Raw genomic sequence first — 115,343 nt, 5'->3', positions numbered from 1 at the left:
GTCTAAGCTTAGATTGTATGTTTCTGCTAGTAATTTATTTACCATCACAGACTATACAGGATATTACCCAGAAGTGGGTAGAAATACTAGAGGAGGTTCTAGAAGAATCTTTAGTTCTGGAGTAGATGAAGGTGCTTACCCAACAGCAAGATCATTTCAATTAGGTATACAAGCATCATTTTAATCATAAAATTAAGAACATGAAAAAAAGAAATATAAAAGCAAGCTTGTATTTATCACTGTTCGTTATGGCAGCGGTACTATATGGCTGTAGAAAAAACGAGATATTAGATACTGAAAATCCCAATGCGGTAACTCCTGATTCATTTTGGAATACAGAAGAAGATGCCATTAAAGGTATCGTGGGCGCGTATAGTCCGTTTACACATATATGGTATTACAGTCGTTTCGAAATCTTCTTATCTGATTATAGAGATGATGTCGTTAATGCTTTTGGGACATCGGAGCGTACTGCTGCGGGTTCTTTTAACGGGGTGTCTACATCAAATGGTGCCTTTTGGGTATGGAGTACGATGTTTCAAGGAATAACTAGAGCAAATGAAGTATTAGCGAATGTTCCAGATATTGAAATGAATGGAGATACGAAGAATAGTATTTTGGGAGAAGCGTATTTCATAAGAGCATTCAACTATTTTAATTTATTAAATAATTGGAAAAATGTACCATTGATTACAGATCCAATTAGTGAATTAGAAAATCCTAAAAGCTTATTGCAAGAAGATCCTGCAAAAGTTTGGGCACAAATAGAGTCAGATTTAATGAATGCAGAAGAACTGTTGCCAGATTCTTGGCCTACGCAATACACTGGTAGAGTTACTGCTGGTGCAGCAATAGGTTTGTTGGGGAAAGTATATTTATACCAAGGAAAAGATTCAGAAGCTAAAACAGAATTTTTAAAAATTATGGATGGTCGTTATGAGTTGATGGCAGATTATGCAGCTAACTTTACGGAAGCTTCTGAAAATAATAAAGAATCATTATTTGAAATTCAATTAGTGAATGACGGTAGCCAAGGTTGGGGTGGTGATGCTCCTGGTGCTGGTAAAGGTGCAGCCTTTCATCCAGATATTGCGCCAAAAGGATTTACAGGTCAAGATGGGATGCGTATTAATCAGTGGGTATTAGATTTATTTTTAGATGAGCGTACGGTGAATGATGAAATAGACCCTAGAGCTTTTACAACATTATTTTTTGATACCGATGAGGTTACTAATTATGAAGGTAAAGAGTTAAAATCTGTCACTTATGGTGATAAAAGTTACCAAGATGTATACCCAGGTGAAGATGGTGTTTGGGGTAACAAATGGTTAGATATAGCGTTTGGAGAATATACGGGCTCTCAAGATAATGGATGGCATCAATCTGGTAACAATTTAAGATTATTACGTTATTCTGATATTCTTTTAATGTTTGCAGAAGCAGAATTTAATTTAAATGGTTCTTCACAGGCTGCGTTAGATGCAATTAATGAAGTGAGAGCTAGAGTAGACATGCCTGCATTTACAAGCATTACCATGCAAGATATTGAAGACGAAAGAGTAAAAGAACTTAGTTTAGAAAGAACACGTTATTTTGATTTATTGCGATGGGATAAAGTGCAATCTCGTATTGTTGCTAATCCAGAATTTAAATCGGAAAGTGGTGGAACATCCTCTTACAAGCCAGGGAAAGAATATATCGATATTCCTCAGAATGAAATTGATGCAAATCCTAATTTCAAACATAATCCTGGATACTAATTTGTCTGTTTTATAACTGCGTTCATTTCTAAAGAACACAGGAGAATATTTTTTATTCAATAAAGAGGGACTATTTTTATAGTCCCTCTTCGTTTTTCACGAAGTGTTTATCAACCTAAAACCAATCTAATCTATGTGGATTAAAAAGCTTTTTCTTTTAATCGGAATAGGAACTGTTTTATATTCTTGTACTACAGACGTAAAACAATTTGAATTAATTGAAGCAGAGGACTCGGGCATTCAATTTGTCAATAAAATTCAAGAATTAGATACCTTACACTATTTCAATTTCCCATACATGTACAATGGCGGAGGTGTAGGTGTGGCCGATTTTAATAATGATGGATTAGAAGATATTTTCTTTTCGGGAAACATGGTATCCTCTAAATTGTACATCAATAAAGGCAGTTTTAAATTTGAAGACCACACTCAAAAAGCGGGTCTAGAAACCAACTCATGGGTTATGGGAGTTTCCATTATCGATATCAACCAAGATGGTTGGCAAGATGTGTATTTAAGCGTTGCGGGTCATGCAGAAGGTGCAAAGCGAAAGAATAAATTATTTGTAAATAATGGCGACCTTACATTTACGGAAATGGCAGCGGAATATGGCATCGATGATAACGGTCATTCTACTCAAGCCGCATTCTTTGATATGGATAATGATGGTGATTTAGATATGTACCTCTTAACACATGCTAATGAACCTACCACAAATATTGATAAAATTTACACGCTTATAGATGGTACGGGCCCAAGTACAGATCGGCTATATGAAAATATAGGAATTGAAAATGGACATCCAAAATACCAAAATATTTCTACAAAAGCTGGGATTACTATTGAAGGGTATGGTCTTGGATTATCGGTTACAGATATCAATCAAGATGGGTGGTTAGATCTCTATATTACGAATGATTTTATTGCTGATGATATTCTGTATGTAAACAATCAAGACGGGACGTTCACGAACAAAGCAAAAGAGTACTTTAAACAAACAAGTAGAAATAGTATGGGTGTTGATGCTGCCGATATTAACAATGATGACCTTATAGATTTCATAACACTAGATATGCTTCCAGAAAGTAATCTTAGGAAAAAAACAATGACCTCTAACATGAATCATGAACATTATAAAGATGTTTTAAAAAATGATTTCTCACCTCAGTTTATTAGAAATGCCTTACAATTAAATAGAGGACAAGGCGCTAATAATCATCCTGTATTTAGTGAAGTAGGACGTTTGGCAGGCGTATATGAAACAGACTGGAGTTGGTCTCCCTTATTTGCTGATTTTGATAATGACGGACAAAAAGATGTATACATTACCAATGGTTTTATGCGGGATATTACCGATCATGATTTTCAAGAATATTCAAGTCAGTCTACCGTCTTTGTCAAGGGTACCGGGAAGTTATCAAAAGAAGATTTACTAAAAAAACTCAAAAATTTAAAAAGTGTTTACTTGCCTAATTATATGTTTCAAAATAATGGCAATCTAAGTTTTACAAATAGTACAGTAGACTGGGGAATGAATCAAGCTTCACTTTCTAATGGTTCTGCTTATGCCGATTTTGATAATGATGGCGATTTAGATCTTGTGATGAACACCATTAATGCTACTCCATTAGTGTATAAAAATAATAGCAGGCAGCTAAATAAGAATCATTATATGCAACTACAACTAAAAGCAGATAAAGGAAATATAGATGCCGTAGGAGCGCAACTAAACCTTTATATGCCTAACGATACAAAGATTCATCAAGAGATTACACCTGTACGAGGATATTTATCTACATCATCCTTAAAAGCTACTATTGGTGTGGGTACTATTTCAAAGATTGATTCTGTGCATATTAAATGGCCTGGGGGCACTTTCGAGAAATTAGGGAGTTTACGAGTAGATACCTTGTATACCATAGTAAAGGGAAAAAATGAGCCGCTTAATTTTCCCGCATTGCAATCTAAAAATTTCTTGGTATCAGAAATTAGTGATGCTTTAAATTTTGAGCATACGCATATAGAGAATGAAGCAAATGACTTTAGGCATGAACCGCTGCTCTTACACTTAAATGACTATTTTGGACCAGGAATAGCTGTAGGAGATATAAATGGCGATGGTACTGATGATGTGTATATTGGTGGTGCGCGAAACCAAAAGGGAGCTTTTTTGACTCAGAAAGAGGGGAAATTTAATACGCAAGAATTGTCCGATTCTGAAAAGTACGAAGATTTAGGAGCACTGTTTTTTGATGTAGATCAAGATGGCGATTTAGATCTTTATGTAGTCAGTGGCGGAAGCTCCGTTAAGTATTATGATAAAGGCCACTATCAAGATAGAATTTACACGAATGATGGCCAGGGAAACTTTGTTTTAGATAAGGAAGCGTTACCTATATTAAAGGCAAGTGGTTCTTGTGTGGTTGCATCAGATTTTGATCAGGATGGCGATTTAGATGTGTTTGTAGGTGGGGCGGTTGAACCAGATAGCTTTCCTATAAGTCCTAGGAGTTACTTGTTAGAAAATAATGGAGGTAAATTTACAGACGTGAGTCATAAAGCACCCGGATTACAAAATATAGGTATGGTGAGAGCTGCTTTATGGAGCGACTATGACAATGACAATGATTTAGATTTATTATTGGCAGGGGAGTGGATGCCGCTTGTAATTTATAAAAATACAGCAGGGAGTTTTGAAAAGGTAACAAATACTACATTAAATAAGTACTCTGGAATGTGGAATAGCATCACAGGGGCAGATTTTGATAGCGATGGAGACATTGATTACATTGCAGGTAATTTAGGAACCAACACTGCATATAAAGCAAGCAAAGAGCAACCTTTGCGCATGTATGCTAAAGATTTTGATCAGAATAATAGCATGGATCCTATAATAACCAGATATATTCAAGATGTTGAGGTTCCTATTGCTCCAAGAGGAGCCTTGGGTGGGCAACTACGGCAATTGTATAAAACTTTTCCGTCTTATAGTACGTATGCCAATGCAAGTGTTAAAGATTTTCTAGCGGTTTTAGATACTACGGGTATGGCTGTTTTTGAAGCCAATTACACCAATTCTAGCTATCTTGAGAATTTAGGGGATGGAAATTTTAAGGTCACGTCATTACCTATTGAAGCGCAGTTTGCACCATTATTTGGAGTACAGGTTTTTGATATAAACCAGGACGGAAACCTTGATGTTTTGGGAGTTGGTAATTATTATGAAACGGAAGTAATTTCGGGAAGATATGATGCTGGTAAGGGTATGGTGTTACTTGGAAATGGTAAAGGAGGTTTTTCTAGTGAAACCCTGAACACTACAAATTTTGTGGTAGACAGTGACGCCAAAGCGTTATCGTTAGTGAAAATTGAAGATCGTATGAGTTGGGTGGCTACGAGTAGTGCAGGTAAAACCCTAGTGTTTGCTCTTACAGATAGTTTAAACAATCAATACATTGATTTTAAAAGAGGCGAACAATACGCATTAATTTATAAGAAAAAGGGTAAAATAGAAAAGCAAGAAAATTATGTGGGTTCTGGGTATCTTTCACAATCATCGCAAATAGTTCTTTGGAATGTGGCCATGGTAACTAAGATAGAATTCTACAACGAAAACGGAAGTTTAGAAAGAACTTATTCTCAAAATGAATAAGTTCTTTATGCTTCGGATTAATAAAGTTTTTATTTGATTAAATGTTTTTTAAAATCCCTTACATCTTCACAGCAAATTTGTTCCATTACTTGTTGTAGTTCTGTTTTTAATAAGGAGATGGTATGGTCGCCACCTTGTTTACCGAGGGCTGCCACACCGTACATAAATGAGCGACCCATAAAAGTAAACGCAGCACCAGAAGCCATAGATCTTGCAATATCAGGACCAGAGCGTATCCCACTATCCATCATTACAGTTATTTGATCTCCATATTTTTCTGCTATTCTAGATAATGGTTTTATGGTAGATTCCCCTGCATCTAGCTGTCTTCCGCCATGGTTAGAGACAATTAAACCGTCTAAACCTAGTTGGATTGCTTTTTCGGCATCGGCTTCATTAGCCACACCTTTAAGAACTAGCTTCCCAGGCCACATGTCTCTAATAGGTTTAATTTTTTCTTCATTCAACCGACCAGAAAATGTTTGGTCCATAAATTTGCCTAGTTGTTTTAAATCTAGGTTTTTAGGCATGTATGGTTTTAAGGTCTCAAAATTTGGTTGTCCATGTTTTAAAGTTTCTAAAACCCAATGTGGTTTACCTAAAACTTGCAGAATGTTTTTTAGGGTCATTTTTGGAGGCATTGCCAACCCGTTTCTAATATCTCTTGGTCTAAAACCGAAGGTAGGAACATCACAAAGAATAACGAGAACAGGGCATTCCGCTTCTGCAGCCCTTTTTATTAAATCATCTCTTAACCTATTCTCAGTAGGATGGTATAATTGAAACCAAGCATTACCTTCTGTAATCTCAGCAATTCTTTCTATACTACTTGTAGAGACCGTACTTAATACAAAAGGGACATTGTGTTCAAAAGCAGCCTTTGCCAAAATTTCTGGAGCATTTGGCCACATTAATCCTTGTAAGCCAACTGGTGCTATCCCAAAAGGAGCATCGTAAGTTTTACCAAAGAGCTCGGTCTTCATAGAAGAGCCGCAGTGCTTACTTAGGTAAGAAGGTAGTAATTCAACTTTTCGGATTTCAGACGTGTTTTTGTGGAGATTTACATCTTCATTACAACCGCCATCCAGATATTCAAATGCAAATTTTGGAATTTTTTTTTGAGCTTTTGTTCTTAAATCACTGACCGAAGGGTAAGCTGTATTTATTTTGATTTCTTTTTTTTTCTGCTCGCTCATAATTTAAAAATTTGTTCCATTAGTCTCCATTTTTCACCTTCTTTAGAATTGGGAAGTGCTTGTTGATAGTTCCACATCAATTTTTCCCATTCTTGAACTTTAAGATTGGCTAGATCAGCTTTGTTTTTAGATTCAAAAGAGAATTCATCACTGGTCTCCATGATCATAAAGAGTCTGTTTTCCACACTATAGATAGCTAAATGCTGAATTCCAGATGATTTAATGCTCTCCATAATTTCTGGCCATACTTTAGCATGATACGCTTTGTATTCTGCTATTAATGACGCATCATTAATTAAATCTAGTGCTAAGCAATATCGTTTCATAAGCTTGTCGTTACTGTTTTAACTTCATGATGTTTAAAAATATGGCGCCCATACCAAGCAATGTATATAAAACAGAATAGCGGAAGGATAAAAGAAAAATTAACTTCAGCAACGCCTAATATTTGTAAATCCGCTACGCCATTACCTCCATAATCTATAATCATTCCTTGTGCTTTAGGCATTAAAGCACCACCTACGATGGCCATTATCAAACCAGCAGAGCCAACTTTGGATTGTTCTTCTGTTAAGTCTTCTAGCGCTATGCCGTAGATTGTCGGGAACATTAAAGACATAAAAAAAGATATCGCTACTAGAAAATATAATCCTAAAACACCTTCAATAAACATAACGCCTGCGGCACAAGCAATTGCGAAAAGTGAAAAAAGCATCAGTAGTTTTCCCGCACTTGTAAATCGTAATAAATAGGTTCCTATAGCTCTACCAACGGTAAATAAGATAAAAGCTGCCATTTGATAATAACCAGCGGTAACAGCACTTATTTGGATGGCTTCTGCATACTGGTAAATATAGGTCCAGCACATAATTTGTGCGCCTACATATACTATTTGCGCTAAGACCCCTAAAGCATATTTTTTATTTTTTAAAAGGATGCCAAACGTTTTTCCAATGCTAGGCATCGCACCCTCATCTTTAGATTGAGGCATTTTGTTCATTACAAAAAGAACAAAAATGCCGAGTAATACCAGACCTAAAATTACATAGGGGTTGCGTATCACCAATAGATCAGAGGTGCGAATGAGTACTTTAGAAGCTTCTTCTAAAGCACTAAAATCTGCAATATCATCTGATTGCAAATTTTTTAATACAAATTGTTGTGCCACAAACAATCCAGCAATCAACCCTATGGGGTTAAATGCTTGGGCTAAGTTTAACCGCTGTGTGGCGGTTCTTTTATCGCCCATGGCTAAAATATAAGGATTAGCGGCAGTTTCTAAAAAGGCTAAGCCAAAGGTTAAGACATAAAGCCCTAAACAGAAAAACCAAAATTGTTCTGTTATAGCGGCAGGGTAGAATAATAAGGCGCCAACAGCATATAATCCTATTCCTATTAAAATACCAGTTTTGTAAGAGTATTTTCTCATAAACATGGCAGCAGGTAATGCCATACAGAAATAACCGCCATAGAAGGCCATTTGTACCCAAGCAGCTTGTGAGTTAGATAATTCAAGTACTTTTTTAAAAGCTTGTACCATGGGGTCTGTAACCGCATTAGCAAACCCCCATAAAGCAAATAAGGAGGTGACTAGAATAAATGGAACAAGTATCTTTTTTGATACTACTACAGGTTTTTCTGGGGAATTATTCATGATTAAGTTGCGTTGAGTTTTTTGTGATGTTGTAGCTTTATTTAGAAAGTAAGGAACGATCTAAATGTACATAACCGCCATCTACAGTAATGAATTGACCGGTAGTATGTGATGCTTTTTTAGAAATAGTAAATAAGCAAGTATCTGCTATTTCTTGTGGTGTGGTCATCCTATTTTCTAATGGAATCTTATCTACGATAGCTTTTAATTTTTCTTCTCCGTTTTCTAAAGTTTTTATCCAAGTATCATAAGCTGGAGTCCAACTTTCTGCGATGATAATAGCATTTACCCGAATATGATCTTTTATTAAATCTACGGCCCATTCTCGTGTTAAGCCTAAAACGCCCCCTTTAGAAGCGGCATACCCAGATGTAGCCCCTTGACCTGTAAGACTAACCTTAGAGCCTATATTTAGTATAGTGCCTTGTACTTTTTTAATATAAGGAAGACAAAATTTAGTCATTGCAAAAAAGCTTACTAAATTTAGTTTTAAAGACCCCATAAAATCATCAATACTAGCATCTAAACCAACCCCGTCATTTACTCCAATGTTATTAATTAAGGCATCTATCCGCCCATATTTTTCACCTATTTTTTTTGCTGCTGCAGCTACTTGCACAGGATCTGTCAAATCTGTTTTTACAAACAACGCATCAATTCCCTTGTCTTGTAATTCTTTCTCATACCCAAACCCTCTATCATTTCTACAAACAATTACGGGTATGGCCCCTTCATTTGCTAAAGCCTGTATAATCGTTTCACCTATACTGCCTTTTAATCCTGCTGCACCCGTTACAACAACAACTTTATCTTTTAAATGTAAATCCATAGCTTATAAATTGTAAAATTTTATTGCATTTTCACCCATGATATTCTGTTGTTCTGTAGGGCTACATTTTGCAATAAAATCTGTGGTTAGTTTTTTTACTTTAGCAAAGTTTCCTGAAACGAGACATACGGGCCAATCAGACCCAAAAAGAATGCGATCAGGTCCAAAAGAACGTAATACCACGTCCATATAAGGTTCAATCTGTGCAGCGGACCATGTCGTATAATCTGCTTCGGTAATCATTCCAGATAATTTGCAATAGACATTTTCATGTTTAGCAATTTCTTTGATTAATACGGCCCATCCATCCATAAAACCCTCCTTAATATAAGGCTTAGCCATATGATCTAGTATGAATTTCTGATGAGGAAATTTCTTTATGAATTCTAAGGTAGCTCCTAGTTGATGTGGCAGAATTAAAAGATCGTACGTGTAATTATACTTTTCTAAGGCAGCAATTCCTCTCAAAAAATCTGGCTGTAACAAAAATTTAGGATTCAGTTCTGCTTGCACAATATGCCTGAATCCTTTTAGTTTTTTTACACTTGAATATGCTTCTAGTTGTGCTTCTATACTAGCAGCGCTAAGAGCTACCCAACCTACAACCCCTTTTATAAATTGATGTTCATCGGATAACTTCAAAAGAAACTCCGTTTCTTCTCGGCTTTGATCCGCTTGAACAGCGATACAGCCATCAATATTATTTTCTTGGTAGATTTTATTTAAATCTTTTGGTAAAAAATCTCTTCGGATAGTAGACATCGTATCGTCTATCCAAGAATGCTTTTTTGCATCGTATACCCAGAAATGTTGATGGCTATCAATGATCATTACGCTTTGTAATCAATTACGTTTTGTTTAGAAATTCCTAAACCTTCAATCCCTAATTCCATAACATCGCCCTCTTTTAGATACATTGGTGGTGTTAAGCCTAAACCAACTCCAAACGGTGTTCCGGTAGAAATTACATCACCAGGAAGTAAGGTCATAAATTGACTGATATAACTGATCACCTCTTGAACATTAAAAACAAAGTCAGTTGTACTGCTATTCTGCATCATTTCTCCATTCAATTTTAACCATAGGTTTAAATTATTAGGATCTTTAATTTCATCTTTTGTAGCTATAAAAGGACCTAATGGCGCAAAGGTGTCACAACTTTTCCCTTTAACCCATTGTCCTTCTCTTTCTAATTGAAAAGCGCGTTCACTTATATCATTATGTAATACATATCCAGCAACATAATCTAATGCATCTTCTTCAGAAACATAAGAAGCTTTTTGGCCGATTACAATTGCTAATTCTACTTCCCAGTCAGATTTTGTGCTGCCTTTAGGTAAGATAACAGTATCATTAGGACCAATGATAGAAGATGTCGCTTTGAAAAATAACACGGGTTCTTTCGGAATTTGCATTCCGCTTTCAGCGGCATGCTTTGCGTAATTTAAGCCTACACATACTATTTTTGATGGCCGGCAGAGCGGAGAACCTAAGCGTGTTTCTTTGGCAACTAAAGCACATTTGCTTTCGTTATCATTTAACCATTTTTTTAAGCGTGCTATTCCATCTGACCCAAAAAAATGTTCGGTGTAATCTTCACCAAAACCAGAAACATCAATCTTGTTTCCATTTGATAATTGTACTCCTGGTTTTTCATTATTTATTTCACCAAATCTTATAAGTTTCATTTTTTTTTATTTTTTATGATTGTGTTTTTACTTTAATACACAATGAATTATTATCCGTTTAATTTTATAAACCCACCGTCTATAGGAAAGTTAGTACCCGTTACAAAAGAAGCTTCATCGGAACATAAATATAATGCTAAATTGGCAACCTCTTCAGGCATTCCCATTCTACCTATTGGTTGTGTTTGCGAAAGCTTTTCAAACATTTCTTCTTTATTGTCTGGGTAATTTTCGTTTATAAATCCATCTACAAAAGGAGTATGGATTCTTGCAGGAGAAATACAGTTGCATCTAATGCCGTCTTGAACATAGTCTTTTGCAATAGAATAAGTCATGGTTAATGCAGCGCCTTTAGACATAGAATAGGCAAACCTATCTGAAATACCTACTGATGATGCTATAGATGCCATATTTATGATCACACCAGATTTATTTTTTCTCATATGAGGAATCGTACTATAAATACAGTTGTATACGCCTTTGACATTCACTTGGTAAACGCGATCAAAAGCCTCCTCAGGCGTATTTTCAACATTACCAATGTGGGCAATACCTGCATTGTTAATTAAAATATCAATTGAAGAATTTTTGGCTATTTCATCAATAACCGCAATAACTTCTTTTTGATGTACTACATTACATTGATGTACCGCAGCTTTTCCTCCGCTATTTTCAATCTCTTTTTTTGTGAGTAGTGCATTTTCAATATGCAATTCTAATATATGTACAAAAGCGCCTTGTTCGGCTAATGTTTTAGCAATCGCCTTTCCAATACCACTTCCACCACCTGTTATAATCGCCGTTTTCTTGTCTAAATTAAATTTCATTAAAGCGCTGTTTTTGTCGTTTCATTAGACCAAATTTTTCCATTAGGAAAGCTATAGTCTTTTATAGATTCTTCTTTCATTGTGATGCTATAGCCAGGTAATTTAGGAGGCATATAAGCGCCATTTTTCAGGATTACAGGGTCGTAAAAATGTTCGTGTAAGTGATCTACATATTCAATTATTCTATCGTCTAAACTTCCACTTATCGCAATGTAATCTATCATTGAAAGGTGTTGAACATATTCACATAAGCCTACTCCGCCAGCATGTGGACATACTGGAATTTTAAATTTAGCGGCCATTAACAAGATAGCTAATATCTCATTAACCCCGCCAACTCTACAACTATCTATTTGGCAAATACCTATAGCACCAGCCTGCATGAGTTGCTTAAACATCACTCTATTTTGACAATGTTCTCCAGTAGCTACCAAAATTGGGGTAACGGCTTTAGCGATGGTAGCATGACCAAGAATATCATCAGGACTCGTAGGTTCTTCTATCCACCAAGGATTAAATTTTTTCAATTGTTCCATGTTGGTAATAGCTTCGTCAACGTCCCATTTCTGATTGGCATCCATCATTAATTTAAGGTCATCACCAATTTCTTCTCTTATGATTGCAGCTCTGCGCATATCATCTTGAAGATCTGATCCCACCTTAATTTTCATGTGTTTAAAACCTGATGCTTTTGCTTCACGGCATAAGCGTCTCATTTTATCATCAGAATACCCTAACCAGCCAGCAGATGTAGTATAGGCAGGGTATCCGTTTTGTTCTAGGTGGGCTATTCTTTCTTGTTTAGATGCAGATTTATTTTTAAGAAGCGCTAAAGCTTCTTCAGGAGTTATAGCATCAGTGATGTAGGTGAAATCTACGCAGCTCACTAATTCTTCAGGACTCATATCTGCTAGAAGTTTCCAAAGAGGTTTTTTCTCCACTTTGGCATATAAATCCCAAACAGCATTTACAATAGCTCCCGTAGCTAAATGTATCACTCCTTTTTCAGGACCTAGCCACCTTAATTGGCTGTCGCCAGTAATCATCTTCCAAAATGCCCCCATGTTTTTGGTGAAAGATTCTAAAGATTTACCTGTAATTAAAGGCGCAATAGAATTGATTGCCGCAACACACAATTCATTTCCTCTTCCAATCGTAAATGTAAGTCCATGACCTTCGATACCTTCGGGGTGATTTGTTTTTAAAATCACATAGGCAGCTGAATAATCAGGATCAGGATTCATGGCGTCAGAGCCATCTAATGATTTGCTTGTGGGAAAACGAACATCTCTTGTTTCAATGTCCGTAATAAGTATAGGTGTAGCCATTTAAATTTTGCTTATGAAGCAAAATTAGGCGGCATAAGCCATGAAAACCACCTAAAAAAACACTTTATTCAATACTTTTTTTGCCTTCTGTTTTGTTTTTACTGTAAAATTCTAAATAGGAAGAAGGAGAACTATTTTTAATCAGCTTAAATTGTCTGTTGAAGTTAGAGATATTATTGAACCCACATAAATAGGCTATGGATGTGATACTTTCTTTATTTTCTATAAGTAACTTACATGCATATCCTATTCGTATCTCATTGAGATATTTTGTGAAAGGTTTGCGATGTATTTTTTTGAAAAAGCGACTAAAGGCAGATTTGTTCATTCCTATATTCTCAGCAACATCTCCTGAACTCATAGGAGTATTAAAATTTTGAAAAACGTATTCATAAATTTTATCCAATCGTTTGTTTTCTGTTTTGTGAAAACTGTTTAAGAAACCACTGCTGGATAACAGCGTGTAGTTGTTGTGTTTTGATAATTGATTGAGTATTTCTAGCAACGAAATAATTTGCGTTGTATCATCTAATTTCGCTAGTGACTTTAAATTTTGGATTAATTTTTCACTTAGATTATTAAATTTAATTCCACGAACGGCAAGATGTAAGAGGTCGGCAATTTGTTCCGTTTCAGGGACATTTAAAAATTTATCCCCTAGAAAATCTTTTTTAAAATGAACAGAAATAGCTTCTGCTTTAAGTGTAGCATCCTTCTGAAAATATTTGTCTTCATTCAGCCACATATGGGGCAGGTTTTTTCCAATTAAAACAACATCACCACTGTAAAATTTTTCGATACTATCTCCCACAAAACGCATTCCCGAACTTTTTTCAATAAACACAAGTTCAAGTTCTTCGTGATAGTGCCATACCTTTAAAAAGTTGTCATAAATACTATGTGATACGGTAAGTGATTTGTGCTCTTTGTTAGATCTGTTTAAAAAATGAAGCTTCATAAATAGTTCGCTTAAATTCAATAATTCGTATCAAATAAACTTTAAAAGTATGAATAATTGATATATTTTAGGGTTTCAATTAAAAATTATTAAGGTGATAGGGCTGTTTTTTAAAAGGTATCATTCAAAAAGTGATCTTTATTAAATTATGGGAATCTGTTGAATTCAATCGGACTTTTCTTAGCATAATTTTGAAGTAAAATAGCGCATAGAGGTATAATTTATAGCTTTTGAATCATAATTAATACCCTAAATTTCTTTTTCATTTTATTATTGTTGAAGCTAAAAATTGCTTTAATCACAATATTTGAAACCACGATTAATTATAGCGAAAATTAGTCAATAACCAACTTGAATTATGAGCAAAAGAATTTTATTATGGTCAATCACAGCAGCTTTAGCAGGGTTCCTTTTTGGTTTTGATGTTGTCGTTATCTCTGGAGCAGATAAAAAATTACAACTTCTCTGGGAGTCATCAGATACCTTTCATGGTTGGGTGGTTATGGGTATGGCCCTTTGGGGTACTGTTGTTGGTGCCATCTTTGGTGGTTTTCCAACAAATAAATACGGGCGTAAAAATACGTTAATTGCCATTGGAGTTTTATTTGCGGTCTCTGCTGTAGGCTCAGCATTGTCTAATGATCCTTATGTATTTGCCTTATTTAGATTTATTGGTGGTATTGGTGTTGGTGCATCTACGATTGCTGCCCCAGCTTATATCTCAGAGATTGCTCCTGCCAAGGATAGAGGTAGGCTTGTAGCCTTGTATCAGTTCAATATTGTATTCGGAATATTAATAGCTTTTTTATCTAATTATTTATTGAGTGGTATAGGGGAAAATGCTTGGAGGTGGATGCTAGGTGTAGAAGCTATACCCGCAGTAGTATATATATTATTTGCAATAAAGGTTCCCAAAAGCCCTCGTTGGTTGTTATCAAAATCGAGAATTTCAGAAGCAAAAAAAGTATTACAATTAATAGACCCAAATGCAGATGTAGATGCTCAAATAGCAGCGATGAATCAACACTCTGAGAAAAGTGATAAATCAGAGACCATTTTTATTAAAAAATATAGATTTCCATTAGTATTAGCCTTTATGATTGCTTTTTTCAATCAATTTTCAGGAATAAACGCCTTTCTATATTATGCTCCTAGAATCTTTGAAGAAGCTGGTTTAGGAGAGAGTACAGCATTATTAAGCAGTGTTGGTATTGGTGTTACTAATTTAGTATTCACATTATTAGGTGTTTTTTTAATTGATAGAGTAGGAAGAAAAACCTTAATGTATGTAGGTTCGGTGGGGTATATTATTTCATTAGGACTTGTATCTGCTGCTTTCTTTTATAGTTGGACAGGGTTAGCAGTACCTATTTTCTTGTTTTTATTTATAGCAGCACATGCTATAGGGCAAGGTGCGGTAATCTGGGTTTTTATTTCAGAAATTTTTCCAAATCACTTACGAGCATCGGGCCAGTCTTTTGGAAGTTCTGTGCATTGGATTTTAGCAGCGCTTATTCCTTCTTTAATACCTTACTTGTTTCAACATCATATGGTGGGAGCAGGAGTCGTGTTTTTAATTTTTGCAGTAATGATGGTGTTCCAATTATTGTTTGTTATGTTCCTGATGCCAGAAACAAAAGGGAAAACTCTAGAAGAATTAGAAGTTGAAATTTTAAGAAAAAAAGGATAATAGCATGTTTAAATTTTTAAGCTTTTTAATTGCATTTTTTTTCTCGTTAGGCCTATTGGCAGCAAAGATAGATACACTAGTGGTTTCTAGTAAATCAATGCGTAAGAAGATTAAAAATTTGGTGATTACTCCAGATTCTTATCAAAAAAAAGAGCTACGCTATAATGTAGTTTATCTATTGCATGGCGCAGGAGGTAATCATAAATCGTGGTTAGAAAAAGCTCCTGAGCTAGAGCAGTATGCTGACTTATATAATGTTATTGTAGTTTGCCCTGATGGCGATAAAACGAGTTGGTATTTTGATAGCCCAGTTGATGATAGTATGAAATATGAAACCTATATCGTTGATGAGTTGGTATCTAAAATAGATAAAAAGTATGATACAGTGCCAAATGCTGAATATAGGGCTATCACAGGGTATAGTATGGGAGGCCACGGTGCTTTATATTTAGCATTTAGACACTCAGATATTTGGGGAGCCGCTGCTAGTATGAGTGGTGGAGTAGATATTAGACCGTTTCCTTTGCAATGGGATATTGCCAAACGCTTGGGAGAATATGCCAATGCTCCTGAAGCGTGGGAAAAACATACCGTAATTAATTTAACAAATCTGTTAAACGGTGAAAATTTAGATTTTTTGATAGACTGTGGAGTGGATGATTTCTTTTACAATGCAAACTTAAGGTTGCATCAAAAACTTCTGGAACGAAATATACCTCATGATTACATTGAAAGGCCAGGAGGTCATACCAATGAATATTGGAGGAATTCTATAAAATATCAAATGCTTTTTTTTAATGATTTTTTTCAAAAAAGTAAAGAACAAACCAAATAATTAAAATAGTTCTTAAGGTTTTCTACTCCATCTAAAGCTAAAATTGGCTTTACGGGTAACTTGTCCATATCCATGGGCTATAATGCCATATGCAATGGTGAACTCATATGTAGATTTAGCATAAGGAAAACTCAAGGTAGGAATAAAGGTCACTTTATCGTAAAAACTTTAAGAAAATAAACGCGCTGTATGAATTTTATTAGGACCAAGGCTTTTCTTTTAGGCACCATTTTAATGGTATCTCTTACGGCATGCGATAGCAGTACAGCTATTGATGTAACATCACCTAACGGAAAAAATACGTTTACACTATTACCAGAAAAAGGTATTGGTTTTTCTATGTCGTATGACGGACAGGAAGTTTTATTACCTTCTACTCTTGAACTGATTTCAAACGATATTAATTTTGACGGTAAGTTAGCGGTTCTAAAAGTTGAAAATACAACTATTGAAAACAAATGGAAATCAAATTTTGCAGAATTAAGTACGATACCTGATCACTACAATGAGCTTAAAGTACAACTTAAGAAAGGTGATGCTAAAATTACTATTATTTGCAGAGCCTACGATGAGGGACTCGCATTTTCCTATGAGATTCCGAAACAAGATCATATTACAGAAGTGGCCTTAGCGGAGAATATTCATTACAATTTCAAAGAAGATTATCAAGTATGGTCCACCCCAAAACGCGGACCAGGAGTACTTACGGCTCAAGGGGAGTATAAAAAAATACCCATAAGTCAGTTACAAAAAGGTGTTGAACGTCCTTTGGTGGTTGAAATTAGTGATCGTTTAATAATTGCGCTAGCCGAAGCGAAGTTGGTAGATTATGCTAGATTAAGTTTTGAGAAAGGAACAAGTGCTACTTACAGTATTTTATCAAGTTTGGATGGTAGAATGAGCGATCAAAAGCAAGACACAATTACGGGTGCTATTATTTCTAAACGGGAAGAAGCAGGGGCTAAGGTGCATAAAAAATTACCTTTTCAATCTCCTTGGAGAGTGGTAATGATGGCTAAAAATGAGGGGGAGTTATTGACCAATAATTATATCATTCAAAACTTAAATGATCCTTCTGAAATTACAGACGAGTCTTGGATAAAACCAGGGAAGGTATTACGAGAAACGACACTTACTACAGAAGGGGCTTATGCAGCTATTGATTTTGTAGCTGCACATAACATGCAATATATCATGTTTGATGCAGGCTGGTATGGTGATGAGATGAAAAATAGCTCAGATGCCATGACGGTAACCTTAGATCCAAAAAGATCAAAAGGCCCTCTAGATATGGAAGCGGTTACCGCATACGGCAGAGAAAAAGGAATTGGATTGATACTGTATATAAATCGTCGTGCTTTAGAAAAACAAATCGATGACGTATTGCCCTTGTTAAAAAAGTGGGGCGTAGCCGGGATTAAATATGGCTTTGTTCGGGTTGGAGACCAAGATGCTACGGCTTGGTTGCATGAAGCGGTTAAAAAAGCAGCCGAATATGAAATGATCATAGATGTGCATGATGAATATAGGCCTACAGGCTTTTCTAGAACCTATCCAAATTTTCTAACGCAAGAAGGGATTCGTGGTGATGAGGAAACAGTGCCTAATGCTCATACGTTGGTTAGTATGTTTACACGCACGCTTGCCGGAGCTTCTGACAATACAGTTTGTTATTATAATTCTAGAGTTGATGAAATGGGTTCTCACGCTTCTCAACTGGCCAAAACGGTTTGTATTTTCAGTCCACTTCAATTTTTATATTGGTATGATAAACCAGCAGCATCACCAGATAAAAAAGATGGTTTGTGGGGAGATACAAGGCATATCGGTAACGAGCCAGAATTAGAGTTCTTTGACAATGTGCCTACCACTTGGGATGAAACCATCGTTTTAGAAGCTAAAATTGGAGAAATTGGGGTCATCGCCAGAAGGAAAGGATCAGATTGGTTTATTGGAGGAATTAATGGGGTAAAACCTCGGAATATAGTTTTAGATTTTTCTTTTTTAGCAAAAGGACAGCCATTTAAAGCCCGGTTTTATACCGATGATGCGCTTGTGGAAACACGAACAAAAGTGAAAATTGAAGATTTTGACATTACAAGAGAGACTATTAAGTACCTAGCGGTTAAAGCCAATAATGGCTTTGCAATACACATAACAACAAACAAATAATACGCGGATTATGAAAGTTTTTAAGAATTTTAAATCAGCTTTAATAATACTAATTTTCTTAGTAGGGAAGCCAACGGAAATATTTAGTTTTCAACAAGTTAAAAAAACAAATAACTTAAAATTGAAAAAGCAGAAGGGGAAAAAACCGCGTAATGTTATTTTCATTTTAACAGATGATCATCGGAATGATTTTATGGGGTTTACAGGAAAAGTTCCTTGGTTAAAAACGCCCAATTTAGACAGGATGGCAAGTGAAGGAGCACATATGAAAAATGCTTTTGTTACCACCTCCTTATGTTCGCCAAGTAGGGCAAGCATTCTAACCGGGCAATATTCACATGTACATACCATTGTAGATAATGTGGCTCCCAACCCTGGTGATTTAACATTCTTTCCTCAATATTTACAAAAGGCGGGGTACCAAACGTCCTTCTTTGGTAAATGGTATATGGGCGACCATAATGATAGTCCAAGACCCGGTTTTGATCATTGGGAAAGCTTTGCAGGTCAAGGAGATTATTACGCACCAAACTTAAATATTAATGGTAAAAATACGCAGTATGATGAAGAGACCTATGTGACAGATTTGTTAACTGATCATGCGGTAGACTGGTTGGATCATAGAGATCAAAATAAACCCTTTTTTATGTATTTATCGCATAAAGCGGTGCACGCTATGTTTTTTCCTGCCAAACGTCATGAAGGTATGTATGCGGGTAAAAAGATTGACAAGCCAGATAGTTACACCCAAACAATTGGGTCTGAGTATAAAAAATTAAACTGGCCAGATTGGGTGAAGAGACAACGGGATAGTTGGCATGGGGTAGATTACATGTATCATGGTACTGCCGACGGAACTTTTGATGATTTAGTGCAACGCTATTGTGAAACCTTAATGGGAGTTGATGATAGTGTGGGTACGCTATTTGATTGGCTAAAAGCAAATGGATTAGAGGAGTCTACCATGGTTATTTATATGGGTGATAATGGTTTTAGTTGGGGAGAACACGGACTTATAGACAAACGTCATTTTTATGAAGAGTCTGTAAAGGTGCCCATGTTGGTACGTTGTCCTGAATTATTTGAAGGAGGAAAAACCGTTGAAAAAATGGTGCAAAATGTAGATATAGCACCAACAATTTTAGATTGCGCAGGCTTAGAAAAACCAACATATATGCCTGGGAAATCTTTTGTGCAATTACTACAAGGAGATGAAACCAAGTGGCGCGATAAAATATTTTATGAATACTATTTTGAATATGATTTTCCGATGACGCCAACAGTTTTTGGAGTTAGAACAGATAAATACAAATACATAAGATATAATGGTATTTGGGATACGAATGAGTTGTATGATATTGAAAATGATCCCAATGAAATTGTCAATTTAATTGATGATCCAAAACTGCAACCATTGATTAAAGATTTTGCCAATAGTTTGTATGACTGGTTAGAAAATACAAACGGAATGCAAATCCCTTTAAAGCGAAATGTGTTTCATAGGATTGGAGATTACGAGCATGCCAATCAATATTAATAAATAGAAAAAGAATCAGGGTATTGTAATCTGCTTCACATTAAAAAGCAGAGGTTCAGGCGAAAAAAGAGCATTTTACACAGACCAGTAAGTTATAATTTATACGAGAGATTAATGAGAAAGATGGAGTTAAAATTGAATTCAATTGTATTTGTACTGCTTTTTAGCATGTTAACAGGGATAGTAACTACGAATGCTCAAAAAAGTGCACACCCCAGAATTTATACGACCAATGAAGTTAAGCCTGAATTTTTAAATAGTATTAAAACTATTGAATGGAAAAAAAGTTTAGTAGATAAGCAAATTAAAAATTTAGAAAAATATTTGGAGTTTGTTGAAAATGACCCAACATGGTTGGTTTCTAGGTTACAAATGAATTGGAAGACTAAACATGATAAGGTCTTTCTTAAAGGAGGAGATTTTGATCATTCGGAGGGGAATGCTCCAGTGCCTACGGTACGTTTTTCAGGAACTAGAGATTGGGCTTCAGAATATTCAATACCTAATTTAGAAGAGGTAGAACCGTATTTTGATGATCCGCGTGGTTATTATCTAGCACATAAAAAAACAAAGGTTAAAGAATGGGTGCATCCTTCAAAAATAGGCTTTGCTATAGAGGGGATTAATCGAAAGATTATGAGTCTGGTGGAAGATGCTTCTTTTTTATATTGGGTCACGGGCGATAAAAAATATGCTGAGTTTGCAAAGCCGGTTTTTGAAACCTATATCGCAGGAATGTATTATAGAGATGCTCCTGTCGATTTAGAAAATGGAGTACAACAGCGTATTTCTGGATTGGCCACATTTGAAGTTATTCATGAAAAAATATTGATTCATTTAATTACAACTTATGATTTTCTGTATGATTATTTTGAAGGGGAAAAAGTAAACCTAGATCAAGCATCAGCAGTATTTCAAAAATGGGGAGATCAAATTATAACTAATGGAATTCCAGATAATAATTGGAATCTTTTTCAGGCTAGATTTTTAACCTATGTGGCCCTGGTCTTAGAGGATAACAATGCGTATAAAAATGGAAAAGGACGCCAGTATTTTCTAGACCGTACTTTTAATACCTCTTCAGAAAGACAGTTAGCTATTAAGGAATCCTTATTGGTTTACAATCAGGAAACGGGTATGTGGCCAGAATGTGCTTCCTATTCTGTTCATGTGATTACTACCTTACTTGATATTTTTACACTTTTAGATCATACCACAAACAAAAATGAGTTATCAAACTTTCCAATTATAGAAAAAGCGGCTTTAGCATCTTTTCAATATTTGTTTCCTAGTGGGTATACTGTTGGTTTTGGCGATTCAAATCACAAAACATTACCGCCAGAAAATTTTGAGCTTTTAATTTCAAACTATAATAAATACAAGGATGTAGAAAAAGAAACTATTATTTCTGGACTGTTAGCCCAAATGATAGCTAAAGGAGAATATGAGCGTGAAGCAAAAGATTTGCCGCAATTATTCTTTTATGTGGATGAGTTAAAAACGTCAAAAAATAACGAAAACGTACTGGATCAATTAACATCGCCAACGTTTTATGCCTCTAACGTTAGTATGTTTAATCAGAGATTGGGTAGTGGAGCTCATGCTATGATGATTTCTACGGCTGGTTCTTACGGAAACCATTCTCATGCCAATGGTATTTCTATTGAGCTATTTGCAAATACTTATGTTTTGGGTCTAGATATGGGGAAAGGTTCAAGTTATTGGCATAGTGACCATAGAGAATATTACTCTAGGTTCCCGGCGCATAATACAGTCGTGGTAGATGGCATATCAGATTACAATGCGATGCGGGGTTATCATCCTTTTAAATTAGAAAGCAATTTTCCGAAAGTAAGTGAAAAACCTTCTTTTGATAAGTTGACCTTCTCTAAAGTGTCTTTTTTTGAGCCTAAAACTCAGGCAGACCAACAACGATTTACAGCAATTATAAAATCGAATGCTTCAAATGGCTATTTTATAGATGTATTCCGATCAAAAAAACAAGCAGGTGGCAATCAACGGCACGATTATTTTTATCATAATCTGGGGCAGTCACTTCAAATTTTAGATAAAAAATCTAATGCACTAACTTTAAAAACGACGAAAGATTTTGGGAGTATATATGGCGATATCAAAGGCTATGATTATTTGAGTAGTAAAAAGAAAGTGAAAACGGCTGAAGATCTGCAAGCATTTTTTAAGCTTAAGACTACGGATAGTCCTGATAACTTAATGAAAGTTTGGATTAAAGGAAGTGAAAAGCAAAGTATTTACACCGCTTTAGCTCCCAAATCTAATGTATTAAAGAAAGATTCTGGCACAGCACCTTCGGAGGTTTTTGGAGATTCAATTCAAACTTTAATTGTAAAGCGAGAAGCATCAGCTTGGGAGAATCCGTTTGCCATGGTTTTTAATCCTTATTTCGAAGGAAAAGATAATCCAATTGCTGAGGTAAACTATTCGTCAATTAAAGAAAACCCGAGCACACAAATCATTAATGTGACATTAAATGATGACACCACAGATACCATCATTTTAAACACAACGGAAGAAGACGTAGTTGAAAAAGAGGGGTTGTACCAAAAGGGATTGTTATCGGTTGTAAAAACAGCTAAAAATACTGATGATTTAGCGTACTTCTTTCTTGGGGGGATGTACAAATACGAACAGCATGGTTGGGAAATTGTAGCTTCTGGAATTCCTGTTAATGTTTCTGTAGAACGTAATGGAGATACTTTTGTGTTAGAATCAGACGGACCAATTTTAATAAGAGCACCTTTTCTGAAAGGGAAAAAATCGGCCGAATTACAAGTTTATGAGAATGATATTTTAATTAGTTCCAGAAAAGGGCAAGTGTCAAGAGCTAACCCCGAACAATTGGTGTTTAGATTAGAAAAGGCATATCGTAAAGTAGTTATAGCATACTAAAAAGAGAATAAATGAAGGTCTTAATAAACATTGTAGTCATTTTTAGCTTCTTGGGATTTTTGTCTGAGGTTCAAGGTCAGGACAAATACGAAGCTAGAGAAATACTACCAGATAGTTTGGTGTATAAAATAATTGAGGGAGATACTTTAAAACTAACGCTGTTCTATCCCGAAAACGTGCATCAAAAGAAAAAATTTCCAGCTATTGTTTTTTATTTTGGCGGCGGTTGGAACGGAGGTACCACCACGCAATTTGAAGACCAAGCAAAGTATTTTGCAGCAAGAGGAATGGTCGCAGTTTTGGTTGATTATCGGGTGCAATCAAGACACAAAACAACTCCGTTTGATGCCGTTTGTGATGCGAAGTCTGCAATACGGTATTTGAGAAGTAATGCTAAAAAGCTGCATATAAAACCTAAAAAAATAGTGGCTTCTGGTGGTTCTGCGGGAGGGCATTTGGCTGCTGCAACAGCGATAATAAAAGGCTTAGAAGAACCTACTGAAGATATATCAATTAGCTCAAAAGCAAATGCGCTAGTCTTATACAATCCCGTAATTGATAATAGCAAAACTGGATATGGCTATGATAAGGTAGGTGATCGCTACTTAGAAATATCACCCCTACATAATATAGCAAAAGGAGCACCACCTACCTTGTTTTTATTAGGGAGTAAAGATCCTCTAATTCCGGTTGCTACTGCTTATGAGTATCAGTCTAAAATGCAGGCTATTGGGAGCCGATGTGATGTGATCATTTATGAGGGTCAGAAACATGGGTTTTTTAATCAATGGAAAGAAAACGGCCCTGAATATTTTAGAAAAACAACACTAGAAGTAGATGTCTTTTTACAATCTATAAAATATTTAAAAGGAAAAGCAACATTGTAGTTGCGAACAAGAAGATTTTAAAATGAAGAAAATTGTATTATTATTCACAGCAGTATTCCTGCTTATTTCGTGTTCGATACAGGCGAATACGATAGAATTATTTGTTTCTGTAAACGGAGTAAAGAATAGTAAGGGGTCAAAAAGCAAACCTTTTTTAACCATAGAAGAGGCTGTTAAAAGAGCAACAGTATTAAAAGAAAAAGATACCAGCTTAAGTATCGTTATTAACATCCTTCCTGGAGCATACCACCTTACCGAATCAATTCAAATTCCATCGATATTAAATGGCTTACAGATAAAAGGGACAGATGCTTCAGAAGTTCATATAAAGGGATCCATTCCTTTAAAAGCCAATTGGAAAAAGTATAATAGTACGATGTATGTCACCAAAGTACCAAAAGATTTAAATTTTGATCAATTGATAGTGAATGGAAAAGCGCAAATTTTAGCACGTTATCCCAATTATGATGAGAATGGGCATTACTGGCAGGGGTACGCAGCCGATGCTATTTCTAAAGAACGCATTGCTACATGGAAACATCCAAAGGGCGCTTATTTTCATGCCTTGCATAGTGGTCGTTGGGGCGGTTTTCATTTTAAAATTACTGGAGTAAATGAAGATGGGACCGCTATTTTAGAAGGAGGTCAACAAAACAACAGAGCTTCTAAACCCCATGAAGAGTTTCGTATGGTAGAAAATGTTTTTGAAGAGTTAGATAGTGCAGGAGAATGGTTTTTAGATAAAACTACTGATAAATTATATTACTGGCCATCAGAAGGGTTAAATCCAGAGACGACTACGTTTGAAGTTTCAGTACTTAAAGATTTGATACAAGTTGTGGGTACTTTAGAAAACCCGGTTAAGAATGTAAGCATAAGCAATATTACATTTGAAAATACCCAACGTACGTTCATGGAAGTATATGAACCTTTACTGCGTAGCGATTGGAATATATACAGAGGGAGTGCTATTTTCTTTGAAGGCACGGAGAACTGTAACGTAACCAATAGTGAGTTTACCAATTTAGGCGGTAATGTTATAATGGCGAGTAAGTACAATAAAGCATTAAGCATTATAGGAAACCATATTCATGAATGTGGCGGGAGCGCCATTTCATTTGTAGGAGACCCTTCGGCAGTACGTTCGCCTTCTTTTAACTATAAAGAGTTTGTTCCCGTAGCCGAAATGGATACTATTCCTGGACCTAAGAATGAGTTGTATCCTCGTAATTGTTTGGTAGAAGATAATTTAATACATCGCATTGGTCGCATAGAGAAACAAACAGCTGGAGTCCAAATTTCTATGGCGATGGATATTACGGTCCGTCATAATAGTATTTATGATGTGCCAAGAGCAGGTATAAATATAGGCGATGGTACTTGGGGCGGTCATATTTTAGAATTTAATGATGTGTTTAATACCGTATTAGAAACTAGTGATCATGGCTCATTTAATTCATGGGGTCGTGATCGTTTTTGGCACCCAAAACGTGCCGTAATGGATAGTTTAACTACAGCCAATCCAAACATGCCTATGTGGGATGCTATAAAGACTACGATCATCAGAAATAACCGTTTTCGTTGTGATCATGGTTGGGATATTGATTTGGATGATGGGTCTTCTAATTATCATATTTATAATAATTTATTATTAAATAACGGACTTAAGTTGCGTGAAGGATTCAATCGGATCGCTGAAAATAATATCATGGTAAACAATTCCTTGCATCCGCATGTGTGGTTTGTAGAAAGCGGAGATGTTTTTAAGCACAATATTGTGAGTGATGCTTATCAAGATGTTAGGCTTCTAGGGTGGGGAAAAGAACTGGATTACAACTTTTTTTCAACGGAAGAGGCCATGTTAAAATCTCAAATTTATAATAGGGATAAGCATAGTGGGTTTGGAGATCCATTATTTAAGGACCCTGCTAGGGCAGATTTTACGGTAGCTGAAAATTCACCAGCCTTAGCTGTTGGATTTAAAAATTTTCCAATGGATGAGTTTGGAGTTCAAAAACCATCGCTGAAGAAGCTTGCAAAAACTCCAGAAATTCCTCAGCTGAAAAAACCGTCAATTAATGAGAACAATGTTTCTCCTACAATAGCATGGTTACGTAATGATATAAAGAGTGTAAGCTCGGCACAAGAGCAGTCGGCCTATGGCCTAAATACAGCAGAAGGTGTAATTGTTTTAAAAGTATGGAGTCAGAGTCCCGCAGTACAAAATAACGGACTTAGAGCGGGAGATGTGATCTTAAGCGCATCAGGCAAAAAAACAGGAACGGTTAAAGACTTTTTCGTCATAAGTGCGGCGAATACAGGAGCAGAATTAAAGCTTCTAATCATGAGAAATCAATCAGAACAAGAATTAATAATTAAAACCAAATAACGCAATACACTATAAAAATTAAAGAAATGAAAATAATAAAAAAATCATTAGTAGTAGGGCTACTTGCTGTACTGCAAGTTACCTCAAGTTTTGCTCAAGAAAAGTCAGACGTAAAAAAATTGGATGATGACCAACGCATGGAATGGTGGCGTGATTCTAAATTCGGGATGTTTATTCATTGGGGGGCATACTCCATAATTGGAGGTGAACGTGGTACCCAAATAGCTGGTGGTGGTGCAGAATGGGCCATGGATAAATTAGATTATACCATTGAAGACTATGAGAAATTTCCTGAAATGTTTAACCCAACAATGTTTGATGCAGATGCATGGGTAACTATGGCTAAAAATGCAGGAATGAAATACATTGTTATTACGGCGAAGCACCATGAGGGTTTTGCATTGTGGGATTCTAAAGTATCAGATTATGATGTGATAGATAAAGCTCCGTTTAAGAGAGATGTGATTAAAGAATTGTCAGAAGCCTGTAAAAAGCAAGGTATTAAATTTTGTTTTTACTACTCTATTGTAGATTGGCATCACCCACAAGCACAAGGAAATTTATATCCAAATTATAACATTTCTCAACATGATGATCCTACGGTTGTGAATCCTAAGTTTCCTAAATACTACAAGAACTACATGAAACCTCAAGTAAAAGAATTATTGACAAATTATGGGGATGTTGGTGTCGTTTGGTTTGATGGCGATTGGATTTCGGACTACACAACAGAAATGGGAAAAGATCTTTATAGCTACATTCGGGATATTCAACCAAATACGATTGTAAATAATAGAGTTGATAAAGGTAGAACAGGAATGGACGGTATGAATAATAATCCTGGACAATTTGCGGGCGATTTTGGGACCCCAGAACAGGAAATTCCAGATACAGGAATTGATTCTGATTGGGAAGCGTGTATGACAATGAATGGCTCATGGGGTTATAAACCATCTGATACTGATTGGAAAAGTAGTGAGGACTTAATCCAAAAGTTAGTAGATATTGTTTCTAAAGGAGGTAACTTTTTATTAAATATAGGACCAGATGGTTTTGGTAGGTTTCCTTCAGAAAGTATTAGACGTTTAAATGCGATGGGAGAATGGACACAGAAGAATGGCGAAGCTATTTATGGTGCTTCGGCAAGTCCGTATGCAAAGCCAAAATGGGGGCGATATACTAAAAAAGATGGTGTACTCTATGCTCATGTTTTTGATTGGCCAGAAACAGGTACGTTAAAATTACATAAAGACATCAAAGTTAAAAAAGCAACAGTATTAACAGATTCTAAAACAGTATTGAAGTCATTAGCCACTTCTAGGGAGGTGGTCTTAGAGGTGCCCATGTTGGCTCCAGATGCCACGGTTTCTGTGATTAAAATTGAATTGGCGAACTAGTTCAAAAACGGAGTTACTAAAGAAGAAATAAACAGACCAAACACCATTCAGGTACTTGGTTTGTTTAACACGTAAAAGTTTAAACAGATAGAAAGTATGAATGTTTCCAAGAGAATAATTAGTGTAGCCATTGCTTTTATATTAAATGTGGGTGTTGGGTTTTCTCAAGTCAATGAGTACGCTAAACCAGAATGGGGAGGATATACAGAAGGAGAAGACGGATTTTTGTTGGCACATGTTTTTAATTGGCCCGAAGATGGTAAGTTGGTGATAGACAGGGCTATTAAACCAAGAGAAGCACGATTGCTTTCTGAACCAGATAAAAAGATTAAAATAAAATTGATAGAAGGTAAATTAACGATATTATTACCGGAGGAGGCTCCGGATACTCAGGTTTCGGTGGTTAGAATTCAATTAGTTCCTAGTGATGATTGGGCTAATCTAGGCCGATATGAAAAAGAAAATACAGAATTGAAAGCACCCGCTAGAAATGAGAATAGAGTGGTTTTTATGGGGAATTCTATTACGGAAAAATGGGTGAAATTCAAGCCTGATTTTTTTGATGATAATAATTTTGTGGGCAGAGGAATTAGCGGGCAGACGTCACCGCAAATGCTTTTAAGGTTTAAACAAGATGTTATAAATCTAAGCCCTAAGGCAGTAGTGATACATGCAGGAACAAATGATATAGCACAAAACAGAGGGCCTATTACCCTTGAGCAAATAGCTGAAAATATCTTTTCCATGGCAGAATTAGCTAAAATTCACAACATTAAAGTGGTATTAGCATCGGTATTGCCTGCGAGTAGTTATTCTTGGAGTCCTTCTATAGAGCCTGCAGAAAAAATAATAACACTAAACAGCTTACTTCAAGCCTATGCTAAGAAACATAAACTAGTGTATTTAGATTATTACACGCCTATGGTAAATGCAGAAAAAGGCTTAAAAGTAGATTTAGGTAGGGATACTGTGCACCCTAATATTGCAGGTTATGAACTAATGGAACCTTTAGTAAAAGAGGCTGTAGAAAAGGCTTTAAAAAAGAAATAAGCATAAAAAACGATAGCTTATAATGTTTGCATTATAATTTATAGCAGATAAATAGTAAAAAGGATAACATTGGTACAACAAGTTTTGTTGCTGTCAATGCTATTTTTTTTGGAAGATAATAAACCACCTAAAAAGTGGATGGGTTAACAAAGGGTAAAGAATAATTGTAATTCACAAATTGAAGAAAACATGAAAATTAAATCCAACCAAGTACTCGTATTTTTTTTGTTAATCACTTTAGTTATTTCTTGTTCAAGCACAAAAAAAGCATCGGTTTCTGATGATGGCTTTGTAGCACTTTTCAATGGTGAAAATTGGGAAGGTTGGTACTTAAAGCTAAAAAATGGGGACCATGAAATGGCTAGAAAAGTATATGCTATTGATAATGGAATGGTACATGTGTTTAAAAATATGCCTGATAGTTTAGACTTAGGTACTGGCGAAAATGGAACACATGGTCTTTTTTATACTAACAAAAAATACAGTAAATATATACTTCGCTTTGAATACAAATGGGGGACTAAAATCACGAATAATTTTGAGAGATGGCAATATGATGCGGGTATTTATTACCATGTAACCGATGATAAAATTTGGCCTACAGGTATAGAGTATCAAATACGATATAATCATGTTTCTAATGCCAACCATACCGGAGATTTTATTACCGGCGGAACTTCTCTTAACTGGTTTGCAGCAAAAGATAGTTCAACGTTTTTATTACCAGAAAATGGAGGGTTACCTACAGGGCAGCGTAAAAATAAAATGCTATTGGCAAGTCCAAATGTTGCCGTTAATGCTTTGAATGATCAATGGAACCAGTGCGAAATAATTGTAATGGGAGATACGTATACCATTCATAAATTAAATGGTGTCATTGTAAATATGGGAACAGACCTGTCTGTGAACGAGGGTATTATCGGTTTTCAATCAGAAACAGCAGAGATTTATTATAAGAATATTAAGATCAAAGAATTTGATGAAATCATTCCAATGGAAAATTTTTTAGATTAAGAGAGAATTATCTAGTGCTTTTGAGAGAAGCTTCGATGAACCTTCAGTAGTTATCTATAGACATCAAAAAAAAAATATCAAATTAGAACGCTATTAAATTTTTTAAAAATGAAAAAATCAAGCTTATTATTTTTTGTGCTATTCGTTTCTTTTAGCAGCTTTTTATCAGCTAATAATACACCTAAAACATACAAGGCAGATGTAATTATTTATGGCGGCACATCAGCGGCGATTGCCTCTGCGATACAATTAAAACGTATGGGGAAGTCGGTCTTAGTGGTGTGCCCTGAAAAACATATAGGCGGACTCTCTTCTAGTGGCTTGGGGTTTACAGATCTTGGAAATAAAAGAGTCATCGGTGGTATATCAAAAGAGTTTTATGAAGAGGTCTATGCCCATTATCAAAGTAAGGAGGCTTGGAACTGGCAGCCTAAAACAGATTACGGAAACATAGCGCAAGGAACCACGGCTATAGATGATGACTTAAAAACCATGTGGACGTTTGAACCACATGTAGCTGAAAACATTTTTGAAAATTTTGTAAAAGAGAATCAAATTGAAATTTTACGGGACAAATGGCTAGACCGTGAGAGTGGCGTTAAAATGGAAAAAGGTAAAATTATTTCCATAACGATGTTAGATGGGACTACGTATAAAGCTAAAATATTTATTGATGCTACCTATGAAGGAGATCTTATGGCAGCAGCAGGGGTAAAATATCATGTAGGTAGAGAAGCAAACAGTGTATATAAGGAACAGTGGAATGGCGTGCAGAAAGAAGAATTTCATCACAGCCACAACTTTGGCGATCGTAAAATAAGTCCTTATGTAATACCTGGCGATCCAACTAGTGGCATACTGCCAAGAATTTCAACAGAAGATCCAGGAGAGCAAGGTTCTGGAGATCATAGAGTACAAGCCTACAATTACAGGTTGTGTACTACCAATGCAGAAGGTAATGTTGTTCCTTTTGAAAAGCCAGAGAATTATGATCCTGCTCAGTATGAATTACTGAGAAGAGTTTTTGAGTCCGGCCGATATTCTATGTTTGGCGGAGGTAAAATACCAAATATGAAGCGAGATGTAAATAATGTAGGTCCGTTTAGTTCAGATAATATAGGAATGAACTATGAATACCCTGAAGCATCTTACGAGAAAAGAAAAGAAATTTTAGACGAGCATATAGCATACCACAAAGGCTTACTTTATTTCTGGGGCCATGATGAAAGTGTGCCAGAAAGATTTAGAACAAGTATAAAAAAATGGGGATTAGCAAAAGATGAATTTGCAGATAATGGCCATTGGCCGTATCAAATCTATGTGCGGGAAGCAAGACGTATGATTGGAGAATTTGTAATGACAGAAAACGAAATATTAGGAAGAAATAAAGTAAATCAATCCATAGGAATGGGGTCTTACACGATGGATTCACATAATGTACAACGTTACATTACTAAAGTGGGTTATGTTCAAAATGAAGGTGATTTGGGGATTGATGCAGAAGAGCCCTACCAAATACATTTAGGAACAATACTTCCTAAAGAAAAGGAGTGTAAAAACTTATTGGTTTCTGCGGCAGTTTCAAGTTCGCATATTGCTTTTGGTTCTATCAGAATGGAACCTGTATTTATGATCTTAGGGCAGAGTGCAGGTACCTTAGCAGGTTTGGCTTTGGAAGATAATAAGAACCTCCATGATATTTCTTATGGCACCTTACGTAAGGTATTACAGAAAGATGGTCAAGTCTTAGAATTTTCAACGCCTAAAGATTAAAGGTTCTTATGAGTTTAAAAATAACTACGATACTAATTTTATGGTTTGCTTTCAGCTTAACCGCCCAAGCTCAAGTCATAAATGCAGGGGTTAGTGGTAATACTACTTCAAACCTTTTAAACAGACTAGAGCACGATGTACTTGAGCAACAACCAGATGTGGTTATCATTATGGTGGGTACTAATGATATGTTGAATTCTAAAAAAATGATATCCTATTCCACCTATGAAGAGAATTTAAGTACGCTGATAAAAGCGATAAAAAATAGAAGTTCAAAAGTACTTTTAGTAGCACCACCTACAGTAGATAGTACCTATCTATTTGAGAGGCATGATAGAAAATTATTTTGGGAACTACCGAATGTAAAATTAGATACGGTTCGCGTTGTGATGATGAGATTAGCGAATGAATTTAATGTTGATTTTGTAGACGTATATCAAGAATTTGTAAACCTAGATTTGCCGCAACATAATGAAGATGTGGTGATCCGTAATGAAAAGAATAGTACTCGAAAAGATGGAGTTCATTTAACGGCATTAGGATATAAAATGTTAGCACAATCAATTTTTACCGCCTTAGAAAGCAATGATTTGCTTCAGAAAAACCAGAAGATAATTTGCTTTGGAGATTCATTAACCTTTGGAGCAGGATTAAAAAAGGGAGGTGCCGTGATTGGAGAAAGTTATCCTGCAGTACTTCAAAAACTAATACTTGAACATTTCGAATTAAAAAAATAGCATTAACGATGATTAAAAATACACTAGCATTACTAGTCTTTATTTCTTTCGCGAGCTGGTCTCAAGCACAGATTCCGCTTCCTAAAAGTCAAGAATCAGGATACCCTCGTCTGTATGTCACACAAGATGAAAAAAAAGATTTACAAAAAACCATCAAGAAAGAAGCCTGGGCCAAAGAGGTATTATCAGGTATTCATAAGCGAATAGATACCCATGTAGAGCGCCATGTTGATGATCCAGAATGGATGGTTTCCCGTTTGCAAATGTATTGGAAAACAAAAGCAACCAATGTTTACGTTAATGGGGTAGATTATTCTCATGCAGATGGGGAAGCTCCTGTGCCTACGGTACGGTTTACGGGATCTCGAAATTCTGCTACCGCTTATGGTAAACCCGCTTTGGAAGATATTTTGCCTTATATGGATGATCCTCGTGGGTTATACCTACCAAACCGAACTAAAGAAGGTAAGCCTTTTGAGTGGGCAGAGCAATCGGAGACTGGAGGTATAATTATTTCAATTAATAGAGAGATAATAGGCTTAGGTAAAGATGCAGCTTTTCTGTATTGGTTGGAGAATGATGATGCGTTTGCTAAGTTTTCTTTTGATTTGTTTGATACCTATATGATGGGTATGTCTTACAGAAGCGAACCCATTGATATCTTAAACGGCCACATTCAAACCCTTGTGGGACTCACAAATTTTCAAGTAATACACGAAGGTACTTTGAGTGATATAGCAGAACTCTATGATTTTTTACACCCTTATATTGAAGCAAATTACCCGGAAAAGATTGGTATGTATGATACGACCATTAAAAAGTGGACAGATTTGGTAATTAAAAATGGCGTACCTCAAAATAATTGGAACCTTCATCAAGCAAATATCATTTTAAAAGCAGCGATGGTGCTGCAAGATAATAGCAGTTATGAAGACAAAAAAGGGCGCGAATACTACATCAATTATATATTGAATGTTACTTCTGCAAGACAATGGTCTTTAACCAAGTTTATGGATTACGGTTATGATGAAAGTAATGGTGTTTGGAATGAATGTCCTGGATATTCTATAGGCGTAACTAAGAGTCTTACCAATTTTATTAGAGATTTTGACAATACATTTGATCATAATATACTGCCATATACTCCTGTAATGGAAAAAGCTGTAAAAATGCTACCACAATATGTTTTTCCGAATGGTGAAATTGTTGCTTTTGGAGATAGCTATTATGGTCCACTAGATACAGAAGCTATGAGTGATATGATCCGCATTGCTCAAAAAAATAAAGACGCAAAATTAGAGGAAGAATTTACAGGTTTGTACCGTTTGTTCAATGACGATGTAGAGAGTTCTGAAAAGTCACATAAACCAAAGGCCGAAATCGCTTCTTTTTTTGCGAGTAAACCTCTGGTGTTGAATCCAAAGTATGGTAAAGGAAATATAGACGATTACATAACTCAAACTTTTTATGCTCCTAATGTTAGTTGGCATGTACAACGTATGGGAACAGGTAAAGATGGGATGATGGTATCGTTAAACGGATCATTAGGAAACCATATGCATGCCAATGGTATTAATATGGAATTGTATGGAAAAGGATTTGTACAAGGAGCAGACCCAGGCAAGGGTGCTAATTATCTTCAACCTATTTATTTAGAATATTACTCGCAGTTTCCTGCTCATAATACCGTGATGGTAGATGGTACCTCTTCGTATACCGAAATGTTGAGTAACCATGCCTTTGATTTAGTGGGGCAGTATCCAAAATCAGAAGAAAAAGAAGGGTTTTATAAAGCTATTACGTATTCAGATGTATTCTTTTTAGAGCCAGAAAGTCGCAGTGATCAAAGTAGATTGGTGAGTATTATCAAAACCGGAGAAAGTACAGGGTATTACGTAGATATTTTTCGTTCTAAAAAACAACGTGGTGGCGATAAGTTTCATGATTATTTCTATCATAATCTAGGACAAAGTATGCATGTGAGTGATGCCAATGGAAACGTATTAGAATTAAAGCCAAGTGAAGAAATGGGTTTTGCTGGAGGTCATTTGTATGCCTTTGATTATATGTGGGATAAAAAATCTATTCGCACAAATGAGGATTATCAGGCAGAATGGAAAATAGACATGCCTGAGGGTGAAGAAGATGTTTTTATGAACCTTTGGATGAAAGGTACAGAAGGGCGTGAAGTATTTACCATTAAATCTCCTCCTAATAAAGCATTTAAATACAATAAAAAAATACCATATGATGTCGGCGAGGCACCTTATTTGACCCTTGCAGCCAGGCAACATGGCGAGGCATGGAACAAGCCTTTTGTATCGGTTTATGAACCATTCACATCTAGTGAGGGAAAAAGTGTTGCTACTATTTCAGGTTTTGAAGATGAACATGGGAGCACAGATTTTGTAGGCCTTCATGTAGTGCATAAATCTGGGAGAGAAGATTTTGTTTTTTCATCAACAGAAAATAAAATAGCAAAATATAAAGGGACAGCTACTGATGCAGCCTACGCTTTGGTTGGTCAAGAAAAAAATAAGGATATCATTTTATTTTTAGGAAACGGAACAGAACTTACCGCTAAGGGTTTTAAGATAGCAACAAATAAAAAGGGGAATGTAGTACTTGAAATTAAAGCAGGAAAATTGTTTCTAAACAATGAAGTTACGGTAACCATCACACACGATAAAAAAGAAAAGCAATTTGCGGTTGGAGCATATCGCTCTGTCCAATTAGATTAATACTATTGGTATTGGATTTCTAGAATGTAATGGATCAACTAAATGAAGAGGGTGTTGTATGAGAACAAATAATATACATATGAAAAAAAAGAGTGCCATAGTTATCTGCCTGAGTTTCTTATGTTCTTTTACCTTGGTATTTAGTGCTACAATTCAAAAAGAAGCGCCCTTAGATATACGAGAGTTTTTAAAACATGCGGACGGTGAAACAATTTACCCGTCAGCAAGGCAGCTAGAAATGCTAAAAAAAGTGATACCAACCAAAGCATACCAACCAGCACCTGCAGGTTCTGATCGGGTGTATTGGAATGCCATTGCCGCAACACCATCAGGAAAGGCGTATTTGCAGGAAGCATTGACTATGTTATCTAAAGCTCCGGAAGTACCTATTTCCGATGAGATTTATAGACGTGCGAACAAGGAAGGGAATCGAGGGATATATAAGCCCAGATATTACCGGACTATGGAGCGTTTAGAGCATTTTATATTGGCAGAATGTTTAGAAAATAAAGGGCAGTTTGTTCCACAAATACATACGTATTTACAGGCTATTCTAGATATGAAGTCATGGTTACATCCTAACCATGATGATGCTGAAAATGGTGTTCTTGAAGGTAGGCGTGTATCAATAGATTTAGGTGCACGAAAATTTGGAGGGGTATTGGCATTGGCATCATCACTCTTAGAAGATGAGCTTTCTGAGGCTATGCGTGATGCTATAAAAGAACAATTGCAATGGCGCATTACGGATAATTATTTGCAAAGTAGTAAAGTGCCCGATGAAAACAATCATTGGCTTAATGGTACGAGTAATTGGAATTCCGTTTGCACAAGTGGATCCGTTTTAGTTACGATTTCAAATTCTGACAGTTCAGAAGAACGTGTGGCAGCTATTGGGTCAGCAATAAATAGTATGAAGTATTATTTGAGTGGCTTTGGTGCAGATGGGTATTGCTCAGAAGGCTTAGGGTATTGGGGTTATGGTTTCAACCATTATTTGTACTTGGCACAAATGCTGTCTGATTATACGGATGGAAAAATAAATTTAATTGCGTTTGATAATCCAGAGAAATTAAAAAGAGTAGGAAATTTTCCAGAACATTTTGAAATACAGCAGGGTACTTGCGCTCCTTTTTCTGATGGCGTTTCACATATAAAAAGTGCTGGAAGTAATTTTGCTGAGGTCTTGTCTTCTAAATATTATGGGGCAAAGAAGCCGTCAGAAATTAGAATGGAAGAAGCTGTAGAGCAAATTATGGCGTGGAATAATCCAATACTTTTTAGTGCAGCAGAAACTCCTTCAGAACAAAAATCAGTTTTAAAAGGACACACGTATTTTGATGATTTTGGAATGGTCATTTCTCGTGGAAAACAGAAAGTTCCTTTTTCAATAGCACTTAAAGCCGGGCATAATGCCGAAAATCATAACCATAGTGATGTTGGTACCTATAGTATCGTTCTTGGGGAAGATTTTATGACTGGTGATATTGGAGCACCTTCATACATAGCGGGGTCATTTTCACCAGACAATAAAGCACGAAGTTCTTGGGGGCATCCTGTGCCTAAAATAAATAATACACTACAAGCGAATGGTCGGGCGTTTGAAGGAAAAATTATTGAAACGGTCTTTGAAGACACTATTGATAAGGTGGTAATGGATCTCAAATCAGCCTATGCTATACCACTATTAAAATCTTTAACGAGAACGATACTAAATGATAAAGATGGAACAGGAACAATAACGATAGAGGATGATGTTGTAAGTACTGCGCCTATCGCTTTTGGAACGGCAATTATGACGTATTCACAGTATGAATTCATAGATGATCATACTGTGTTATTGACTTCTGAACATCAGAAATTAAAAGTTGAAATTAAGAGCAAACAGGGGGCGTTAAAAATTACAGATGAGAAAGTGCCTGTTATACATTTAAGAGAGGGCGGAACAGCGTATAGAATTGGAATCGATTTTGTAAAACCCATTAAAAAAGGGAAAATCACAATTACTTATACGCCATTGTAGTAGCTACTATTTTTACCATTTGTAAAATTTCATTGCTTAAAAATTGACATAATCTTCTAAATATGCTTCTATTTTATGAGTATGGCAAAAAAAGTATCAATGTCAGTTTTAAAATTGGTGGATTTGAAGAAGTTTTGAATGTAAGTTTAAACCTTGGAATACATCCGTTGTGATTATTTCAAGCAGGATAGGATTACTCTTTTGTGGGCTGCAGGTTTGATGTGAAAATTGGCTGTTCCTAAAGTAATTATCTATTGCCAACTAACACTCAAATAATTTTCTGATGAATAAAATGATGTTCGTGTATAAATTAGGATTAACGGTACTACTAGCTACAAGCTTCTCTTGCAAGGAAGAGAAAAAAACAACTATAGAGAAGAAACCTAATTTTTTATTTGTTCTTGTTGACGATCAATCCCCTTTTGATTTACAGGTGTATGACGGTGCTTCCATTCTGGAAACCCCCACCATAAATCAATTAGCAACTGAAGGGACTGTTTTTGACGGAGCCTATAATATGGGCTCCATGAACGGAGCAGTTTGTACTCCTTCACGGCACATGATCATGACGGGACGCACTGTATGGCATTTACCACCAAGTGCAGAATTTCAAGATAATACAGCTCCGAACCCTTTAGATGAACAAACCATAGGCGCTATTTTTAATAGGGCTGGATATAAAACGATGAGAACCTGTAAGGTTGGTAACTCTTATCCTGGCGCGAATAAACAATTTACCGTTGTTCATGATGCTACCAAAAGAGGTGGAACAGAAGAATCTGGTAGTGCTTGGCATTCTAAACAAGTACTTGATTATTTAGCAACTAGAGAAGAAGAGAAAGAAACGAATCCCTTTTTCATCTATTTCGGTTTCTCTCACCCACATGATACTAGAAATGGCACTCCAGAACTTTTATCAAAATACGGAGCGACCAATCATAAGGATGAAAACTCATTACCGCCAGCAAATGTAAAGCAGCCAGTTTTACAAGACAACTATCTTGCGGAGCATCCTTTTTTTCATGGACACCTGGAATTACGTGATGAAGAACGCGTAAGTGGGGTGTGGAAAAATAGAGATGAAAATACCGTTAGAAATGAATTAGGTCGGGAGTATGCTTGTGATGAAAATATAGACAACCAATTACAAAAAGTACTTGCTAGGCTTAAAGAAACGGGCGAATTGGAGCATACCTATGTGATCTATACTTCAGATCATGGAATGTCTATTGGGCGCCATGGATTAATGGGAAAGCAGAACTTATATGAGCATACCTGGCGCGTACCCTTTATGATTAAAGGCCCTGGAATTACCGCAAATAAAAGAGTGCAAGGAAATATTTATTTACTAGATGTATTGCCTACGTTATGTGATTTGGCAGGCATAGAAATTCCAGAAACAGTAGAAGGGAAAAGTTTTGTGCCGGTTCTAAAAGGGGAAAAAGAAACAGTACGTGAGGTGATGTATGGCGTATATGCAGGAGGAACAAAACCGGGGATGCGAAGTGTGAAAAAAGGAGATTGGAAATTAATAAAGTATGATGTAATGGACGGTGCTGTGCGAGAAACACAACTGTTTAATTTAAAAGCAAATCCAAATGAATTCCTTCCAGAGCACCAAAAAACAGGAGCAATGGAAACAGATTTAGCGGAGAATCCGGAATACGCAGATAAATTGGCGGAGATGGAGCAATTGCTACTGGAGCAAATGATTGAGAATGAAGATCCATATCGTTTATGGAATCAAACAGAAACGCCAAGTAGTGCTAGCGATAAATAATTGATAATACCAAGAATGTAATGGAAATAAAGGCTTTTAAATTGAAAGGGGTAGTTGCACTATTGTTAATGTGTTTCGGTGTTCCAGAAAAAGGATACACACAAAACGAACAACCAAATATTGTTGTTTTTTTATGTGATGATTTAGGGTATGGCGATTTATCATCTTACGGTCATCCATTTATTGAAACACCAAATATTGATCAATTGGCAGCAGAAGGCATTAAGCTGACTAATTTTTATGCCGCAGCGCCTGTGTGTTCTCCCTCAAGAGTTGGGCTTTTAACAGGCAGAAGTCCAAATAGAGCAGGGATCTATGATTTTATTATTGGAGGGAATAAAAAAAGAGATGATAATAGAGATATGGTGCACCTGCAAGCAGATGAAGAAACTATTCCAGCCCGACTAAAATCTGTAGGCTATGCCACTTGCTTAGTAGGGAAATGGCATTGTAGCTCTCTTTTCAATTCGGAGGAGCAACCAAAACCTAGTCACTTTGGTTTTGATCATTGGTTTGCGACACACAACAATGCCGCTCCTAGTCATAAGAACCCTAAGAATTTTGTTCGTAATGGAGAAAAAGTAGGAGAGGTAGAAGGTTTCAGTAGCCAGATTGTGGTAGATGAAGCTTTACAATGGCTCGATAAAAAAGAAGATAAGAAACCTTTTTTCTTGCAAGTAACCTTCCATGAACCTCATGTTCCTGTAGAGTCTCCGCAAGAATTAGTAAACAAATACCTTCCAGTAGCTAAAAATGAAAATGAAGCTCAGTTTTTTGCTAATGTTGAGAATGTAGATTTGGCCGTTGGCCGAATGATGGACTATTTAGAGAAAAATCATTCAGAAAATACCATTGTGATTTTTACTTCAGATAATGGTCCGGAAACACTTATGCGTTATGAAAAGGCCTATAGGTCTTATGGTTCTCCAGGAGCATTGAAGGGGATGAAACTTTGGACTAATGAAGCAGGGTTTAAAGTGCCTTGTGTTATAAAATGGTTGGGCAAACCAACGTTTACAGGAACCTCGGATGCGGTGATTTCGGCACTTGATTTTATGCCTACATTCTGTGAATTATCGGGTGCAGCGCTACCAGAAAATGCATTAGACGGGCAGTCCATGCAATCGTTTCTCCAAACTGGAAATATCGAGAGAGAGAAACCCTTGTTGTGGAGTTTTTACAATGCCGAAAATGATCACGTCATAGCCATGAGAGATGGGGATTGGAAAATAATGGCACAGCTGAAAAATAAGGGCAACTATCTGCCTAAAATATTTAATATCTACGATGGTAATGAAGCTTTTGTAAAAGAAAGTACGCTAACCGATTTTATCCTGTACAATTTAAAAGACGATGCTGGTGAAACAACAGATATAGCATCAGAAAGCGGAAAGAAATATAAGGAGATGCGTAAAAAGCTAAAAAGAGAATATGAAGAATTACTAGCGGATAGCCATATTTGGATACGAGATTAAAAAGAATAAATTTTCGAAGTACCTATAGTTACGAAAAATGAATACAGAGATGAAATTAAAAATTGCCTTATTACTTTTTTGGGGAGTAGGTTTAGGAACATGTTTCTCTCAAGAAAGCAAGGACCTAAAACTATGGTATGATGCACCGGCATCAGATTGGAATGAAGCCTTACCTATAGGCAATGGCCGTTTAGGAGCAATGGTTTTTGGAAACCCAGCGCATGAAAATATTCAACTAAATGAAAATACGCTTTGGGCGGGTGGTCCACATAGAAATGACAACCCGAAAGCAAAAGAAGCACTTCCAAAAATTAGAACACTTTTATTTGAGGGTAAATTTTCGGAAGCACATAAACTAGCCAATGAAAAATTCATTTCAGAAACTTCAGTAGGAATGCCTTATGAAACTGTAGGTAATTTAAGGTTGAATTTTCCAGGCCATGAAAGCTATACCAATTATAGCAGGGTTTTAGATTTAGAAAATGCAGTAAATACGATTACATACACCATGGATGGTGTCCAATTTAAACGAGAGCTATTTACTTCGTTTACAGATCAAGTTATGGTTATAAAACTTTCGGCCAATAAAAAAGGTAAAATCAGTTTTTCAGCAACTATGGACCGCCCCGAACCTGCAAAGGTGAGTGTTTCTACTGAGAATAATAATGTTTTAGTTATGACAGGGTGGAGCAGTGATAATAAAAATAAGCGCCTGCCTGCAGAAAGCCCAGCGATTAAAGGTCAAGTTGAATTTGATGCTAGAATTAAGGTTATTCCTGAAGGTGGAAAAGTGACTTCAACAAACAATCAATTGGTAGTTTCAAAAGCAAATAGCGTAATCCTATACCTTTCTATTGCTACAAATTTTGTGAACTACCAGGACCTTAGTGCAGATCCGCATAAAAAAGCAGAAGCCTATATCATTGAAGCAGAAAAGAAAGATTACCAGCAGTTGGTACATGATCATACTTCTTTTTACAAAAACTATTTTAATCGGGTACGCTTAAATTTAGGAAAATCTGAAGCGGCTAAAAATACTACGGATATCAGGATTAAAAATTTTAGTACAGGTTTTGATCCTTCCTTAGCCGCATTGTATTTTCAATTTGGCAGGTATCTATTAATTTCTTCATCACAGCCAGGAGGGCAAGCCGCAAATTTACAAGGCCTTTGGTGCAAAGATTTAACACCACCTTGGAAGAGTGCGTATACGGTGAATATTAACACTCAAATGAACTATTGGCCATCTGAGGTGACGAACCTTTCGGAAATGCACGACCCTTTAATTGACTTAGTAAAAGAGCTTTCGGTTACGGGTCAAAAAACAGCAGCCGATATGTATGGAGCAGAGGGATGGGTAACACATCATAATACAGATATTTGGCGTATTACAGGTCCTGTAGATGGTGCTACTTGGGGTATGTGGCCAACGGGTGGCACTTGGTTAAGTCAACATCTTTGGGAGAAATACATGTTCAATGGCGATGTAAACTATTTAAGTTCGGTGTACCCTGCGATGAAAGGCGCGGCAGAGTTTTGTTTGAGCTTTTTAATGGAAGAACCAACAAATGGATGGCTGATTATCTCACCAACAATTTCTCCGGAACATGGTCCTAAGGGGCGCGATAAATCAGTAAATATAGCAGCAGGTACCACCATGGATAATCAGCTGGTTTTTGATCTACTAACAAAAACCGTAGCCGCTGCTAAATTATTAGATACCGATAAAGAACTCATACAAAGAATAGAACAGACACTTCCTAAATTACCTCCAATGCAGGTTGGTCAATACAATCAATTGCAAGAATGGATGCAGGATGTAGATGATCCGGAAGATAAACACCGTCACGTTTCTCATTTATATGGCTTATACCCATCAAATTTAATATCTCCCTATAGAAATCCAGAATTGTTTGAAGCAGCAAGAAATATCTTAATTCAAAGAGGAGACCCTTCTACGGGTTGGTCTATGAATTGGAAAATAAATTTATGGGCCCGATTGTTAGATGGTAATCATGCCTACAAATTAATGGGAGATCAAATTAAATTAGTGGGCAGACCAGATTCGCCAAAAGGTGGCGGTACGTACGCGAATATGTTAGATGCACATCCGCCATTTCAGATTGATGGAAATTTTGGTTTTACTTCTGGTTTGACAGAAATGTTAGTGCAAAGTCATGATGGTGCTATTCACTTACTTCCTGCACTACCGGATGTTTGGAGTGAGGGCAAGGTCAACGGGTTACGAGCTAGAGGAGGGTTTGAAATTGCTTCCATGCAATGGAAAGATGGCGTTCTCGTAAAAGCGGTTATAAAATCGACCTTAGGGGGTAATTGCAGAATCCGTTCCTATAATGAACTCAAATTTGAAGATGAGAAAGACTTAATGACTGCTCAGGAGATTAACCAAAACCCGTTTTATCAAACCCCAAAAACTAAAAAAGCCTTAGTTTCTAAAACAGTAATATCAAAGAGCTTAGAACTTAAACCAACCTACGTGTATGATATTCCAACAACAATAGGTCAAGAAATTGTATTGATTAAAAAATAACCAAACGGAACAAAATATATGTGGACAGAAAAGATAATTTCAGTAACTAAATTAGGTGTAGTAGGATTCTTGTTCTTGCTATTTTCAAATAGCAATGCGCAAGTAACCGTACATTCTTTAAGTGAATTAATTCCCTATTTAGATGACGATAATGTAGATGTAAAGCTAGCGCCAGGCGTATATTCCATAACAGTAAAAGATGTTGAGAATGGACTATATCAGCAAGAAACAAAAATTAAAAATGTTAGTAAGGTACTGTTGCTGTTTGAAGGTAATAAAAGTACGTATGATTTTACAGGAGTAACACTTAATATTGAAACGAAGGTTTTTGCGGCCTTTGGCAATGTGGAAGTTTATGAAATACAAATCTTAGGAAATAGTAATGTACTAAAAAATCTAACTTTAGTAGATGTGGGCTCTGTTCATGATAGCCCAACACGAAGAGCATGTAATATTGTAATGGATGGTGCACATAATAGAATTGAAGGCTTTAATGTAACTACAAAAGGTTCTTTTCCATATGGCTATGGGGATGCCTTTGGTAAGGGTGGAGCAACGGTTATTCCACATCAAAAGCATAGTGCATGTTTAATTCGCGGAGAATCTAATCATCTTAAAAATTCTAGTTTTATACACCGAAGTTACGGGCATTGTATTTTTATGCAAGCTGCTAGCAACCCTTTAATTGAAGGGTGTTATGTAGAAGGCGAAATGCGTTCTACAGATGATATTTTAGCAGAAAAAGGAACAGGAACTCCAGCAGATAAGGTCGGTTTTATGACGGTTTGGGGTTATAAACTTCCGGCGGGCTATATGCTGAGTACAGGAGAAGCAGGCATCCGTGCCTACAATGCAGGAGAAACGAGTATTGATGGAAAGTTTTATGCCAGAGGAACCTCAAATCCTACCGTATTAAACTGTACCGTTAAATACATGCGAACAGGTGTTACGATAGCGCATGCTACAGGTAAAAAATATGTAGAAGGGTGTACCGCTATTGCTTGCGAAAATGGTTTTTCTCTGGGTTCTGGTGATGTGGTTAATTGCAGGGCAGATTGTACCTATGGTCCCGTATACACTTCTACCTATGAAACCGATGAAAACTACAATGCAGATATTACCATTTTAGCATCAAACTTACCGTATATGAACGGCTCGGGCAGTGTTGCTTATATTGGAGGTAGCGGTCATAATATTCTACTAAGAGGCTCAGACGAAGGAGCAAAATTAGGATTGAAAATTAAAGTAGGTGGTGATAAAAATAACATTCGACTATTGCATGGCAACCTACCAGATCAAAACAATTTCAAAGCATCGAATTTTGAAATTCAAAACCTTACCCATTATCCTTTATTATTATCAGAAAAAAGCACTGAGGTTAGCGGACAATCCTTAGGTGTTGTTACAGATTTAGGGAAGAAAAACAAGGTTAATAACTAAATAAAACCAACTCAACTTAATATCGAAAAAATAAAAATATGTGTGTATCACCTATAAAAAATATAGTACTCAGTAGTATTGCTCTTCTTTGTTTCGGGAGCTTCTTCTCATGTGAATCTGTTCAAGAACTACCTCAAAAACCAAATGTAATTCTGCTTGTGGTAGATGATCAAGGTTATGGTGATATTGGACGCCTAGGAAATACGGTGTTAAAAACACCAAATATTGATGCACTTTATGATGAAAGTGCGCGATTTACACAATACCACGTGTCGCCTACTTGCGCGCCAACCAGAGCAGCACTAATGACAGGGCATCATTCGAATAGAGCAGGAGTTTGGCATACGGTAAACGGACGTTCTTTGTTATTAGAACGCGAAACAACCATTGCTCAAGTGTTTAAAGAGAATGGCTATGCTACAGGAATTTTTGGAAAATGGCATTTGGGAGATAACTACCCTTTTCGTCCGCAAGATAAAGGGTTTGAAGAAGTATTAGTACACGGTGGGGGCGGAGTAGAACAAACTATGGATTATTGGGATAATGATTATTTTGATGATACCTATACGAACAATGGCAAACTAGAAAAATTTAAGGGTTTCTGTACCGATATATGGTTTGATAATGCTAAGAAATACATGGAAGAAAATAAGAAGAACAATAAACCTTTCTTCTGTTATTTATCTACCAATGCCGCACACACCCCCTATTTTGTAGCAAACAAATATTCAGATCCTTATGAGGATAATGAAAATGTACCTAATGCTGCGTTTTATGGCCTTATTGCTAATGTAGATGAAAACATAGGCAAGCTTGTAGCCTATTTAAAAGAAATTGATTTGATGGATAACACCATTTTAATATTTACGACTGATAACGGCACCTCTGCAGGTGCTAAGATTGAACAAGGGGGCGATAGATTAGATGGGTTTACCGATAAAGGATACAATGCAGGGATGCGCGGTATAAAGGCAAGTATGTATGAAGGAGGTCACCGAGTGCCACTTTTTATTCATTGGAAAGACGGAGGTATAACCACTGGTACAGATATTAATGAATTAACGGCGCATTATGATATAGCACCCACCTTAATAGATTTATGTGGTTTAAACGTTAAAGAAGATTTGAAATTTGACGGAAAGAGTTTGAAACCTTTAATAGATGGGAAAAATGAAGAATTTAAAGACCGTGTGGTGATTACCAATTCTCAACGGATTGAAGTTCCAAAACCTTGGAGAAGAACAGCTTTTATGAAAGGCGATTGGCGATTGATAAATGGAACGGAACTTTATGATTTAAGTACAGATCCAGAACAACGCACCAATGTTGCTGATCAATTTCCTGAAAAAGTAACCGCATTTAAAGTAGAATATGATAGTTGGTGGAATGAGATAGCTCCTAGTTATAAAGATGAACCATACATTATTGTGGGTAATCCAACAGATAACCCAACTACCTTACATGGTCATGATTGGCATACAACAGCCGTGGCAAGTCCGTGGCACCAACGGCATATTAGACAAGGCTATTTAGATAATGGCTATTGGTTGGTAAAAGTAGCAGAAAGTGGGAGCTACAATGTAAAACTACGTCGCTGGCCTGTGGAAACTCATTTACCGTTAAATGGCATTGCCCCAGTACGGCCAACATTAGCAGGAACAACGGTTAGAGAAAGTGTGAAGAGTAAAGCACTTAGCATAAAAAATGCTAGAATCAAAGTTCAGGATCAAGAACAGCGTACCCTGGTAGATCCTAATGCGGAATTTGTAGAATTCACGGTAGCTTTAAAAGCAGGTGAGTCGCAACTTCAAACTTGGTTTACTCTTGATAATGAGAAAGAACTTGGTGCCTATTACGTAACTGTAGAAAAACTAATGGAATAAAAGATTGGCTATTTTTCTAGCCATTGCCTCGTATTTAGAAGTATGAATTAGCTATAAAACATCAACAATGAACCTATTTAAATTTATAAATATATCAATTTTATTTTGCTGCTGGAGTGCAGTAAATGCTCAAAAAGTCACAATTGACACCCATCAAGAGGGGGTCAAATTTGATCATTTTTGGAGTAAGAGTGTGGGAGCAGGTCGTGCCAATGAAGCATTGCGTGCGGGTTGGTTAGAGCAACTGGAACAGGTACAAGAAAATTGTGGATTTGAGTACGTACGGTTTCATGGACTGTTCCATGATGATATGTTTCCAATTGTAGAAGAAAAAGGAGTATTAAAATACAATTGGCAATATATAGATGATGTTTTTGACCGGATGTTAGATTTAAAAGTGAAGCCCTTTGTAGAATTGGCATTTTTACCTTCAAGTATGGCTGCCGAAAACTCAAAGACTGTTTTCTGGTGGAAGGCAAATATTACGCCAATGGATGGAACTTTTGAACAATGGCATCATTTAGTAAAAGCCTTCACTGAACATTGTGTTGCTAGATATGGAATAGATGAAGTAGCTACATGGTATTTTGAAGTTTGGAATGAACCTAATTTATACCCTCTATTTTGGGACGGTACAAAATCACAATATTTCGAATTGTATAAACAGTCGGTTTTAGCTATAAAATCTGTAAATAGTTCCTTGCGAGTTGGTGGGCCATCAACAAGTAATTTTGTGCCAGATAGTCGTTTTGATGGAGAAATAACTAATGATAAAGCATCTGATGAGGTCTTCAGTTCAAAGGATATCAATAGCTTAGAATGGCATGGGGTATGGATAGAAGATTTTTTAAGCTATTGCGAAAAAGAAAAACTTCCAGTAGATTTTGTAAGTACGCACCCTTATCCCACAGATTATGCTTTTAATCCTGAGACAGGAAAAGGAAAGGGACTTACTAGATATGCAAATTCAACAAAAGAAGATTTAGAATGGTTGAACGCGACTATAGCAAAAAGTGCTTATCCAAATGCAGAAATTCACCTTACGGAATGGAACACCAGTCCTAGTAGTAGAGATGATATGCATGATAGGTTACCTGCAGCTGCTTATATCGTGAAAACAAATCTTGATTGTATTGGCTTAACCAATTCCCTAGCTTTCTGGACATTCACTGATATTTTTGAAGAGAAAGGTGGGGCAGCAAGTATTTTTCATGGTGGTTTTGGAATGATAAATTATCAAGGCCTTGTAAAACCATCCTACCATGCTTATAGGATGCTCCATGAATTAGGAGATGTGAATTTGTATAAAAACGATTATCTCTTTGTTAGTAAAAATACTGCAGCCAATACAATAGCTGCGATTGCTTATAATTATCCAGAGGAATATTTAAATGCCGTTCCATCAGGAGCTGATAAACGAGAAAATGGTAGCGTAAAGCAGTTGCATTTCAACTTATCAAATTTAAAGCCTGGAACCATGTTTAAAATCGAAACCTTAGATAAAGATCATGGCAATATTCATAATTTTTGGGAAGATATGGGGAGACCAGAACCACCGACTAGAGAAGAAATAAAAGTGATGAAAGCCTATGCAAACGCTCTTAAAACAGAATTTGTATACGCAGATACCAAAGGTAATATTTCTATAAATCGCGAACTAAAACCATGGAGTTTAGTTTTAATTAAGCAAGTAAATTAAGGAGACTATAAAATGAAATATACATCAATAGTGTTCATCGCATCTAGTATTCTACTGTTATCACTTTCTACTAAAAAGGAACAACCGAAGATATATCATAAAGGCTGGATTGATTTTAATAAAAATGGCATCATGGATGTTTACGAAAATCCTAAATCGACTATTGATGCTAGGGTTGCAAATTTGGTTTCTTTGATGAATGTAGAAGAAAAAACCTGTCAAATGGCTACTCTTTATGGATTCTCTCGTGTTTTAGCAGATGAATTACCTACAGAAAATTGGAAAAACGAGATTTGGAAAGACGGGATTGCCAATATTGATGAACACTTAAATACTATTTGGAATCAGCCTAAAACCCAAACACCATATTCTTTTCCTTACAGCACACATGCAGAAGCGATCAATAAAGTGCAGAAATGGTTTATTGAAGAAACTAGAATGGGAATTCCTGTAGATTTTACTAATGAGGGGGTTCATGGTTTATGCCATAAAAAAGCAACGCCATTACCCGCTCCTATAGGTATAGGAAGTACTTGGAATAAAGATCTAGTGTACAAAGCAGGAACTATCGTTGGTAGGGAAGCAAAAGCTTTAGGGTATACCAACATATATGCCCCCATATTAGATGTGGCTAGAGATCCGCGATGGGGAAGAGTTCTAGAATGTTACGGAGAAGAACCCTTTCATATTGCAGAGATGGGCAAACAAATGACCTTAGGGCTGCAATCACAAAATGTAGCCTCAACGCTAAAGCATTTTGCAGTATATAGTATTCCTAAGGGAGCCAGAGATGGTGATGCGCGTACAGATCCGCATGTAGCGCCAAGAGAAATGCATCAGTTACACTTATATCCATTTAAGCGTGTCATTGAAGAGGCTTCGCCAATGGGGGTTATGAGTAGTTATAATGATTATGATGGCGTGCCCATTACAGCCAGTCATTATTTTTTAACAGAATTGTTAAGAGAAAAATATGGCTTTGACGGCTATGTTGTTTCAGATAGTGAAGCGGTAGAATACGTTTTTGAAAAGCACCATGTAGCAGAAGATTACAAAGAAGGCGTAAGGCAAGTAGTAGAAGCAGGGTTAAATGTGCGGACCACCTTTAGAACGCCAGAATCTTTTATAGAACCTTTAAGAGCCTTAATCCAAGAAGGTAAAATAGCAATGAAAACAATTGATTTGCGAGTTTCAGAGGTATTGAAAGTTAAATTTCAGTTGGGACTTTTTGATCAGCCTTATGTAGAAAACCCAAAAGCATCTGATGCGCTAGTGCATACCAAAGCAGATGAGGAATTTTCAAAGCAAATAAATAGAGAGTCTCTAGTCCTTTTAAAAAACGAGAATAATACCTTACCGTTAGATATTTCTAAACTTAAGAACATACTGGTTACTGGCCCCCTAGCAGATGAAGTAAATTTCACATATAGTAGATACGGACCTGCAGAAAACCCATCTACATCAGTGTATCAGGGCATAAAAAAATATGCAGCAGGAAAAGCTACCGTAACCTACCAAAAAGGATGTGATGTGGTAGATGCTAATTGGCCAGAGAGTGAAATTATTTCTATGCCATTATCTGAAGATGAAGAGGCAAGTATTGCCGCAGCAGTAGAAAAAGCCAAACAATCTGATGTTATTATAGCAGTGGTAGGTGAAGATGATAAGCGCGTAGGAGAAACAATGTCCCGAACAAGCTTAGGATTGCCAGGCAGACAATTTGAATTGGTTCAAGCGTTATATGCCACAGGGAAGCCTGTAATTCTCGTCTTAATTAATGGACAACCACTTACTATAAATTGGGAAAATAAATTTATACCGGCTATTTTAGAAGCTTGGTTTCCTAGTACTGCTGCAGGAGAGGTTATTGCAGAAACATTATTTGGGGAGTACAATCCAGGAGGCAAACTAACCGTTACTTTTCCTAAATCTGTTGGGCAAATTCCGTTAAATTTTCCTTTTAAACCAGGATCTCAGGCCGGACAACCAAGTTCAGGACCTAATGGTTCCGGAAATACGCGCGTATTGGGTGCTTTGTACCCTTTTGGTTATGGGTTGAGTTATACTTCTTTTGAGTATTCAAATATTATAGTACATCAAAAAAGCAAACAATCACAAGGAGAAATCAAGGTGTCTTGTGTGATAAAAAACACCGGTAGTGTCGCCGGAGATGAGGTGGTGCAGTTATATATAAAAGACAAAGTTAGTAGCGTGACGACCTATGAATCTCAACTTCGTGGTTTTGAACGGATTCATTTAAAGCCTGGAGAATCCAAGAAAGTAAACTTCACTCTAGAACCAGATGATTTAGCTATTTTAGATAAAAACATGAACTTCACGGTAGAACCTGGCGCTTTTGAAATAAACATAGGGGCTTCTTCTGTAGATATTAGATTGAAAGAAGAATTTGAAATTATAAATTAGTAGTTTTATGTTTTTAGGAAAGTAGCTTTCTTAGTTGATTTTAATATCGATTTTTAAAATTATTGTAACGTAATGTAAATGAATATAAAAGTATATTTCACTATTATTTGCTGTTGTATCTTTCAATTTTCTATAGGTCAATTCAATAACTTAAAGTTTGAGAATTTAGATACTGTAGATGGTCTTTCTAGTAGTACTTGCTTAGAATTATACCAAGATACGGAAGGTTTTTTATGGTTTGGAACCATAGACGGACTTAATAAATACAACGGGTATGAGTTTGAAATATACAGATCAATTTTAAATGATACTACCTCCATAAGTAACAGTAGAATTAATGCGATCCAAGAAGATAAGAACGGTAATCTATGGATAGGCACCAACAATGGTTTAAATCTTTTTAATAAAAAACGGAATAATTTTACACGAATTAACCTTTACAAGCAAGTCTCTTTAACGAATAATCCCCGTAAAATTATTAATGATTTACTTTTTGATGAGGAAAACAATACACTTTGGGTGGCCACCAATACCGGAGTAATTAAAATTTTATTAGGAGCGCATACCAATGATACTGAAGCCTTAAAATTTTCATACTACATACATGATCAATCCAATTTACATTCTATTGATAACAACAATGTGTATGTACTTACGAAAGATAAAAATAATACCATTTGGGTAGGAACAAGTGGTCAACACCTAAATAGGTATAATCCTGAGCGTGATAATTTTGAACGTGTTTTTATCTCTAACAACCAGCCCTACGAGCTAAATCATATTCATAAATTGGTTTTCATTGATCATGATGATGATTTTTGGATAGGAAATGATTTGTCCAATCTTATTGTATGGAATAAAAAAGAGAATAGTTTTAAACACGTGTCTCTGGTAGACGAGCATATAGCGGTAAGAGATTTTTATCAAGATAAAGAAGGTTTATTTTGGATATCTACAGACGGGCATGGGATATTTTTGTATGATAAAAAGGAAGGTAAAATAAAGAAGCATATTGAAAATAACCTCTCCAATTCTTTCTCTTTAGCGAATGATAAGCCTTCTAAAATTATTGAAGATTCTAATGGGGTTTTCTGGATAGGAAGTTATGATAGAGGAGTTAGTAAATTAGATCCATCATTGTATTCTTTTGGGCACTACTACTATCAACCAGATAATCCAAGAGGGTTGAGCGAAAAAATTGTACAGTCTGTTTTGCAAGATTCTAAAGGCAGAATATGGTTGTCTACGTATGAAGGGGGACTAAACTTGTTTGATGAAAAAAATAATTCGTTTGAACATTTTGGTCATGACCCTAAAGACAACAATACAATAAGTTCCAATAAAATATTATATACGTTTGAAACTCATGATGGTAGTATTTGGATTTGTACTTTAGACGGTGGGTTAAATAAGTTTAATCCAGATACTAATACTGTAGAACGGTTTTATCATGATGAAGAAAATCCTTATTCTATTGGGCAAAACTCGGTATGGACAGGTGTAGAAGATTCAAAAAATAGATTGTGGTTAGGGCTAAGAACAGAAGGTTTAAGTTTGTTTGATCCTAATACAGAAAAGTTTCACAACTATAAAAACACTTCAAATCTAGAAAATAATTTATTGAGCAATTTTGTTTTTTGTCTCTATATCGATTCAAAAAATAGACTTTTGGTAGGGACCTCTTTAGGTCTTAATTATCTTGAATTAGATGATTTAAAAGATTTTACTCCAGAAGATATCACCTTTTCAGAAGTGAAAGAAAGGGGTATTGAGGCCAATAATATAAATTATATCACAGAAGATCATCTTGGTAACATTTGGATAGGTACCGATAGTGGCATCTATAAGTTAGATGAGAACCTAACACTAATGAAGTCGTTTTCTTCTCAAAACGGACTCCCAAATAACTTTGTGGTGGGTATCAAAGAAGATGATAGCCATAACTTTTGGATTACAACTAAAAGCGGACTTTCAACCCTCAATATAAAAACAAATAAGTTTAAAAATTTCAATATTCATGATGGTCTTCAAGGTACAGAATACCAAAGTAAGTCTATAGAAAAAACGTCAGATGGGCGTATTATTATTGGTGGTTTAAACGGATTTAATATTTTTAATCCTAAAGATATTGCGGTAAAAACACCACTAGTTTTGGCGCCAAAAATAACAGCACTCAAGTTATATAATAAAAATATTGTTGTAGGCGATACCATAAATAACAGGGTGTTATTAAAACAGTCTATTGAAGAAATAGAAAGTCTTTCTTTACGACATAATGAAAACTACATCTCGTTTGAGTTTTTAGCACTCTACTTAGAAAATCCAGAGCAGGTTCAGTACATGTATAAAATGAATGGGCTAGATAAGGACTTTGTAAATGTAGGGAACAGGAGAGAAGTGAATTACTCTAACCTCGTACCAGGAGAATATGAGTTTGAAGTTATGGCTTCAATTGATGGTCAATGGGAGGCTGCAAAATCTACTAAATTCAAGTTTAAAATTACTTCTCCACCATGGAGTACTTGGTGGGCGTATTTAATTTACGGTATTATTGGGGCTTTAATTATTTGGGTAATTATGCGGTATTATACGCAAAAGGTCCAAGAAGCTCAGGAGCATGAGTTAGATCAATTAAAGCTAGAGTTCTTTGTAAATGTGTCTCATGAATTTAGAACACCGCTTACTTTAATCTTAAATCCTGTTGATAAAATACTGTCTAGTTTCAATACAGATCCTGATGTTATAAAAGAATCTGCAATTTCTATTCAGCGTAGTGCCAGAAGATTATTGCATTTAGTAAATCAGCTTTTAGATTATCGAAAAATGGATGTAGGAATGGCACCTTTACAATTAGAAAATGGAGATGCGGTGAAATTCTGCGGTGATATTTTCGCTTTGTTTAAGGGCTTAGCAGCAAAGAAAAGTATTGAATATCAATTTATAACAGAATCAAAGCATATTACTTCCTTATTTGATTTTGATAAGCTAGAAAAAATCATCACGAATCTAATTTCTAATGCTATAAAATTCACCGATTACGGAGGTGAAATATCTGTTTTTATTAATGAGGTGAAAGTAGATAAAGCCAATACCAACCTGTTGTTATTCAAAAAAAATAAGGGTGAAAATTATCTAGAGATCATTGTAAAAGATACAGGCGTTGGGCTGAATAAAGAACAGTTGAAAAATATCTTTTCACGTTTTTACAATGTTGATGTTACCAAAACAGGAACAGGAATAGGTTTAAACTTTACCAAAGCCTTAGTAGAGCTTCATGGAGGTGAAATTTTTGTAGAAAGTGAATACCTCAAGGGAAGTAAGTTCGTGGTGCGTTTGCCTTTGGATATAGAAGCAGAGCCCGAGGTGGTGAAGAATGTAAAAAATGAGTTTTTAATCAATTCAATGAACTCCGTAGATTATGAAATGTCTATCGCGAACACTCAGGATACAGAACCACCTGTAGTACAGGATGGAAGTACAGTTAAGTTACCTATCTTACTTTTGGTAGAAGATAATAAAGAGCTTAGAGTCCATTTGAAAAACGACCTTATTGCTAATTATGAGGTAAAAGAAGCTGTAAATGGTGAGGAAGGTTTAAAAATGGTTAAGAAATATTACCCAGATATTATTATTAGTGATGTAATGATGCCAAAAATGGATGGGTTTGAAATGTGTAAAGCCTTAAAGCGTGAATTTGAAACCTGCCATATTCCTATAATTCTTCTTACGGCTAGAACCTTAGAAGATGATAGAATTGCCGGGTATGATAGTGGTGCCGATGGGTATATAGCCAAACCTTTTGTAACTGCAGTATTAAAAGCAAGGATTAAAAATTTATTAGAAACCAAAAAAAGACTGCGAAAAAGATTTGCAGAAATAGGAGGCGTGTTTCCATCAAGTGAGGTTACTACTAATAATATTGACGAAATATTTTTAGATAAAGCCACAAAGATTATTGTAAATAATATTAGTGATGTAGACTTTAAACAAGAAGACTTATTAAAGGAAATGGGTATTGGAAGGTCTCAGTTATACCGGAAAATAAATTCTTTAACAGGGAACAATCCTAGTTATTTTATTAGAACGATACGTCTACGCTATGCTTCAGATCTTTTGGTTCAGAATAAATATTCCATAAAAGAAGTTACGCACCTCTCAGGGTTTAATTCTACTGCTTATTTCAGTAAAACCTTCCGTGAGTTATTCAACGTCACACCCTCGGAATATATAGAGCAGCATAAAAAAGAAACCGAATAACCAACTAGCTTAAATTTTTAAATTAATTATGAATAAAATCAAATCGATTTCACTCTTTCTTGTGGGGATGCTTAGCATTTTTTGTGTCTACGCCCAAGAGGCTTCTTATAGTGGAACAGTAACTGATGTACACGGAGAACCTATAGAAGGTGCCACACTACATTTCAATGCATCATCAATTTATGGGATTACAAATACTGAAGGAGCTTTTGAAATTCAAAATATCCCATTAGGAACGTATAAAATTTCAATTGCACATTTAGGTTATAAAAAACTCGATTTTGAAGCTGAAATTACAGAAAATGCAAGCGATAAGAATCTTATTCTTGAAGGCGATTATCTAAGCTTACAGGCCGTGGTGGTTACAGGTAGTTTTACATCTCTGGAAGCAAAGAATACGGCAACATCAGTAAGTACGCTAGAGCATAAACGGTTAAAACAAATTTACCCTCAAGGTACCGCAAGCCTTTTACAAAATATTACAGGAACTTTTACCGATGCCTCTGCAGGCGAGGTTTTTACAAAGGTGTATACCCGAGGCATATCTGCTGCTGCGGAAGATGATTTAGGTTGGTATTATGTGACTTTACAAGAAGATGGTCTACCTGTTAGTTTAGTACAACATTCTTATTATAGCCCAGATCTTTTTCATCGGGTAGATTTAATGACCCAAAGAGTAGAAGCAATACGTGGCGGTAGTGCATCTATTACCGCGATGAATGCACCCGGAGGTATTTATAATTTTATTTCACCAGGCATTAGAAATGAATTTGGAGGAGAAGTACAAGTATTAAGTGCCTTGCAACATAGTGGTAATACCTTATTTAAGGTTGATGGCGTTATTGGAGGACCTCTAGGGAGTAATTGGTTTTTTAATGCCGGCGGCCATTACCGCAAGGATGAAGGGGCTCGAGATGTTGATTTTACATTTAGCAAAAGAGGGCAATTTAAATTTAATGTGATTAAAAAGTTTGATAAGGGGTCCTTGAAATTACATGGAAAATTATTAGATGATTATACGAATAGGTGGACAGGTGTTGCCGCTACAAATTGGGAAAATCCAGAAGCTGCATTTGGTCAAAATTTTAATTCTACTTCTTTGTTAATGCCAGAGTTTACGGCAGCTATTCCAGATAGTAGAAACCTTCAAGAAGGGGCAACAAATAGTTTTAATCCCGCACAAGGAGTTCATGCAAAAGATCTAGCCTTTGGAGCAGATTTTTTCCAAGATTTAGGCAATAATTGGTCGCTGCAAAACTTAATTAAATATTCTAATAAGAATGCCAATTGGCAAACGTCTATTAGTAACGCCTTTGTTTCACTAGATAATCCTTTGGCCTATTTTATCAGTGGAGCGTCTTTTCCGATAGGAGAAGTGGTGTTTCGGGATACCCAATCAGGTTCTGAAATTGCACGCGTAAATAATGCAGGAATTCTTGCAGGAGAGCCGGCGGAATATATAGGGAATGGTACCTTGCCCAATGACGCCATCATGGGAACATCGGCTTGGTACAAAGAGAATAAAGCTAGTGAATGGATGAATGAATTCTCTCTTCATAAAAAAATAGCGCAGCATAATTTTACAGGAGGATTGGCTTTAGGTTTTTCAGATACGTCATTATTTACGCAAGGCAGCTTTGGGTATGTTACGTATGAGCCCAATTCTAAAATGCTTCAAGTTTCCTTAGAGAACCCTAATGAGCCTACCATTTTATTGTCAGATGAAAACGGAATTAGTAATTATGGAGGGTTGTTTTTTGTGAATGCAGAAGCTCAAGTGAGCCAAATAGCCGCTTTTATGAATGATCGATGGGAAATTACAGATCGTATAGATGTAGATTTAGGCTTGCGGTATGAAGACATACGGCATAAAGGGAGTAAAGACCGTTATGCTCCGTTCTCACAGGATGGAGGCTTAGATGGCGATGCAACAACGGCTTATGATAATGGTATTTTGGCACCAACAGGTGATAAAGATGCCTTTGATTTTAACTATAACTACCTATCCTTTTCAGGGGGGCTAAATTTTAAAATTAATAAAGAGGCTTCTTTGTTTACTAGGCTTTCAAAAGGAAATAAAGCTCCAGAGTTAAATTACTATTTTAATAATTTTGCGAATGTTCCTATTAACAAAAAGGGAGAAGTTCAAAAAATTACTCAGGCTGAGTTTGGAATTAAATATAGTCTTTCAGACTTTTCATTGACGAGTACTGTTTTTTGGAGCCAGTTAGATAATATAGGGAATGCAAATTTTGAATTTGATGGGGATACAAATAGTATTTTTTACACCCCCATTTTATTTAACACCTCAAGAACTTTAGGCTTAGAATGGGAAGCGGTATATACGCCTTTCCGTAATTTTAAATTTCTTTTTAATGGAGTCCTTCAAAATCCAAAAGCCACAGAATGGTTGGTTTATGATGCAGCAGGATCAGTAGCCGTAGCGGATGATACTACTGTAGATTACTCTGGCAATACGCTACCATTTAACCCTAAAGTAATGTTTAACGTATTAGGAGCGTATCAATTAGATAAACTATCTGTACATTACAAATGGCAATTTATGGGAAAACGTCAAGGCAATGTAGCAAATGCATTTAGGTTGGCAGATTATAGTATTTCTGATGCGGGTATTGGCTATCAGTTTACAAAGCATATTTCTGCAAATTTATTGGTAGTGAATATGTTTAATTCAGACGGATTAGCTAATTTTTTTGGAGCTAATAGTTTTGGTGCCAATGCCAATGGAGCAACCTCAGAATTTATTCAAAATAACCCTGATGAAAGTTTTGTGGTGGTTCCGGTATTACCAAGAAGTACCTCTTTAAGAGTAAACTACACCTTCTAAATAACGAAAAAAATAAAATGTAAAAAGCCTGAAAATTATAAATTTCCAGGCTTTTTTTTAGTTTAAGACTAGTAGTAATAAATACTATTTTTTCTCCTTTTCTAAGGCTTCTAGTTCTTCTAAGGTCCAATAATCTTCTCTGTCTTTAGATTCTTTTCTAGCATTACCCACAATGCGTTTATGCACACCATCTACATTATTTAAAGCTCTCACATAGCTAAGTACATCTGCAATCCATTGATCATCATTACTTTTTAAGGCCATCATTATACCGTATTCTTGGCCTTCAATAGGACCAATTAATCCGTTTAATAAAATTTTACTTAGCGTACCTTTGTCCCCAACAACACGAGCACTGCCAATTAGAGAGGGAGCTATAAGAGCACCATCTTCAGTAGGAACGCCAGCCAAATCAGGACCATGGCACGTAATACATAGTTGCTTATAAGAATCATAACCTCTAAGAATACTTTGTTTTTCACCGAGGGGTCTATTGGAAATACGCGCTTTTAATTGCGCAAGTTTAGAATCATCTTTCTTTAAGCTTTCTTTTACGGCGTGTGATACTATTTCATTATCAGCATAAGCATCTTGGATACTTTTTAATAATTCAGTAGCTTTTTTAGCTTTACTATATCGTAGGGAAAGAGCAACTTGGTTTACCACATCAATATCTTGATCCATGCTTAAAGTTTCTAATGCCGCGAAAATATCAGTATCACCTTTTTTCAAGAAAGTTTCACTCAAGCGAATAGCCGTTAATCGTACACGAGGATCTTCATCTGTGAATTTTGCCTTTATAAGACCTTTGTCTACCACTCCTAAACCTTCTAAAGTCCAAAGTGCATGCACGCGGGCAATTCCTAGATCTTTATCGGTATCAAATAGGCTAGTCCAAATAGAAGAATTATCTAAAGCGATTTCCTTTAATTCTGGAATTACCGTTTGATCATCTTTTAGTATAATTAATTTCTGGGCCGTATTTCTGTACCAGCCATTAGGATGCCCTAAATATTCTACTAATTCTGATGCTTTTTTACCTAATAATTCTGGCTTTTTGTCAGGAGTAATATCTTCATGTACAATTCTGTAAATTCTTCCTTTACCAATATTTTTATCTAAACCTTTTCGTTCAATAACGGGACGAATCACACTTCCTTTTCTAGTCCAATTACTTTCTTGAATAATACCTCGATACATATCTACTACATATAAAGCGCCATCGGGACCTGTTTTGGCCTGAGTAGGCCTAAAGTTTAAATCTGTAGAAGCCATAAATTCTGCTTCATCGTAGGCATTATACAGCACTTTTTTACCGTTTTCTACACGTACTTTAGCGCGTCTTATTAACCTTCCTACGGGTTCAGGAATAAATAAATCACCATATGTGGAAGGAGGTAATTTATGACCTCTAAATATTTCTTGTCCCGCAACTCCTGTAAAATGGTTTAAGGTACCATCTTCTCGCAATCTTTTTGGTCCGCCCTGTACGTCTGGCGTACCTACAATAGGCCAAGGTTCAATAAAACCTTCAGATAGTCTGCCTTCCGGATTGTAATCGCCATAAGAGGCAGGTTGCTGAAAGCCGTACGCGGGATTTTCACTCCCAGCCGAAGAATAGTACATGTTACCCATATCATCTTGCGATAGGCCCCATTGTCCACTCGGCATATTTTCTAGAGAATCTACAACGACCTTTCCTTTTTTAAATTTAAAACGTACAGGATTATAGGTAGTGTAGACCCAATTATCTAAATTCCATAGTAAACCACTCTGTTGGTGCTCTAAATTACCACCACGACGATTTTCGTTATAGTATACACGTTCTTTTTTGTCTGCAACTCCATCGCCATCCGTATCTTTAAAACTCCATAAATCATACGAATAGGTTTCATTAACAATCAATTCGTCTTCTAGAGGTAAAATCATTCTAGGCAGCATGAGGCTATCAATAAAGACCGTGCTTTTGTCCATTTTGCCATCACCATCTGTATCTGTTAGTAGTTTTATTTTGCTTATAGATCTATTGGTTCCGGTACCATCAAGATCTTGCATATAGGTATTCATTTCGGCTACATACATCCGGCCGTTTCCGTCCCAAGCAATAGTGATAGGTTCATCTACCATCGGTTCGCTAGCAACCAGTTCTACTTTGTATCCTTTGGGTACATAAAATGTTTTCATACTCTCTTCTGGAGAGAGAAATTGAGAAGAAGCTTCTTTTATTATTTCTGGTTTTTCATAAATTTCATCTACATATTCTTTCTGTTTACAGCTAAAAATAGTGGTTACGAGTATACCTAAAAAAAGACATTGGTTTAATTTCATTTTTAAAAAATTCTAGTTCAATAATGGGTTTGTTAATCGGGTAATTAAGGTATTAATTAAAAGTTACAGCGGCGAAAATTTAAAGCGCTATGACTATGAATTATTGGTAGTTTACTATTACTTATGGTTTTTTTTAACCGATTTATTCATTTTACCATAAAAATAATCCTATGTAAGGTTTAAAACATGAAGAGGGGGTATGGATAGGTAAACTGATTAAAACTAAAAAGCGGTTATAAGTTTGATACTTATAACCACTTTTGAAACTAACTAATTAACTCAAAAAAATAAGCATTTAATATCCTGGATTTTGTAACATATTTGGATTTAACCCTATTTGAGATGTAGGAATAGGGAACAAGTAATTATCTCTAGAGAAATTTCTGATTGATGAAGGTTCTACAACTAGCGCACTTCTTGGTCCTACACCTGTGGTAGTGGTGGCTTCACCAAAACCATATCCTTCAGGAGTATATAAATCAGGATTGTTTTCGTAAACAGTACCTTCAATAACAGCACCAAATTTGGTTTCCCCAAGTTCTTCTTCTGCAATACCCCATCTTTTTAGATCATTAAATCTAGTAGCGCCTTCTGCATACAGCTCTATAGTACGTTCTCTTCTGATTTCTGTTTCAATGTTCATGTTATTGGCAGCTAAAAAAGAATTGCTAATAGCAGGTAAACCTGCTCTGGCTTTAATTAGATTTATAGATTCGTTCATTTCAGCATCTGTCAGACTTCCGTTTAACTCGTACAAAGCTTCTGCATACATCAAATAAACTTCGGCAAGGCGAATAAAAGGCATATCATAAGCTTCCGTTTTTGTTGCTCTATAGGCTTCATCAGTACCCCATTTCCAGCTCATGAATTTAGAGTTGAAATAACCAAAATTATTTGTTCCATTTAAAACAACGTCACCGTTTTGAGGAATTTCACCAAGGTTTTTATGGTAGGTGAAATAAGCGGTCATTCTGTAATCTCTATCTTGAAATTCGTCCGGCGTATTATCATACCCTTGAAATAATGGCGACTGATCAATCGGTAACCCATCGGTACTCAAAAATAAATCCATCATTTTTCTACTAGGTTTAACTCTACCTTCATAAACATGACTTACAAGGTCGCCGGCTTGCCTAAATGTAAAATCGTATTTCCCGTAAAATATGAACTCTTTATTGGTAGCCTTATCTAAACCAGCTGGGTTAGAACCACTATCTTCTAGATTAAAAAGAAAATTTGAACTTAAATTATCTAAGTCGTCATTATAATTCCAAAGTTCAAAACCACCTTGGTCCATGACCGTTTTGGTAAGTGTTACAACTTCTTGTAAATAAGGATCTATCTTAGAGGCATCAAAGCCAGCACTACCAGCACCAATACTTACACCATCACCATCTGTAGTGGTACCAACATATTTCATCCATGTGGCTTCATGTAGTAAAACATCTGCTTTATAGGCCATTGCCGCCCATTTGCTGATTTTACCTTTATCATTCGATCCAATTTCTTGTTCAGTAGGTAAGCCGGCAATAGCATCATCTAAATCTGCAAGTATTTGTGCAACAACTTCATATCTACTATTACGTGGTGCACTTAATTCTTCATCACCTACATCTAATGATCTTGTAACCAAAGTAACCCCTCCAAAGCGTTGTACTAGGTTAAAATATTGATATGCCCTATGAAATTTAGTAGCAGCAACATAAGCTTCAATACTTTCATCTCCTTCATAAACAGCTGCGCGCTCTAGCAAAAGATTCATAGCTCTAATGGCGGAGTAAGGGCTAGAGTAGTACCCATCTGTTTCAGGTGCTTGCGTATCACCTCTACTATATTCTTGCATCCCTCCATCTTCGGTGTAACCCACCAAATCTGAACCGTGATCGGAATATATGCCTTGGTCGTTCCTCCAAGTCATTAAGTTATTGTAAAACGTATTGGAACCTGTTAGAAAATGTTCAGCTTCGGTATAATATACCTGGTCAGTAATTGAAGCTGGCGGAGCTAAGTCTATAAAATCGTCTTCACACGAGGAGAAGAATACCATTAAACACGGTATTATATATATTATTTTTTTCATCTGTATATTATTTTATGATATGTTAACTACTTCTTGATGGTACTAAAGTGAAATTTTTAAACCTAATGCCCAAGTACGCATAAATGGGTAGGCACTGTTATTAGAACTCGCTTGAAATTCTGGATCATAACCATCTTTTACACTGGTTATTTCAAATAAATCATTTCCTGAAAAATAAATTCTAATATTATCAATAGGAGTATTCTTTATTTGTAAATTTTTAAAGTTATATCCTATAATAAGAGACTTCAATCTCATGTATCTATTATTCTGTAAAATATGATCTTTACTTCTGTAGTTCCACGCAGATAGCCCACGTTGTGTAGTTAATCTAGGAAATTCTGCATCTCTATTATCTTCGGTCCATGTTCTTCCTAACCATGTATTAGATTGGTTCTGCCATTCTGCTTGGAAAGGTTGGGCGAAATAACCCGTTCTATAAACATTATGCTCTAGAGCACCTTGAAAAAATGCACTAAGGTCAAAATTCTTATATTTTACATCAAAATTAAATCCATAAACATAATGTTGTGATGCATCCCCACTATAGGTTAAGTCGTCATTGTCCAGGGTACCATCTCCATTAGAATCTACAACGATCATATCTCCCGGTCTCAATGCATCGTTAGAGCTTTGAGAAGGTAAAATACCACCTTCATCTAAACTTGCGTAATATTCATCAACTTGTGCCTGAGAATCAAAATAACCATTAGTCTCCCATAAATAAAACGAGTTAATTGGTTTTCCTAATATATTTCTGCCACTATCGGCATCGTTCAAATTCTCAAATATCGTTTGGGCACCGTCATATTCAGTGATTTCGTTTCTAGAATCACTCATATTTGCACTTACGGTAAAATCAACTTCACCTATTTTACCTTGATAGCCCAGCATTGCTTCCCATCCCTTGGTTTCTAAAGTACCAATATTGGTAAATGGAGTTGCCGTACCTAAAATATCGGTTTCAATACCTCTAACCAACATACCTACATTGTCTTTTTGATAAAGGTCAAAAGAACCAAATACGTTGCTATTAAACAGTCTAAAGTCTACACCTATCTCCTTGGTTACGATTCGTTCCCAAGTAGTATTACTACTGAATAAACTATTTGCACTAGATGTAGCTTGTTGTCCTGCATTTGTTTGGCCAAATACAGTTGTACCAAAGCCTACCGTAGATAAATATCCAAAATCACCAATACCAGAAGTACTCCCTAATTCGCCATAACCACCTCTTAATTTTAAGAATGATATAAGGCTACTCTCTTTTAGGAAATTTTCGGAACTAAGTACCCAACCAGCTGAAACATTACCGTAGTTAGACCATTTTTTACCATCTGCAAATCTTGAAGATCCATCGCGTCTACCTTGTACTTCTATTAGATATTTACTTTTGTAGTCATAGTTTAATCTACCGATGTATCCGAAGAAACCCCAAGAAGTACCACCACCCGATGTTGTCACCAATTGGTCAGTAGCTCCTAAATTAATATCGTAAACACCATAATCTACAAAGCCATTTCTTCTAATATTATATTCGTTAATATCATTTTTCTCAGCTTCTATAGCTAAAAGTCCCGATAGGTTGTGATCACCAAATTGATTAGAGTAATTTAATGCACCTTTATAATTCTTGTAAGTAATGTTACCATCATTTCTGTCAGGACCTGTACCTTCTTGAATGGAAGTGGTATTGTTTATATTATTTGAGAAACTCCCGCCCCAGCTATAAAGTGGTACAGAAACCGAATAGGTTTGGTATTCACTATTTTGTCTGCTGATTGCATAAGAACCTGTAAAATCTAAATGATCCGTGAATTTGTATTTAGCTAAAGCAGATATTTTAAATTGCTCAATTGTTTTGTTCTCACGGCCACCATCTATAACTTGTGCCACACCATTTCTATCTCCTGTGATTAGATCACCTCCAAAGTTTGCATAGTATTGTCCGTCTGCATTATAGGTAGGAAAAAGGGGAGCATCGTAGGTTGCTGCTTCTCTACCTAAACCTCCAGAAGGTCCTGAAAATTTATTGTTATAATAAGTAATATTTGTATTCAAACTTAGTTTATCACTAATATCCGCACCATAGTTCATAGAAAAATTATATCTATCAGAACTATCATCTGCAACTTTTAGGCCCCCAACATTGTTGTCATACCCTGCAGATATACGGAAGTTACTTTTTTCTGTTCCTCCAGATATACTAATGTTATGTTGGCTTGAGTAAGAATTACCGAACATTTCATCAAACCTAGGAGCATCTCCTAACCAAATATTTCCGTTTATAGGTAAATCATAATATCCTTCTTCTCCAGAAGCAATTCTATCTACAGTTGCAAGATCATTCCAAAAGAAATATCGAGGTGGCTTTCCAGAAGCTATATCTTCACGAGCTGCAGCAGCATATAATTGCCCGTATTGTGACATTGTTGGCGATGGAGGACGTATACCTATTGTACCAACTCTAGAAATGGTACTGATATCAATCTTAATCTGTCCTTTACCTTTTTTTGTAGTCACTAAAATCACACCACCTGCGGCACGGGATCCGTATACAGATGCCGATCCCCCTTTTAATACACTAATGCTTTCAATATCATTAGGGTTCATATCGTTAAAGGAAGACGAGTTTATGGAAGGAATACCATCAATTACAATAAGTGGTTCTATTCCGTTAATAGAAGAAGCACCTCTAATAAGAAAGTTTACATTTTCATCGCCAGGTCTTGAGGAGGTACGAGTAACTACCAAACCAGGCGTTCTACCTTGAAGCGCTAATGCAGGACTACCCACAGCTAAATCTTCAAAAGCTTCTGCCTTTACCTGTTCAACAGATCCCGTTAGAGTTTCCTTTTTAGCAGTACCGTAACCTACCACCACAATCTCATCTAGTGCGCTTACATCCGCTTCCAATGAAACGTTAATTACAGTACTAGACTTAGTTGATACTTCTTTTTTTGCATAACCTATAGAAGAAAAGACAAGAACACTTGTGCTAGCCGGTACATCTATAGTATAGTTACCATCAAAATCTGTAACTGTTCCAGTAGAAGTTCCTTTAACTACGACATTCACACCCGGTATGGGCATATTGTCTTCTGCGTCTACTACTGTACCAGATATTTTTATGCTCTGTGGTAAGGTTGGATTTGCATGTGCCGTAATGCTGCAAATAAGAAAGCCTAAAATCCAAAATAGACTCGACAATTTTTTCAGATTCAACTGAATGCTTTTAAGTTTAGTCATAAAAATTAATTTTTAATAGTTTCATATAATTAAGTGAGTACGTTTGTTAAGGCAATGTTAATTATTAAGATCAATGACCATGATAAAATAATATTCAATCATTATAAATTATAGCTCTTTTTAAGTTATTTAGTAATATACAGGGCTTTTTTATGCGGTATTATATAATAATTAGATAAAAAAATTAATGATTTGTAAATGTATACATTAGGAGTTTGCTGCCGAAAAACTATGGTCTAATTGCATAAAAAGAGCATAATATGTGAGATGAAAAATAAGTAATTTGAAAGTTTTTCGATAAATCTAGCAATCCCTAATTTGTAAATCACTGTAAATAAGCGCGTTGAGATCTAACACTTCTTGGTTGGGAAAAAGGAGGTTTTCACATAGACCAGTAGGTCTTCCTAACTTAATTCCTAAGGGTTTAATTTCTGCTTAAGTATACTTTCTAAAAAAAATGCTCTATTTCTACGCTATACAGGATAGGCTTACTCTTAAATCTTATTTGTAGTATAATTCGTATAAATACGCTAGCAAAAGGATGTTATTTTATCATGATTGAATGATAATTTATGCCTTAGGAGGCTTATTCTTTCTAAAATTGTGATAGAGTTTATGCTGTAAATTTTACTTTAAATTTTTATGAAAAATAAGCTCAATAAACACTTTTTAGATATAACCATAGATCCTTAAATTATGAGTAAATTTTTTCTAATGCTTACTATTGTATTGATTGTTTCGTGTAGTCCTACAAAAAAAGAAGCTCCCGTATTTAGCGCTCAAGAGATGCTAGATGAAAGCGTAATAAAAACAAAAGAAACACTTAAAGGCTTATCAGTTAAGGATAGCTTTTTAAGAAACATTCCTGAAAACCAAACTACTTGGGAATCTGTAGGAGTAAATGATTGGTGTAGTGGTTTCTGGCCAGGAGTTCTTTGGTATGCGTATGAAGCTTCTAATGATGCATCTTTAAAAAAGGAAGCAGCAGCTTTTATGGCTCCTATAAAAACCATTGCGTACAATTCTGCTCGGAATCATGATATTGGTTTTATGGTGTATTGTAGTTTTGGTAATGGGTATAGAATTACTGGAAATCCGGAGTATAAGGAAGTGTTGCTGTCCGCAGCAGATACGTTAGCAACCTTATATAACGATAAGGTAGGGTCAATACTTTCTTGGCCAGAAAAACGGGAAGAGTATGCTCATAATACGATTATTGATAATATGATGAACCTGGAATTACTTTTTTGGGCAGCAAAAAACGGTGGAGACCAACGTTTATATGATATCGCTACTAGTCATGCAGAAGTAACCATGAATAATCTTGTTAGGGAAGACAACTCCCTATACCATTTAGGATCTTTCAATGAGGAAACAGGCAAATTTTTAAAAGGATATACGCACCAAGGTTATGCAGATGAATCTATGTGGGCAAGAGGACAAACATGGGGCATTTACGGTTTTGCAATGGCGTATAGAGAAACAGGGAGAAAAGATTTTTTAGAAACTTCTATAAAATTAGCAGACCATTTCTTAGAGCGTTTACCAGAAGACGGAATTCCTTTTTGGGATTTTGATGATCCAAAAATTCCAAATGCACCTAAAGATGCTTCTGCTGCAGCTATTGCCGCTTGTGGTATGTTTGAAATAGCAAATTTAGTAGAGGATGTTACATTGAAAAATAAATTTAATACTGCTGCAACCAAGTTTGTAGAAATTTTATCATCAGATGCCTATTATAGTGGTGACAAGAACCAAGCACTTTTATTGCATTCTACAGGTCATTTACCCAACAATTCAGAAATTGATATGCCTATCATTTATGCTGATTATTACTATATGGAAGCTTTGATGCGCTTAAAAAAATTAGAAGAAGCAACCGCGGCCAAGGTAGTAGCCAAAAACTAATAAATTTTTAAAACCCAACGGATGTTAAAAACCTTATGCTGCTTATTTTGTTTTGTTTCTACAGTGATGTGTGCACAGAATAAGGTGTCTAGTAATTTATTAGAAGCACCAGTGAATGGCGGCTTAAAGATGGATGAATATTGGGTTTGGGGGAGCTCTGTAATCAAAGGAGATGATGGTGTGTATCACATGTACGCTTCTAGATGGCCAAAATTTCTACCCTTTCATCCCGGCTGGATGACTAATTCAGAAATTGTCCATGCCACTTCCAATACCCCAGAAGGACCCTATACATTTAAAGATGTGGCTTTAGGAGCGCGAGGAGCTCAGTATTGGGATGGCAGATCTTGTCACAACCCTAAAATTGTGAAATATAAAGACACCTATATTTTATATTATATGGGATCCACACATCCTTTTGAGGATGTTTCAAAAAATAATATAGCCCAATTTACACTTGCTAGTAAATGGTGTATTTCGGCACGATGGGGAAAGCGTATAGGAATTGCGATTTCTAAAAATCCTAACGGGCCTTGGGAAAGGTATGATGCCCCAATATTAGATGTAAAACCGGATTCATTTTATAGTTTTTTAACCTCTAATCCGTCACCCTTACTAAAAGATGATGGGGCTGTAGTATTACTTTTTAAAGGTCGAAATTATAAAGAGGACGGTATTTCTAATTCAGATATGAGTATAGGTGTTGCTACAGCACCCTCTTTTGAAGGGCCATATACGGTAGTAGGTGATCAACCTCTTTTTTCTACGGAACATTTAGGGGAGATTGAAGATCCTCATATTTGGAAAGATGTTAACGGGATACACATGGTAGCCAAAGACCAACGCAGAAAAATTACAGGGGTCGCAGGAGATGGATTATTGGCACATTCTGAAGATGGTATTCAGTGGGAGGTAGATCCAAACCCAAAAGCATATACTAAATTGGTGAAATGGGACACCGGCAAAATTATAAAACAAGGACAATTAGAACGGCCGTTTGTTTTGGTTGAAGACAATGTGCCCACTCATATTTTCTTTGCGACCATGGATGGACCTGGAGGCTTTAGTAAAGGATCAAATACGTGGAATATGGTGATTCCTTTATCTCAAAAATAATCATTCAATCTATTTAAAAATTACACGATGATAAAGAATTTCACTTTAGTACTTTTTGTTATTTTTCTTTTACCACAAGCGCTTCGAGCGGAGGTAACCGTAAATGCCATTTTTTCTGATCATATGGTACTACAGCGCGATACAAAAGTGCCAGTATGGGGTTGGGCAGATCCAAAAGAAGCAATAACTGTTTCTGGGAGTTGGGGAAAAACGGCTTCTGTACTAACTAGCCCTGAAGGTAAATGGCGCGTAGATCTAGAAACACCTAGCGCCGGAGGCCCTTTTACCATCACTATTTCAGGAAAAAATACGATTGTTATTCATGATGTGTTATCAGGAGAAGTTTGGCTTTGTACAGGGCAATCAAATATGGATTTTTCAATTTCAAAATTCTTGAATGATTCTAAAGATCCAAAACATCAACCTTTGGTAGCATATATTAGAAATGAAGCAGCTACTGTAAATGACCCTTACTTAAGACACATTGAAGTGCCACAGGCAACATCCTTATTTGATAAAGAAGTTAATTTTGAAGGCAATTGGCGAAAGGCAGCAACAGATGAAATAGGGAAGATAACGGCTACAGGTTATTTTTTTGCTAAGGAACTAAGGAAACAATTAGACGTACCCATAGGCTTAGTAGAATGTTCTTGGGGAGGAACACGTGTACAACCATGGATTTCAGAAGCATCTTATCTTGAGGATGAAAATCTGAGAGATTATTTTTTAGCCAATAGAAAAGAAGAGAAGGCATTAATTTATAAAATGGATGCAGAAGATTATCAAGATACAGAGTACAACGAGCAGATGGAACACTGGAAAAGCAAAGGTGAAAAGGGAAAACAACCTAAACCTATGACGCATCCTAAAGAAGATCGGCAAGCACCTGGAACATTATATAATGCGATGCTCAACACAATTATTCCTTATAAAATAAAAGGCGCTATTTGGTATCAAGGAGAAAGCAACGCGGTATATATGCCCAATGAATATGAAGCATTCTTAACCAACATGATTCGGAGCTGGAGAGCAGATTGGGGGCAAGGAGATTTTTCTTTTTATATGGCACAACTAGCAGCGTGTACTAGAGGAAATGATACTGCAGACAAAGGTTGGGCAACGGTTAATGATCATTTGAGGAGAACTACAAAATTACCAAATACAGGCCTTGCCGTATTATATGATATAGGAGAACCGCGCGATATTCATCCTCACAACAAAATGGATGCCGGTAAAAGATTAGCGCTTTGGGCATTAGAAAAAGATTACAACGTGAAAGTGCCCGTATATAGCGGACCATTGTATAAAAGTAAGAAGGTTAAAAAGGATAAAATTATCATCTCTTTTGATCATGCGAAGTCAGGTTTAATGGTAGGATATAAAAACCTGCTCGATGGTACAATTTCAGTAGATGAACCATTAGAATGGTTTGAGGTTTTAAGTAGTGATGGTATCTGGTATCAAGCAAATGCCACTATAATCTCCAAAAATAAAGTAGCCGTTTGGAATGCTGCTGTTTTAGAACCGCTAGAAGTGCGTTATGCATGGTCAGGAAATCCTGAAGGGGCAAACCTTTACAATACGGGAGGTTTGCCAGCAGCAGCTTTTAGTACAGAAGACTAAAGCTTATAAGCTAAAGCAAGCTTATTTTTTAAACTAAATATGAATATCATTTAAGATAAAAGTATATGAATTTTGAAAGATCGATAGGTCATTTTGCAGGGTATAGTGTGTTACTCTTTTCACTATTTGTTTTGAGTGCATGTAATTCTAAGATCAAATTGAATGATACTCAAACTGTGGATGCAACCTTGCTATATACGGAATCTTTTGATGAAAATTTAAATAATTGGAAGGTAGAACAGATGCCGGGGGGAACAGTGCAAATTGTCAACAAAAAGCTCGAAATATATGATACTGCTGGATGTACTATTTGGTATACTCAAAAGCTTGAAGGCTCAATCATGATAACCTATGATGCGACGGTCATTAATAACGGAGAATTACATGACCGTGTATCAGATTTAAATTGCTTTTGGATGGCTACAGATCTTGAAAATCCAACTAATTTATTTGAAAATTCAGCACGTCGCGGTGGAAAGTTTTCAAACTATGATTCGTTACAATTATACTATATGGGTGTTGGCGGACATAACAATACCAAGACCAGATTTAGACGTTACTTAGGTAATGGAGAAAGACCCTTATTGCCAGAACATGATTTAACGGCATCAAAGTTTCTTCTTAAAGCTAATACTACGTATAAAATTAAAATAATAGCCCATGAGGGCATCATTCAATATTATAAAGATGATTTGCTTATTGCAGATTTTCAAGATTCACAGCCTTACACTTCGGGTTATTTTGGACTCAGAACAGTAGATAATCATATGACGGTTGATGAGTTTAAAGTATATAGATTATCACCTGTCAATTAAATTAAAAGATCTTTTGTAAAGAAAACTTCTAGGATAATAAAAAAAGGAATAAAGGTTTTAATACCTACTAAACTTCATCTAAATTTTATAAACTCCATTTTATAAACTCCATTTTATATAGCTGGTATCGTATTCTTTAACCAAAGATGCTGTGAGAAGCATTGTAGGCTACCTATTGTTCTAAAATGGATTATAGTTTATAGGCTTTGAATATTAATTTATCCTCGCGCTTTTCATTAAGTTTTATACTTGTTTCAAAGATTTTAGAACGCAAAAAGTATAATTTAATCCTATAAAAACAAGAGTCTCAACAGGTCTTTTAAAATCAAATTGATAAGTATTTTATGCTGTTTTTACATTCAAATTTAATCAGAATGAGCAGCGTTATTGTATAAAAATATTAAACGAATAGCCATTCTGGGAGTACCAAGAAAGTATAAGCATCATATGGAAGAATATAGGAAAGTTTACCTAGGCTAAAAGAGGAATAATTTAAAGACTACATGAATAAAATAAAACAAAAAATTGGAAACTATCGCTTTAGAATTTTAGCATTACTATTATTTGCGACGACCATAAATTATTTTGATAGAAGCATTATTGGTGTTATGGCGCCAACACTTCAAAATATGTTTGATTGGACCAATGAAGATTACGCAAACATTATCATTAGTTTTCAAGTTGCCTATGCTATTGGTATGTTAACCATGGGAGGTATTATAGATAAATTAGGAACAAAAATAGGCTACACATTAGCCATTGCCATATGGAGTATTTTTGGAATGCTTCATGCTGCGGTTAGACCAGGTTTTAGCGTCATAGGCTTTAGTCTAGCTCGTTTTGGTTTAGGTTTTGGAGAGGCAGGTAATTTTCCTGCAGCAATAAAAACAGTCGCGGAATGGTTTCCGAAAAAAGAGCGTGCTTATGCTACCGGAATATTTAATGCTGCAACAAGTATTGGAGCCATTGCAGCACCATTTGTTGTAGGGTGGATTGTACATGAAGATGGTACCAATTGGCAGATTCCATTTTTAATAACAGGTGCTTTAAGTGCGGTATGGGTTTTTCTGTGGTTGCGTTTTTATAAGAAGCCAGAGGATCATCCTAAAGTAAGCAAAGAAGAGCTTGAGTATATTATTAGTGATTCGGCCGTAGAAGTGAGTAAAGAAAAACTACCGTGGATCAAAATCCTAAAAAGACGAGAAGCTTGGGCTTTTGCAGCCGCTAAAATTACCGATGCTGTTTGGTGGTTTTACCTTTTTTGGGGTGCAAAATTTTTGGCAGAAACTTTTGGATTAAAACTAAAAGACATAGGAGTTCCATTCTTTATTATGTATGTTCTGGCAGATGGGGGTAGTATACTGGGAGGCTACTTATCGGGATATTTTATCAAGAAAGGATGGTCTGTAAATAAAGCTAGAAAAACCACTTTATTGCTTTGTGCAATTATGATTTTACCCGTTTGCTATGTGGCTTTTGCCGAGAACAAATGGTTAGCTGTGTTTTTAATAGGAATTGGAGCAGCAGGGCATCAAGCATGGTCGGCAAACATATTTACCTTAGTATCTGACGTTTTTCCTAAAAAAGCCACAGCATCTATTGTTGGACTAGGAGGAATGATTGGTGCCGTAGCAGGTATTGTTAGTAATAAACTACTGGGTAAGTTTCTAGACCAGGCCGATAATACCGCTTATTTCTGGGCTTTTTTAGTGGCAGGTTCTAGTTATCTCATTATTTTAGGTATTGTTCATTTATTGATGCCGAAAATGATTCCGCTAGACGAAAATTTAAAACAAATTCTATAACTATATAATTAATATTAAATACAATTTTAAATGTCAAATACTTACGAAACACGTTATGCTTCACATCCTGAGGCTGTAAAAAAATACGATACAGAACAACTTAGAGAAGAGTTTTTAATATCAGACTTATTACAAGAAGATAGATTGAAACTAGTCTATTCTCATTATGATCGGTTTATTACGGGTGGTGTTGTTCCAACAGCAAAGAAAGTACTATTAGAAAGTATTGATTCATTGAAAGCTTCGTACTTTCTAGAAAGAAGAGAACTTGGTATCATCAATATTGGAGACAGTGGAACAGTTACTGTAGACGGAGAAGAATTTCATTTAGATCATAAAGAAGCACTTTATTTAGGCCGAGGTAACAAGGAAGTATATTTTTCTAGCAAGTCAGAAAAAAGTCCCGCTAAATTTTACTTAAACTCAACTCCTGCTCATAAAGCTTTTCCAAATAAAAAAATTGGAATTAATGATGTAGAGGTAGTAGAATTAGGGTCTCCAGAAACAGCTAATGCCAGAACACTTAGAAAGTATATAGTAAATAGTGTCGTAGACGTATGTCAATTGCAAATGGGAATGACGTCTTTAAAATCAGGGAGTGTTTGGAATACCATGCCAGCACATGTTCATGATCGTAGAATGGAAGTGTATTTCTATTTTGAGATTCCAGAAGGGCAAGCGGTAAGTCATTTTATGGGACAGCCTACAGAAACAAGACATATTTGGATGGATAATAACCAAGCTGTTATTTCTCCACCATGGTCTATACATTGTGGTTCAGGAACTTCAAACTATACTTTTATTTGGGGAATGGCAGGTGAAAACCTAGATTATGGCGATATGGATGTGTGTAAAATAACCGAATTAAGATAAAACTATGAGTATCTCATTATTTGATTTAAAAGGAAAAATTGCATTAGTAACAGGAAGTACTCATGGCTTGGGTATGGCTATGGCAATGGGTTTAGGAAAAGCAGGAGCCACTATCATCGTGAATGGTAACTCATCACAAGACAAAATAGATACAGCCTTAGTCGCTTATAAAACAGAAGGTATCAATGCTTTTGGTTACAAGTTTAATGTTACAGATGAAGACCAAGTAAAAGCTGCAGTGAAAAGCATTGAAGCAGAAGTAGGGACGATTGATATTTTGGTGAATAACGCGGGTATTATTAAGAGAACGCCACTAGAGGATATGGAAGTATCAGATTTTAGAGAAGTGGTAGATGTAGATTTGGTGAGTCCGTTTATTGTTTCCAAACATGTTGTGAAAGGAATGATAGCTCGTAAGAGTGGTAAAATTATCAATATTTGTTCTATGATGAGCGAATTGGGGAGAAATACGGTTGGTGCATATGCAGCAGCAAAAGGTGGACTTAAAATGTTGACGCAGAATATGGCGACCGAATGGGCAAAGCATAATATTCAGATTAATGGAATTGGTCCTGGGTATTTTGCAACGACACAAACGGCACCCATTAGAGTAGAAGGACATCCGTTTAATGATTTTATTGTGAATAGAACGCCGGCAGCAAAATGGGGAGACCCTAATGATTTAAGTGGTGCTGCTATTTTCTTAAGTTCTAAAGCAAGTGATTTTGTAAATGGTCATATTCTGTATGTAGATGGCGGAATTTTAGCAACCATAGGAAAACCATCCAATGAAAACTAAAACAAACAGTAATGAACGTTAATAAATTAGCCTTTTTTTTAAGTGTAGGATTCGTATTACAATCTTGTGAGCCAGAAAAAAGTACCTCAGTTTTTGTTGTTAAGAATGATTTGAATGTGGAGCGCTCTTTTGAGACGGTAGAACTTTCCAAAGAATTTTTAGCGGATAAAGATTTAAATACTATTGGCATTAAAGATATTGAAACAGGAAAATTACAAATTGTCCAATTGGTAGATACTAATGGAGATTCAATAGAGGATCAACTGCTGTTTCAGCCTAAATTAGGGCCAAATTCTGAAAGAAGATTTGAAATAGTAACCGCAACAAAAGAAGAGCAACCTACTGCTCCCGACTATTGTTATTCTCGTTTTATTCCAGAGCGTACAGATGATTATACGTGGGAGAATGATAAAGTCGCTTTTAGAATGTATGGACCTACCGCGCAAAAAATGATTGAAGATAGTATTCCGGGAGGAACATTGTCAAGTGGGGTAGATGCCTGGTTAAAAAAGGTAGAATACCCTATTATTAATAAATGGTATGAGAAGAATAGCATAAGGGCAGGAGCCTACCATGAAGATAATGGTGAAGGTTTAGATAACTTTCATGTAGGATCAAGTAGAGGTGTAGGCGGTCTTGCCATAAAAGAAGATACGACGTACTACTATTCTAAAAATTTTACAGAATGGAAAACCATCACAACAGGTCCTATTAGAACTAGTTTTTATTTAAAACATAAGGATTGGAAAGCCGGTGAACATCAAATTCAAGAATCAAAAATCATAAGTTTAGATCTAGGAAGTAATTTTTCTAAATTTGAGATTAGCCTTGAAGGTTCAGAGCATATTTCTGTTGGATTAACGCTGCATGAAAAAGATGGTGTAGTTACCGGAGATACAAACAAAGGTTGGGTGAGTTATTGGGAGCCGCATGCAGATTCAGAATTAGGGTCTGCAATCATAGCAAGTAAGAACTACTTTATAGATTACGAAACCTATGATACGAATATAACCGATTTAAGTAATGCGTATGCAAACTTAAAAGCTATAAATGATAAGGTGGTTTATTACGCTGGTTTTGGCTGGAAAGAGAGTGGTCAGTTTAAAACAAAAGAAGCATGGGAGCAGCATTTAAATAGTGTTTCTGAGAAAATAAATAACCCGTTGATCGTTCGTAAAGAATAACATCTAATCATTTTTGAATGATAACAGAAAACCCTGTAACCTTTTGTTACAGGGTTTTTTAGTTTTAGGAACTAACAGCGATAAAAGAGCTGTTAGCTAATTATTTTTAGGTCTGTTTATTCTATAGATCAAACAATCTAGGTAAAAACATAGATATTTCAGGAATGTATAAGACCAGTAATAACACAATCACCATTATTGCTAAAAAGGGCAATAAGGGTTTAATTACCTGAGATACGGATATTTTGGCAACGCCACTACCTACAAAGAGAATGGTTCCAACAGGTGGGGTACACAGTCCAATACAAAGATTTAATACCATGACGATTCCAAAATGAACAGGATCCATACCTAAAGCAACAACTACAGGTAAGAAAATGGGTGTAAAGATGAGTACGGCAGGAGTAATATCCATAAACGTACCAACAATTAATAAGATAATATTGATCACTAAAAAGATGACAAACTTATTGCTAAATTGTTCTAGTAGAAAGTTACTCATAAGTTCAGGTACACTTTCAAAAGAAAACAACCATGACATCGCCATAGAAGTACAAATTAAGAACATAACTACCGCGGTAGTTTTTGCACTAGTCAATAACACACTAGGAAAATCTTTTACACGAATATCACCATAAATTAAAGCAAGAATTGCAGCGTATAAAACAGCAATTACGGAAGCTTCTGTTGCGGTAAAAACTCCTGCAACAATACCTCCAACAACAATGAAAAGTAAAAGAAGGCTAAAGAAAGCCTTTCTAAAATACGTCCAGATTTCTTTTAATGGAGCTCTTTGTTCTTTTGAGAATTTTCTGCGGATAGCCACAAATGCAACGTAACCCATTAATGCTAGACCTAGCAATATTCCAGGTAAATAACCTGCAATAAATAAGGCAGCTACAGAGGCGGTACCGCCACTAGCTAAAGCATAAACAATTAAAATGTTACTGGGTGGAATTAGAAGCCCGGTAGTAGATGAGGTAATATTTACCGAAGCACTAAACTCTCTTGGGTATCCTTCCTCTTCCATTCTGTCTGTCATGATACTACCAATAGCTGAGGTTGCAGCAATAGCAGAACCAGATATGGCGCCAAATAACATAGACGCCAATACGTTCACATACGCTAGACCACCAGGTAAACTAGCAACTAATGATTTTGCAAAGTTGATGAGTCTATTGGCAATACCACCTCTTTTCATGATTTCACCTGCCAAAACAAAGAACGGAATGGCAAGTAATGCAAAACTATCAATACCGGTAATCATTCTTTGGGCTATGGTGGTGATGCCTGGTAAACTATCAATATTCAGGAGTAAACTAATGGTGGTAGAAATGCCAATAGAAAAAGCTACAGGCACTTTAAGCATTAATAAAATGAAAAAACTAACAAATAATACGATGATACTTAGCACTTCAATACTCATAATTATTCGGTTATTTGGTTAGAATTAATTTTAGCTATGTGGTAGATAGAAAAACACATCATAAGCAAGCCACTAAAGGGAAAAATGCTATACACATATCCCAAAGGTATACGTAAGGTCCCCGAAAGTTGCTCTAAATCTAGGGTAGTATAGACTAAATTAAATCCGCCAATGACCATAACAATTAACGCGAATAAGAAGACACATACTTCAATTAAGAGCAGCACTTTTTTCTTTTTAGCCGATGAGAATTTTTGGTATAGAAAGTCCATCGATAAATGTTCTCTTTTTGCACTTAAATAAGCGGCACCTAGTATGGCAAGCCATATTAAAGAAAAACGGGCAAATTCTTCGGTCCAAGAGAAGGACCTGTTTAAAAGGTATCTTGAGAATACCTGCCATAAAACGTCTAAAACTAATAATGCAAAAATAAGTATCAAAAGTACTTCCATTACCTTGCAAGTATTTTTAAAAAGGGTATCTAATCTATTCATCATTAGTTCTTTTTTATTTGTTCAATTAAGCTTGATAAATCAGGATTTTCCTTTTCAAATTCTTCTAAAACGGATTTAGATTTTTCAGCGAATAAAGATTTTTCAGGAATGATAATTTCTACACCAGCCTCCGTTGCTATTTTCATAGATTCTTCTACAGAATCATTCCAATATTTTTTTTCGGCTTCAGAAGATTCTTCGGCCGCTTCTTGTACCCATATTTTTTCTTGATCTGTTAACTTCTCCCAATATTTGGTACTTATTAAAAGTACATCTGGTACGGCAGAATGTTGATCTAAAGTATAGTATTTACTGACTTCAAAATGGTTAGAAGAAACAAAGGATGGTGGGTTATTTTCTGCGCCATCCACAACACCTTGTTGAATTGCAGTATACAGTTCTCCGTAAGCCATAGGCGTAGCAGAACCTCCCATAGCATTCACCATATTTATTGCCATTTGGTTGTTCATTACACGAATTTTTAAACCTTTTAAATCATCAGGAGTTCTAATGGCTTTATTACTGGTATAAAAACTACGACTTCCTGCATCATAATAACATAAACCACGCAAGTAGAATTTACTCCCTTTTTCTAAAATCGATTTACCGATGGGACCTTCTAAAACATCAAATTGATGTTCTTTGTCTCGAAACAAATAAGGAATACCCAGTACATGATATTCTGGGACAAAATTAGACATGGTGGCAGCACTAACTTTGGTGATAGCCACACTACCAATTTGTAATAACTCTAATACCTCGCGTTCCGAACCCAATTGACCATCAGGGAATATTTTAATCTTTAAAGTACCATTAGATTTTTTATCTAAAGATTCTTGAAATTTTAGAATCCCTTTATGTACTGGATGTGTTTGAGGTAGGGTGTGTGCTAAATAAAGTGTTTTAGTTCCAGACTCTTCTTTACATGATGTGATAAATAAAGCGAAAACAACACAGAGTAGTGTATAGTATTTCATGATGTTTAGTTGAATTTAAAATAGTTTACCGCGTTGTTATAGCAAATATCCTGGACCATTTTGCCTAAAAAGTTTAAATCATCAGGCACTAAACCTTTCCGAACATCTTCCGCAAGCAAATCACATAAAATACGTCTAAAGTATTCGTGTCTTGGAAAAGATAACAAACTTCTACTATCTGTAAGCATTCCAACAAATCTGCTTAAAAGGCCCATATTAGAAAGTGCATTCATTTGCTTTTCCATACCGTCTTTCTGGTCTAAAAACCACCAGCCAGATCCCCATTGCATTTTTCCTGCACATTCTCCAGTATTATAATTCCCCATCATAGTAGCAAAAACTTCATTTTGCGACGGATTTAAATTATAACTAATCGTTTTAGCCAGAATTCCCTCATGATCTAACCTGCCAAAAAAGGCAGACATAGATTTTGCATGCGTATTATCACCCATAGAATCACAACCAGAATCGGCTCCTAATTCCTCCAATAAGCGAGTGTTATTATCCCTAAGTGCTCCTAAGTGAAACTGTTGTACCCAGTTTTTTGCATGATACATTTTACTTAAATGGTATTGTATACATGATTTGTAGCTATTTGTCTCCGCATCAGAAAGGGAGCCTCCAGAAAGTCTTTTTTTCAAAATGGAATTGGCTTCATCATCCGTAAAGTCAAAAGCATAAATTTGTTCTAGACCAAAGTCAGACAAACGGCAACCATTAGCATTAAAGAAATCTACACGTTCTTGAATCGCTTTTAATAAATCATCTAAAGAGTGAATAGGAAAAGAAACGCATGTGGCTAATTTTTCTAAATAACTTTCAAAAGATGTTTTATTGATTAAGAAAAGCTGATCCGGTCTAAACGTAGGATATACTTTAGTGAAAAAACCTTGTTTTGCTATTTCTTGATGGTACGCTAAATCATCAATAGGGTCATCTGTGGTACAGATAACTTCTACATTCATTTGTTCAAGCAGTTGCGCCGGAGTTTTATGTGCTAAAATAGTATTCGCTTTAGCATAAATTGTAGAAGCCGTACTTTCTTGTAAAATAGCATCAACATCAAAGTAACGTTTTAATTCTAAATGCGTCCAATGAAATAAAGGGTTCCGCAAGGTATACGGAACCGTTTCTGCCCATTTGTTAAACTTTTCTTCTTGTGACGCGTTGCCTGTAATATATTTTTCATCGATACCATTAGCTCTCATAGCACGCCATTTATAATGGTCGCCATTAAGCCAAGCATCAGAAAGATTTGCCATAGGCTTATTTTCTGCGATTTGCTTTGGGGATAAATGATTGTGATAATCAATTATAGGCATGTCTTTCGCAAAATCATGATATAGTTTTATGGCTATATCAGAATTTAATAAAAAGTTTTCTGTAATAAAGTTCTTTGATGTTATGGAAGCCATTGCTTATAAACTGTTTTTAATACCTAATTCTAATCCTCTTAATTCCGCTAAACCGCGTAACCTTCCAATTCCTGAGTATCCAGGATTCGTTTTCTTATTCAAATCATCTAACATTTGATGTCCGTGATCTGGTCGCATAGGTATTACGGCATCTTTTCTGCCTTCTTTAGCCCTACGCTTTTGTTCTATTAGAATTTCTTTAACCACACTATACATATCTACATCGCCTTCTAGATGGTTGGCTTCATAGAAATTACCTTGTTCATCTCTTTTGGTGCTTCTAAGGTGAATAAAGTGAACACGATCTGAAAAATGTTTAAAGATTTGGACCAAATCATTATCATCTCTAACCCCTAAAGAACCGGTACAAAAAGTAATTCCGTTGGCTATATGTGGAACTTGTTCAAATAAATAAGCATAATCAGCCTCGGTACTAACCACTCTTGGCAAGCCTAATATTGGAAAAGGTGGATCATCTGGGTGAATACACATCACTACATTTTCTTGTGCAGCAATGGGGATGATTTCTTTTAAGAAAGCAACTAAGTTTTCTCTTAATTTCGACGCATCAATAGTATCATAGGTATTTAATACTTTTTGAAACTGCTCTAAAGTATAGCCTTCTTCAGCACCAGGTAAACCCGCGATAATATTATTAATCAATTGCGTTTTATCAGCATCCGATAATTGATCAACATAGGCTTTAGCCTCGGCTTTTTGAGTAGCTGAATAGGTGTTTTCAGCACCAGGTCTTTTTAAAAGGTAAAGTTCAAAAGCAGCAAAAGCAGTGACATCAAAACGTAGTGCTCTAGAGCCGTCTTCTACTTCATAATCAAGTGATGTTCTGGTCCAATCTAAAACAGGCATAAAATTGTAACATACAATATGAATACCACAAGAAGCTAAATTTTTAATGCTCTGTTTGTAGTTCTCTATATAAGTTTTAAAATTCCCAGAACGGGTTTTTATATTTTCGTGAACAGGAATACTTTCTACCACGCTCCATGTTAATCCTACTTTTTCAATAATAGCTTTACGCTCTTTAATAGCAGCTACTTCCCAAACTTCTCCGTTTGAAATTTGGTGTAATGCAGAAACAATACCTGTTGCACCTGCTTGTTTTATATCTGATAAGGATACGGGATCATTTGGCCCGTACCAACGCCATGTTTGTTCCATACTATTTTATTTTTTCAATTAAACCCCGCTAAATGCACTAAAACCACCATCAATAGGCACTACCACTCCTGTTACAAATTTTGAAGCATCTGCACATAAGTAATGAATTGTTCCGTTTAATTCGTCTGTTTCTCCAAAACGATTCATAGGAGTATTTCTAATAATAGTATCTCCACGATCCGTGTATTTACCCGTTTCTTTATCTATTAATAAATCTCTATTTTGATTGCCAATAAAGAAACCAGGAGCAATGGCATTTACACGTAAACCTTCACCAAATTTTGTAGCTAATTCTACAGACAACCATTTGGTGAAATTATCTATGGCCGCTTTAGAGGCAGAATATCCAACAACACGTGTAATTGCACTCTGTGCAGTCATGGAAGAGATGTTGATAATTACCCCTTTTTTATTTTCAACCATCTTTTTTCCAAACACTAATGCAGGTAAAATACTTCCGAATAAATTTAAATCGACAACCTTTTTAAAGTCATCAATATTCACATCAAAGATGGTCTGGTCTACACCAATGGTTGCGCCAGGCATATTCCCGCCAGCAGCGTTAATGAGCACATCTATTTTTCCGTGTGTTGTTATAATTTGATCGGCAATTTCTTTTAAGCTAGTTTCATCTAATACATTACATACATAACCAAACACATTGGCACTAACTTTTTTTAATTTTTCTAAAGCAGCATTTACGGTTTCTTCTCTACGATCAAGTACAATTACGGTAGCACCATTACTTAGGAGGTAGTTAGACATTTCACCGCCTAATACGCCGCCACCGCCTGTGATTAAGATTACCTTATTTTCTATATCAAACAAATTCATTCTAACTGTTGTTTTTCTGAGGTTATACTTCTAATTTTCAAGCGTTACGAGTGTGTTTTATTATATATTAAAAATTTTCGTGTACGCACACGTAAATATAGACAGATTTTTTTCATTTTCACTATATTTACCAAAATTTGTGTGCGCACACGAAAAATAAATCCAATTTGAAGATTAGCATATGATTACAATTAATGACATTGCAAAAGAAGCTAAAGTTTCAGCGGGGACTGTAGATAGAGTAATTCATAAAAGAGGAGGCGTTTCAAAAAAAACAGAAGCTAAGATAAAGTCGATTATAGCTAAGCATGATTTTCAAATCAATGCTATTGCTAGTTCTTTAGCATTGAATAAAAGAGTACAAATTGCGGTGTTAATTCCTGATTATGATGCGGAGAATACATTTTGGAAATCACCAATGATGGGAATTCTAAAAGCAAAAGAGGAAGTAAAAAAAATAGGGGCTAGTGTTTCTTATTTTAGTTTCAATCAATTTGATGAAGCTTCGTATGTGCGTCAATTTAAAGAAGTAATTGCTGCAAAACCTGATGCCTTATTGTTGGCTCCTTTATTTGGTTCTGCGACTAAAGTATTAGCTAAAGAATTAGATAATAAAGAGATTCCTTATGTATTCTTAAATATTAATTTAGAAGGCTGTAATAATCTATCATTTATAGGACAAGATTCTTATATGAGCGGATTTCTTGCAGGGAAATTAATGCGACTCTCCATAAACGACAAAAGTGCCATTGCTGTTATGCAAACGAGAGCGAACCTAGATAATAACCATGCTATTTACAAGAGAATAAAAGGCTTTGAGGATTACTTTAAAGCAAATAAGGATACAGTTTCATTGCTAAACATTAATATTGCAGATTTAGAAAATGCGGCAGCACTAGCAGAAAAACTAGAAGCGATGCTGGTTGAAAACCCAAAAATTGAAGGCGTTTATGTACCCAATAGTCGTGTTTCTAGCTTTGCAAATGTTATTAATAGTTCAAAAATAAGCGAGTTAGTGCTTATTGGTTTTGATGGTACGGAAGAAAATGTAAGCTGTTTAGAAAATGAGAAAGTGGCTTTTTTAATTTCGCAACAACCGTTTAAAGAGGCGTATGAAGCTATTAAATTGATGGTTGATTTCTTAGTAGATCAGAAAACGTTGGAGGAAAGAATTTATTCTCCTATAGAGATTTTAACTAAAGAAAATGCACAGTTCAGTAAACACAGTAAGTAAAAAAAACAGTAAAGCTCATAGCCTTACTGTTTTAGTTGTATTTCGTTAATTCCGCTTTCAAGAAGAATTACAGTTTTATTTTTTTTGATTTTCTTCCCATTAAAAAAGATCTTTCTTGGACTTGAAGGAATTGTAAATTCAGCAGACATTCCTTTTGGAATTTCTAGGGTGTAAAGTTCAGATTTTTCACTCTTTTGATACGTTCCAAAAATGATTCCATTTTTGGTAGGTACTTTAATCGTCGTATGCGATAATTCTGCTAATTGGGGTTCTATTTCGGCAATTTCAAAACCTGCAGTTTTAGGTTTTATCCCCCACATGTAACGTGTAATAATATTTAAGGGAGCAGTACCCCAAGCATGGTTCCAATCAGAATTTGGCTTGTATTTTACATCCCAAGCTTCCATAGTCATGGTAGCACCTACTTCCATCATATTCCACCAATTTCTGTCGCCTTCAGTTTCCGTAATTAAATCAAAACCATATTGTGCTTCGTCATTTTTAAAAAGACCTTCTAATAAATATTGAGCCCCATAGACACTACAGGCCATACCTCTTGTTTTTACAAAAGCGGTAACACTTTCTACATGCTCTTCGGGTACTAACTCAAATGCCAACGGAAGCATATTAGCGTGTAGGGAGGCATGTTTACTGTTCTCTCCATCTATATAATATCCTTTTTCAGCATCAAATAATTTGGTGTTGATTACCTTTTTAACAGCTGCCGCTTTATTTTTAAAGAAACTCACGTCTTCTTTTTTACCAAGAAAACCAGCAATTTCAGTCATTAATTTTAAATTATAATAGTAAAAAGAATTCACGACCGTATTTACGGGTACAATTTCATAGCCATCTCTTTCACCTTCGGCAGTGGCTAGTTTCCAACCCGTATCTTTTTGAGCAGGGGGCCAATCTATAATATCTTTTATTTTGGTGTCTGGTTTTTTAAATCCTAGTTCGTTTATTAATTTTTGATTTAGATGAGGTGAAGAAGAGCTTATTAAACCGTCTTCTCGTTCTAAATCCATTAAGGTTTTCAGTTTTAGATTTTCGTAATATTTTTCAAGAGGAGCTAAGTTGCCCGTATACATGTAATCGGCATGGAACATTATAACGGTATGCAATAACCATTCTGTAGGCCAAGTAGGGTTATCTATAAAATATTCATTAGTTCTACGACCTAAGGTATATACACTATCTACACTATAATGACTTAGTTGATTGATGTAGGCATCTGCTTCGTAAGGAATTCTTTCGCGATCGCCATCCACATAGTAACCTGTAAAACTAGTTGCTTTTATAGTGTGTTTGCAAAGATCCCAAATAGCATCTAACACCTTATCTGAAGAGGTGAAATCACTAGCGTTATCATTAAATTTATTATGAACTGCCTTCTGAAAGAATTGTAATTCTTCTATTGGAATGGTTAAATTGGCTACTTCGCAATACCTAAAAGGCATAACGGTGCCCATAGATTCAGGGAGTAGTATAGCCGCTCCGCTTGTATTCCTTTTATCAGGAGTAAGGTTTAAATGAATTGTTTTATTTGCTAATAATCCATTTAAAACTACTTTTTGATAGCGAATGGTTCCTCCAGGGGTTCTGTCTACTTTATGTTGATCGTTTAATTTTTCACCCAAATGGAAAACTAAAGAATCATTTTGAGCCTTTTTGCTTTCTAATTGAACCGTACCAAAAAAAGCTTTTCCAAAATCTATAAGGTAAGAACCTTCTCCTAGTTTAGTGATTGTTTTAGGAGCAACTAAAGTGGTTTCTAACTGTATTTTTTCAGAACGATCTTGAGCTTGGTTATTGGTAATAAAAGTAACAAAAAGGAGTAAAGTAATATACTTTCTCATAGTGTATTGTAATAAAATAATGGATGTAAAATTTATAATTTAGGATTTGAAACTATGGTATTGTTGTACATAGCGTCTAAGCCCATTTGTATGCAAACAGCAGTATTTGCGCCTGTAGTAATATCAGAGATGGGGTTTGTATTGGAAATAATACTATCTCTAAAATCAATTAAAGCTTGTTCACTCGGTTCCAAATGTTCCATAACAATTGGAATACCTAAGCCTTCTTCCCATTTTAGAGTGGCTCCAGAAACACCATCAAGAACCCCTATTTCTTTTTTTTGATTTCCTTCCGGGTAAAACCATGCTTTTGAATATTCTAAAATAATAGAACCTTTATCGCCCTTAACGCGTATTTTGTATCCGTCTTTAGCATTGCTCGTTAAACAGGTAAATGTTGCTTTTACACCACTTGGGTAGCTGTAAATCAAGTGAATGTTATCAAAGGTTTCGCGGCCATCTTTCCAATAATCTACACCACCAGCACCCATAACTTGGTGTGGTACTTCATCTAAAACCCAATTTGCAAAATCTATCTGGTGTGAGCAAAGTTCTGCGAGTAACCCTCCAGAGTATTCACGGTACATGCGCCAGTTTATGGCTCTCTCTAGTTCTGGTTTAGGAACCATGCGTCTCCAGTCTCCATGACGGTTCCATTGGCACTCAAAAGAAGTGATTTTTCCAATTTTTCCATTTTTTATCAAGTCCACTACGTGGGTGTATAACCTAGAGCTGTGGTATTGATGACCTGTTTGGAATATGGTATTCGATTGGCTAACTTTTTGTGTTAATTGATCAATACCCTCATAACTTTTTGCCATTGTTTTTTCGCAGTACACATGCTTTCCAGCATCTAATGCATCCATAGCAATTTGGGAATGGGTACTAAATGGTGTGGAAACTAGAATGGCATCAATAGCTTTATTGTCTAATAATCTACGGTAATCATCATATCCTTTTGCTTTTCCTTTTACGGCTTTTAAACCTTGTTCTAATCTAAAAGGTAATACATCGCAACATGCGCTCACATTAAATCTATCAATTTTATTGATATTAGATATCATTCCAGTTCCTCGGTCACCGGTGCCTATAATTCCAATAGTTAAAGTATCATTTGCATTTTTAAAATCAAGAACGTTTCCTAAAGCTACTGCAGATGTTGATAAAGCTGCTGTTGCAACAGATCCTTTGATTATAAATTCTCTTCTTTTCATGTAAAACTTTTAGTGAGGTTATAGGGTAATATAAGATTTTTTTGGATGGTTATACGGATTTAATCTCCCATCCTGGTTCGTACGTTCTAGACCACAATTTCATGGCTTCTCTATTAAATATACGTCCTGTAGTTTCATCAACTTCAAAAGAATTATCTATGCGGTATGCAATATTTGCATAATGTGTAAGCATTTGACTAATAGCGCCTTGATCAATAGGAGAGGTTAACTCCGCTTTACCTCTAATAGCGTCAAAAAAGTTTACAGTATGTGCAGCGGAAAGCTGTCCGCCACCGCCTAAAGCATTCCCATCTTCTATACCAGGAACAACATTTTCTCTAATTAATTCCCCTTTAAGGTTGTATAAACGATAGCCATCACGATCTATTTTTGCAGAACCTTCTGATCCATAAACAATAGTACCTCTTCCAGCGCCATATTTGTCATACCCATTACGGCTGCGACCATCCCATTGGATTGTTTTTTTGTCGGCAAAATTAAAAGTAGCTTCCATAGTATCATACATTTCCCAACCATCATCCTTGTATTGGAATTTGCCAGCGTTGACAGCCACATGCTCAGGGTATTCTACATCTAAAGCCCAACGTGCAATATCTAATTCATGTGTCGCATTATTACCCATTTCAGCGGTACCATAATCCCAACCATACCAGTGCCAATTATAATCCCAAGTGTTGTCTGTATAAGCTCTTCTAGGAGCAGGACCTTGAAATAAGTCCCAATCTAAACCAGCAGGTGGGGTTGCTTTTACTTGATGCGGAACCGCACCTCTTTTACTGGTATAGAAGGCAATTGCTTTGTAAGCATCACCAATAACACCATTATGTATGTCTTTAATAATTTCTTGTGATTGTAATGAAGAACGTTGTTGGTTCCCCATTTGCACTACTTTATTGTATTTTTTCTGATAAGCAACTAATAGCTCTCCTTCCTCAGGATTGTGGCTACATGGTTTTTCTAAAAACACATGTTTCCCTGCTTGCATAGCCATACAGGCACCTGGAGCATGCCAATGATCAGGAGTTGCCATAAAAATGGCATCTACATTTTTATCGTTAATGATGTTCCTAATGTCATTTTCTAATTTTGGTTTTGCGCCAATAGATTTAGAAACATTTGCAGCAGCTTTATCACGCTGACTTTTCATAACATCACATAAGTACGATAGTTCGATATTATTTTTCTTATCACCCATAGCAGAGATATAAGCATTGTATCGTCTTCCTAAACCTTGAATAGCGACATGGATTCTGTCATTTGAACCTATTATCTTTGAGTAGCTCTTGGCAGACATTGCATTTACGCTATGGCTTCCTAAAGTAACTCCTACAGCTCCAATAGCTGTTTTTCTTATAAAATCTCTTCTGTTTGACCCCATCTTCTTATTCATTTATAGTATTAATTGGACGAATTTTTACATTTTTAAAGGACACTAAATCACCATGATCTTGTAGTAATATTTGTCCTTTTTCTAAAGCACCAAAATTTGGCCATTTCTCATATTTACTTTCAGATACTAATTTTAAGTACTCCTCACTATTTCTTTCGTATTCTAAAACTTTTACATCATTTAACCAGTGTTCAACATGGTTGTCTTTAGATATAATATAAGCGGTATTCCATTCTCCGATTGGATGAATAGGTTTGTTGGTATCTGCTTGTATTAAATCATATAACGAAGCCACGGTTCTACTACCATCATGATTACCAAGCTTAGCATCAGGATGTAAGGCATCATCTAAAAGCTGATATTCCAATCCAATAGAAGAACCATCACCTTTATTTAATTCTGTATCTACATAATATTTTATACCGCTATTGGCGCCAGGTGTTAATTTAAAATCTACTGTAAGTTCAAAATCAGCATACAATTCATTCGTAACAATATCTCCGCCAGCAGTAGATTCTCCGCCACCAGAAGCTAGAACACTTAAGATACCATCTTCAATTTTCCAGCCAGTTTCAGGAAACTTATCTAGTTTAGCACCACGCCATCCATCAGTAGTTTCTCCATCCCATAATAATTTCCAGCCTTTCTTCTTCTCATCGATGGTCAATTGGTTTTTTGTGTTTATGGGTTGGATGGGTGATTTTCTGCTGTATTTAGAAACGCTATCTGTAAGAATCTTTACGTTTTTCCAGATAATCTCTGTTCCTTCTTTTTTATCTGCATGAATTTCATGAACCTGTAAGCATATGAAACCACTTCCTGTTTTCCCATCAATTAAATAAGCAGCAGGAACGTTATTAATCCAAGTCTTTAGAGTGTCACCAATCGCCTCAATTCTATAATGGTTCCAATCATTTTGTTTGAAAGCCTTTTGTGCGGCTGGGTTACCATCTAACGGGTTTAACCAACCGCGTCTAGATTCGTCATAAATACCACCGCTCCAAGCTCTTTCAGAAGGGTCTATCTCTACTTGATAGCCATGCACTCTCCCGTCTTTATAGTTAGGAAAACTGTTGCTGCGTATTTGTATACCAGAATTCATGCTAGAATCTACCTTGTAATCTAATTCTAAAATAAAATCACCATACATTTTATCAGACGTTAAAAAAGAATTTGGAGTATCATGAACAGTACTTCCTACAATTGCCCCATCTCTAACGGTATATTTAGCGATACCTCCTTTTTGGCTCCATCCATTTAAGGTTTCTCCATCAAATAAGCTTATCCAAGGAGCATCATCTTTCGGTTCGTTCTTACAGTTAAAAAATAACGATACTACACATAGGAGTAGTATTCTATTAAAGAAAATGGAATTTTTCATGGTAAATTTTAGTTTGTTAATAAGTTAGGCAAATTAGGGTATCTACACTTTTTTTGGATGGATAAATCAATCCAAACCATGGACATACTGTCTATATTGGTTTCTAAAAATAATGCATCAGAAATTAATATTTGATATTTTACGGCTAATATTTTTATAAAAAGTAGCTTTTAAACTAGCACTTTTTGTGAAATTGACAACTAACTTAGGATTCATATAGTAATTATGTCCATATATCAGAATAATATGTCCATTCGTTAACAGGCCCTTAACATTACTTTAGCGAACAATTAACTTAACAAAGAAAAAAATGGAAAAACTAAAACTATTAATGGTTACCTTATTATTGGGTTTGTCATCAACATTATTGGCGCAGACTAAAGTGTCTGGTGTTGTTGCAGATGAGTTAGGTATGCCCATTCCGGGAGCAAACGTAGTCGTAAAAGGAACAACCAATGGGACTGTTACGGATTTTGATGGAATTTTTGAAATTGAAGCGAGTAGTGGTGCAATATTACAGTTTTCTTATATAGGATACAGTACTAAGGAAGTAGCGTATAAAGGACAATCTTCTTTAAATGTAACCTTGACTGAAGATACAGCATTGTTAGATGAAGTAGTTGTTATTGGTTATGGTTCTGTAAAGAAAAGCGATTTGACAGGAGCGGTAGCTTCTTTAAGTGCTGAAAATTTAACAGAGCAAAAGAAAACAGATATTGGCCAAGCACTACAAGGTAGAGTAGCTGGGGTAGATGTTAGAACATTAAATTCAAAACCAGGTGCACCTCTTAATATCCAAATTAGAGGTAATACAGTTATTACGGCTAACCAAGGTGGTGAAAGAGATGGTGTTAGTGATGATTTGAGTGATGATCCAGATCAACCATTATATGTTGTAGATGGTATTTTCTTTGATGATATTAATGTATTAAACCCTTCTGATATTCAGCAAATGGATATCTTAAAAGATGCTTCTGCAACGGCTATTTATGGTTCTAGAGGAGCAAATGGGGTAGTTATTATAACTACTAAGAATGGTATTGAAGGAAAAACTGTATTTACTTATGAATCTAGTTTTGGTTTGCGTTCTGCAACGAATATACCAGATATGCTTAGTGGCGATGAGTATGTTGGTTTCGTAGATGATGTATTACGTGCTAGAGAATGGTTAAACACTTCAAGAACCGTAGCAGATTATAATAATGTAACTATAGATCGTTCTACAGAATATTTCAGTAGCAACGGAAACCAAGAAGTTGCTAATGTAGCTAGCGGTAATTATACTGATTGGATGGGCTTATTAAGAAAAACAGGAGTTCAAACAAGTCATACTGTAGGTATGTCAGGAGGAGCAAATGGTTTAGTTTATAGTGGTTCTTTAGGTTATTTGCATGATGAAGGTGTAATGGGAATTGAAGAATTTGAGCGTTATAATATTAGTGCTTCTCTTTCAAAAAAGGTATCAGATAAACTAACCGTAGGGATTAAAACATATTTAGCATTATCAGAACGCGAGCAAGGTAGTAGAGAATTATTTAGAAGTTCTTTACGATTAGCTCCTACTGTGAGTGCCTATGATGCGAATGGAGAACCTGTTCTTGCTCCAGATGCACAAGATGACCGTTTTCTTAATCCGCTTTATGAAGCAGATGGGGCTTGGAGAGTAAATGACAGATCTTTGGATGTAATTGCAAACGTATTTTTAAATTATAAGCCAAAAGAATGGTTAAACCTTAAAACACAATTCTCTCCAAATGTAAGCGCTAAGCGTTTTGGTGAGTACCGTGGTTTATTGACAAAATCTTCAAGAAATGATGAAAGCAGAATAAGTTCTTATTATGATTCAGGTTTAAATACTTCATACACTTGGGATAACATTGCTGATTTTAATTTTGATGTTGCAGAAGGTCATAATTTAAAAACAACCTTAATTACTTCTATCTATTACAATAACGAAGAAGGTAGTAATATTCAAGTTCGTAATTTTGATACCGATGCTTACTTGTTTTTTAATACGCAAGCAGGAGCAGATACTCCTAATGATTATGGAACTTTTTATTCTAAAGAAACCTTATCATCTTTTGCAGGCCGTTTAAACTACAGCATTAAAGATAAATATCTTTTTACAGCAACAGGAAGGTATGATGGTTCTTCTAAATTATCAGAAGGAAATAAATGGGCTTTCTTTCCATCGGCAGCATTTGCATGGAAAGCTAGTGAGGAAGAATTTCTTCAAAATACAGATTGGTTAAATAATTTAAAATTACGAGTAAGTTATGGGGAGTCTGGAAATGATAAAACAGTGAGTCCATACAGTTCATTAGCATTTTTAAGTCAGACAGGCTATTTATTTGGCGATGAATCGAATATCGGAAAGGTAGTTTCAAACCTGTCTAATGCAGATTTATCTTGGGAAATTTCTAAAGAATACAATTTTGGTTTTGAATTAGGGGTTTTAAATAATAGAATTAATTTAGGATTTGAATATTACAATAAGAAGACAGAAGGTAGTGTTCTTGCGCGCCAATTATCTTTCATAACAGGTTTTGGGGATGAAGAAAATACCCCAACTGCAATTGGTAATTTTGGTTCCGTACGTAATAGTGGTATCGAAGTAACTCTTAATACCGTGAATGTAAGAAGTGATAATTTCACTTGGAAAACGAATATCAATTTCTCAAACAACAAGAACGAAATTCTAGAGCTATACGCAGGTGTAGATCAAATAATTCTTGGAGATTCTCGTCTAAATGGAGTGTTACAAGTAGGTGCTCCTATTGATGCTGTATTTGATTATGAAGTTGATGGTATTTGGCAAATTGATGAAGCGGCAGAAGCTGATGCTTTAGGAGGTATACCGGGGCAATATAAGTTTGTAGATCAATTAACGGTAGATACTAATGGTGATGGTGTTCCAGATGAAAGAGACGGAGTGATCAATCAAGATGATAAAAAAGTTATAGGGTCGCAGTCACCTGATTGGATTGCGGGGATGACCAATACATTTAGTTATAAAAATTTAGAGCTGAATGTTCAAGTAAATACAAGACAAGGCGTATTCGGACATTCAGAATTCCACCAAAATTTCGCAACTTTTAATGGTGATAAAGCAGTATTCAATAGCTTAGATCAAGATTATTGGACTCCTAACAATCCAGATGGTAAATATCCTTCACCAGAATATGGGGAGTCAAATCCTTGGTTCTATGAAGATATGTCTTTTGTTAGAATAGCAAATATTGGTATGGCATATGATTTCCCAGACACTCTTTTAGATAAATTTAAAATGTCAAGTTTACGTATGACTCTAAATGTTCAAAATCCATTCACTTTTACAGATTTTGATGGTCCAGATCCAGAAACAGGATTACAGAACTCTTATAATATGGGGTATTCTGTAAAAACAATATTATTCGGTCTTAAGTTATCCTATTAATTTTTAAACTAGAAAAAGATGAAATTATTAAAAAACATAAATAATGCTATAGTCTTGTTCGCTGTTTTGGTAACAACAAGCGCATGTAATGACTATATAGAGGAAGATATTTACTCAGATATTACTAGTGAGAATTTTATTGATCAAGATAATGCCGATCAATTAGTGGTAGGTGTATATACAAGTATGCGTACGGTATATAGAGATTACACCTTTAAATTTGATGGTACCGATATTTTTGCGAATAAAGGAGACCTTTCTTCGCTTTCTGCAACCAATGATTATTTTAATTTAACGTCTAGTGCAGGGCAATCTGTTTGGGCAAATAATTATGGAGTTATTGGTAAAGCAAATTTTGTTATTAACCGTTATGAAAATCAAATAGAGTGGAGCGATTCTAATTTAGACGCTAAAGCATATGGTATTGCACAAGCAAAAGGCTTAAGAGGCCTGGCTTATTTTAATTTAGTACAACAATATGGTGGTGTGGTTCTTGAAGTAGAGGAAGTGCAGAGTATCCGTACTGATTATGTAAGATCTTCAGAGCAAGAAACATACAATCTTATTATTGCAGATTTGGAAGCAGCTATACCAGATTTGGAAGAAGCCCCAGAAACCGGACGTTTTTCTAAAAGAGCAGCCCAACATGTATTAGCAGACGTTTACCTTACTAGAGCCTATACTTCTTTTGGAGAAAGTACAGATTTCGCTACAGCAGCAGCATTAGCAGAAGAAGCAATTAATGGTTATGATATTAGAAGTCAGTCTTTTGCGGAGTTATTCGCTTATGACAATCAAGTAAATGATGAAGTGCTTTTTGCCATGCAATGGGGTACTAGTGGTTTTACAGCAGACAAGGATAACAATAAGCATTCGTTATTTATGAATCAAGTGGCTAATTATCCTGGTGTTAATAGAGCAACAACGCCATACGGGTTTAGTGATTTTTCAATGATGCCAACACCCTACTATTATTCTTTATTTGCGGCTAATGATAGTAGAGATGATGTTACTTTTCATAGAGCCATTTTAGCTGATGCAGATGATGAGCTAAAAGATGCTAGCGGAAATTTATTAGATATTATAGTGGCTGGAGATACCGTAGTGTACTATCCAAAAGTTGCTTTAGATGCAGCAGAATTGGTAGAGCATTTAGATCGTCATTGGGTATATCAACCAGATGAATATTTATTTGGAAGACCAGATGCTATAGCTGGTGTAAATTATTTGTACACTTTAAATGCAGAATTGACCAACTTTCCAATCTTCAAAAAGTTTGATGATGAAGATTTTAATGAAACAAGATTGGGAGCACGTGATACGTATGTATTTAGAGTAGCAGAAACTCATTTAATAGCAGCAGAAGCTTATTTAGGAGCAGGAAATTCTTCTCAAGCGTTATTTCATATCAATAGAGTACGTGAAAGAGCTACGGGTGTAGCTAATGAATATACGTCAATTACTATAGATGATATTCTCGATGAGCGTGCTTTAGAGCTTGCAGGGGAAGATAATAGATGGGCGGTATTAAAGCGTACTGGTAAATTAGAAGAAAGAATAGCGCAATATAATCCGCAGGTTATAGATCACGGAGCTTTTGATGCGAGTATTCATTTATTACGTCCAATACCAGCTAGTGAACTTCAATTGTCTCCAGAGACAATGACTCAAAACCCTGGATACTAATTAACTAGAAGAATTAATTTTTAGTGATTTTAATTTTTTAGTCTATAGGCAGGCGAGAAATTGCCTGCCTATTTTTTAAAAATTCTATTCCCCTTTTTTAAGTTCTTTATAGATCAAAACTATGACTACTACTCCTTATAAAAAAAATGTGGCAATGATTTTATGTGCCATAGCTTTATTCCTATTTTTTTCATGTGCAAAACCTAATGCAAACCAGTATTTCTTACTTATTGGTTCTTCAGCTAATCCTGTTGAATTAGAGACCATTAATGATCTTAAAAAAGACTTGTCTAAGGTGGTAACGGAAGAAATTTTTATTCTTACTGATGAAGACGAAGTACCAACGTCAGGGACAATTTTTGTTTTAGGGACAACAAGTTCTAATTCAATACTAAAAGAATTAGCTGCTGATAAAAAAATAACATTGTCTGCAGAATTGCCAGGATCAAGAGGAGGAATTTGGGCAAAAACAAACTTACAAAACGGACAAGAAGCAATCGTTATTGGCGGGTCTGATGTAGAGGGACTGCAATACGCAATTTATGATTACGCAAAAGAAATTTTAGGAATAGACCCTTTTGAATATTGGACAGGAAAAAAGCCTAGTGCCAAATCTAAAACGGCTATTTATAATTTTAAAGCTAAAACTATAGCACCCCCGAAAGTGCCCATTCTAGCCTATTTTGAAAATGATGTAGATGAATTAGCAAATTACAGAGGTAAAATTCTAGAATATGATTGGGAGAGTTATACCGAAATGATAAACTCTTTAGTGCGCTTACGTTACAATGCTATCCAATTTTTTGACATGTTGGGCAGGCCAGAATTTTATGTAAGACCTGAATATAAAAAATTAAACCCTGACTATCAGATAGATATTGAATATCTAGATAAGATGATAGATTATGCCAAATTAAAAGGCATGAAGATTCAAATAGATTTTGAATTAGGGTATCAAATACATCCAATGGATGAAAGTAAAGCAGAATGTTGGGTAACTTATAAAGAAGATTGGATCACTGCTTGGAAATATTATTTAGAAAAAACACCTTTAAGTAAGACCGATATTTATGTGCTGCGTCCTAGAAACCAGGTTTGGGATTGGGAATATAAGAGCTCTTGTGGCGAATCTAAAATTGATGTTTTTAATGAAGTCTACGAGGCCTTTGGCGCTCTTGTAGATCAATACAATCCGGAAGCTATAAAAGTAGCCATCTGTTATAGTGATGGGATGGAAATGTTTAATGAAGGTTTCAATCCTCCAAAAGATTGGACCGTAGTTTGGTCAGACCATGGTTTTGGAACTTTTGACCATGAAATAAAAGATACAAAAGGATATGATTTTGGGACTTATATGCACGCAGGATACTGGCTAAACCATACCGTTCATAACCCTTATCCAAATCTCGTAGAAGCAGCCATGAAACATATGTTTGATACCTATGATGCGGATAAATACTGTTTAGTTAACGGTCAAAATTTTAGACCATTTCTTTTAAATTTAGAAGCCTACAGTGAGGTTTGTTACAACCCAGATTCTTTTACTAGTGATGGATTTTATAAAACTTGGACAGAACGTTATTTCAGCACCGAGGTAGCTAAGCATGCCGTTGCTTCAATGCAATATTTACATAAAGCACAAGAAGGTAGAAAAGGGTATGTAGAACATTTATGGGAAATTAGAGAAGCGGTCTCCTACCTTTCAAATGCTCCAATAGTGCGCCCAGGAAAAACACCCATTCCTTTTGATTATGAACGTGTTTTAGGAGATTTAGAAAATACAGCAAAAACAAAATCATATTTAAAAAAAGCATTTAATGAAGCGGAGATAGGGTATGAAAAAGTGAGTAAGAGTGATACTTTTTATCATTCCTATATTTTTCTTCCAGTACAATTATACTCAGATTTAATTGCATTTGAAACGGCACTTCATAAAATGGCAATGCTTAAAAGAAAATATGAAACTACACAGGATAAGAAGTTTCTAGCAGAAGCCATGACAATACTCCCAGAAGCAAAAAATAAACTTAAGATAGTTTTTGATCACAGAAGCTCGGGAGATCTAGATGACAAATGGAAAGATTGGTATTCTATTGCTATTCGCAGACAAAATAATGGTTTTCCAACCTATGAGATGTTAGATGCTATTGAGGCAAATCTTAAAAATATGACACTGTAAATCAAGGATAATGAGATTGATAAAAACACTTAAAACCAGCACTGCTTTACTAAGTATTTCTCTCCTTTTTCTTATGTCATGTAAAGAGGAACCAGAAAATACCTTAGCGACTACAACCGTTAAAGACGCGGTAGACTATACGGCAAAAGTATATCCATTATTAGATTCAGAGAATTCTAGATGGTTTTTCTTTTCGTCTGCAAACCGTCCTTTCGGAATGGTAAATTTAAACCCAGATACGCAAATAGGTGGCGCTTGGGGCAGTGGTTATCGCTACAAGACAGATACCATTAAAGGCTTCAGTCATATTCATGCCTGGCAATTATCGGGCATTTCGGTAATGCCTGTTACCATTAACGAGCATACCAAGGAAGCTATTTACACCGATTTTTATTCAAAGTTCAGCCATGAAAAAGAACAGATTACTCCAGGTTATCATTCATTAGAATTAGAGAGGTATCAAATTAAAACGGAATTAACCAGTACAAAAAGAGTTGGCCTACATCAGTATGAATTTCCAGATACAAGCAACAAGGCCATCTTATTTAATTTAAATACTGTACTAGGTCCTTGTGAAAATATAAAAGGGTTGTTGGAGCAAAATACACCTAAGGAACTTTCTGGTAAATTAGTAATGACCCCTACGCATCGGAGGCCAAAGCCCGTTACTGTTTATTTTAAAGTAGTACTAGATACAGAGATAGCTTCTTTCGAACAAGATGAAGAAACCAAGAATTATCTTATCAATTTAAAAGATACAGCACGTTCTGTAACCATGAAAGTAGGTATTTCTTATACCTCAGTGGCCAATGCAACTGCTAATATTGAGAAAGAATTACCAAACTGGGATTTTAATACTATTGTAGATGAGTCAAAAAAAGAATGGAATAATCTATTAAGTAGAATTGAAGTAAAAGGAGGCTCTGAAAAAGATCAAAGAAGATTTTATACAGATTTATGGCATGCGCTTCAGGGCCGTAGAATCATTAGTGATGTAAATGGCGCATACCCTGATAATACAGGAAAAGAATTTAGGGTAGGACAATTGCCTTTAGATGCTAATGGTAAACCAAAATTCAATCACTATAATTCAGATTCTTTTTGGGGAGCACAGTGGACTTTAAACACCTTATGGGGGCTTGTGTATCCTGAAATTATGGAAGAGTTTACGTATTCATTAATGCAATATTATAAAGATGGAGGACTCATCCCAAGAGGGCCGTCAGGAGGAAATTATACCTATGTAATGACGGGAGCATCTGCGACTCCGTTTATGGTGAGTGCTATCCAAAAAGGTATTGTGAAAAATGATATAGAAGAGATGTATCAAGCTTTAAAAAAGAACCATATGCTCAATGGTATCATGGGGAAAGCAGGGTATGAACATACCACAAACTTAGGAGGTGGTTTAAAATACTATATAGAAAATGGTTTTGTTCCTTATCCTATTCCTGAAGGAGATTTTGGGAGCCATCAAGATGGCGCAAGTATGACGATGGAGTATGCATATCAGGATTGGACTTTAGCGCAATTGGCGAAAAAATTAAATCATACGGAGGATTATGAGTATTTCATGAAAAGAGCATCAAATTATAAGAATGTTTTTGATACAGAAATATGGTGGATGCGTCCAAAAAATGTTGAGGGAATATGGAAAAAAGACTACGATCCTTATCAGGTTGAAAACGGCTTTATAGAGTCAAACGGAGCGCAATCTACATGGTTTGTACCACATGATTTAAAAGGCTTGGCTTCATTAATGGGAGGAGAAGAAGCCGCAGTAGAGAAGTTAAATATTCAATTTGAAAAAGCGGAAAAATTAGGCTTTACGGCAGGATCATCTCACGCTCTTGAATTGCACCCTGAATATAGTAGAATCCCTATCAATTTTGGAAATCAACCGTCCATACAAACTTCATTTGTGTTTAATCAATTAAACAGACCAGACCTTACACAATTTTGGACACGTAAAGTAATTGCAAAAACGTTTAGTGGTTTATCGCCATCAACAGGGTATAACGGTGACGAAGATCAAGGTTTGATGGGAAGTTTGAATGTTTTGCTTAAAATTGGTCTTTTTCAAATGAATGGCGGAACAGAAGAAAATCCTGAATACCAAATAGGCAGCCCTATTTTTGACGAAATAACCATAGCCTTAAATCCGAAGTATTACGCCAATGGTTCTTTTAAAATAAAAACGATTAACAATAGTCCAACAAATGTGTATGTAAATAAGGTAACCTTAAATGGTGCTCCAATAGACAATTATAAAGTTTCACAAAGTGAGGTTGTTACTAGTGGAGAATTACTATTAGAAATGTCTAATAAACCTAATAACTAAAATGAATTCTAAATATATAGTTGTAGTACTACTTTTTGTTTGCTTTTCTGCATTTTCACAATTGAAAAATAAACCAGAACTCAACGAAGAATTCATGGATATGGGGTTCGGAATTTTTGTGCATTGGAGCCTGGATTCACAATTGGGGAGCGTTATTAGTCATTCTTTGGTGGGAGCCTCAGATGATTATGTGAATAAATATTTTAACGAACTTCCTAAAACATTCTATCCAGATAAATTTGATGCCGATGAATGGGCACGCCTGTTTAAAGTAGCGGGTGCAGAATATGTTGTTTTTACAGCAAAACACCATAACGGTTTTTGTATGTGGGATACAAAAACCACGGATTTTAATATCATGAATACGCCCTATGGTAAAGATATTGTTGGAGAATTAATAACAGCATTACGTAAGTATGATCTAAAAGTGGGTATCTATTTTTCTCCTGAAGATTTTAGCTTTATCCATAAGCAAGGGCATTTAATTTCACGTAAGGGGCCAATGACGCAAATTTCAGCGAATAAAGAGCTTTTTGAATATGATAAAACACAGGTTAAAGAACTCATTAATAATTACGGACCTGTCGATGTGATGTTTTTTGATGCTTTCGATGCAAAGCCAATGGCGCAATTTGTTCATGAAATAAATCCGGATATTGTGGTGACTAGAGGTGAAATGAGTACTCCAGAGCAATCTATTCCTGGTGGAGCTATGCCTGGACCTTGGGAAACGTGTATGACGATGGGTACGCAATGGCAATACAAGCCAACAAATGAAACCTATAAAGATGGTTCAGAATTAATTGAAAAATTGATTGAAATTAGAGCTAAAGGCGGAAATTTCTTGATGAATATAGGGCCAAAACCAGATGGTGAAATTCCTATTGAACAAGAAGAGCGCTTGCGAGAAATAGCACTTTGGATGTATGTGAATGAAGAAGGGATAAAAAATGTAAGACCAGTACCTACTATTGTTAAAGATGGTGCTATGTGGTTTACAAAAGACAAAGATGAAAACACCGCATATGTGTTTATTACTGGGCAAAAAGATTGGTTTAAAGGTTTTAGAAGAAATTTTCTTTTAAAAAATATCAAATCAACGAAAAAGACCACTATTTCTGTACTAGGGCAGAATGATTTGGTGGTTGAGTATTGGCCAGAAAATACGCCGACGTCTCGGTTTATACAGCACAAAGACTTGTTAGAAATATCAATAAGTAGAGCGCAAAGACTTTATAATGATAAGGTATGGCCAAATCCTATAGTAGTAAAACTAACTAATATAGAATTTATAAAGAAATAGGCGTTTTTGTTACATCAACTTAAAACTAAAAATCAATGAAGAACGATATTTGTGGTAGGAATTTTTATTTGAGTTTAGGTTTTGTAATTATTTTTATGAGTAGCGCCATAGCCCAATCATCCGATAAAATGGACTGGTGGAAAGATGCCAAATTTGGTATGTTTATGCATTGGGGTTTATACTCGCAGACTGCTGGGTATTGGGATGGACATATAGCAAAAGGTAATGAGCATTTCATGATTCATGAAAAAATAGCGTTAAAAGAATATGCTACCATTGCAGATGATTTTAACCCCACTAATTTCAATGCAGAAAAATGGGTGCTTACCGCAAAGGAGGCAGGCATGAAATATATCATCATCACCTCTAAACACCATGATGGCTTTGCAATGTTTGATTCTCCATCAAACGATTATAATATAAAAAGTAGAACACCCTACGCCAAAGATCCTATGAAAGAATTGGTGGCCGCTTGCCATAAGCACGACATGAAATTTGGGTTTTATTACTCTTTAGGTCGTGATTGGGAAGACCCTGATGTGGCAACAAATTGGCCGCATAAAGGCGGACGTAGTAATTTGGTGGATTTTCCAGATGAAGATATAAAAGTGTTTAGTCGGTATTTTGAGCGAAAAGTGAAACCACAGGTAAAAGAATTACTTACGCAATATGGAAAAATTGATGTTATGTGGTTTGATACTCCAGAATTGATTAATTCTGAAGAAAGCAAAGAATTGCGAGAGTTAATACTTGATTTACAACCTCATTGTATTATAAACAGTCGTATTAAACATGGTTTTGGGGATTATAAAGTTACCGAGCAAGAAATTGTTGATGGCTTGGAAGTAGAACCTTGGGAAGCGTGTATTACCATGGGAAAAAACTGGGGATATATTGAGTATGATACCGTTTATAAATCTTCAGAATTAATGACCAGACAACTTCTTGAAATTGTAAGTAAAGGAGGAAATTTATTATTGAATAACGGTCCAACTGCCAAAGGAGAAATTACAGATTTAGCGCAAGAACGATTGACTGAAATGGGTTCTTGGATCAAACAGAATGCTGAAGGTATCTATGGCTCTAAACCATGGAGCGTGCAAAGTGAACGACTTACAGAAGTTCTTGATAGCGTTGAGGAAACTAATGCTTCTGATGAAGAAGATACCATGAAAGATAATTTGCATGATGGTACTTCTAAAGATATTTTCCCAGAAGTAATATTCACAACAAAGAATAACTTTATTTATGCCTACGTATGCAGTACCACTATCGCGGATGTAACCATTGCGGCATTGGCGACAAAAAACGGAGCTAAAGTTAAATCGGTAACACCACTAGACAGTTCAAACAATGTAAAATGGAAGCAAACCACAAAGGGTCTTACCTTAAAAATGCCTGTGACTAGTAATCAAGTTATTCCTATTTCTGGTTTTAGAATTGAGTTAAAATAAAAAACGAATGCATAATTTTAGTTTTAGAATGATCGTAAAAAAGAGTTTCATAGTTGCTTTAATACTACTTCCTATCCTAAGTTTTTCACAGGAAAAATATACGTTTCAAAATCAAGAATTGCCTATTGAAGCCCGAGTGAATGATTTAGTGGAGCGCTTAACTATCGAAGAAAAAATTTCTATGATGGTTTCTACCGCCGAAGCAATTTCTAGATTAGATGTAGAAAAATATTACCATGGTAATGAAGCATTGCATGGTGTGGTCAAAGGAGGGCGTTTTACGGTTTTTCCACAGGCTATTGCATTAGCCGCAACTTGGAACCCTGATTTAATTTATGAGGTATCTACAGCTATTTCTGATGAAGCTAGAGGTAAATGGAACTTCTATAACCAAGGTAAAGATCAAAAAAATGTCTATAGTGATTTGCTTACATTTTGGTCGCCAACTATTAATATGGCTAGAGATCCACGTTGGGGGAGAACACCAGAAACTTATGGCGAAGATCCTTATTTAACCAGTAGAATAGGAGTGTCTTTTGTAAAAGGTTTGCAAGGTGATGATGCAAAGTATTTAAAAGTAGTTTCTACGCCAAAGCATTTTGTGGCCAATAACCAAGAAGATAATAGGTTTGCGTATAATGCCAAAATATCTGAAAAGTCATTACGGGAATATTATTTTCCGGCCTACAAAGCAACAGTACAAGAGGCGAATGCACAATCTATTATGAGTGCTTATAATGCCATTAACGGAGTACCTAGCACCGCGAATAGTTGGTTGTTAAACACTGTTTTAAGAGAGGAATGGGGTTTTGAGGGGTATGTGGTGAGCGATTGTGGTGCGCCAACGTACATTGAAAAATCACACAAATATGTATCTACAAAAGAACAAGCAGCGAAAGTAGCTTTAGAAGGTGGTTTAGATTTAGAATGTGGTGATGATATTTATGCGACACATTTACTTACAGCCTATAATAAGAGTTTAGTACCTAAAGAAAGTATAGATAAAGCAATCACGAGAATTTTAACGGCACGTTTTAAATTAGGAATTTTTGATAGTACAGAAGGGAATCCATACACTAAAATTTCACCCGATGTTATAGGTTCAAAGGAGCATCAAAATTTAGCGTTAGAAACTTCAAGACAATCTATAGTACTGCTTAAAAATCAGAATAGCATATTACCTTTAGATCTATCAGAAAAGAAAAAAATAGCGGTGGTTGGCTTTAATGCAAACCAAGTTGTTTTTGGAGATTATAGTGGTCTATCTGTAGTAAAACCAGTATCACCTTTAGAAGGTATTAAAGCAAAAGTAGGTAGTAGCGCAGATGTTACGTATGTAAAATGGAAAACAGCAGCTAGAAATTTAAACCTTATTGAAGCTGAAAATTTACGAAATGACCATAATGAGGAAACTGGCTTGTATGGAGAATATTTTGATGATAAATTCTTAGAAGGAACTCCGCAAACAAGAGTAGATAAGGTTGTTAATTTTGATCCTGTAAACAACCCACCAGATCCTTACACAAATTTTAGACATAAGTCGATGCGTTGGACAGGATATATTACGCCTAACTTTTCAGGGACGTATAAGATTGGAGTTAATTCTGATGACGGCGTAAGAATGTGGTTGAATGAGGAGCTTGTTGTTGATGAATGGCACAATCGAGGAATGACTACAGATCAAGTAGAAATACCGATGGAGGCGGGAAAAAAATATGCCATCAAACTAGAATATTTTGATAATGGGGGCGATGCTATTTGCCAATTGTTATGGGAAGTACCAACCTTAGCCGATGATTTGTATAAAGAAGATAAAGAGGTTGCTAGAGCTAGTGATTACGTCATTGCTGTTATGGGGATTAACAAGTCTATTGAAAAAGAAGGTAGAGATAGGACAGATTTAGAATTACCAGAAGATCAAGTGAACTACCTAAAAGAGATTTATGCCGAAAATAAAAATATCATCGTGGTTTTAGTAGCAGGGAGTTCTCTGGCTATAAATTGGATGGATGAACATGTACCTGCAATAGTAGACGCATGGTATCCAGGAGAAGCTGGTGGTACGGCCATTGCCGATGTATTATTTGGTGATTATAACCCCGCGGGGAGATTGCCTTTTACCTTTTACAAATCGGTAACAGACTTGCCAGATATGGATGATTATGAAGTGTCTAATGGAAGGACCTATATGTATTTTGAAGGGGATGTCTTGTATCCTTTTGGATACGGATTGAGCTACACAAAATTTGAGTATGATAAGCTCAAGGTAAAATCAAAGGCTGATAAAATTACAGTAACAACAACTGTAAAAAATATTGGAAAGTATAAAGGGGATGAAGTTGTGCAGTTATATTTTAAAGCGATACATCCTTCAGAGAAAAAACCTCTTAAAAAATTAATAGGCTTCAAAAGAGAATCTTTGGAGGTAGGGGCCTCTAAAACAATCACTTTTGATGTTTCTAAAAAGGAGCTTGAATTCTGGGATGAAAAAACAAAAAAGTGGACTTTTGAAGAAGGGGATTATGAATTTATGATCGGAGCTTCTTCTAAGGATATTAGGTTACAAAAAACAAAAGCAATCAAATAATGAATTTCTCGATCTCATACGTTCGTAGTGTTCTAGCACTTTTGGTTTTCACCCTAATCGGGTGTAAGAGTAATACAGTTAGGCTAAATGATATTCAAGTTATAGGCAGCCATAACTCTTATAAAATAGCGATAGAAAAGCCTTTGTATGATTATTTGTATAGCCTTGAACCTGAAAAAATAGAAGGGTTACAATACGGACATATATCATTAGAACAACAGTTAGATTTAGGATTAAGGAATTTAGAACTAGATGTTTTTCATGATCCGCTAGGGGGGCATTTTTCATATCCAAAAGGATTAGAAATCATAAGGTCTCTAGGAAAAGAGCCTTTGGTTTTCGATGAGGGAGAAAAATTAAAAGTACCTGGGCTTAAAATGTTTCATGTACAAGATATTGATTTTAGAAGTCATGATTTACTCTTTAAAGACGGACTCCAATCTTTAAAAAAATGGTCTGATAATCATCCAGAGCATACGCCAATTGTTATTTTAATGAATACAAAAGACCAAAAGGTTCCGCAAACAAGAACGCCTTTAGTTTTTGGTAAAAATGCCTTAGATAGTTTAGACCTAGAAATTAGAAGTGTTTTTCCTTTGGATAAACTGATCACTCCAGATCTTGTTCGCGGTAATTTTAAAACCTTAGAAGAAGCTATTTTAACGGTTGGTTGGCCTAAACTAAAGAATCTAAGAGGCAAGTTCTTATTTGTTTTGGATGAAAAGGAGGAGAGAATTAATGACTATTTAGTAGATCATCAATCTTTAAAAGGAAGAGTCCTTTTTGTAAACAGTAAGGAAGGCAACCCTGAAGCAGCCTTTAGAATAGTAAATAATCCCGTTAAAGATTTTGAATATATTAAAACATTAGTAGCCAAAGGGTATATGGTACGCACGCGAGCAGATGCGGCCACAAAAGAAGCACGTACTAACAATTACAAGAAATTTAAAATGGCAGAGGTTTCTGGAGCACAAGTAATTTCTACAGATTATTATGTGCCGTCTACCTTATTTACTTCTGAGTATAAAGTGATTTTTGAAGACGGTACCTATGAAAGAATTAAAAAATAAAAACATGTTTAAATATCTAGGAGTACTCTTGGTTTGTTTTCTGGGATCTGTTGTAATGGCGCAAGAGACTAAGAAGGCAGAATTCTCGATTGTTGATGAGAGTAATACGGTAACAATTTTAATCGACAAAAAAGATGCAAAAGTAGTCTCTATTGCAGCTGCTATTTTTGCAAATGATGTTTTAAAAGTAACCGGGAAAAAGCCCGTAGTGGGTTCTAAAGCCCAATTAACTTCTTCAGCTATCATTGCGGGGACTATCGGTAAAAATACCATGATAGATAAATTGATTGCCTCGGGGAAGCTAGACATTTCTGAGCTTCAAAATCAATGGGAACGTTATGCAATTCATAGTATAGAAAACCTAAGTAAAGGCATAGATAAAGCTTTAGTCATTGTAGGTAGCGACCGTAGAGGTACCGCTTATGGGATTTTAGAATTGTCTAGAAAAATAGGAGTATCTCCTTGGGAATGGTGGGCAGATGTAACACCAGAAAAGAAAGAAGTACTTTCTGTTAGTATTCATGCTACGGTGTCTAAAAGTCCGTCTGTAAAATATAGAGGGGTATTCTTAAATGATGAAGATTGGGGCTTACAACGTTGGGCAGCTTTAAATTTTGAACAAGAAACAGGGGATATAGGTCCTAAAACGTATGCTAAAGTTTTTGAATTGTTATTGCGATTAAGAGCCAATACCATTTGGCCTGCCATGCATTCTAGTACCAAACCATTTTATTCGTATCCTGAAAATAAATTTGTGGCAGATGATTATGCCATAGTGATAGGTACATCACATGCAGAGCCTATGTTGAGTAACATTAATACAGAATGGAAACATGATAAAATGGGTGAGTATCGGTATGATACTAATTCAGAAACTATTAAAAATCTATTTAGGAAAAGAGTAAAAGAAACAGCAAAATTAGAAGGTATTTACACTACGGGAATGCGCGGGGAACATGATTCGCCTATGATTGTTGGTGAGGATGATACAGATGCACAGGTTCATTTATTAGAGCGTGTCATTACAGATCAACGGGCCATATTAAAAAAGGAAACTAAAAAGAATCCAACAGCTATTCCACAGGCATTTGTACCTTATAAAGAAGTATTAAATTACTACCAAAGCGGATTAAAATTACCAGAGGATATTACGCTGGTATGGACGGATGATAATTACGGGTATATGCGTCAATTAAGTACTCCTAAAGAACAAACAAGACCGGGTGGGGCAGGAGTATATTACCATACATCATATTGGGGAAGACCACATGATTATCTATGGCTAAATTCTACCAACCCTGTTTTAATGTGGGAAGAAATGTCTAAAGCTTACGAGTTTCAATCGCGTGATATTTGGATTTTGAATTGTGGCGATATCAAACCTCACGAATATAATATGGAGCTATTTTTAGACATGGCTTGGGATATGGATAACTTTGAAAAGAGTGCTTCCGTGAAAACACATATGCAAAGTTGGGCAGCACGTGAATTCGGAAAAGAAACGGCCGCTGAAATTACCGAGGTGTTATTCGAAAATAACCGCCTAGCCTACATCAGGCGCCCAGAATTTATGGCTTGGAGTCAGGTAGAACCTGTGACAAAAGAAGGGGAAACAGAATTAACGCAGTACCATTATGGCGATGAGGTTTCAGAACGTATTAAGAGCTATGAAACTATTATTGAAAGGACAGAAAGTTTATATGCAGATATAGCTGATCATAGAAAAGATGCTTTTTATCAACTCGTGTATTATCCTATCATTGGAGCATCAAAACTAAACCAGAAATGGCTGTATAGTTTTAAAAATAAATTTACAGCAAAGCAAGGCAGGCAGAGTGCCAATGCTTTTGGAGCTTTGTCAAAAGAAGCCTACCATCGTATAGAAAAAGAAACGACGTATTACAATACAAAACTTCAAAACGGAAAGTGGAATCATATCATGACCATGGCCCCTAGATTTTTACCTGTTTTTGCGCAACCTGCAACATCAACTTTGCAAACAGATCAAAAAGCAAAATTAGGCTTGGCTTTAGAAGGGTATCAAATGGAAGTTAATGATGAGATCATAAACAGTTATGCCGATGTGCTGCCTATATTTAATAGCTATACGAATAGCACTTATTTTATTGATGTCTTTGTAGAAGGTGAGGGGGCAGTAGATTGGGTAGCGATACCAAAGGTAGATTGGATAAAATTATCAGAAGATAAAGGGACCTTACATTTCGAACATCTAGAAAAACGTATTTGGGTAAGTATCGATTGGACTAAAGTACCAAAAGGAGAGAACAAAAAAGAAGCTCCTCTAGGTCATGATTTTCAATTGATTCCACCAAGTTTTAAAGTAAATAGTGCTATAGATTTTAGATCTGAAGGAAAAACAACAACGATAGGAGTTTCAGTTTATAATCCTGAATTTGATGCTTTAGAAAACTACAAAGGTTTTGTAGAAGACAAAGGGTATGTATCCATAAATGCGGAGAATTACACGCGAAAACAAGCAGGTAATGAAGCAGATTGGCAGTTGTTTGAGGGTATTGGTTATACGAATAAGGTAATTGCGGCTTTGCCTAGAAATGCAACGCCAAATGTAAATTTAGAGGCCATTAAGGCAAATAGCCCTGTTTTAGAATATGACTTTTATACTTTTAACTTTGGAGAAGTAGCTGTAAATTTACAAGCAGTGCCCACCCATGCGCCACATGCTGGGATTGGCGTACGTTGTGCTGTTGCTATAGATGATGCATCACCGGTTTTAGTAGATTTTCAGACCATAGGACGCAGTGATGAATGGAAAGAGAATGTACTTAAAAATGCATCCGTAAAATCTATTAAGCAAATAGTAAATAAAGCAGGGAAACATACCTTGAAAATATGGATGGTAGACCCTGGAGTACTAATAGATCAAGTGTTGATAGATTTAGGAGGATGGAAAAAGAGCTATGCGTTTCCGAAAGAAACAGCCAAAAAATAAATAGTTTGTTATTAAAAATAATAGGGCGGAGTAGTCTAGTCGTCTTACTATTTTCAATACTTTCTTGTGCAGATAAGACTGTTGGAAAAAGTGTCGAGAATGTTCAGATTGCTTTTATAGCAGATGCGCATTTTCAAGATATTTATGCACATTTTGAAGATGTCGACTATCAAGGGATTAACATTCCAAATACGGAAACCTTTGTGAATATCAGGACGATGAATGCACAATTAAAGTCCACCAGAATATTTAACGAAAACTACTTTGCATTTATAGAAGCTTTAGAGGATATCGCTGCTAGAGGAATTAAATATGTTGCCTTGCCTGGAGATTTTAGTGATGACGGGCAACCTGTTCATGTAAAAGGCCTGCGTAAAATATTGGATACCTATACTAAAAAGCATGGAATGTTCTTCTTTGCAACAACCGGGAATCATGATCCTGTAAAACCATTTACCCAAGAAGCGGGTAAATCAGATTTTTTAGGAATAGGAGGTAGGGAACAAATAATTACTAGCGCTGTTACTAATTTAAAGGAACCTGTAGCGGGAGAACTAACACCAATTATCACCTCAGAAATTAAAAAATGGGGCTATGAGGATATTTTGAATGAAATGTCTTCTTTTGGGTTTTACCCACAGAAAGAATATGTGTATTGGGAGACCCCATTTGCTACCTATGCCTATGAAGATTATAGTTTTGATAAAGCAAAATCGGCATCAGTTTTAAAACAAAGAACATACCCTATTGATGCTTATAATGTACATCCTGATGCTAGTTACTTAGTAGAGCCTACCGAGGGTATTTGGTTATTGGCCATAGATGCCAATGTGTATGTCCCAAATAAAGAATTAACAGAAACATCTGCAAACCCAAAAGATTTTTCAGGGGCGAGTATTGGGTATAATAATGTGCTTTTGCAAAAGTCTCATTTAATCTCTTGGGTTAAAAAGGTAGCGGCATTAGCAAAGCAAAAAGGGAAAGTCTTAATTGCCTTCAGCCATTATCCTATGGTAGATTTTAATGATGATGCTTCTTATGAACTTAAACAACTTTTTGGTGCTACTAAAATGCAACTACACCGTGTTCCAAAGGAAGAAGTGGCACGAACTTTTGCAGATGCCGGTCTACAAATTCACTTTGGTGGCCATATGCATATTAACGATACGGGAGTGAGAACAAGTGATCAAGGCAATACTTTGTTCAATATACAAACACCCTCTTTAGCCGCTTATGCTCCTGCCTATAAAATCTTAACCATTAAGTCTACATCCCAGTTTGAAGTAGAAACGGTGGTTATCACGTCGGCTGAAAAATTCAGCAGTTTGTTCCCATTATATGAGCAAGAATATGCCTATTTAAAAGAATCAGGAGCATCAGGGGTTTGGGATAAAGATATATTGACGATTAAAAATTATAGGGATTTTACAAAGTGGCATTTGAAAGAATTAGTACGATTACGATTTTTACCAGACGATTGGCCTGTTGAATTTTCAGAAGCCATGCTGAATAAGTCAGGAAAAGAACTGTTAGTAGAGAATTCTAATGATCTTGCACGTATCAAGTTGCAATTAGAAGCGCAAAACATACGCCTTGAAGAATTTAACTCTTGGTCAGGATGTGATATGATTTACGATTTTTATAAATTAAGGAGCGCAGATGAGCTAGCCTTAGGGGATATTCGTCCTGATCGTTTAAAACAGTATGCGATTGTCTGTCAGGAATTTAAAAAATCTAAAAGCACAGCATACCAACTTTGGGCTCAAATTTTTGAAAAAACGAGGAAAGGAGAACCTTCAAATCATTTTACTATAGATCTAAAGTCTAACAAAATTACCAGAATAGTACCTAAATAGTAAAGGCTTGTTTCATTAAGCTTTTGTAAATTTAGACATCACTCAACTCAAGTATTAAAATCAATCTATGCGAAACATTGTTGCGATAACATTCTTTGCACTATTTTCGGTTTTGTGCAGTACAGCGCAGAATATAAAATTTGAACATTATAACGATGACAGCGGATTATCGCATAACTCCGTACGCCATATTGTCCAAGATAAATATGGTTTTCTTTGGCTAGGAACCTTCTCTGGCCTTAATAGATTTGATGGCTACGAGTTTAAATCTTACTTGAGTACCTCTACAGGAAACAATAAGATATACAATGATGATATAACGGCATTAGTTCTAGATGAAGACGCCCATAATTTATGGATTGGGACTAGAAACGGATTAACATTATTTAAAACCGATACCCAGGCCTTTACAACATACCTCCCTGATAAGAATGATCCGAATAGCTTACCAGATGCAGAAATAAGATCTGTATACGTAGATAAGTTCAAGCGGGTTTGGGTTGGAACAAAAACCAAAGGCTTATATATTTTTAATGTTAATGACGGTAGTTTTAAGAAAATTGAAATTGCTAATTTCAATTATGTAAAAGAAATTTTCGAAGACAAAAAGGGCTATATCTGGATAGGGAGTTATGATACGGGTGGCGTTGCAAAGATTACATTAAACGCACAGGGAGAAATTTACCAAACCGTAACCTATACCCTTGCTATTCCCAATTCTATTGAAAAAAACCCGTACTTAAATTTTATTTATGAGGATGCTAAATCTGATATTTTTATAGGAACACGAGAGGGACTTTATAAATTAAACAGTGCGGCTAATGAGTTCGTAAATCTTGAGATTGATGACCTAGAGATTAGAGACAGTTTGGGGCCTTATTTTTTATCGGTAATACAAGCGCCAGATGGTAAGTATTGGTTAGGAACCTTAGGTGGTGTAATTGTTTGCAATCAATTAGAAGATATTAGCAAAGGGGATTTCAAATGGTATTATTCCGTCTTGCCAGATGATAATTCTTTAGTAGATAATTTAGTTTCTGCTTTGTACTTTGATGCCTCCGGAGTTTTATGGATAGGAACAGAAGACGGCCTAGATAAATATGACCCGTATGAAAATCAATTTAATATCAATAAGGATATTTCATTGCATATTAATAATCAGGTTCCTAGAATTCGCGGGTTTAATAAAACATATGATGCGAAGGTTATTGTAGCCACGCGGCATAACGGGTTGTTCATTTCAGAAGAGGATAGCTTTATCCCGTTGTATAACAATCAAAAAGATATTGCTAGTATTTATTCTTTAGATGGCGAAGTGTTTTATTGTGGCTTATGGAACGGTAAACTATTGGTGTATGATTATAAAAAGAACACCTCTACAGTTGTCAATGTGGGCTTTGAGCAATCACCTATTTTTGCTTTTGAAAATTTAGGGGATAATCAATTATTAGTAGGTTCTTTTGGAGAAGGGGCTGTCGTTTTTAATACCAAAACCTTAGAAAAACAAGCAGGTACCAATGTCTTGTTGAAAGGGTATCAAATTAATGAGATTGTAAAACAGGCAGATGAATACATCTGGTTTGCGACAGAGACCGGTGTGGTTAAATACAACCGAAATTTAAATTCGTTTACATATTACAAGACATCACCTACGGATGAGGAAAGCCTACCGCATGATAATGTCAGTGATATCATGTTTGATAAGGAAGGAAGGCTATGGGCAGCGACAAGACAGGGTATAAGTTGGTACCAGCCTAAAACAGATAATTTTAAAGCACTCAGGAGCCCAAAAGAACTTGAAGGAAGATGGATAACCGATATGCTCACCGACGCCAACGGTGATTTATGGTTAAACATGAATAATAATAGTGTTGCAAGACTAAAATCTGATTTAAAAAACTATAATATTTATAATGTGAATAGTGGTAATCGATTAGATGTATTTAGTTCTAGCGGTTTTTATAATTTTGGAAATTCTAATATTTATTTAGGAGGTAAAAACGGAATTATTTATTTCTCACCATATACCATTAGAGAAAATCAAATAGCTCCAGAACCGGTAATTACAGAGTTTAAAATCCAAAATGAAGTAGTATATCCTGGGACAGAAATTAATGATCAAACTCCCTTAGAAAAAGATATAAATGATAGTAAGAATATTACTTTAAATTATAAAAACAGAAACTTTTCACTCCAATTTTCGGCGCCTTCTTATGCGAATGAAAAGCTAAATAAGTTTGAGTACATGTTAGAAGGTTTTGATGAGAATTGGATTGCGACCACGAGTAATTCTAGGACCGTACAGTATACCAATTTATTTCCTGGCGATTATGTTTTTAAAATAAAATCTAGCAATAGTGATGGTTTTTGGAGTGATGAAGTGTCTTACCTTATTAAAATAGAACCGCCTTTTTGGCTAACCTACCAAGCATTACTTTTAGTTTTCGTACTTCTAATTAGTATAGGTTATTTAATTAGAAGAGATATGAAAAATAGACTTCGATTAAAACAAGAATTAGTCACGGAAAAAGTAAATAGAGAGCGTGATGTAAAATTGAATAATGAGAAGCTCCGTTTTTTTACCAATATCTCGCATGAACTAAGAACACCTTTAACGCTAATTTTAGGCCCGGCAAAACAATTGCTAGAAGAGGCAAATGAGAATAGTAGTGATTATCAAAAAAGCAGGTTTAATCTTATTCATCAAAATGCGAGTAGACTCTTAAATTTAGTGAACCAAGTGCTCGATTTTAGAAAAGCACAAACAGGAGAATTAAAGCTGAAAGTTTCTAAAACGGACATCCTCCTATACACAAAAAACACTTTTGATTCTTTTAAAGAGTTTGCGTATAATAAAAATATAGAGCTGAATTTTAATAGTGAGCACGAAACTCTTTTTGGTTGGATAGATAGAGATAAGTATGATAAAATATTATACAATTTATTATCTAATGCGATAAAATTCACCAATAAATATGGGCATGTAGATGTTTTTATTAGACTTAAAGGAGAGGCTAGCGAAGTCCTGGTTATAGAAGTGAGTGATGATGGTATCGGAATCCCTTTAAAAAGTCAGGAGAAAATTTTTACGAGGTTTTATCAAGCCACAAATAGTAAAGAAAACAATACAGGTTCCGGTATTGGTTTATCCTTAGTAAAATCTCTTGTAGAATTACATAAAGGAACCATAGGGGTTTCTAGTGAATCTAATCAAGGGAGTATATTTACTTTTGAGATTCCAGTAGGAAGAAAGAGTTATTCTAAAAAAGAAGTTTTTGAGTTTGTTTCTAATATTGCGGAAGAAGAGGCTATGCCATTCGTTCCCCAGAAGAAAATTACGACCAATACAGAGATCAAAGAGAAAATTCTGGTTATAGAAGATAATACGGAATTAAGGAAATACCTAATAGATTACCTCTCTGATTATTACAAGGTGTATGAAGCAGAAAATGGAGAAGAGGGCTTGAAGATTTGCAGAAAAATAAAGCCTATGCTTTGTGTTGCAGATGTTATGATGCCGATTATGGGCGGACTAGAATTTTGTAATGAATTGAAGAACGATGAATTTATAAGTCATATTCCAGTAGTACTCTTAACGGCTTTATCTGAGAATGAAGACAAGGTAAAAGGCTATGATGTAGGCGCCGATGCTTATTTGGTAAAACCATTTGACCCCTCGTTACTAAAATCTGTTATCGTAAACATCATCAAAACACGCTTAGAATTAAAATCTAAGTTTTCGGATGAGGTAGAAAGTGAAGTAGGCTTGCTTACGCACTCTCCAATAGATAAGGCTTTGATGGAACAAATTACTACCTTAATTGAAGAGAATTTAGATAAGGCAGATTTGACGACTACGTATCTATGTCAAGAATTAGGAATGAGTTCTTCTAAATTATACCGAAAAATTAAGGAGCTAACAGATTTAGCACCTAATGAATTTATAAGAACCATCCGCTTAAAGAAATCTGCACAATTATTAAAAACTAAAAAGTACAATGTCTCTGAGGTTACAGATTTAATAGGTTTTAATGATCCATTGTATTTTAGCCGTTGTTTTAAAAAGCAATTTGGTTTTCCGCCGAGTAAGTTGTTAAAATAGAGGGTCTTATATTTTAATGTCTTTCCTAAAAATCCATGTTTTTGGTGTTTTAGTCCATTGGTCTACAGTATTTATATTTTAAATTGCCTAGTGTAATTATGGTTTTAATTACATAGACTCAACATTTAAAACTAAAGATCGTAATGGAAGAATCATTGAATAGCAATCATAAAAATCCAATGGATAACATTGATGATTGGGAAGATAACTTATTAGAACGTTATCCTGATCCTGTAGAAACTGTAAAGGAAAAAGAAGAGTTCAGAAATTATGTAGATTCAGAACGCTTAGATACCGTAAAAGAATTCTATAGAATTAACCATCAATACCAGACCTATGATTTTGTTTGTGAGAAGGAAAAAGAATTTTTAAAGTTTGATAGAAAAGAAATGTCTATTTGGGAAGCTGTAGACTTTTTAAATACATTGGTAGATGATAGTGATCCAGATATAGATCTAGATCAATTACAACACCTTTTACAGACTTCAGAGGCTATTAGAGCAGATGGTCATCCAGACTGGTTTGTACTTACTGGCTTTATTCATGATTTAGGTAAAATATTATGTCTTTTTGGAGAACCACAATGGGCAGTGGTAGGAGATACTTTTCCTGTGGGCTGTGCTTTCTCTGACAAAATTGTATATCCAGATTTTTTCGCAGCTAATCCGGATGCTACAGATGAACGTTACAATACTAAATATGGTGTTTACGAACCAAACTGTGGCTTAGATAAAGTTAAAATGAGCTGGGGTCATGATGAATATTTATATCAAATCATGAAAGATTATTTACCAGAACCTGCGCTATATATGATACGGTACCATTCATTTTACTCGCAACATAGAGAAAATGATTACCTACATTTAATGACAGATAAGGATGTTGAATTATTTGAATGGGTAAAAAAGTTTAACCCTTATGATTTATATTCAAAAGCACCAGTACCACCAAATGCGAAAGAATTATTACCGTATTATAAGGAATTAGTCGCAAAATATATCCCTGAACAGTTGAGTTTTTAAGTTGTGTTATTTTAAATTTTGCAATGCTCTAGCAATTTTTTACTAGAGCATTTTTTTGCTATTTATTTTCTAACCTAACTCACTATCTCATGTATACCGCTATCACCTTTATTGCTTTTACGGCTTTTGTTGCATTTTATTCATGGTTTAAACTCCGAAAAGAAAAACTAGACTCAAAAGATGGGTATTTTCTTGGGGGCAGAAGTTTAACGGGGGTTGTCATTGCAGGATCCATGTTACTAACCAATATATCTACAGAACATTTAATTGGAATGAATGGGTCTTCCTACAAAAACGGATTTATTATTATTGCGTGGGAGGTAACCTCTGCTATTGCCTTAGTGGTTGCCGCTATTTATTTTGTTCCTAAATATTTAAAAATGGGCTTAACCACCATTCCAGAATATTTAGAAAAAAGATTTGATAGTACTACCAGAACCTTAGTGGCGCTATTTTTAATGGTATCATTTATTGTAACCTTACTTCCCATAGTACTTTATACGGGGGCTATCAATATTGAAAGTATCTTTAATATTTCTGAAGTTTTAAATGTCTCTAAAGAACAAGGCCTTTGGATTACCGTAGTTTCTATTGGTGTCCTAGGATCTATCTATGCCATTTTTGGAGGCTTAAAGGCAGTGGCTGTTTCAGATACGATTAATGGGTACGGTTTACTTATTGGCGGATTAGCCATCCCGATTATAGCATTG

70 protein-coding genes (2 of these 70 cut by a window edge) are annotated in these 115,343 nt (G+C 35.7%); 48 read left to right on the top strand and 22 right to left on the bottom strand.

Features of this window, described 5'->3' with window-relative positions:
* From BLQ19_RS03815 to BLQ19_RS03805, 3 genes are all read left to right on the top strand, one after another.
* Nucleotides 1–184: the 3' end of a SusC/RagA family TonB-linked outer membrane protein gene (locus tag BLQ19_RS03815; RefSeq protein WP_254788222.1), read on the top strand. It extends 2,888 nt beyond the left edge of the window; only the last 184 of its 3,072 coding nucleotides appear in the window; its start codon lies off the left edge, out of view; the stop codon is at nt 182–184.
* A 16-nt stretch (nt 185–200) separates the two neighbouring features.
* Nucleotides 201–1,760, top strand: coding sequence for a RagB/SusD family nutrient uptake outer membrane protein (locus tag BLQ19_RS03810; protein WP_074537455.1), 1,560 nt, complete (start codon nt 201–203; stop codon nt 1,758–1,760).
* Nucleotides 1,761–1,893: 133 nt separating this feature from the next.
* Entirely contained in the window at nt 1,894–5,412 is a 3,519-nt protein-coding gene (locus tag BLQ19_RS03805; protein ID WP_074537454.1) for a VCBS repeat-containing protein, read from the top strand.
* A gap of 29 nt (nt 5,413–5,441) precedes the next feature.
* Here the strand turns inward: BLQ19_RS03805 and BLQ19_RS03800 are convergent, their stop codons facing one another.
* The 9 genes from BLQ19_RS03800 to BLQ19_RS03760 form a co-directional block, all read right to left on the bottom strand.
* On the bottom strand, nt 5,442–6,608 hold the full coding sequence (locus tag BLQ19_RS03800; protein ID WP_025614147.1) for an alpha-hydroxy acid oxidase: 1,167 nt from the start codon (nt 6,606–6,608) through the stop codon (nt 5,442–5,444).
* The gene (locus tag BLQ19_RS03795) at nt 6,605–6,934 is read right to left on the bottom strand and encodes an L-rhamnose mutarotase (protein ID WP_025614148.1); all 330 of its coding nucleotides are present in this window, start codon (nt 6,932–6,934) and stop codon (nt 6,605–6,607) included. The genes BLQ19_RS03800 and BLQ19_RS03795 overlap by 4 nt, the downstream gene beginning before the upstream one ends.
* A complete protein-coding gene (fucP, locus tag BLQ19_RS03790; protein ID WP_074537453.1) occupies nt 6,931–8,262 on the bottom strand; it encodes an L-fucose:H+ symporter permease in 1,332 nt (443 codons plus the stop codon). Before fucP ends, BLQ19_RS03795 begins: the two co-directional genes overlap by 4 nt.
* A 37-nt stretch (nt 8,263–8,299) precedes the next feature.
* Entirely contained in the window at nt 8,300–9,091 is a 792-nt protein-coding gene (locus BLQ19_RS03785) for an SDR family oxidoreductase (RefSeq protein ID WP_025614150.1), read from the bottom strand.
* A gap of 3 nt (nt 9,092–9,094) precedes the next feature.
* Nucleotides 9,095–9,922, bottom strand: a complete 828-nt coding sequence (locus BLQ19_RS03780) for an amidohydrolase family protein (RefSeq protein ID WP_074537452.1) — start codon at nt 9,920–9,922, stop codon at nt 9,095–9,097.
* Nucleotides 9,922–10,779, bottom strand: coding sequence for a fumarylacetoacetate hydrolase family protein (locus BLQ19_RS03775; RefSeq protein ID WP_074537451.1), 858 nt, complete (start codon nt 10,777–10,779; stop codon nt 9,922–9,924). Before BLQ19_RS03775 ends, BLQ19_RS03780 begins: the two co-directional genes overlap by 1 nt.
* A gap of 50 nt (nt 10,780–10,829) precedes the next feature.
* On the bottom strand, nt 10,830–11,606 hold the full coding sequence (locus BLQ19_RS03770) for an SDR family NAD(P)-dependent oxidoreductase (protein WP_074537450.1): 777 nt from the start codon (nt 11,604–11,606) through the stop codon (nt 10,830–10,832).
* Entirely contained in the window at nt 11,606–12,934 is a 1,329-nt protein-coding gene (locus BLQ19_RS03765) for an L-fuconate dehydratase (RefSeq protein ID WP_074537449.1), read from the bottom strand. Before BLQ19_RS03765 ends, BLQ19_RS03770 begins: the two co-directional genes overlap by 1 nt.
* A 64-nt stretch (nt 12,935–12,998) precedes the next feature.
* Nucleotides 12,999–13,892 carry an AraC family transcriptional regulator gene (locus BLQ19_RS03760; RefSeq protein ID WP_074537448.1) on the bottom strand — a complete coding sequence of 298 codons (894 nt, stop codon included), beginning with the start codon at nt 13,890–13,892 and terminating at the stop codon, nt 12,999–13,001.
* A gap of 358 nt (nt 13,893–14,250) precedes the next feature.
* Between BLQ19_RS03760 and BLQ19_RS03755 the strand changes: the two genes are divergently transcribed.
* The 23 genes from BLQ19_RS03755 to BLQ19_RS03645 all read left to right on the top strand — a co-directional run bounded on the left by BLQ19_RS03755 (nt 14,251) and on the right by BLQ19_RS03645 (nt 57,422).
* Nucleotides 14,251–15,582, top strand: coding sequence for a sugar porter family MFS transporter (locus BLQ19_RS03755; RefSeq protein WP_074537447.1), 1,332 nt, complete (start codon nt 14,251–14,253; stop codon nt 15,580–15,582).
* Nucleotides 15,583–15,586: 4 nt separating this feature from the next.
* Nucleotides 15,587–16,417, top strand: a complete 831-nt coding sequence (locus tag BLQ19_RS03750; protein ID WP_074537446.1) for an alpha/beta hydrolase — start codon at nt 15,587–15,589, stop codon at nt 16,415–16,417.
* Nucleotides 16,418–16,606: 189 nt separating this feature from the next.
* Complete coding sequence (locus BLQ19_RS03745) at nt 16,607–18,589, top strand: glycoside hydrolase family 97 protein (protein WP_083332180.1); 1,983 nt, start codon at nt 16,607–16,609, stop codon at nt 18,587–18,589.
* A gap of 121 nt (nt 18,590–18,710) precedes the next feature.
* The gene (locus BLQ19_RS03740) at nt 18,711–20,126 is read left to right on the top strand and encodes a sulfatase family protein (protein ID WP_254788218.1); all 1,416 of its coding nucleotides are present in this window, start codon (nt 18,711–18,713) and stop codon (nt 20,124–20,126) included.
* 135 nt (nt 20,127–20,261) lie between these two features.
* A complete protein-coding gene (locus BLQ19_RS03735; protein WP_217637570.1) occupies nt 20,262–23,054 on the top strand; it encodes a heparinase II/III domain-containing protein in 2,793 nt (930 codons plus the stop codon).
* Nucleotides 23,055–23,065: 11 nt separating this feature from the next.
* The gene (locus BLQ19_RS03730; protein ID WP_025614161.1) at nt 23,066–23,941 is read left to right on the top strand and encodes an alpha/beta hydrolase; all 876 of its coding nucleotides are present in this window, start codon (nt 23,066–23,068) and stop codon (nt 23,939–23,941) included.
* A gap of 22 nt (nt 23,942–23,963) precedes the next feature.
* The gene (locus BLQ19_RS03725; protein ID WP_074537445.1) at nt 23,964–26,330 is read left to right on the top strand and encodes a PDZ domain-containing protein; all 2,367 of its coding nucleotides are present in this window, start codon (nt 23,964–23,966) and stop codon (nt 26,328–26,330) included.
* A 26-nt stretch (nt 26,331–26,356) separates the two neighbouring features.
* A complete protein-coding gene (locus BLQ19_RS03720; RefSeq protein WP_074537444.1) occupies nt 26,357–27,727 on the top strand; it encodes an alpha-L-fucosidase in 1,371 nt (456 codons plus the stop codon).
* 96 nt (nt 27,728–27,823) lie between these two features.
* Nucleotides 27,824–28,777, top strand: coding sequence for an SGNH/GDSL hydrolase family protein (locus tag BLQ19_RS21485; protein ID WP_083332178.1), 954 nt, complete (start codon nt 27,824–27,826; stop codon nt 28,775–28,777).
* A gap of 189 nt (nt 28,778–28,966) precedes the next feature.
* Nucleotides 28,967–29,791 carry a 3-keto-disaccharide hydrolase gene (locus BLQ19_RS03710; RefSeq protein WP_074537443.1) on the top strand — a complete coding sequence of 275 codons (825 nt, stop codon included), beginning with the start codon at nt 28,967–28,969 and terminating at the stop codon, nt 29,789–29,791.
* A 108-nt stretch (nt 29,792–29,899) separates the two neighbouring features.
* Nucleotides 29,900–31,564, top strand: coding sequence for an FAD-dependent oxidoreductase (locus tag BLQ19_RS03705; RefSeq protein WP_074537442.1), 1,665 nt, complete (start codon nt 29,900–29,902; stop codon nt 31,562–31,564).
* An 8-nt stretch (nt 31,565–31,572) separates the two neighbouring features.
* Entirely contained in the window at nt 31,573–32,301 is a 729-nt protein-coding gene (locus tag BLQ19_RS03700; protein ID WP_074537441.1) for an SGNH/GDSL hydrolase family protein, read from the top strand.
* 8 nt (nt 32,302–32,309) lie between these two features.
* Nucleotides 32,310–35,042 (top strand): endo-acting ulvan lysase-like protein, encoded by a 2,733-nt coding sequence (locus BLQ19_RS03695; RefSeq protein WP_083332177.1) that lies wholly within the window; start codon nt 32,310–32,312, stop codon nt 35,040–35,042.
* Between the two features lie 79 nt (nt 35,043–35,121).
* Nucleotides 35,122–37,065 carry a hypothetical protein gene (locus tag BLQ19_RS03690; RefSeq protein WP_074537440.1) on the top strand — a complete coding sequence of 648 codons (1,944 nt, stop codon included), beginning with the start codon at nt 35,122–35,124 and terminating at the stop codon, nt 37,063–37,065.
* A gap of 283 nt (nt 37,066–37,348) precedes the next feature.
* Nucleotides 37,349–38,845, top strand: coding sequence for a sulfatase family protein (locus BLQ19_RS03685; protein ID WP_074537439.1), 1,497 nt, complete (start codon nt 37,349–37,351; stop codon nt 38,843–38,845).
* Between the two features lie 20 nt (nt 38,846–38,865).
* Nucleotides 38,866–40,320, top strand: coding sequence for a sulfatase-like hydrolase/transferase (locus BLQ19_RS03680; RefSeq protein ID WP_083332176.1), 1,455 nt, complete (start codon nt 38,866–38,868; stop codon nt 40,318–40,320).
* Between the two features lie 49 nt (nt 40,321–40,369).
* Entirely contained in the window at nt 40,370–42,871 is a 2,502-nt protein-coding gene (locus BLQ19_RS03675; protein WP_074537679.1) for a glycoside hydrolase family 95 protein, read from the top strand.
* An 18-nt stretch (nt 42,872–42,889) separates the two neighbouring features.
* Entirely contained in the window at nt 42,890–44,311 is a 1,422-nt protein-coding gene (locus BLQ19_RS03670; RefSeq protein WP_025614173.1) for a hypothetical protein, read from the top strand.
* A 38-nt stretch (nt 44,312–44,349) separates the two neighbouring features.
* Nucleotides 44,350–46,194 carry an arylsulfatase gene (locus BLQ19_RS03665; protein ID WP_083332175.1) on the top strand — a complete coding sequence of 615 codons (1,845 nt, stop codon included), beginning with the start codon at nt 44,350–44,352 and terminating at the stop codon, nt 46,192–46,194.
* 67 nt (nt 46,195–46,261) lie between these two features.
* On the top strand, nt 46,262–47,893 hold the full coding sequence (locus BLQ19_RS03660; RefSeq protein ID WP_074537438.1) for a GH39 family glycosyl hydrolase: 1,632 nt from the start codon (nt 46,262–46,264) through the stop codon (nt 47,891–47,893).
* A gap of 12 nt (nt 47,894–47,905) precedes the next feature.
* The gene (locus BLQ19_RS03655) at nt 47,906–50,317 is read left to right on the top strand and encodes a glycoside hydrolase family 3 N-terminal domain-containing protein (RefSeq protein ID WP_074537437.1); all 2,412 of its coding nucleotides are present in this window, start codon (nt 47,906–47,908) and stop codon (nt 50,315–50,317) included.
* Between the two features lie 78 nt (nt 50,318–50,395).
* Nucleotides 50,396–54,574, top strand: coding sequence for a hybrid sensor histidine kinase/response regulator transcription factor (locus tag BLQ19_RS03650; protein WP_074537436.1), 4,179 nt, complete (start codon nt 50,396–50,398; stop codon nt 54,572–54,574).
* A 28-nt stretch (nt 54,575–54,602) separates the two neighbouring features.
* Nucleotides 54,603–57,422 (top strand): TonB-dependent receptor, encoded by a 2,820-nt coding sequence (locus BLQ19_RS03645; RefSeq protein ID WP_074537435.1) that lies wholly within the window; start codon nt 54,603–54,605, stop codon nt 57,420–57,422.
* An 84-nt stretch (nt 57,423–57,506) separates the two neighbouring features.
* On the opposite strand, the gene BLQ19_RS03640 is transcribed toward BLQ19_RS03645, so the two are convergent.
* The 3 genes from BLQ19_RS03640 to BLQ19_RS03630 form a co-directional block, all read right to left on the bottom strand.
* Complete coding sequence (locus tag BLQ19_RS03640) at nt 57,507–59,750, bottom strand: DUF7133 domain-containing protein (protein WP_074537434.1); 2,244 nt, start codon at nt 59,748–59,750, stop codon at nt 57,507–57,509.
* Nucleotides 59,751–60,045: 295 nt separating this feature from the next.
* Nucleotides 60,046–61,830 carry a RagB/SusD family nutrient uptake outer membrane protein gene (locus tag BLQ19_RS03635; protein WP_025614180.1) on the bottom strand — a complete coding sequence of 595 codons (1,785 nt, stop codon included), beginning with the start codon at nt 61,828–61,830 and terminating at the stop codon, nt 60,046–60,048.
* Nucleotides 61,831–61,872: 42 nt separating this feature from the next.
* A complete protein-coding gene (locus BLQ19_RS03630) occupies nt 61,873–65,079 on the bottom strand; it encodes a SusC/RagA family TonB-linked outer membrane protein (RefSeq protein ID WP_025614181.1) in 3,207 nt (1,068 codons plus the stop codon).
* Nucleotides 65,080–65,775: 696 nt separating this feature from the next.
* Here BLQ19_RS03630 and BLQ19_RS03625 point away from each other — a divergent pair.
* The 8 genes from BLQ19_RS03625 to BLQ19_RS03590 all read left to right on the top strand — a co-directional run bounded on the left by BLQ19_RS03625 (nt 65,776) and on the right by BLQ19_RS03590 (nt 75,202).
* Nucleotides 65,776–66,987, top strand: a complete 1,212-nt coding sequence (locus tag BLQ19_RS03625) for a glycoside hydrolase family 88 protein (protein ID WP_074537433.1) — start codon at nt 65,776–65,778, stop codon at nt 66,985–66,987.
* A 21-nt stretch (nt 66,988–67,008) separates the two neighbouring features.
* The gene (locus BLQ19_RS03620) at nt 67,009–68,103 is read left to right on the top strand and encodes a glycoside hydrolase family protein (RefSeq protein ID WP_139150192.1); all 1,095 of its coding nucleotides are present in this window, start codon (nt 67,009–67,011) and stop codon (nt 68,101–68,103) included.
* Nucleotides 68,104–68,130: 27 nt separating this feature from the next.
* Entirely contained in the window at nt 68,131–69,726 is a 1,596-nt protein-coding gene (locus BLQ19_RS03615) for a sialate O-acetylesterase (RefSeq protein WP_074537432.1), read from the top strand.
* Nucleotides 69,727–69,791: 65 nt separating this feature from the next.
* Nucleotides 69,792–70,541 (top strand): DUF6250 domain-containing protein, encoded by a 750-nt coding sequence (locus tag BLQ19_RS03610; protein ID WP_074537431.1) that lies wholly within the window; start codon nt 69,792–69,794, stop codon nt 70,539–70,541.
* Between the two features lie 503 nt (nt 70,542–71,044).
* Entirely contained in the window at nt 71,045–72,346 is a 1,302-nt protein-coding gene (locus tag BLQ19_RS03605) for an MFS transporter (protein WP_074537430.1), read from the top strand.
* 30 nt (nt 72,347–72,376) lie between these two features.
* Nucleotides 72,377–73,219 carry a 5-dehydro-4-deoxy-D-glucuronate isomerase gene (gene kduI / locus BLQ19_RS03600; RefSeq protein WP_074537429.1) on the top strand — a complete coding sequence of 281 codons (843 nt, stop codon included), beginning with the start codon at nt 72,377–72,379 and terminating at the stop codon, nt 73,217–73,219.
* A 4-nt stretch (nt 73,220–73,223) separates the two neighbouring features.
* Nucleotides 73,224–74,018 (top strand): gluconate 5-dehydrogenase, encoded by a 795-nt coding sequence (locus BLQ19_RS03595; RefSeq protein ID WP_074537428.1) that lies wholly within the window; start codon nt 73,224–73,226, stop codon nt 74,016–74,018.
* 11 nt (nt 74,019–74,029) lie between these two features.
* Nucleotides 74,030–75,202, top strand: a complete 1,173-nt coding sequence (locus BLQ19_RS03590; protein ID WP_074537427.1) for a BT3233 family polysaccharide utilization protein — start codon at nt 74,030–74,032, stop codon at nt 75,200–75,202.
* A gap of 121 nt (nt 75,203–75,323) precedes the next feature.
* Here BLQ19_RS03590 and BLQ19_RS03585 read toward each other — a convergent pair whose 3' ends face one another.
* Genes BLQ19_RS03585 through BLQ19_RS03560 form a run of 6 tightly spaced genes read right to left on the bottom strand, consistent with a single transcriptional unit; the run spans nt 75,324 to nt 81,527 of the window.
* Nucleotides 75,324–76,628 carry a TRAP transporter large permease gene (locus tag BLQ19_RS03585; protein WP_175444392.1) on the bottom strand — a complete coding sequence of 435 codons (1,305 nt, stop codon included), beginning with the start codon at nt 76,626–76,628 and terminating at the stop codon, nt 75,324–75,326.
* Nucleotides 76,629–76,630: 2 nt separating this feature from the next.
* Nucleotides 76,631–77,125: a TRAP transporter small permease gene (locus BLQ19_RS03580; RefSeq protein WP_254788216.1), complete on the bottom strand. Its 495-nt coding sequence runs from the start codon at nt 77,123–77,125 to the stop codon at nt 76,631–76,633.
* A complete protein-coding gene (locus BLQ19_RS03575) occupies nt 77,125–78,099 on the bottom strand; it encodes a TRAP transporter substrate-binding protein (RefSeq protein WP_024479531.1) in 975 nt (324 codons plus the stop codon). The genes BLQ19_RS03580 and BLQ19_RS03575 overlap by 1 nt, the downstream gene beginning before the upstream one ends.
* Before the next feature lie 5 nt (nt 78,100–78,104).
* Nucleotides 78,105–79,514 carry a glucuronate isomerase gene (uxaC, locus tag BLQ19_RS03570; protein WP_074537425.1) on the bottom strand — a complete coding sequence of 470 codons (1,410 nt, stop codon included), beginning with the start codon at nt 79,512–79,514 and terminating at the stop codon, nt 78,105–78,107.
* Between the two features lie 3 nt (nt 79,515–79,517).
* Complete coding sequence (gene uxuA, locus BLQ19_RS03565) at nt 79,518–80,693, bottom strand: mannonate dehydratase (protein WP_074537424.1); 1,176 nt, start codon at nt 80,691–80,693, stop codon at nt 79,518–79,520.
* Between the two features lie 18 nt (nt 80,694–80,711).
* On the bottom strand, nt 80,712–81,527 hold the full coding sequence (locus tag BLQ19_RS03560) for an SDR family NAD(P)-dependent oxidoreductase (protein WP_074537423.1): 816 nt from the start codon (nt 81,525–81,527) through the stop codon (nt 80,712–80,714).
* A gap of 181 nt (nt 81,528–81,708) precedes the next feature.
* On the opposite strand from BLQ19_RS03560, the gene BLQ19_RS03555 reads away from it, so the two are divergent.
* Complete coding sequence (locus BLQ19_RS03555; protein WP_074537422.1) at nt 81,709–82,761, top strand: substrate-binding domain-containing protein; 1,053 nt, start codon at nt 81,709–81,711, stop codon at nt 82,759–82,761.
* Nucleotides 82,762–82,784: 23 nt separating this feature from the next.
* Here the strand turns inward: BLQ19_RS03555 and BLQ19_RS03550 are convergent, their stop codons facing one another.
* The 4 genes from BLQ19_RS03550 to BLQ19_RS03535 are packed head-to-tail and all read right to left on the bottom strand — an operon-like array spanning nt 82,785 to nt 88,626.
* Entirely contained in the window at nt 82,785–84,620 is a 1,836-nt protein-coding gene (locus BLQ19_RS03550; RefSeq protein ID WP_074537421.1) for a family 78 glycoside hydrolase catalytic domain, read from the bottom strand.
* A 32-nt stretch (nt 84,621–84,652) separates the two neighbouring features.
* The gene (locus BLQ19_RS03545; protein ID WP_074537420.1) at nt 84,653–85,834 is read right to left on the bottom strand and encodes a Gfo/Idh/MocA family protein; all 1,182 of its coding nucleotides are present in this window, start codon (nt 85,832–85,834) and stop codon (nt 84,653–84,655) included.
* Nucleotides 85,835–85,883: 49 nt separating this feature from the next.
* Nucleotides 85,884–87,245 (bottom strand): Gfo/Idh/MocA family protein, encoded by a 1,362-nt coding sequence (locus BLQ19_RS03540; RefSeq protein ID WP_074537419.1) that lies wholly within the window; start codon nt 87,243–87,245, stop codon nt 85,884–85,886.
* Nucleotides 87,238–88,626: a 3-keto-disaccharide hydrolase gene (locus BLQ19_RS03535; protein ID WP_074537418.1), complete on the bottom strand. Its 1,389-nt coding sequence runs from the start codon at nt 88,624–88,626 to the stop codon at nt 87,238–87,240. Before BLQ19_RS03535 ends, BLQ19_RS03540 begins: the two co-directional genes overlap by 8 nt.
* Before the next feature lie 310 nt (nt 88,627–88,936).
* On the opposite strand from BLQ19_RS03535, the gene BLQ19_RS03530 reads away from it, so the two are divergent.
* The 13 genes from BLQ19_RS03530 to BLQ19_RS03470 form a co-directional block, all read left to right on the top strand.
* Nucleotides 88,937–92,062 carry a SusC/RagA family TonB-linked outer membrane protein gene (locus BLQ19_RS03530; protein ID WP_074537417.1) on the top strand — a complete coding sequence of 1,042 codons (3,126 nt, stop codon included), beginning with the start codon at nt 88,937–88,939 and terminating at the stop codon, nt 92,060–92,062.
* Nucleotides 92,063–92,080: 18 nt separating this feature from the next.
* Nucleotides 92,081–93,748: a RagB/SusD family nutrient uptake outer membrane protein gene (locus BLQ19_RS03525; RefSeq protein WP_074537416.1), complete on the top strand. Its 1,668-nt coding sequence runs from the start codon at nt 92,081–92,083 to the stop codon at nt 93,746–93,748.
* Between the two features lie 121 nt (nt 93,749–93,869).
* Nucleotides 93,870–95,927 (top strand): glycosyl hydrolase 115 family protein, encoded by a 2,058-nt coding sequence (locus tag BLQ19_RS03520; RefSeq protein WP_074537415.1) that lies wholly within the window; start codon nt 93,870–93,872, stop codon nt 95,925–95,927.
* A gap of 10 nt (nt 95,928–95,937) precedes the next feature.
* Entirely contained in the window at nt 95,938–98,268 is a 2,331-nt protein-coding gene (locus BLQ19_RS03515) for a GH92 family glycosyl hydrolase (protein WP_074537414.1), read from the top strand.
* 1 nt (nt 98,269) lies between these two features.
* Nucleotides 98,270–99,571, top strand: coding sequence for an alpha-L-fucosidase (locus tag BLQ19_RS03510; protein WP_074537413.1), 1,302 nt, complete (start codon nt 98,270–98,272; stop codon nt 99,569–99,571).
* Nucleotides 99,572–99,606: 35 nt separating this feature from the next.
* Nucleotides 99,607–101,025, top strand: coding sequence for an alpha-L-fucosidase (locus BLQ19_RS03505; protein WP_074537412.1), 1,419 nt, complete (start codon nt 99,607–99,609; stop codon nt 101,023–101,025).
* A 7-nt stretch (nt 101,026–101,032) separates the two neighbouring features.
* The gene (locus BLQ19_RS03500; protein WP_217637569.1) at nt 101,033–103,612 is read left to right on the top strand and encodes a glycoside hydrolase family 3 protein; all 2,580 of its coding nucleotides are present in this window, start codon (nt 101,033–101,035) and stop codon (nt 103,610–103,612) included.
* Entirely contained in the window at nt 103,612–104,682 is a 1,071-nt protein-coding gene (locus BLQ19_RS03495) for a phosphatidylinositol-specific phospholipase C1-like protein (RefSeq protein WP_083332174.1), read from the top strand. Before BLQ19_RS03500 ends, BLQ19_RS03495 begins: the two co-directional genes overlap by 1 nt.
* Before the next feature lie 4 nt (nt 104,683–104,686).
* Nucleotides 104,687–107,653: a glycosyl hydrolase 115 family protein gene (locus tag BLQ19_RS03490; RefSeq protein WP_074537672.1), complete on the top strand. Its 2,967-nt coding sequence runs from the start codon at nt 104,687–104,689 to the stop codon at nt 107,651–107,653.
* A 5-nt stretch (nt 107,654–107,658) separates the two neighbouring features.
* Nucleotides 107,659–109,509 (top strand): metallophosphoesterase family protein, encoded by a 1,851-nt coding sequence (locus tag BLQ19_RS03485; protein WP_254788205.1) that lies wholly within the window; start codon nt 107,659–107,661, stop codon nt 109,507–109,509.
* 67 nt (nt 109,510–109,576) lie between these two features.
* Nucleotides 109,577–113,611: a hybrid sensor histidine kinase/response regulator transcription factor gene (locus BLQ19_RS03480; protein ID WP_074537411.1), complete on the top strand. Its 4,035-nt coding sequence runs from the start codon at nt 109,577–109,579 to the stop codon at nt 113,609–113,611.
* A gap of 143 nt (nt 113,612–113,754) precedes the next feature.
* Entirely contained in the window at nt 113,755–114,633 is an 879-nt protein-coding gene (locus BLQ19_RS03475; RefSeq protein WP_074537410.1) for an inositol oxygenase family protein, read from the top strand.
* 89 nt (nt 114,634–114,722) lie between these two features.
* Nucleotides 114,723–115,343: the 5' end (the start) of a solute:sodium symporter family transporter gene (locus BLQ19_RS03470; RefSeq protein WP_074537409.1), read on the top strand. Its footprint extends 957 nt past the window's final position; the window shows 621 of its 1,578 coding nt (coding positions 1–621); the start codon lies at nt 114,723–114,725; its stop codon lies beyond the right edge, outside the window.

Origin of the sequence: Cellulophaga baltica (genome assembly GCF_900102165.1) — a bacterium.
Taxonomy (GTDB): Bacteria; Bacteroidota; Bacteroidia; order Flavobacteriales; family Flavobacteriaceae; genus Cellulophaga; species Cellulophaga baltica.
This window is presented reverse-complemented; position numbering and strand designations above follow the sequence as displayed.

What these genes read in the sequence shown, in the direction of transcription:
- BLQ19_RS03640 (WP_074537434.1), bottom strand. Translation starts at nt 59,750, where the DNA reads ATGAAATTAAACCAATGTCTTTTTTTAGGTATACTCGTAACCACTATT.
- BLQ19_RS03620 (WP_139150192.1), top strand. Translation starts at nt 67,009, where the DNA reads ATGTTAAAAACCTTATGCTGCTTATTTTGTTTTGTTTCTACAGTGATG.
- BLQ19_RS03695 (WP_083332177.1), top strand. Translation starts at nt 32,310, where the DNA reads ATGATTAAAAATACACTAGCATTACTAGTCTTTATTTCTTTCGCGAGC.
- BLQ19_RS03480 (WP_074537411.1), top strand. Translation starts at nt 109,577, where the DNA reads ATGCGAAACATTGTTGCGATAACATTCTTTGCACTATTTTCGGTTTTG.
- BLQ19_RS03580 (WP_254788216.1), bottom strand. Translation starts at nt 77,125, where the DNA reads ATGATGAATAGATTAGATACCCTTTTTAAAAATACTTGCAAGGTAATG.
- BLQ19_RS03555 (WP_074537422.1), top strand. Translation starts at nt 81,709, where the DNA reads ATGATTACAATTAATGACATTGCAAAAGAAGCTAAAGTTTCAGCGGGG.
- BLQ19_RS03575 (WP_024479531.1), bottom strand. Translation starts at nt 78,099, where the DNA reads ATGAAATACTATACACTACTCTGTGTTGTTTTCGCTTTATTTATCACA.
- BLQ19_RS03700 (WP_074537441.1), top strand. Translation starts at nt 31,573, where the DNA reads ATGAGTTTAAAAATAACTACGATACTAATTTTATGGTTTGCTTTCAGC.
- BLQ19_RS03775 (WP_074537451.1), bottom strand. Translation starts at nt 10,779, where the DNA reads ATGAAACTTATAAGATTTGGTGAAATAAATAATGAAAAACCAGGAGTA.
- BLQ19_RS03705 (WP_074537442.1), top strand. Translation starts at nt 29,900, where the DNA reads ATGAAAAAATCAAGCTTATTATTTTTTGTGCTATTCGTTTCTTTTAGC.
- BLQ19_RS03800 (WP_025614147.1), bottom strand. Translation starts at nt 6,608, where the DNA reads ATGAGCGAGCAGAAAAAAAAAGAAATCAAAATAAATACAGCTTACCCT.
- BLQ19_RS03785 (WP_025614150.1), bottom strand. Translation starts at nt 9,091, where the DNA reads ATGGATTTACATTTAAAAGATAAAGTTGTTGTTGTAACGGGTGCAGCA.
- BLQ19_RS03745 (WP_083332180.1), top strand. Translation starts at nt 16,607, where the DNA reads ATGAATTTTATTAGGACCAAGGCTTTTCTTTTAGGCACCATTTTAATG.
- BLQ19_RS03650 (WP_074537436.1), top strand. Translation starts at nt 50,396, where the DNA reads ATGAATATAAAAGTATATTTCACTATTATTTGCTGTTGTATCTTTCAA.
- BLQ19_RS03670 (WP_025614173.1), top strand. Translation starts at nt 42,890, where the DNA reads ATGTGGACAGAAAAGATAATTTCAGTAACTAAATTAGGTGTAGTAGGA.
- BLQ19_RS03560 (WP_074537423.1), bottom strand. Translation starts at nt 81,527, where the DNA reads ATGAATTTGTTTGATATAGAAAATAAGGTAATCTTAATCACAGGCGGT.
- BLQ19_RS03780 (WP_074537452.1), bottom strand. Translation starts at nt 9,922, where the DNA reads ATGATCATTGATAGCCATCAACATTTCTGGGTATACGATGCAAAAAAG.
- BLQ19_RS03660 (WP_074537438.1), top strand. Translation starts at nt 46,262, where the DNA reads ATGAACCTATTTAAATTTATAAATATATCAATTTTATTTTGCTGCTGG.
- BLQ19_RS03805 (WP_074537454.1), top strand. Translation starts at nt 1,894, where the DNA reads ATGTGGATTAAAAAGCTTTTTCTTTTAATCGGAATAGGAACTGTTTTA.
- BLQ19_RS03685 (WP_074537439.1), top strand. Translation starts at nt 37,349, where the DNA reads ATGAATAAAATGATGTTCGTGTATAAATTAGGATTAACGGTACTACTA.
- BLQ19_RS03535 (WP_074537418.1), bottom strand. Translation starts at nt 88,626, where the DNA reads ATGAAAAATTCCATTTTCTTTAATAGAATACTACTCCTATGTGTAGTA.
- BLQ19_RS03770 (WP_074537450.1), bottom strand. Translation starts at nt 11,606, where the DNA reads ATGAAATTTAATTTAGACAAGAAAACGGCGATTATAACAGGTGGTGGA.
- BLQ19_RS03605 (WP_074537430.1), top strand. Translation starts at nt 71,045, where the DNA reads ATGAATAAAATAAAACAAAAAATTGGAAACTATCGCTTTAGAATTTTA.
- BLQ19_RS03795 (WP_025614148.1), bottom strand. Translation starts at nt 6,934, where the DNA reads ATGAAACGATATTGCTTAGCACTAGATTTAATTAATGATGCGTCATTA.
- BLQ19_RS03515 (WP_074537414.1), top strand. Translation starts at nt 95,938, where the DNA reads ATGAGATTGATAAAAACACTTAAAACCAGCACTGCTTTACTAAGTATT.
- BLQ19_RS03720 (WP_074537444.1), top strand. Translation starts at nt 26,357, where the DNA reads ATGAAAATAATAAAAAAATCATTAGTAGTAGGGCTACTTGCTGTACTG.
- BLQ19_RS03730 (WP_025614161.1), top strand. Translation starts at nt 23,066, where the DNA reads ATGAAGGTCTTAATAAACATTGTAGTCATTTTTAGCTTCTTGGGATTT.
- uxaC (WP_074537425.1), bottom strand. Translation starts at nt 79,514, where the DNA reads ATGGCTTCCATAACATCAAAGAACTTTATTACAGAAAACTTTTTATTA.
- uxuA (WP_074537424.1), bottom strand. Translation starts at nt 80,693, where the DNA reads ATGGAACAAACATGGCGTTGGTACGGGCCAAATGATCCCGTATCCTTA.
- BLQ19_RS03635 (WP_025614180.1), bottom strand. Translation starts at nt 61,830, where the DNA reads ATGAAAAAAATAATATATATAATACCGTGTTTAATGGTATTCTTCTCC.
- BLQ19_RS03545 (WP_074537420.1), bottom strand. Translation starts at nt 85,834, where the DNA reads ATGAAAAGAAGAGAATTTATAATCAAAGGATCTGTTGCAACAGCAGCT.
- BLQ19_RS03750 (WP_074537446.1), top strand. Translation starts at nt 15,587, where the DNA reads ATGTTTAAATTTTTAAGCTTTTTAATTGCATTTTTTTTCTCGTTAGGC.
- BLQ19_RS03710 (WP_074537443.1), top strand. Translation starts at nt 28,967, where the DNA reads ATGAAAATTAAATCCAACCAAGTACTCGTATTTTTTTTGTTAATCACT.
- BLQ19_RS03665 (WP_083332175.1), top strand. Translation starts at nt 44,350, where the DNA reads ATGTGTGTATCACCTATAAAAAATATAGTACTCAGTAGTATTGCTCTT.
- BLQ19_RS03475 (WP_074537410.1), top strand. Translation starts at nt 113,755, where the DNA reads ATGGAAGAATCATTGAATAGCAATCATAAAAATCCAATGGATAACATT.
- BLQ19_RS03680 (WP_083332176.1), top strand. Translation starts at nt 38,866, where the DNA reads ATGGAAATAAAGGCTTTTAAATTGAAAGGGGTAGTTGCACTATTGTTA.
- BLQ19_RS03520 (WP_074537415.1), top strand. Translation starts at nt 93,870, where the DNA reads ATGACTACTACTCCTTATAAAAAAAATGTGGCAATGATTTTATGTGCC.
- BLQ19_RS03495 (WP_083332174.1), top strand. Translation starts at nt 103,612, where the DNA reads ATGAATTTCTCGATCTCATACGTTCGTAGTGTTCTAGCACTTTTGGTT.
- BLQ19_RS03510 (WP_074537413.1), top strand. Translation starts at nt 98,270, where the DNA reads ATGAATTCTAAATATATAGTTGTAGTACTACTTTTTGTTTGCTTTTCT.
- BLQ19_RS03645 (WP_074537435.1), top strand. Translation starts at nt 54,603, where the DNA reads ATGAATAAAATCAAATCGATTTCACTCTTTCTTGTGGGGATGCTTAGC.
- fucP (WP_074537453.1), bottom strand. Translation starts at nt 8,262, where the DNA reads ATGAATAATTCCCCAGAAAAACCTGTAGTAGTATCAAAAAAGATACTT.
- BLQ19_RS03500 (WP_217637569.1), top strand. Translation starts at nt 101,033, where the DNA reads ATGCATAATTTTAGTTTTAGAATGATCGTAAAAAAGAGTTTCATAGTT.
- BLQ19_RS03550 (WP_074537421.1), bottom strand. Translation starts at nt 84,620, where the DNA reads ATGAGAAAGTATATTACTTTACTCCTTTTTGTTACTTTTATTACCAAT.
- BLQ19_RS03540 (WP_074537419.1), bottom strand. Translation starts at nt 87,245, where the DNA reads ATGAATAAGAAGATGGGGTCAAACAGAAGAGATTTTATAAGAAAAACA.
- BLQ19_RS03595 (WP_074537428.1), top strand. Translation starts at nt 73,224, where the DNA reads ATGAGTATCTCATTATTTGATTTAAAAGGAAAAATTGCATTAGTAACA.
- BLQ19_RS21485 (WP_083332178.1), top strand. Translation starts at nt 27,824, where the DNA reads ATGAATGTTTCCAAGAGAATAATTAGTGTAGCCATTGCTTTTATATTA.
- BLQ19_RS03490 (WP_074537672.1), top strand. Translation starts at nt 104,687, where the DNA reads ATGTTTAAATATCTAGGAGTACTCTTGGTTTGTTTTCTGGGATCTGTT.
- BLQ19_RS03690 (WP_074537440.1), top strand. Translation starts at nt 35,122, where the DNA reads ATGAAAAAAAAGAGTGCCATAGTTATCTGCCTGAGTTTCTTATGTTCT.
- BLQ19_RS03675 (WP_074537679.1), top strand. Translation starts at nt 40,370, where the DNA reads ATGAAATTAAAAATTGCCTTATTACTTTTTTGGGGAGTAGGTTTAGGA.
- BLQ19_RS03630 (WP_025614181.1), bottom strand. Translation starts at nt 65,079, where the DNA reads ATGACTAAACTTAAAAGCATTCAGTTGAATCTGAAAAAATTGTCGAGT.
- BLQ19_RS03505 (WP_074537412.1), top strand. Translation starts at nt 99,607, where the DNA reads ATGAAGAACGATATTTGTGGTAGGAATTTTTATTTGAGTTTAGGTTTT.
- BLQ19_RS03655 (WP_074537437.1), top strand. Translation starts at nt 47,906, where the DNA reads ATGAAATATACATCAATAGTGTTCATCGCATCTAGTATTCTACTGTTA.
- BLQ19_RS03755 (WP_074537447.1), top strand. Translation starts at nt 14,251, where the DNA reads ATGAGCAAAAGAATTTTATTATGGTCAATCACAGCAGCTTTAGCAGGG.
- BLQ19_RS03585 (WP_175444392.1), bottom strand. Translation starts at nt 76,628, where the DNA reads ATGAGTATTGAAGTGCTAAGTATCATCGTATTATTTGTTAGTTTTTTC.
- BLQ19_RS03610 (WP_074537431.1), top strand. Translation starts at nt 69,792, where the DNA reads ATGAATTTTGAAAGATCGATAGGTCATTTTGCAGGGTATAGTGTGTTA.
- BLQ19_RS03725 (WP_074537445.1), top strand. Translation starts at nt 23,964, where the DNA reads ATGAAGAAAATTGTATTATTATTCACAGCAGTATTCCTGCTTATTTCG.
- BLQ19_RS03590 (WP_074537427.1), top strand. Translation starts at nt 74,030, where the DNA reads ATGAACGTTAATAAATTAGCCTTTTTTTTAAGTGTAGGATTCGTATTA.
- BLQ19_RS03625 (WP_074537433.1), top strand. Translation starts at nt 65,776, where the DNA reads ATGAGTAAATTTTTTCTAATGCTTACTATTGTATTGATTGTTTCGTGT.
- kduI (WP_074537429.1), top strand. Translation starts at nt 72,377, where the DNA reads ATGTCAAATACTTACGAAACACGTTATGCTTCACATCCTGAGGCTGTA.
- BLQ19_RS03530 (WP_074537417.1), top strand. Translation starts at nt 88,937, where the DNA reads ATGGAAAAACTAAAACTATTAATGGTTACCTTATTATTGGGTTTGTCA.
- BLQ19_RS03615 (WP_074537432.1), top strand. Translation starts at nt 68,131, where the DNA reads ATGATAAAGAATTTCACTTTAGTACTTTTTGTTATTTTTCTTTTACCA.
- BLQ19_RS03760 (WP_074537448.1), bottom strand. Translation starts at nt 13,892, where the DNA reads ATGAAGCTTCATTTTTTAAACAGATCTAACAAAGAGCACAAATCACTT.
- BLQ19_RS03765 (WP_074537449.1), bottom strand. Translation starts at nt 12,934, where the DNA reads ATGGCTACACCTATACTTATTACGGACATTGAAACAAGAGATGTTCGT.
- BLQ19_RS03810 (WP_074537455.1), top strand. Translation starts at nt 201, where the DNA reads ATGAAAAAAAGAAATATAAAAGCAAGCTTGTATTTATCACTGTTCGTT.
- BLQ19_RS03525 (WP_074537416.1), top strand. Translation starts at nt 92,081, where the DNA reads ATGAAATTATTAAAAAACATAAATAATGCTATAGTCTTGTTCGCTGTT.